We start from the raw sequence: 115343 nt of genomic DNA, 5'->3' as shown, positions 1-115343 counted from the left end.
ATCTATGTTACGTAATAACCGATAAAATCGGTTTAAAGTTTCTTGCGATTCATAAATAATATTTTCTGTCCAATCTAGTGGTTTTCTGTAGTGAGTTTTAAGCAGTGCACAACGTATTACTTCACCTTTTATTCCTCTCTCCAATAAATCTCTTACCTTAACTATATTAAATAAAGATTTACTCATTTTCTCTTCGTTTACCGTAAGAAACCCGTTATGCACCCAGTATTTTGCAAATATTGATCCAGCAAATGCAGACCTATTTTGCGCAATTTCATTTTCGTGATGAGGAAATTGTAAATCCATACCACCACCATGAATGTCAAAATTTTTACCGAGGTAAGCATATGATATTGCTGAACACTCTATGTGCCACCCTGGTCTTCCTTTTCCCCATGGGCTATTCCAATAACTTGAAAGCTTGTAATCAATGTCGTTCGCAGGTTTCCACAATACAAAATCTCCTGGATGCTTTTTATTTTCACCAATTTCAATCCTACTTCCATATTCCAATTCATCAATTCTTTTCCCCGATAGAGCACCATACTCAGGGTAAGACTCTATGCTGAAGTATACATGTTTATTGGATTCATAAGCATGACCAGATTGCAATAAATATTTGACCAATTCAATAACATAATTTATATTTCCCGATACTCTTGGCTCATGTGTTGGGTCTGCACAATTTATACTTCTCATATCCTTATGAAAAACCCTAGCGTAATATGTGCTGATACTTTCTACACTGCTATTTTTTTCACTTGCCGCATTTATTATCTTATCATCAATGTCAGTTATATTACGCACGTAAGTGACTTTGCCATAACAAAACTTAAGCAATTGAAATAATACATCGTAAACAACAATAGAACGCGCATTACCTATATGGGCTGTATCGTATACCGTTGGTCCGCAAACATACATCTTTACATGATCTTTATCGATCGGTATAAAAAGCTCTTTTTTTTTGTTAAAGTATTATAAAGTCTAACCATATACAAAACTCTTTAAAAACGAAAATGCTCCAAGCATGAGCTGTGGTCCTTTAACTAGTACAACAAAAGTAAGTAACAACCCACACAGTGATACCAAGACTCCCAAGATAGAGAAAAGTCCATCTTTACTTACAATACCAAGTGAAATGAGAGTTGTGCCAATTGCAGGAATAAAGTTAGTTAAAGGCAGTGGAATGGCTATAGATAATGCACAGAACAGCATTATAAATGCTAAAATCTTTTCACCTGGCCCATAGAAAATAAAAGACATCCTTGGCCTCATGAATTTTTCTACTTTTCTTAATGCAGGAGAAGTTTTTTTTACTACAAGAGCTAGCGTTGAACGTTGGAAGGACTTCCCTTCCAACCAGTGAGGCATCCAAGGAGAGTGAAAACCAAACAAAAGCTGCAGTGCAAATAGGATTAGAGGTATAGAGAATATAGTTGTATACCCAGGTGGAACTGGTATAGGTACAGATAGTGGTAAGGAAAAAATAATTATTAAAATACCAAAACCACGCTCTTGCAAAGCCACTTTAATATCAAACAATGTCACCTTATCGCTATCAGCGTTATTGGTGCCTACAACTTCTTTCAGAAGATCAGACGCTAATTTTTTATTTGTGGCTAGTTTCTCACTTTTTTGCACAGCTACCCTTCAACAGAACTATTCTTTCTAATTAACACAATTATCGTCACATTTCAACCTGATATTTTACCTCTCCTTAATTCTTTAGCTTAACTAAGTTTTTAAACAAATGATACGCACTTCCAGTGCGTATCATGAAGTACGAAAACGCTAACGATCTGGCTCGTTAGACGATAGTTTCTCTGAGTCCTTAAGTTCTTGTTTGAGATTTTTAATGCCTTTCCCTAAATCACCCATAACTTGCGGTAACCTACCTGCACCAAACAGAACTAATATTATTATTAAGACTAGAAATAATTGCCATGGACCTAAACTCATTGTGTACTACCATTAAAAATGTTATTTAGATATTAAAACCTGACTGAAGTCAAGTAATTATATCACCCCTTATTTAATTATAGATCAAAATTTTTTAATGTTTAGTTCTATTTTATAACAATTTTAGACTAGATTATTTTTTAGCAAAAAATGTATCATTAAGTAAAAACTTCTCACTTAACTGTAGGGTAAAAGGTAGTTCACTAAAGAATTTTGCTAATGTATCACCTTTAGGCTGTGATATATATCACTAGAAACTCCTGACTGAATAATTCTACCATTTTTCATTACATAAATAAAATCTGTAACTTTCAATGCTTCTTGCGAGTCATGAAAATTACCGCCAAGCACAGGAATGTTTTTATTTCTAAAAAGAGATAATATACATTGTCTTATTTGACACTTTAACAGTACATCTAAGTTAGAAAATGGCTCATCGAGCAAAACAACACCAAGATTTTGTGCCATTATTCTTGCCATTGCAATTAATTGTTGTTGTCCTCCAGATAAAACATTAGGATACATATTTTCATATTTTGCGATATTCAATAGTTTCAAAATCTCCAATATAACGAGGTGCTTTTCTTTTTTGGAAGAATTGCGAATAGTAAAAGTTACACTCTCTATTACTGTTTTATGAAGAAATAATGCAGAATTCTGGAAGATAAAATCAGATATTTCTATGCTATATAGCAATTGATGTACTATGGTCCCAGATTTTGGGTTTCTATTCTAGAAATTAATTTTGGAATTATTGATTTAGCGAAATCTGAATACCTTAATAGACAAGCAACTCTTCCTCTTTTTACTTTAATATTTATGTTACTTAAAGTAAAGCCGTCTTAATTATTATAAAAATAACTGATGTCGTTAACTAACATGAACCTTTCAACTTAAACTGCGTTATTAAATATAATAGCATTGTACTCAAAAAGTATACAAAAATGTTTTGTGATGTTGTAAATTGGTTACACAAGAGATCTAGAAAAATGCAAGATTTTTTGCTATAACCTTCATAAATAATAGAAAACATGGGACTATAGCTCAGTAGGATAGAGCGTTGGATTCCTAATCCGAAGGTCGTGCGTTCAAGCCGCACTAGTCCCATCATAGGCTTATTTATAAAACTATTTGTAAAGTGGCAATGAAAACAATACACTCACTTACATTCCTAATTCGAAAATTTAATTTATATGGTCGCACCTGATAAAATTGGCTAATAAATTTTATTACTTAAAGATGAGAAGTAAAGTAATCATTATTTCTGGCATTATTCTTATTTCACTGTTTTTATTAACAATGCGTTTTTAGAGAAAATCAAGCAGTTTATAGTGATAGTACAATTAATGGCTTTTCAGCAAAAATTCAAGAATGTGAATCATAAAATCGCACTGTATATTTAAATTTTTCCAATACAGAAAGTTCCTTACATAAAGGAAGCCCCCTTACCTCAAAAAGTAAGTGATAAAGTTACTGCTATTTATTTAGCTGATGGTGAGACAGCAAAAAAAGGGCGAAGTAGTGTTAAAGATAGGGTGGGTGGATCTTAGCAAAACTCAACAAGTTAAAAAGGCCAGGAAGTTTTATTAAAGCAGCACAAAGTTGAATATGATTCTTCGGCCAAGCTTAGCAAAAAAGGCTATAGAACACAAATATAAGCAAAAGCTGCATATTTTATTGTGCTGCAAGTGCAAAAGCTGACCTAAAAAGGCCTAAATTAGATTTAGAAAATACTACAATTAAGTCTTCTATTGATAGCTGCATGATAAAACCCACACAAACCAAGGGGATCTTATTAATACTTATCAAAAAATAACTGGGTTGATTTTAATTAAGTTCTTGTAGCGTTATTCGTTCAGGTAAGGCACAAATAATACCAATTCTCATTGTTAATAGATCAATAAGTGACATTGCACAGAGTTGTTCAATTGCAAAGTAAGAAAGAGAGGTAATAAACTTACATAAAGTACTCTTAAGTAAAACAATTATATTATAGACTTTACTATGCAAAATATTCTATCCTACATACAACTAAAGCCTCTCAATAGAATTGAGCTTGACTGAGTATAGTGATAAGTATATAATCTCGATATTTTTATGTACCTTTAAATTTTTTTAACTTATGCTAATTAACACAACCTATAATAAGTAAGACTTCTAATATTCTTAAATATAACAATATTTATTTAAGAAATACATTAATACAATTAGTACTGAGAAATACAACGTAATAGTATATATGTGTTGCAAAAAAAAATAAATGCTGTAATTGCAATAAAAGGCACAGCACAACAGTCATAGCAAAAACATACTGTATTTCAAAAAAGTATTACAATTTATTTCGTATCATTTTTAATGGATAGTAAATTATGAGATTCTAAAAATTAAAAGACATCCTTGGGGCAAAAAATTTTTGCCCCAAGTTCTATATTTACTTAGAACCCATTCATTCCACCCATACTGCCCGCGCCCATATGAGATGAAGCGTTTTCTTCCTTGCTTGGTACATCAACTATCATAGATTCAGTAGTAATCAGCACACTTGCAACAGATATTGCTGTTTCAAAAGCAATACGTACCACCTTTACTGGATCGATAACACCGGCAGTAAATGCATTAGCATAATTCATAGCCTCAACGTTATATATGAGCTCTTTGTCATTCTGCTTAGTTAAATGATCAATTATAACAGCAGATTCAAGGCCAGCATTTTTAACTAATCTCTTGATTGGAGCACTGAGAGCTTTCTTAATAATATTTATGCCTATCTGTTCTTCATCACTTCCACCTTTTAGCTTATCAAGAGCAGATGAAGCGTAAAGAAGCGCAACCCCACCTCCAGGAACTATACCTTCTTCAATTGCAGCTCTTGTTGCATGTAATGCATCCTCAACTCTATCTCTACGTTCTTTAACTTCTACTTCAGTTACTCCACCAACTTTAAGCACAGCAACACCACCTGATAGTTTTGCTAAACGTTCTCTCAACTTTTCTTTATCGTAATCAGAAGTTGAGGTTCCAATTTGAGACTTGATCTGTTCGATTCTAGCTTTCACTCTGTCAGAGTCACTACTTTCACTGACAATTATGGTATTATCTTTAGTAATTTTAACATTTTTAGCCGTACCAAGATCTTCAAGAGTTAGATCTTCCATCTTGATTCCAAGCTCATCTTTTATTACATGTTTAATACCAGTTAAAGCTGCTATGTCTTCAAGCATCTCTTTTCTTCTGTCGCCAAAACCTGGAGCTTTCACTGCAGCAACCTTCAGACCACCACGCAATTTGTTAATAACCAAAGTACTCAATGCTTCACCTTCAATATCTTCCGCAATAATAAGTAAAGGTCTACTAGACTTAACAACAGCTTCAAGAATAGGAAGCAATGGCTGTATAATGCTCAATTTTTTTTCTGTAACTAAGAGATATGGATCATCAAATTCTACAATCATTTTCTCATTATTTGTGATAAAGTATGGAGAAAGATAACCGCGATCAAATTGCATACCAGTAGTAAGCTCAACTTCTAACTCTTTTGATCCTTTACTTTCTTCAACAGTAATCACACCTTCTTTTCCAACTTTTTTAACAGCATCAGCAATACTATTACCAATATCCTTATCACCATTTGCAGAAATTATTGCAACTTGCGCTACTTCATCCATTTTTTCCAAAGGAATCGTGCGAGACATTGATATAATTCCTTCTAATACCGCATCTTTTGCCTTTTGCATCCCGTTTTTAATACCAATACGATCATTTCCAGCAGCAATTGACTTTAAAGCCTCCATTACCATGTTACTGGTTAATATTGAGCACGTTGTTGTACCATCACCAACTTTATCATTACATTGAAAACAACTTTGAGCAAAGATGCTTGTTATTGCAGCATGCAAAGGTTTTTCAGGCTTAATGCCCTTCATCACCTTATAACCATCTTTTGTAATTTCTGGTGCTCCATAGGGCTTATTAATCCCCACTGTTTTCCCTCTAGGTCCAGCAGTTATCGCTACTGTTGAGTCCACTATTACTGCAACTTCACGGAAAGCTTCTTGCAACTGCTCACCTGACACTACTACATTAGCCATTTTTATCACCTCATTGTTAATAAAAAATTTAGAAAACCATAAATAAAATTATTTATAACACACTATTGTGCTTTATTTTAATTTAGTAAAATTAAAAACTGCTACTTAACAATAGCAAGTATATCTGACTCCTTCATTACGATAAGCTTTTCATTACCGTGTTCTATTTCTGTACCAGCCCATTGGCGATAAAACACTTTATCACCAGCCTTCACAGTCAAAGCTATGCGTTCACCACTTGAATTGCGTGAACCTTCACCAATTGCTATAACTTCACCTTTAGTAGGTTTCTTTTCAGCGCTTGATGGAAGTACAATCCCACCTTGCTTTTCTTCATTGATAGGTTTAATTAGAACACTATCATCCAATACACTTAAGCTTACACTTGACATTTGTTTTTCCTCTCAACAAATTAACTTATAAGCTTATATATGTACTTATAAGTTAGATTTCAAGGGCTGAAACTTGTAAAATATAATTAAGAAGACAAGAAGTGCCAAATGCTATATAATAAAATTTGGATTCATTAGTAGAAATTTTATGAGTTATATACCATTGCTAAATCGTGGTGTAATAGTTTTATACGGCCCAGATGTGAGGAGTTTCTTGCAGGGTGTTATAACAAATGATATCAATAAATTGAATAGTCAAAAGGCTATTTATTCTTTATTACTTAGCCCCCAGGGAAAATACCTATACGATTTTTTCCTTATTAAACATGGTAAATATATTCTCTTAGAATGCGAAAACTTATACTTGCAACAGATAATCGAGAAATTAGATTTGCTTAAAACTTATTTAAGAGTGAAGATTAAGAATATTAGCTCACTATATAGAGTTGGAATTTTATTTAATACTAATTCAATGGAGTGTAGCTGTGAGTCACAGGTCATTTTTCAAGACCCAAGACACAAGTTATTGGAAATGAGAATAATACACAAAAATGAAATAAAGGAATTAGTTGGAGATTCCACTCAATATGAAAGAGTAAGAATTCAAAATCTCGTTCCAGATGGAGCGAAAGATATGGTGCAAAATTCGTCATTTCCGCTACAATATTTAATCGATAAGGTCAACGGTATAAGCTTTGAGAAGGGATGTTATATAGGTCAGGAAGTTACAAGGCAAATGAGAAGACAAGAAACATTCAGAAAAAAGCTTTACCTTATTGAGGGGGATAATATACTTCCCAATATTGGTGCTAAAGTAACGAATGAAAATAATGAGGAAGTGGGAGAGCTACGCTCTAGCATAGATAACATTGGACTCGCATTACTCAACACTAGAAAAAGCCATGCAAATTTGCACGCTGATGGAGTTGAGTTATTTGTACATCAAAGTGTTTATGAGAAGAAAGCTTTTAAATAGCTGAAATCTAGTATAAAATATTTGCAAGTTATAATGACGGAAGAGGAGTTTGATTTTTAATCAGGTATTTACCCAGTTATAGGGAGAGTATCAACCTTTTACTTTGATAATTTTTCATCATCATTACAATTATAATAGCGATTAATAAATAAATATGAAAATTTTCATGAAAAATTTCAAGAGTAGGAAAAGAAGCTAGGAGCGTTTAATGAAGAAGTTGAGGATTATCAACCGTCACTCAAGATAAATTTGTATATGAGCTTGAACATATCGCATATAACAGTGTACAGAAGTACTGCAATTTGCTTGTTAGGAAGTTAAATTTCATCCTCAACAATATTCATTCTAAAATGTCAATTTGCTACAGGTTCAAACTTTATTAACAAAAAAGGGCAAAATAGCTTTAATACGTTCTGTCTCCAATTATCATAGAACATACAGTAATACCAATTTACGTTGTTAGTGATTTAAATAATGACATTATAGAATCGTTTAATTGTAAAGGAAAAATAATATAGCGCTTGACAAAGCGCTCTCAAGCTATACATAAAATGTTCTTTTTTATATAGGACCAAATTCCTCAATATGATTGAACTCAAGTGAGTATAATTGCAACATTTATTCAAGAAATATATTCATAAAATTAGTATTAACATTATCAGTATAAAATAGTCTCATTAAGTTTTTTTTAACTTTTCCTATTTACTTTTATCTTGTTTATTGTAAATTGGTCTTAGCATAGTATACAAAAACTTCACTTTTTGCATATTATATGCGTACTGCAGACTTATTGATATTCAAGCTAAATTTTCCCTGGATTCTTATTCTCATTTCTTTAATGGTGAGACATTAGGTTTCCTCATATCCATACTTTAATCAATTTAAATTGATTCTGATTCAATCTAATTCTTCCACGACGTTGATGAGGAGTAAACAATTTTTCTTCTCTTCTAAATTTTAGTACTTTATCTATGCAGCTAGTACTATTCTAGAAATGCAGCATATTTTTGCTATAGCTGTTATACTATACTTTTTTTTCTTCAATTACAGCATTTAGTTTTTTTTACAACATATCCATTATCTCGCACTTTCTTCAGCATTTCTTTTGCTGATTCTACGACTTTTTCACCTAATAATTTCGATTTCAATGTCATTTAAACTTCGCTATTTTATCTACTTTAGTATGGCTTCTTTTCCATTATTATCTACACATTCTTTGCAAAGGCTGAATTAGCACAAAGTAATAAACAAGAGTTATTTTTTCTTGATGAAGCACATTTTGGTACACATTCGAAAGTTGGACATAGATAGTTTAAAAGGACGTTAGAATACAGGTTAAAGTAAAACTAGAGTGTAGTTAATCTTAGAAATAAAGAGAGCTTCAGCTTGTTTACACTGATGATCTCAATACTGATTATATGAATATATTTCTTAAATAAATGTTGCAATTATACTCACTTAAGTTCAATCATATAAATAACTCTGTAATGTCATTATTGGAATCATTAACAATGAGAAGTGGTATAACTCTGCTATTTTACGCTCTAAATTTGCAGAGTTTAAAAAAAATTTACTATACTGTCTCACTTTGCTCCATTACCATCTTCTTGTATTATCTTATCTATCTTATTTTTCCACTCCACTAAACAGATACAAAATTTACTAGGGAAAAAGAATCTAGTGGCAGAAGTTACCCGCTTTCTAAGCTTGCAAATTGATGTACCATACCTGTCTTAAATGCTTTACAAGCACATTTCAGTTTATATTACGTAAAACTTAGAAATATGTTGTGAAGACATTAAGGTACACATAGTGCCAAAATAAAATAATAAGATACCAATTATGTCAAGTAATTTTTGCCATTTAATTTATGGCAACATTCCTATAGCTTAACTAATTGACCTTATTAACAAAATCAACTAATATTTAAGTAAATTACCACATGAATATGGAAACTGACATAGTAGTAATAGGTGCAGGACCTGTTGGAATATTCACTGCTTTTCAAGCAGGAATGCTTGATATGAGATGTCATATAATAGATGTTTTAGATCAAGCTGGAGGGCAATGCATTACTCTTTACCCAGAAAAACCAATATACGATATACCTGGCTATCCCGTAATCACTGCTCAAAAATTAATTGAACAATTAATGGAGCAGGCCTCACCATTTGAGCCTGTTTACCATTTAAGTCAAAGGGTAGAAGAAATTACTAATAATGACAGCCAAAGTTTTACTGTAGTAACGAGCGCAGATACAAAGGTAAAATGCAAAGCTATTATCATTGCTGCAGGTAATGGAATGTTTGAACCTAATCGTCCACCCATTAGAGATATATTAGAATATGAAAATAAATCAGTATTTTATAACGTAAATAAAATTTCTGATTTTCAAGACAAAATCATAGTTATTACAGGAGGAGGCAATTCTGCAGCTGATTGGATCGTAGAACTCTCTAAAGTTGCAAAGAAAATTTATGTGGTACATCGAAGAAAAGAATTTCGTTGCACTCCCGAAATGAAAAATAAATTAAAATTGCTTGAAAAAAGTGGAAAGATAGAACTTATAGTACCATATCAATTACATGAATTAGCTGGAAAAGATGGGCAGTTGAATGGGGTAATAATAAAAAATATTCTTTCTAAGGAAGAAAAAAAAATATTCGCTGATTTTTTACTACCGTTCTTTGGACTATCAATGGATTTGGGTCCAATAGGTAGTTGGGATATTCAGTTAGAACATAGCCGCGTAGTTGTTGACCAGGCTACACTTAGAACCAGTAGAGATAGAATATATGCAATTGGAGATGTAGCTACTTATTTAGGCAAACTAAAGCTAATATTAAATGGTTTTGCTGAGAGTGCCATGGCTTGTTATGACATATACAAAGTGATCCACAATTCTCCAGTTAATTTTCAATATTCAACTTCGAAGGGAGCGTATGGAAAAAAAAGCGATTTACTTTAGGTCAAACTGCTGTATAGTGGCTTCATAGCTTTAATTTGATGATGAATATACCTAACATAGAGAATTGTGATCTTTACGGTAAAGCTGTCTTGCTCAGAGTTGATTTCAATGTTCCTATAAAGAATGGAAAAGTGTATGATCTTACTCGTGTTTTGAGGGTATTACCTACTATTCAGTATTTGATAAATACTGGTGCAAAGGTTATTATTATATCACATTTAGGACGCCCAAGAGCCAAAGAGAATAATCTTTCACTCAGAAATATAGTTAAAACTTTATCACAACTATTAAACAAAGAAGTGAAATTTGTTGACGGTTGTATTGGTAAAAAAGTACAAAAAGCAGTGAATGCAATAGCTATAAGAGATGTAATATTACTGGAAAATCTGAGATTTTATAAAGAAGAAGAGCAAAATGACACAAATTTTGCCAAACAATTGGCGACTCTAGCGGATATATATGTTAATGATGCATTTTCTTGTGCTCATAGAGCTCATGCTTCTATTTCACGTATTACAGAATTTTTACCTTCTTATGCAGGGTTCTGCTTACAAGATGAGCTAAAATATCTTGAGAAGGCTGTATCATTTGATGCCAAGCCTATTACTGCAATAGTTGGGGGGGCTAAAATATCAACTAAAATAAAAATGCTTATAAGGTTAACAGAAAAGGTTGATTATCTAGTTCTCGGTGGTGCAATTGCTAATAATTTTTTATTATTTAATAAAGTTAACATAGGAAAATCTTTCTTTCAAAATGGTATCAATGATCTTCTGCATGATATTATTGAAATGGCAAATAAAAATAATTGCAAAATAGTTATACCTGAAGATGCTTTAGTTGCAGTAAACTCTAGTTATAGCACTTGCATTTTAAGAAAAACTGAATCTATTTTGGATAACGATGTAATTCTGGATATAGGCCCTCAAACTTTAAGCACAATAAGTAGTATAATAGCAAGCAGCAAGGCCATACTATATAATGGACCTATGGGTGCTTTTGAACATTCAGTTTTTGCAAATGGCACAATAAAGGTAATGAAAGTTATAAGTGACTTAACGCATGAAGGAAAATTAACTAGCGTAATAGGAGGAGGAGATAGTTTATCTGCAATAAATGCAGCAGGTCTTACCAATAAAGACTTCACATATGTTTCGGCTGGTGGAGGAGCATTTTTGAGTTGGCTTAGCGGTGACAAGATGCCAGGAATTGCTGCGTTGCAATCTAAATGATTTTTCCATTTTAGTGATTGCAAACTCATAAACTAACTTTGAATCTTAAAACAGGTTCTCCAAGGTCCAAACTACATCCCATCTTTTTTGTGGTGAACTAGATAAAATGGAATTAGATAGCATGCATTTTGCAGGTAGTTTTTGAAGCTCAAGAAGATAAAAAGGCAGGTGCAATCTGGATAATAAATCCCAGCGTAATAGATTGAATATTAGACTGCATGGTCATACAGTTGGAATGAAATATTTAGGTAATACCAACTCTCATTTGTTAATTGGTTAAACAAGTGACATTGCAGAGTTGTTTAATTGCAGAGTAAGAAAAGGAAATAATAAATTTAACAAAGTGCTCTCAAGCAAAGCAACTGTATTATAGACTTTTTATATATAACCAAAGTCCTCCAATAAAGTTACCTCGAGTAGGTATATGTAGTTAGGTATATAATCTCAATATCTTTAGGTGCCTTTAAATCTTCTGACTCTTATTCCTCAATTAGCACAATCTATACAAGAAAGGCTTATCTTATTCTAAAATATTGCGATATTTATCCAAAAAATATATTCATACAATCAATGTTAACATTCAGTGCAAACATGATAAAACTCTCTCTATTTCCAAATTATCTGCACTATAGAAATAAAAATTTTCCTACCTAATTTTACTTTAACTCGTGTCTAACGCACTTTTTTAAATCATCTGTGCTAACCCTTTCAGATGTAGGCCAAACCGGCGCGATTTATTCAAAGATAAATAACTCTTGTTCAAGATACTTACCGATAAGCCTCTTACAGAGGACTGTAAACTTGCTAACATTTAAGCCAAATTCTTCTTAGATCATTACTCTCATTTCTTTAATAAGAATATTAGAATTATCTTATATTTACACTTTAATTTATTCAAATTGACTCTGACTCAATCTAGTTTTTTACGAAATTGAGTGGAGAAATAAATAATTTTTCTTCTCTCCCAAATTTTAGGTGTTTTATCCATGTAGTTAATGCTGTTCTTAAAATGCAACATATTTTTTTATGCCACACATTATTTCACCTTTCTTCAGCACTTCTTTTACTAATTCCTACGACTTTTTCATCCAATAATTTTGACTTCAAACACCATTTAAACTTCGCTATTCTACTTATACATCCCCTCATTATTCTCTATCAGTTCTCTATACAGCAGAAATTGTATAGGATGTCTATAACTGCATGGTTCTTTACGCTGTATAGCTTGTTATTCATATAGTATTAGTAGAATATTACCAGCTTCACGCGTAAAAAGGCTTTTTACAATGAAAGCAGGCAACATCATAAAATTTGTGATCCCATTAGATTAATATATTTTTTTACTTTTTCCCATTTAGCAAATTCCTTTGATCGGTTATTGCTTTGTACCCCAGTCTTTTTCAAATATCGCAAGCCCCTGGTCAGTAAGTGGATGGTTAAATAACTGTCTAAGTACTCTTGCTGGCACAGTTATTGAATTAGCACCAAGTCTTGCAGCTTCTATTACATGCACTGGACTCCTTACAGATGCAACGAGAATTTTAGTATCAAAGCCATAATTAGAATATATAGTGTATATATCCTTTATTAGCGATAAGCCACCATAGCTTGTATCATCAAGGCGACCAACAAAAGGAGAAATAAAACAAGCACTGGCCTTAGCAGCAAGCAGTGCTTGTCCAGGAGAAAAACACAATGTGACATTAGCAGGTATTTTATGTTCTGTCCACAACTTTTTACAAGAAATCAATCCTTCATGTGTAAGAGGTAATTTTACCATAATATTACTAGCGATTTTCGCTAATTTAAGACCTTTTCTAATCATATCTTCATGGTTATCTGCAACAACTTCAACACTAACAGGTCCTGTTATAATAGAGCATATTTCACTTATCAAATCTTCGTATTTATCCTTACACCCAGATTTTGCTATCAAAGAAGGGTTAGTTGTTATACCATCAATGAACTCTTTCAGTTCTTCAATTTCATTTAAATCAACGCTATCAAGAAAAATTTCCATATTAACTTTTCACGAAAAAAACATCCTCGCAGAATTTTGCTGCCTTACTGCTTAGCTTTTACAAGCACAAAACTTCTTATACCAAGAAAAAAGATGTTATTCAAGTAGCTTGACACACAATTCTATCGTTATAGTGGTAAATACAAAATATCACAAAATACTAGTGTCACACACTAAATGATACACCATCTTAGGCAAGTTCAAATTATAACGTTCATATAGTTGTGCATTTAGGCACTGGATAACAAAAATCCTACAGCTACTTAAATAATAAGTGACTTTTTGCTTGAAATAGCTAAAAAAGAAACTTATTATCAAGATAATTTAAATATATACTAATTCTCTTATTTTTAAGCAGTTCTTCATCATGAATCACATGATTAAAAATCTGAATTTGATTTGTTATAATATTACAATTATTACTTGCAACTTCCAATATTCCATTATCAATAACAATCTTCTTCTCCACTTGGCTACTAGTTTTAACAGTAATTATACTAGGCAATAAATAAATTAAGTAAGGAGAATGGTAAGATAAAATCACTAACTCTCCCTTGACCCCATTTACTAAAAGAGAAATTACTTTTTCAAAAGAAACCTGACCATCAGGAGAGAAAAATTGTACTTTCATCATAATTCTCAATTTTCAGCTCCAACTTTAGTTTCAGCCTTGATTAATTCAGCCTTTTTTATTGCTTCATCTATATTACCTACCATATAAAAAGCAGACTCTGGCAAGTGGTCATACTTACCTTCAACAATTCCTTTAAAACTGGAAACAGTATCAGAAAGTGAAACAAATTTACCAGGCATACCAGTAAATACTTCCGCAACATGGAAAGGTTGAGAAAGAAACTTCTGAATTTTACGGGCTCTATCAACAGTAATTTTATCTTCATCAGATAATTCATCTATACCAAGTATAGCAATAATATCTTGCAATGATTTATAAGTTTGCAATATACGTTTCACCTCAGAAGTTACCTTATAATGCTCTTCACCAATAATTTCAGTAGACAAAGATTGAGAAGTTGAATCAAGTGGATCAACAGCAGGATATATCCCCATTTCAGCTATTTGCCTTGACAACACTGTGGTTGCGTCAAGGTGAGAGAATGTAGTTGCTGGAGCAGGATCAGTTAAATCATCTGCAGGAACATATATAGCTTGCACAGAAGTAATAGAGCCTGAAGTAGTTGAGGCTATTCTCTCTTGCATTATACCCATATCTGTTGCAAGGGTTGGTTGATAACCAACAGCTGAAGGTATTCTTCCAAGTAAAGCAGAAATTTCTGAACCAGCTTGTGTAAAACGGAAGATATTATCCACAAAAAATAGAACATCTTGGTTTTCACAGTCACGAAAATATTCCGCCATAGTTAGTGCTGTCAAAACAACTCTAGCCCTTGCTCCAGGAGGCTCATTCATCTGACCATAAACTAAAACAGCTTGAGATTTTTCGTATTCACCTACATTTATTACATTTGAAGTGATCATCTCATGATAAAGGTCATTACCTTCACGCGTTCTCTCCCCCACTCCAGCAAACACAGAAAATCCTTTATGAGCTTTTGCTATATTATTAATCAATTCCATTATTAAAACCGTTTTACCAACACCAGCTCCACCAAATAAGCCAATCTTTCCCCCCTTAAGGTAAGGCGCAAGAAGATCTATAACTTTTATTCCCGTAACTAAAACCTCTTCCTGTACTTTCTGTTCAATGAAACTTGGAGGAGCTCTATGTATAGATTCTAAATGATACTTTCCTTTCAGTGGACCACATTCATCTATAAGCTCTCCAACAACATTAAAAATCCTTCCTAAAGTTGAACGTCCAACTGGAACTGATATTGGCGCACCCGTATCAATGAACTCGTCGTTTCTTGATACACCATTTGTACTATCCATAGCAATACAACGGACTATATTGTCACCTATATGCTGTGAAACCTCTAAAATTAGCTCTTTACCCTTATATTCTAATTTACTCTTTAAAGCATTAAATATTCTAGGGAGTTCACCTTCAAATTTCAAATCAACAACTGCTTGAGTTACCTTAACTGCCCTACCTATATTCATTTCCTTACTTTTATTACCTAACGCTATAAATTTAACAAAAAAAACTTTATAAAGAACTATGAAAAAAATTAATTCTATATTATTAATAGAAATTTTACAACAACATTCGCTAATTACGCTTTATTATAAACAATGCAAACGCATTCAACAACCAAGTAATAATAAATAGCACCAAACTAAGCGCATAAGCAGCAAGGGTTTGTACACTATTGAAACCCTGATCCCCTGTAAGTAATGTAGCAGTTTGCACAGTAATGGTAGTAACTGAATTAAGAGGATTAAAAGTCAAGTTCGAGTTGATTCCTACAGCCATTAATACTATCATTGTTTCACCTACTACTCTTGAAATAGATAATAAAATTGCACTTAAAATTGTAGGCATTGCATAAGGTATTGTTATATGCCATATAGTTTCTGCTGGAGTTGCCCCCAATGCCATAAAGCCATAGCGCAAGCTTTTTGGCACAGACCTGATTGCATCTTCTAATAAAGAAATAATAAAAGGTAGAATCATTATCCCTATCGATAAACCAGCAACTAAGGCACTCTCTGAGTGTATATTAAAACCAAAAAAATTTGCTATCTGCTTTACAAAGGAAGATAAAAATACAACTGAGAAGTATCCATACACAACCGTAGGAATAGCAGACAAAACTTGCAACATTGTATTAACAATATAACGTACTTTCTCACTCGCATATTCACTAATATATATCGCAGAAAATAAACCTAGCGGAACAGCAACTAGTATTGCTACAATAGTTATAATTAATGTACCAACCAAAAGCGGGATTACACCGAAACACCCTATCTTTTCTTCATTAATAGTGACCACACTGTGGCCCCATTTTAAGCAAAACAAGAATTCTGAAATAGATACCTTTCTAAAAAATTCAATAGATTGAGTAAGAACAGACAGCATTACAAATAAAGTGATAAAAAACGATATGGCTAAAGCAGCAAATAACATAAATTTGACTACCTTACTTCTTTTACTTTTAAAAATAAAAGCAAATACGAAAGAAAGGAACGTTATGAAAACGAAAGTTATAAAGCAATTGTCACAGAGTATTAACAACCAAGTTAACACCCATATATAACTAAGGCATAAATAAAATTTAACCTTATCCACCTTCTGAAACTCATTAAAACAAAATAAAAGAAGCAGTAGTACAGATATAGAAAAAAAGATTATTGTCAATGAATTCATCTACTCACATATCGAATCTTATTTTACGAGAATACAACTTTTAAGAGCATCCAATACATATAATGCAACCATCATTTGACAACAAAGCAAAACAATTTAAAATAACTAATTATATTTATAAAAATAATGAAGAGAACATTTCAACCAAAAAATTTAATAAGAAAACGCAGACACGGCTTCCGTTCACGTATGGCGACAAGAGCTGGAAGAAAAATTCTTAATAGGCGTCGCTTATTAGGATGTAAAAAATTATGTGCATAATCAAATTATCAAGCATAAAAAAAAAGATTTTTCATTTGCCTTTAAAAACAAGCTAGCGCTTAGTAATCTTTTTTACCGTGGGCTTTATATGTCGTTATATGCTATAAAAGAGAGAGAACTTGAAAAACATACTCACACCATTAGGATAGGCATTGTTATTAATAAAAAAGCTGGAAAGGCAACAAAAAGAAACAAAACCAAAAGAAGATTAAGAGTGCTTGCTAGAACTAACATTTTAGATACAAGTAATATAGGGTACTACTACATAATATTAACTCATAAAAATATTATGCAAGCAAGTTATAAAAACTTACAGAAAGATATAACTATTTGCTTTAAAAAAATAAAATAAGAAAAAATCTCAATTAAAGTATTTACAACTATATTATTCATGATAACATAGGTAAAATTTTTAAAATTAATTAATAGGTGTGATGAACGATGGCGCACATAAAAGAGGTAAATGATATAAGCTTTGGTGAGATGTATGGACCTTTATTTCCCTCTAAAGAAAATGGAAAAGGAACATGGATAGATTGGAAGGCAGCATTCAAGCAACAAAAATTATTAGAGGCAGAAAGCAATGCAATGCTATTAGAAATCAGTCATTCTCTTTTAAAAGAAAATCAATTATACAGAGAGGAAGTAGGGACAAAGTTAGATAATATAATAAAAAACAATCAAGGAAGTATAAGAAAAGGCAGGGAACTTTGCTGAAGATTAGAAGTTAAAAAAACAAAAGAATTAAAATAAAAGTATATTTACCACTTAATTAATAAAGAAACTTTTATAAACTTGGCAGCGACTTACTCTCCCTTTTCAAGTACCATCAGCGCTAAAAAGTTTCACTTCCGAGTTCGAGATGTAATCGGGTGTTTCATTTTTGCTATAACCACCAAGTTAATAAAAGTCTCTAATTCAATAAATTTCCCAATATTTAACACTGCATATACACATATAGAAAACAAACAAATAAATCAATCAGGCTATTAGTACTAGTTAGCTCCACATGTTACCATGCTTCCACATCTAGCCTATCAACGTGGTAGTCTTCCACGGCCTTAATTGGGAAATCTTTTTGAAGAGGGTTTCTTAGTTATATGCTTTCAGCAATTATCCCATCTATACATAGCTACCCAGCAATGCTATTGGCATAACAGCTGGTACACCAGAGGTATATCCATCTCGGTCCTCTCGTACTAGAGTCAGATCTTCTCAAATTTCCTTCACCCACGGCAGATAGAAACCGAACTGTCTCACGACGTTCTAAACCCAACTCACGTACCACTTTAATCGGCGAACAGCCGAACCCTTGGGACCTTCTTCAGCCCCAGGATGTGATGAGTCGACATCGAGGTGCCAAACGGTGTCGTCGATATGAACTCTTGAACACCATCAGCCTGTTATCCCCGGCGTACCTTTTATCCGTTGAGCGATGACCCTTCCATACAGAATCACCGGATCACTATGACCGACTTTCGTCTCTGCTTGGCTTGTCAGCCTCGCAGTCAGGCAAGCTTATGCCATTATACTATTAAGCTGATTTCCGACCAGCTCTAGCTTACCTTCGCACGCCTCCGTTACTCTTTAGGAGGCGACCGCCCCAGTCAAACTACCCACCATACAATGTCCTAGTTCCAGATAATGGAACATAGTTAGGTATCAAAAGTGTAAAGGGTGGTATCTCAAGGTTGACTCCATTACAGCTAGCACCATAACTTCAAAGTCTCCCACCTATCCTGCACATCACATTTTTAATAGCAATATAAAGCTATAGTAAAGGTGCACGGGGTCTCTTCGTCTAACCGCGGGTACCCCGCATCTGCACGGGGAATTCAATTTCGCTGAATTGATGTTGGAGACAGTGGAGAAATCGTTACGCCATTCGTGCGGGTCGGAACTTACCCGACAAGGAATTTCGCTACCTTAGGACCGTCAGTGTTACGGCCGCCGTTTACTGGGGCTTCAATTTAGAGCTTACACCCCTCCTATTAACCTTCCAGCACCGGGCAGGCGTCAGACCCTATACTTCCACTTACGTGTTTGCAGAGTCCTGTGTTTTTAGTAAACAGTCGCTACTCCCTATTTTGTGCCACCTACTCATAGTTGCCTAAAAGGAGGTTACCCTTCTTCCGAAGTTACAGGTACAATTTGCCGAGTTCCTTCAACATCATTCTTTCAACACCTTAGTATACTCTACTCATCCACCAGTGTCGGTTTACGGTACGGCCTCACAAATATAAGTGCTATTTCCTGGAGCTTCTTTTAAGCATAAGTCAATCCAATAAGACCTATACAAATACAAAACTCGTCACACTTAAGAGGTTCAGGAATATTAACCTGATTGCCATCGACTACTCCTTTACGGACTTGCCTTAGGAACCGACTAACCCTACGCAGATTAACTTAACGTAGGAATCCTTAGATTTTTGGTGAGAGTGTTTTTCACACTCTTTTACGCTACTTATGTCAGCATTCTCACTTCTGATATCTCCAGCAGTTTTTACAAATTGCCTTCACAGACTTACAGAACGCTCCGCTACCGCACTTATTGACCGCAATCAATAAGTACCCACATCTTCGGTATACAGCTTTAGCCCCGGTACATTTTCAGCGCAGAAAAACTTATTTAGACAAGTGAGCTGTTACGCTTTCTTTAAAGGATAGCTGCTTCCAAGCCAACCTCCTAGCTGTAATGGTTTTTCTACTTCCTTCCCCACTTAGCTGTAATTTTGGGACCTTAGATAGTGATCTGGGCTGTTTCCCTTTTCACCACGGATTTAGCACCCGCAGTGTGTCTGCTGTATAATCAATCATTGGTATTCGAAGTTTAGTTAGATTTGGTAAGACGGTGAGTCCCCCTAGTCTATCAAGCGCTCTACCCCCAATAACATACATACAACGCTCTACCTAAATAGATTTCGCGGAGAACCAGCTATTTCCAAGTTTGATTGGCCTTTCACCCCTAATCACAACTCATCCAATAATGTTGCAACATTAACTAGTTCGATCCTCCAGTATGTTTTACCACACCTTCAATCTGGTCATGACTAGATCACTTGGTTTCGGGTCTAATCCATAAAACTAAAACGCCCTATTCAGACTCGCTTTCGCTATGCCTACACCTAACGGCTTAAGCTTGCTCCATAGATTAACTCGCTGACCCATTATGCAAAAGGTACGCTGTCACTCTAATGTAAATTAGCTATTAAGATTGCTCTTGTAGCAAAAACATAGAGCTCCAACTGTTTGTAAGCACTTGATTTCAGATTCTATTTCACTCCCCTCCCGGGGTTCTTTTCACCTTTCCCTCACGGTACTTGTTCACTATCGGTCGTTAAGGAGTATTTAGGCTTGGAGGATGGTCCCCCCATATTCAAACAGGATTTCACGTGTCCCGCTCTACTCGAGGATTTAAAAACCTTCTACTTATACAGGACTATCACCTTCTATGGTTACTCTTCCCAGAGTATTCTAATTCTTATTCTTAAATCACTAGCCTTTTCCGCTTTCGCTCGTCACTACTAACAGAATCTCGTTGATTTCTTTTCCTTTGGCTACTTAGATATTTCAGTTCACCAAGTTTACTTTACATATTGACTTAAATATGCAATAACTAGCTTAACTAGTTAGGTTTTCCCATTCGGAAATCTGCGGATCAAAACCTGTTGACAATTCCCCGCAGCTTATCGCAGCCTGCCACGTCCTTCATCGCCTCTTAACGCCAAGGCATCCATCAAGTGCTCTTAATAATTTATTTGTCCGGCTATATGCAGAATATGCAGAGTTAAATATTATTAAAATTGAATTGAGATTAAATTAATCTCTACCATAAAACTTGTCAAACATCTAAAAACTAAACTAACTTTTTATAGAATAGAAATCAATAAATAATATGTCAATGCTTTTTTATACAAAATATTTACTTAAGTTGACAACGATAATATACTGTAACCCTAAGTTAGGTAAAATTTTAAACCTAGGTAAGTGACAAAGCAGTATTGTATACAATAGAAATTAATGAAAAAAACATTTTGTAATATAAAATGCTTTAAAATTGACTTTACTCAAATGATAGTGAACATTACAGGGTATTTTTAAGGTATGAAAAGCAATTTATCCTTCATAAATATTATTTTAAATTTTATTTGTAAGTTAATCAGCATGTTTAACCTTAAGAAGGCCAAACAATTTGTTGTAAATAAATATAGAACTCTCCATAAAGAAACAACAGCATTTCTTAAAAAATCCAAAAATCTATTAAGCACTAATATTGAAATAGGTTTATATCACTTCTACAAAGGTAATATCTCAGATGCAAAGTTAAGATTTTGGTTAACCGGCATGTTTTACTCCAACTTACCTATAGTTTGGTACAACATTGGAAGGTGTTATTTTGCAATGGGAAATACCAGCAAAGCTTACACCTATTTAACAAAGACACTAAAATTAGACAATAATTATGAAGAAGCATCTTATTACATAAAAAAAATGATAAATCCAGCACCTATTATAAAATTACCTAAAAATATTATAAAACAATACTTTGATTATACTGGCGAACATTTTGTTGAGCATTGGTTAATCGCAAAACAATATAGAGGTCATGAACTCGTACACACGGTAATTACAAAAATTTTTAACAACTCTATTTCTGAACTCAACATACTTGATCTTGGCTGCGGAACTGGAATATGCGGTCATTTCTTGAAAATACACAATACTGGAAATCACATAACAGGAATTGACATTTCAAACAGAATGTTAAATATCGCTAGAGGGTGTTTTATAAAGGGTAAACCTGTTTATAACGAACTAATACATATAGAAATGACAGAGTTCCTTAAACAAGAAAGAAGCCATCTATATGATGTCATTATTTTCGCTGAAGTGCTACATTATCTACATGATTTTAAAGTAGAATTGGAATTAGCAAAAAAATCTACAAGTAAAAAAGGAGCAATTGTATGTTTAATAAGAAGAAAAGAAGGTAAAGGTATTGACTTTGTAAATAAAGGAGACTACTTTCGTCACTCAGAAAGTTATGTTCAACACGTTGTAAAAGAAATAAATATGCAAATAAGTTATATGAGTTATTGTAAAATATATGGGAGTCAGGTCGATGGTATCTTATTTGCATTACAGCATCCACAAAAAAAATCGAAAAGTCTAACTTAAAGTATTACTTTTGCTTAAAACAGTGTCTATGTACTATAAATTATAGAGAGGAATTTATGAATAATATTACTATTAATCATGAAAAAAATAGCAAATTAACTGATTTTGGAAAAGCAGTTCTATCAGATAGATATTTAATAGAAAATGAAAGTTATCAAGATCTCTTTATACGCATTGCCAACTACTATTCTAATAATAAAGAGCACACACAGCGTCTTTATGATTACATGAGCAACTTGTGGTTCATGCCTTCAACACCAATACTTAGCAATGGTGGCACGAACAGAGGATTGCCTATTTCTTGCTTTCTCAACGAAACCGAAGACAGTCTGCAGGGAATAGTTAATTTGTGGAATGAAAATGTTTGGCTCGCCGCACGTGGAGGAGGAATAGGAAGTTACTGGGGAAATTTACGTTCAATTGGCGAGAGTGTGAAAGGAAGTGGTAAAACATCAGGAATTATACCATTTATTGTAGTACAAAATGCTCTAACTCTTGCAATTAGTCAAGGGTCCTTAAGAAGAGGAAGTTCAGCAGTCTATCTTCCCGTATCACATCCAGAGATAGAAGAGTTTCTTGATATACGCAAGCCAACAGGAGGAGACCCAAATCGCAAGGCATTAAATATACACCATGCTGTAATAGTAAATGACAAATTTATGCAAGCTATCGAAAGCGATCTAGAATGGAATTTAATCAGCCCACATAATAACAAAGTTATCTCAACTGTCAAAGCACGTGATATATGGATTAAAATATTAACAGCTAGAATTGAGACTGGAGAGCCTTACATTATCTTTCTCGATGCAATAAATAATAATAAGCCAGAGTCTTACAAAAGACTCAATTTAGATATCAAAATGTCAAACCTATGCAGTGAAATTACTTTAACTACAGGCTACGATCACCTAAGCAAATCGCGTACTGCTGTATGTTGTCTATCGTCAGTAAATCTTGAATATTATGAAGAATGGAAACACAATGAGCTCTTTATAGAAGACATAATGCGTTTTCTTGATAACGTACTAGAAGACTTTATAAATAAAGCACCAGATGAAATACAGCGAGCAAAGTATTCCGCAATGAGAGAGCGTAGTATTGGTCTTGGTGTAATGGGCTTTCATTCGTTTTTGCAAAGTAAAATGATTCCTTTTGAATCAGTAACAGCACAACAGTGGAATAAAAAAATATTCAAGTACTTACGTAAGCAAGCAGATATGGTCTCCAAAAAATTAGCAGAAGAAAAGGGAGCATGTCTTGATGCCAAAGAAATCAATCTAATGGAAAGATTTACACATAAACTTGCCATCGCTCCAACTGCCTCAATTTCTATTATTGCAGGCAATACCTCCCCTGGAATCGAACCATATGCAGCAAACGTATTTACACAAAAGACACTAACAGGTTCATTTGTAGTACAAAATAAATTTTTGCAAAAATTATTAGCAAAAAAAAATAAAAACAATGATAAAATATGGTCTTCGATTTCGACAAATGAAGGTTCTGTGCAGCATTTAGATTTCTTTAATGAGCATGAAAAATTAACATTTAAAACAGCATACGAGCTTGATCAGAGATGGATTATAGAACACGCAAGTGATAGAACCCCATATATTTGTCAATCTCAATCAGTAAACTTGTTTTTACCAGCTAATATACATAAACGTTACTTACACAAAATACACATGCTTGCTTGGAAAAAAGGTCTAAAGAGTTTATATTATTGTCGGTCACAGTCAATGCAGAGAGCTGACAAGGTTTCTCATGACATATTCAAAAAAAATGAAACATTGCAGCAAAGAACAGATATTGATTACGATGAATGCTTATCATGCCAATAGATGCTACATAGAGATCCTTATGAATTTTTAAAGTCCATTTCAAAAGACAAGCGCATAATGTGTCTTGACATGGGAGAAAAGAGAATAGGCATAGCGTTCAGTGACAAAACTCAGCTCATAGCTACAGCACATAGTGTATATCACAGAAAAAATATAAGCAAAGATTTAGGTTATTTAAACAGAATATTCAAAAAAAATGAAGCTGAATCAATAGTAATCGGGTTACCACTGGAAATAGATGGACAAAAAAGTAAATGGTGTGAAACCATAATCAAATTCGCGAACAAAATAATAAAAAAATATAAGATAAGCATATATTTACAAGATGAAAGCTTGTCAACGTCTATTGTAGCTCATGTACTAAAGATTACCGGAGTATCAATCACAAAATCAAAAAAAATAGACGATAAAATTTCCGCATGTATTATTTTACAACGAACGCTAGATAAGATAAATGTAATTAAATAATTTTTCTTGAATTATTGAATTTAAAATTCCAATTAAATAATAAAACTACACACAAAACAAGAACCTTTCGTATAAACGTGACAAAGCTCTACAGTAAGAGCAGCAACATGGTAATATTTTATATTTAAATTTTTAATTATCTGTTTCATCATGAATATAACCCAATCCTCATCAGCAGAGCCATTTTCTACAATGCTTTTCTTTAAATAGTTTGCATTATATTCATTCATAATTATAGCACCTCTTACTGCTGCATAAGGAACAGATAGACAACAACAAAAAAGCAGATATACTAAAGCAAGTAATACCAATTCTCATTGTTAGAAGATCAAATAAGCAACATTGCAGAGCTGTTTAATTGCGGAGTGAGAAAGAGAGATAATGAATTTGCACAAAGCGCTCTCAGGCAAAGTAATTATATTATTTGCCTTTATTACGCAACAAAAGCCTCTCAATAAGATTGAGCTTAGGTAAGTATGGTGATAGGTGTATAATTTTGATATTTTTAGATTAACTTTAAATTTTTTAACTTATTTTAGCTAACATAATCTATATTTGTTCAAGAAATATATTCATACAATCAGTATTGATATTCGGTACAAATAAGCTAAAACTCTCTCTATTTCTAGGATTAATTACACTTTATATTAAGTCCTTTTAATTCTTCTTATCTACTTCTATTTTACTCATTGTAAATCGGTCTTAGCGTAATATACAGAAAACTTTATTTTTTGCATATTCTAAAGTGTACTGCAGTCTTGCCGACATTCAAAATAAATTTTTCCTAAATTCTTATTCTCATTTCTTAACGGTAATATTAGTGTTTTCCTGTATCCACATTTTAATTTTGTCGAATTCACTCTAATTCAATCTAATTTTTCTATAACGTTGAGCCGTAGTAAACAATTTTACTTCTCTTCCAAGTTCTAGTGCTTTATCCATGCAGTTAGTGCTGTTCTTGAAAGAGTAAATATATTTACATGGCTGCTATACTATGCTTTTTTGCTGCAAATTATAGCTATTTAGTTTTTTTTGCAACATGTGCGTTATTTCGTATTTCTTTTAGCATTTCTTTTGCTGATTTCACGATTCTCTCATCTAATAATTTTGTGATTCCAACACCATTTAAGGCTCACATTTTACTTATTACAGTAAGGGCTTCTTTTCCATTATTGTTCATCCATTTCTTACATAGAAGGAATTGGTATAAAATTACAACCACTCTTGAACATTCTAAAGTTCGTAGTGCTGCTAATTAGAAATTAGATATTGCTTCTTTCATTTAGATTAATAATAATAGACCACCAGGCTCTACTCATCGCCAAACCTAGATCCATTATCTTTACTACTTAAAAAACACTTAGCCAATAAACAAACACAAATAAAAATATCCAGACTATATCTACAAAGTGCCAATACCAAGAAGCGAACTCAAAGCATAAATGATCCTGAGGTGTAAATTGATCTTTCCACATTCTGAATAAACACACTAACAAGAATATCACTCCTATTATAACGTGCGCACAGTGAAAACCGGTAATCATATAAAAATTGGATGCATAGATCCCTGCTTCTTGTAAAGAGAAGCCAACTTCATGATACTCTATTGCTTGTACTATTATAAAAAACACTCCAAGTAATATAGTTATGGACAGCATCTTAATCATGCTCTTTTTATCATTATTGAACAAAGAGTGATGTGCCCAGGTAATCGTTGTACCAGAGAGTAATAATACTAACGTGTTCATGAATGGTAGTGACCATGGATCAGGTGGCAAAATTCCTTCAGGAGGCCATTCAATCCTTTTTGTAGGAGAAAATGTTTCAAATAAAAAAACCGGGTCAAGCCAAGCTTTAAAAAATGAGCAAAAGAACACTATAAAAAATACAACTTCTGAAAGAATAAATAAATACATTGCAAACTTGAGTCCATGCTTGACAATTGCAGTATGACATTTATCATAAATGGCTTCTTTTACTACATCTCTCCACCAATAAAACAACACTCCTGATACTGCAAAGATTCCTAAAATTAAGCAAAATACTCCAGAAACCTGTTTATGGAGCGTGCAAACTAATCCAAGCACAAGAATAAGAACTGCTGCTGATATGGCAATTGGCCAAGGACTTGGATCTACTAAATGAAAATCATGTTCCTTACTTTTCATACACTATCCTCAAAAACATGTATTAAGCATACAAATTAGCTTAAAATTATCAACTTTTCTTAGAAACCTGATCAAATTTTAGAAAATCATATGCACTATCCCAAAAGACTAATTCAAATTGGTACTGACCTTAAATAAACTCAAATATTCTGCTTCTCCATTTCTTCTTACCCTTTTGCAATATTCATCAATGATATTCTTTAAAGAAGTGCACTCATACTCTATCAAATTACTGCTAAAAAAATCAAACCAGTCTTTGTATCTGTTATTTTCCTCAAATTCACTTTCATACTATCAATTACAGTCTTATATACAAATACACAAGAACATGAAACTGTTATAGTCTCATAGATATTACCATATGAGATAGACAAAAAAAAATTGGCGAAGTTAAAACATGTAGAAGATTTTTCCCCATTTTTCGTGCCATATAAAGCATAATAGTAATTATACAGAAACCTGTTAGGGGCTATTTATCTTCCGCACTATCATAGCAGTAGGATTATGTCACTATAGCCTTTTATCCCAGATACAATAGCTAATATGGTACGAATATAATCATCTAAAATAATGCATCTTGTTGCAGACAGAACTTAAAACTCTCTATAATTCAAAGTATTATTCATTAGCCCACCATCAAAAGGTTGATCTATCATATCACTTAAGAGGTTTAACTATAACAGCTCCTAATCCCAATTCTCATTGTTAGTGGGTCAATAAGTTTACAGAGTTGTTTAATTTGCAGAGTGAGAAAGAGAGGCAATAAATTTACACAAAACACTCTTAAGCAAAGCAATTGTTATTATTGCCTTTCATTGCGCAAAATGTTCTGTTTTATATACAACCAGAGCACCTCAATAGGATTAAACTCTGGTTAGTATGATGGTAGTTATATAATTTCAATATTTTTAGGTACCTTTAAATTTTTTGACTTATTCCAACTCGCACAATCCATGATAAGAAAAGCTTTTCGTATTTTTTAATATTGCAACATTTATTCAAGAAATATATTCATACAATCAGCATTGGCGTTATAAAGAAAAGTTGAAGAAAGTGTGAAATAATGCACATGTACAAAGAAACCAAATGCTTTTATTACAGCAAAAAAATACAGCATAATAGCCGTAACAAAAATATGTCGTATTTCAAGAATAGCATTAATTACATAGATAAAGCGCCTAAAATTTAGAAGAGAAAGAAAAATTGTTTACTCCCACTTCAATACTATAGAAAAGCTAGATTGAATTTAAACAATTTGGACAAGTTGAAGTACTGATACAAGAAAACCCTAATATTACCATTAAAGGAATGAGAATAAGAATCTAAAAAAAATTTAGCTTAAATGTTAGCAAGTCTACAGTAATATGCAAAAATGAAGCTTTCGTATATTACACTAAGACCAATTTACAATTGAAGAGAAGATAGAGGTAGACAGGAAGGGTTAAAAAAACTTAATGAGACTATTGGTAAGTATCATGAACAAGAGTTATTTTTCTTTGATGAATTGCAGTTTGACATACATTTGAAAGTTGATATAAGTAGTTTAAAAAGGACGTTAGAATACAAGTCAAAGTAAAATTAGTTAGAAAAATTTTCATCTCTATAGAGCAGTTAATCTTAAAAATGAGAAAATCTTTAGCTTATTTGCACCTAATGTTTAACACTGATTGTATGAACATATTTCTTGAACAAAGGAAGTTATATACCTATCACCATACTCACCTAAGCTCAATCCTATTGAAAGACTTTGGTTACACATAAAACAGAATATTTTGCACAATAAAAGCAATAATATAATTGCCTTGCCTGAGAGCATTTTGTGCAAATTCATTACTTCTTCTTTCTCACTCCGCAATTAAACAACTCTCAATGTTACTTGTTTTACTTTCTAGAAATGAGAATTAGTATATTGCTATACTTCAGTATAGCTTCTTTTCTATTATTGTCTATCTGTTCCTTGTGCAGTGAAAATTAGTATTAGCTGCAATAGTCAATAAAGCTCGAGTACAATCTGTTACATATAAAAAAATTCTACTAAAGGTAGAATTTAAACTTTTCACAACCTAGCGTATTGTTCATTAATTCAATATTAAAAAATGTTCTCTGATCTTTTTAACAAAATCAGATAATTCTCTCATAGTTATACCATAAAATTCCCCTTCTATTTTTTTATACACTTCTCGAGCCTTATAAATAAGAAAACTGCCGTTAATATAGTATAATTATTAATATAAGTTAGTATACTAGTATTGAGTTATAAATTAAAAACTTTAGCAATCTAAATAAACTTCCCCATTATTCCGTATATCAAATTCTCTAGAAAGAGAGAGATAAGTTCAAGTTTTCCCAAGAAAATCCACCATCCTTTCTTAATTCTTTACCAAAGTGGCCATAGCAGGCTGTACGTTTATATATAGGACGGTTGAGTGATAAATGACTAATGATACCTCTGGTTGACAAATCTATATTACTCTCAATAAGTTTTTTAATTTTTCTTTCATCTACCGTACTTGTACCAAACGTATCAATGTAAAACGAGGTAGGCTTTGACACACCAATTGCATAAGAGAGCTGCACAAGACAGCGCTCAGCTAAATTCGCAAAGACAATATTTTTAGCAAGATATCTTGCCATATAAGCTGCAGATCTATCAACTTTTGTTGCATCTTTCCCAGAAAATGCTCCACCACCATGTGGAATATAGCCTCCATAAGTATCAACCATAATCTTTCGCCCGGTTAATCCACAATCACCGACTGGTCCACCGATAACAAATCCACCAGCTGGATTGACTAAAAAATTTTCCTCGGCACACATCCATCCTTTAGGTAAAGACGAAACTACGTAAGGATAAATTATCTCTTTTATTTTTAATTGATCCAGATCTTCAGGATGCTGTATTGAAACTATAATACTTTCAGCACGTACTGGACGCTTATTCTCATAAGCTAAAGTAATTTGCGATTTTGCATCCGGACCAAGTTTTACTTCCTTAACCATATTCATGATGTTTTTCAGAATAGAGTGCGCATAAAAAATAGGAGCTGGCATAAGCACTCCTGTTTCTATTGTTGCATAGCCATACATTATGCCCTGATCTCCAGCACCTTGACTCACCCCTATAGCAATGTCGTTTGATTGTTCATGCAGCAATATATTTACTTTGACTGTCTCCCAATGAAAACCATCGTGCTCGTAACCAACATCTTTTATTGTATCCCTTACAATATTCTCAATCCTACCATTTGCAATGTTAGGCCCAAATACCTCCCCAGCTATAACAACATTATCTTTAGTAACTAAGGTCTCTATTGCAGTTCGTGAGAAAGGATCAGTCAAAAGATATTCATCAAGTATTGCATCCGAAATTTGATCTGCTAGTTTATCTGGATGACCAGCAGCAACTGACTCACTAGTTATTAAATTTTTACGTACACTCATGCTTTAGATTTGCTTATACAATAAAAATTATCATAGAAAATTTAGCTAGCAACTACTAAATAGTGGGCTTGGGAAGAGTTGAACTTCCGACCTCACGCTTATCAGACGTGTGCTCTAACCACCTGAGCTACAAACCCCTAATTCATTCAAGCTAAAGCCTGTACATTATCTACAGGTGCAATATCAATAAAAGTTCTTTTATTTACTGATCTTCTAAACCTAATCCAGCCTTCCACTTTAGCAAAAATCGTATGATCTTTACCCATACCAGCATTTTTTCCAGGATGAAATTTTGTACCCCTTTGACGAACGATTATGTCACCAGGAATAACTCTTCCGTTTTTTTTTACTCCTAATCTACGACCTGCGGAATCTCTGCCATTGCAGGAACTACCACCTGATTTTTTAGTTGCCATATCTTATTTCTCATTCTCAATGATTAATTTCATTAATACGAAGAACAGTCATATACTGCCTATGACCAGTCTTCCTACGGTAATTCTTTCTTCTCTTCTTTTTAAAAATTATAATTTTTTTTCCTCTATGCTGCCCAAGCACTTCAGCCTTAACAGTAGCACTAGTTAAACAAGACAAACTGCCACCTGAAAGGCAAACTACTTTATCAATCTCTATCTCCTTTCCTTCCTCAACTTCCAATTTTTCTACTTTTATTATACTACCTTTTTTTACTAAATATTGCTTTCCACCTGTTTTAATCACCGCAAACATAACAAATATACACTTTTACTATATAATTTTAATTGTAAAGGACGTTATATATACTGTCAAGACAAATCCTCCTGAGCAAAAAAGTAACTCCACAAATTCTTGTGGTAATTAGATTCAGCAGCACAGTACAACGCTACCTTAGCTTCATTATTTTTAGCGTTAACGTCTACACTGTGTTTTGGTAATTTTTTGCCTACATTAATCCTCTATCTTACAACAGCCAAAAAAAGGCATACTGAAGTAAGATAGCAAAGTTTAAACGGTGCTGAATCAAAATTATAGATGGAAAAGTCGTGAATCAGCAAAAGAAATGCTGAAAAAGTGCGAAATGTAACATATGTTACAAACAAATTAAATGCTGTAATTACAGTAAAAAAGTATAGTATAACAGCCATAACAAAAATATGTTGTATTTCAAGAATAGCATTGAATAGATAAATAAAGCATCTATAATTTGGAAGAGAAAAAAAATTGTTTACCCCCTCAATATCATAGAAAGACTAGATTGAATCAGAGTTAATTTGAGTAAGTTGAAGTACTGATATAAAAACTAATATTATCATTAAGAAATAAGAATCTAGGAAAAATTTGGCCTAAATATCAGCAACTCTACAGTACACTGTAACATGCAAAAAAGCTGGATACGGATAGTTTAAAAAGGGCGTTAGAACACATATAAAAGCAAAATTAGGCAGATAAACTTTTTCTCTACAGAGTAGTCAATCCTAAAAATGGAGAAAGTTCTAGCTTACTTACACCTAATGTTAACACTGATTCTATGAATATATTTCATGAACAAATGTCGCACTCTTGTCATGGATTACTTTAAGTTAGTATGAGTTAAAAAATTCAAAGGTACTTCAAAAATATTGAGATCATATGCCTGCTACTATATTCATACGAGCTCAATCCTATTGAGAGACTTTGTGCAAATTTATTACCTCTCTTTCTCATTCCGCAATTAAACAACTCTGCAATGTATTCAATGCTATTCTTAAAATAGAACATACTTTTGCTATGACTGTTATACTATACTTTTTTGCTACAATTACAGCATTTAGCTTGTTTGTAATATATGCTTCATTCACACTTTTTTCAGCACTTTTTTTACTAATTTCACGACCTTTCCATCTAATAATTTTGATTCAGCACTATTTAAACCTCGCTATCTTACTTTAGTATGCCTTTCTTTTCTATTATTATCTATCCCTTCCTTGTACAGTAGGAATTAGTACAATTACTCAACTTTTCACTCAAAACCAAATTCACAATATCAGGACTGGCTTTTCCTTTTGTAAGTTTCATGGCTTCGCCAACAAAGAATCCGTACAGTTTTGTTTTACCATTTTTATATTCTTGAACCTTACTTTGGTTATCATTAACAATTTTGTTGATAATTTCTGATATTTGACCTTTATCGGTTATTTGCTTCAGCTCCCGCTCTTCTATGATTAAAGATGCTGGCTTACCAGTTTCAAACATAATATCAAAAACTTGCTTACCAAGCTTAGCAGAGATCGTTCCATCAACAATAAAATCTAAAAGTTCAGATAAGGCATCTGCTTTAATTGGAGAGCTTACAATATCAATACCTGCTTTATTCAAGCGACTAAAAAGCTCTACGGTTAGCCAAGTAATAGCAAGCTTTAAATCGTGCTTTTTTATCAATTCTTCAAAATAGTCAGCAATTGCTTTATCAGAAGTGATGACATCAGCATCGTATTCGTTGATATTCAATTCTTCAATGTATCGCAGCTTTTTTTGATTTGGCAATTCTGGCAAAGATAACCTAATAGAATCGATTTTATCCTGAGTTATCTCAATAGGTAGTAAATCTGGTTCTGGAAAATATCTATAATCACTTACATTCTCTTTATTCCGCATCACTTTTGTTTTACCTGAGGCAACATCAAACAATAAAGTATCTTGACTTATTTTTCCTCCACTTTCCAAAATTCCAATTTGCCTTTGTATTTCATAATCTATAGCTTGTACAATATAACGTATTGAGTTCAGGTTTTTTATCTCGCAGCGGATACCAAATGTGCTACTACCTTTTGGACAAACAGAAACATTTGCATCACAACGAAGTGACCCTTTTTCCATATCACCATCACATGAGCCAATGTAACGCAAAATCTGCCTCAACTTTTTCATGAATTCAGCAGCTTCTGCAGATGACCGAAGATCTGGCCCCGAGACAATTTCCATTAAAGCAATCCCTGCACGATTTAAATCTATATAAGTTTTGCTCTTTTCATGAACGCTCTTTCCTGCATCTTGCTCTAGATGAATTCTAGTAATTCTTATTTCTTTTTCATTATTATTGATAAATATTTTACCATTTTTAACTATTGGCTCAAAAAACTGAGTTATTTGATAACCTTGTGGCAAATCTGGGTAAAAGTAATTTTTTCGATCAAAGTAAAAGCTCTTGTTAATCTCTGCAGAAAGCGCAAGACCAGTGCGTATTGCCTGCTCTATAGAGTAGTAATTCAGTATTGGTAGTGTGCCTGGCATTGCTGCATCAACTAGAGAAACTTGAGTATTATGCTCAACACCAAACTCAGTTGATGAGCTAGAAAATAGCTTTGTCTTAGAAGAAACTTGAGCATGCACTTCAAGCCCAATTACCACTTCCCAATCCACGTTTGTCATGCATTTGATTTAAATGATAATCTTAACATTCTGCAAAATTAGCACAATAAGTCAAAACAAAACTCATGTCTTTACATTTTATTTTAACTTTTTAACCAAAAGTTCAAGCACAGTGTGTACTAAAAATACAAAAAACTACTTGATAAACTTCAGCAGCCCCTTAATCATAGCACTGAAGTACTAAGTTATCTTTAATTTGTTATGTTTTTTACCAGGGCTCCTTTTGCTTTTTTTTCTTACTAGGTAAATTTCTCAAATATTTTCAGCCACCGTCATCCTGCTGTTTGTTAATGAGATTTTAGAAATACCGAAATAAATCGCGATATGTGAGGGAGAGCAGTTAATAAATTACCATTTTAGATTTGCATGATACTATTATAAAGCGAATCAACGTTATATTTGATAGTGAGATTGGAACAATGAGGCACTTAAGAAGTGCACACTAATCTTCACTGTTATAATCAGTCAAATAAGTAACATTATAAAGTTATTTAATTGCGGAATGAGAAAGAGAGGTAATAAATTTGTACAGAGCACTCTCAAGCAAAGCAATTATATTATAGACTTTATTACGCAAAATGTTCTATTTTATATACAACCAAAGTATTTCAATAGGATTGAGCTCAGGTGAGTATAGTGCTAGTATATAATCTCAGTGTTTTTAGATACCTTTAAATTTTTTGACTTATTCCAATTAGCAAAATTCATGATAAGAAAGGTTTTTGATGTTCCTAAATATTGGGATATTTATTCAGGAAATATATTCGTCATATAACTAGTGTGAACATTCTGTGCAAATAAGCTAGAACTCTTGCTATTTCTAGAATTAACTTGCACTGTAGAGATAAGAATTTCGCCTACCTAATTTTACTTTAACCTGTGTTTTAACACCTTTTTAAAACACCAATATCTAACCTTTGTTCAGGATATTTATACCAATTATGATGTAATATAGACTTGTTGATATTCAAGCTTAGTTTTTTCTCTCGATTCTTATCCTCATACCAATTCTCACTACAAAAGTAATGGATAGATAATAGAAAAAGAAATTATGCTAAAGTAAGTAAAATAGAGAGATTTAAAAGTTATTGAAATCAAAAAAAGAAATGCTGAAGAAAGTGCGAAAATGCATAAATTGCAAAAGAAACATAAAAATAGAAACCCAGAAAAAATTTGGCTTGAATATCAATAAGTCTATAATACACTATAATATGCAAAAAAAATAAAACTTTCATATATAAAGAGTTTTAAAAAACTTAGTGAGAATTGGTATAAGTATCCTGAATAAGAGTTATTCTTCTTTGATAAACGAGGTTTGGCACATATTTAAAGGTTAGATATTAGTGTTTTAAAAAGGTGTTAAAACACAGGTTAAAGTAAAATTAGGTAGGCGAAATTCTTATCTCTACAGTGCAAGTTAATTCTAGAAATAGCAAGAGTTCTAGCTTATTTGCACAGAATGTTCACATTAGTTATATGAATATATTTCCTGAATAAATATCCCAATATTTAGGAACATCAAAAACCTTTCTTATCATAAATTTTGCTAATTGGAATAAGTCAAAAAATTTAAAAGTATCTAAAAACATTGAGATTATATACTAGCACCATACTTACCTGAGCTCAATCCTATTGAAATACTTTGGTTGTATATAAAATAGAACATTTTGCGTAATAAAGTCTATAATATAATTGCTTTGCTTGAGAGTGCTCTGTACAAATTTATTACCTCTTTTTCTCACTCCGCAATTAAATAACTTTATAATGTCACTTATTTAACCTATTAACAATGAGAATTAGTATTACTGCTTAGATAATATATGTGTCATAAGATTTTATTCGTTTAGAATAAAACCTAGTGTTCACTTCACGCCAAATATGGTAGTATTCAATGGGGCAAGTCTGTTATAAGGCATATATTTATATGCTGCACGCGCATTGCACTATCTGCTATTGACCTAAAGAGGGAATTATTTTTATAAGCTATCCTTTCAGGAACACTCCAGCATTTTGTGAGCTGTCTCTTATAGAGACGATAACTTTTGCTAAGACTAACTCATTATTTCACTTTTTGTTTCTCTAAGCTTTGCAATACCTCTTGATTTTTTATCATAGTGACTTCTTCTTGAATTTCAATGATTTGCTTCAGTTGTGCTGTTTGTTTCATAGCAGCAGCACTGAGTTGCTTAACTATTTTTTTTGGTGTAAGAACAAATTCTATTACTGCAGTATCACTTGTATGAGCCTTTACTGAAAGTAATAAAAAAACAAAATACAACCTAAAGATAGAAAATAAACATAGTAGAACAAAGAAAACGCATATGTTAAAATCTACTTTACTGATTTAAAGCCAAATACTGTACATAAAGTCAAATATATTTCAGTAGTTCACTGTGAAACACCATACCACCAAAGTAAGTAAAAGGCCCTAGTGTGTAAAACTATTATAGCTGATCTAGCACCTCATTAGTACAAATTGCTCGACTTTAGAAACATAAAATTACTGTCGAAAAGCAAGTTAGATATAAAGTTTAATATATTTTCTTTTTGCTAGATAAAATAAATGTGCTGCTACAAATAAGGAGACACTTAATATTGATACATAGGAAAACTTGAGAGCTAAGTCTTTGATATATATCAATAAGCACTTATCTACAGAAAATTTGCACAATAGTAGTCCAAAATACATAACTGTACTATCAATTATCGATACTGCGATTAAAGTAATAAAATTTGTCATATGGAATCTAAACTTGGATTTCAATTTTTGAAAAAAGATTATACTTGAGAAGAGTGATACTAAAATTGCAGTGTATGAAATCAATATCATCAAGCTAAAATCTTGCCATTTAAGAACACAACATAATAATATGCACGTTATTAAGCTATACATAGCTTTTCTTTTACCATAAAACTCAATTATTAAATTTAGAACTAAAGCAGCCACTGTAACTAAGACAGCGCATATTATCAATTTCTTTGAAATGTTGAGCAAAGAAAGACTAATAAACAAAAGAATTGATAAAATAGACATAATTACCTACCAAAATATAGCAATATACACTCATTCTAAGCAAATATCACACATAATGAAAGAATTATTTAGTATAATTAAAAAATATTTAAACTAGCATAACTTAATCTTAAGTCTTTCAAATTTACTTTTAAAATATCCCTGATATTCAGAACTTTCTCGTCTGTTATTTTACCAATACATGAATAGACTACACCTTTAAACAATTGTTCAAACCTCTTCTGGTTTTGTGGTGCGATAGTAACTAAAATTCTACTTTGCGATTCAGAAAACATTATTATTTTGTTTATTATATCTGTATTTTGTATTTTCCCTATTGGCACTAGTGAAAAATCAATTTCTGCACCAAGATTCCCTGCAATTAGCGATTTTACTAAAGCAATAGCCAGCCCTCCCAGATTTGGTGCAATTGCGGAAGCAATGATGCTTTCTCTTATTGCCTGGTTGAAACGCTCGTATAATTTTCTGGCATTCTTTGCATCAACTTTTGGCACATTGTTGGTATCTATTCCACTATATAATTGATACTCAGACCTACCAAGTTCATCGTCAGTTGTACCAAGCACATATATCAAGTCCCCTGGCATTTTTACGTCAAGAGATACTGCATTTTCAATATTTTCTATAATTCCAACTGCTGAGATAAGTAATGAAGGTGGTGCAGAGATCATCACTTCCTTACCATTTTCATCATATCCCTTAAAGTCGTTAAACATACTATCTTTTCCGGATATAAATGGTGTTTTAAATGCAGTTGCATAATCATAACAAGCCTTTGCAGCTCTTTTTAGTTGCCACAACCTTTCTGGATTGTAAGCATCACACCAGCAAAAATTGTCAAGCAACGCTAGATGGTCTATATTTCCTCCTGCAGCTACATAGTTACGTATGGCAGTGTCAATTGCACATGCTGCCATATGATAAGTGTCAATCTCTCCATAACTTGAACCAAATCCTTGAGATTTTACAATACCTTTGTTTGAAGAAAGAATTGGCCTTAAGACAACAGCTTCGCTGCACACTCTTCCCTCGCCCTGTAACGGTTTTAACACTGAAGACCCTTGAACTTCATAGTCATATTGTACCACTATGAACTCTTTGCTGCATATGTTTGGTCTACTTAGCATTTCTTTCAGTTCAACCTCCTGGCTCAGTGTTATGCCAGCGCGTGACGCTGAAGTGGCAGTAATAATTTTCCTAGACCAAGGCTTTGTTTTTAAGTGCATCTTAGGATTACCGCCATGCATAAACCCAGTTTCAATATTCATTATTGGCGGGGCAGAAGAGATTTGAACTGTCAACACACCTGTATTATTGAACTCTCCGATTACGCTAATTTCTACATCATGCTTTTTCATGATTTGCTTAAGCATAGGTAAATTTTTTTCTGGCACTGCTAAGGTCATTCTCTCTTGTGATTCCGATATCCATATTTCCCATGGAGCCATACCATCGCTTTTAAGTAGAACCTTGCTTAAATCAACCTTAAATCCATCCTTTCCCATTTCACCTATCGACGATGATAAGCCACCTGCACCATTATCTGTTATTGCATTGTAAAGACCGAGATCTCTTGCTTCTATGATGGCACTAGATAATTTCTTTTGTGTTATGGGATCTCCGATTTGCACAATTGTTGAGGTGCTGTTTCTTGATAATGCCTCTGAAGAAAGCGTTGCACCATGAATTCCATCTCTTCCAACTCTTCCCCCGATAATCACGACCTTATCCCCATTTTGGGGCTTTTTAATATGTGAAGGCACGTTGTTTATATTGCGTGGAATAATTCCTACGCTTCCAACAAAGACTAATGGCTTTCCACAAAATCTGTCATCGAAATATACCGATCCAAGTTGTGTTGGAATACCAGAGCAATTCCCAGCAATATTAACGCCACGAATCACTTCTTTCATAATATATTTTGGTGGCAAAACTTCATCAGTACACTCCTTGTCTCTATAAAATTTACCTTTTAGTTCTTTAGCAAAGCAAAAATAATAAGTATTCATTATAGGCTCCGCACCTTTACCAAAACCCACTATATCACGATTAACCCCAAGCACCCCAGTCATTGCTCCACCAAATGGATCAAGAGCCGAAGGACTATTATGAGTTTCAACTTTATCTACAATCAGGTAATCGTCATCAAAAACTATGCCCCCTGCATTATCAGAAAAAACTGATACGCATATATTGGAGTTTATTTCATACGTTGCACGCTTAATATAATGTGCATATAAGCCGTCTTTTATTTCATCAATGGGAGAGCAGAAGATATTATGCTTGCAGTGTTCAGACCAAGCCTGTGCTAGAGACTCAAGTTCAATATCATATGGGCTTCTACCAAGTCTGTTAAAATAATCTCTTATGGCTTTCATTGCTGCAAGAGACAGTCCTAGTGTGCCATTACCATGGATTCCACCTCTACTGATTTTTTTAAGCTCTTGATCACTTAGATTGAGATTAACAAGCTTAGCTCCTACTTCCATGCAACGCACTTTAGTATATGAATGTTGTAATTTACAGGTAGTTTGCATAGAAGATGGTGTCATTTCAGTGCTTGACACTGAGATCAAGTTTTCACTATGCAATTGCTTAATTCCAGTTAAATTTTCTAGATCCAAGTATCTTGGCATTGGAATGACATCCTTTAATTTACCATAACGCTTCCAATAACAATTGCCGTTTTCTTTATAAATAAGCGTGCAATACTCAGTGAGTGGGTTAAATTCTATATCGCCTTCAATTAGCAAATTTCCTTGCCCTAGAATCAATCTTGAACTTCTTGCTTTTACCTCAACTGGTGTCACTCTAGCACTTGATATTTGAGTCTGTGCCTTTTTCCCTTTCTGGATCTCAGTGTCAAGCTCTAAAAAAACAGATGAGTCGACATAGCCCTTACCTATTAAATACTCTCTAACAATTTGCTTTGATGTGTTGCCGACATTATCGGTCATACCAGGTAATAAGCTCACTTCTAAGCCCCATTCAGCTTGCGACTCTATGAAATCATATCGAATTTCTCCAAAGTTTTTACTGTAAGAATAATAACGGCAGTCTTGTATGGTTTCATTATAAAATAGCTTACAAATTTCTTCATATAATTTTGATGGTAACTCTTTACTTATGTAGATCGAATAAACGTTGATTAGCCATCTCTTACCAACTTGTTCATATTTATTTAAAACTTCTATTCTGATATTTGTCATATAATGTTAAAAGACTTCAACTTATAATAACATTAAGAAATCGTAAGCACACTTATATTTTACTGTACAATAAAGCATCTTATTAATTGCTATCTTTCGTGGGAAGAATTTTTACTGTCAATGTGGATGAACACTTTTTTGATATATTAGTTCATTACATATTTTCTGAGTATGAAAAAGAAAAAATTTCCAAGATAAAAGTAATACTTCCTTGCAAAAGCGACGTGATAGCGATGCTAAGTGCATTTAAGAATTACAACGCTAAAAAATGCATAATTTTGCCAGAGATAATTTCATTAGAGAACATTAACGAGAAAGATTCAATATTAAATATTGACAAGATTAAAGTTATCAAGCCAACAAAAAGGATATTACTATTGATCCAATTCATATTGGAGTGGAATAAAAAAAACAACGACTGTTTCCCAATAGATTTAGCTTATAGCTTAGCATCATTACTTGATAAGATTCAATGTACTCAAATAAAAGATGATTATCAATTTGACAAACATTCAAAGAAAATAGAGAATTTCATAAACTTGCTTATTGAAAGTTGGAGTAAAACTTTAAAAGATCTAGAAGTAGTAGATATACTAAAACATAAAAGTGACTATATAAATAATATGGTAGTCTCTCTACAGAAAGATCAACATATAATCTTCGTTGGAATTGGGAAGGGTGAGATCCACAAGTTATTGATTAAGGTTATATATGAATTGCCATTCGGAAAGATAATTTTACCAAATCTAAATTTAAAAATTAAAGAGAAGGATTGGAAATCGCTTGATAAAAGACATTATCAATATTGCCTAAAAGATCTGCTGGATTATTTAAGTGTAAGCAGAGAGAATGTGAATTTCCTACCAGAAACACTTCCTTCAGCACATAATGCTGGAATCTATGACCAGAAAACCAGGATAACTGTAGAATATCTAGATCACATCTTTGATACTACCGCTAACTTAAGCAAAGTTAGTAACGGGTACATAGAAAATATTGAAATTATCACTTGTGATTCTAGGAAGGAAGAATCACAAGTGATATCATTAATTATAGAGAATGAAGGTTACGAAAATGTTTCTTTAGTCGTCTTTGACAAATTACTTGCAGCTTGCATGGCACGTTCCGCACCAAAAAATTACCCTTATATAACGCTCTTGCTCTATAGTATCGAGGTTTTGACTTCAAGTTGGAACAGTGTAGCATTACTTTCGCTCCTTAAACATAAACTAGTGACTTTTGGTTTCTCTCAAGAAGAGTACAGTAAAATTCTATCTGAGTTTGAAATAGAGATATTACGTAGCTTTAATACAAGAGGCCTTGATGACATTATAAAAGCTATTAATACCCATCAAAAGCTAAGACATAAAGAAGGTATATTACGCATTATCAGTAAATTAGCAACTATACTTAATCCTTTACTTAATTCTATGAATTGCCCTATTTCTGATGTAGTAACAGCTCATTTGCGATGTGTTAGTATGCTGTCTAGTATAAATTTTTTGGAATTGAGTAATGAAATGGGTAATTTTATCCGTGATTTCTCAAATGCAAGTGAGGGCATATCAATTAAATGCTCCTTAGAGTTATATAACCGGATTATAGCTTTGTTTTTTAAAAAAGAGTTTTTTCCTACAGCAAGTAACCTAAATAAATTTAGTTTATACCATAATAAAGTTGTAATACTTGCTGGATTAAATGATATACCAAGCTTTCAAAGTCCATTTTTAAATGCACTGACAAGAGAAAAGTTCAATATTCCTTCCGTGCAAGAGGATCAGGGATATTTTTTGTATAATTTACGCAATTTATTTTGCGCAAGTAAAGTTTACATTACAAGATTGTTAAGTAATAAGAAGCCAATTCTATTGCGTCGCCTGGGAATTCTATTACAAGAGTCAAAGCACTCCTATCGCGATTGGCTAAGAGTATTAAATACGCCTGAATGTACTACCCCGTACACTCAACCTATGCCAAAACCTCAAACTAAAGTTAGAAAAGAAAAAATGCAAGTGATGTCTTGCAGCGCAGTAGAAAAGCTAATCCGTAATCCTTACTCATTTTATGTTGAGCACATACTGAAACTTAAACAATTGAAAGACTTAAATTTCAAGCCGTCGATATTAGAATTTGGCACTATGATACACAACATTCTTGAGAAATATTCACGTAACAGAAAATCACCAATGAGCATTGCACAAGAGGTATACTCAACTAGTCAGTTTAATTTTTCAAATATGTGGTGGGTAAAACTGCAAAGGATAATTCAATCTTTTGTTAAATTTGATAAGGCTAGAAGCAATCTAGTTGAGTCGGAAAAGAGCTTTTCCTATCTGGTAGCCCGCGTTCCTGCACATAATGCTAAAGCCATTTGTAAGCTACAAGAAATTTCTCTGACAACAAGATGCGATAGAGTTGAGTATCTGCCAAATGGAAAAGTGGCAATTATAGATTATAAGCTTGGTTTTCCACCTTCCAATGAAGAAGTTATGTCAGGATTTTTCCCGCAATTAATTTTACAAGCTTTAGCAGTAGAATACACAACCGGGAAAGAAGTTTCAGAACTTGCTTACTGGAAACTTGACTATGATAAAATAAAAGTTATTTTTCTGAAAGGTTATAGGCAAAAAATGCAGGAGTTTCAAAATGATTTGCCAGATTTTTTATCTCATTATTTAAAAAATACTGTTCCCTTTATTGCCTCTCCATATTTTGATAAATTCCTAAGGTTTAACAACTATAAACAACTAGAAAGAGTAGGAGAGTGGTTGTAAATATCAATTCCAACTGTACAAGAAACGTATAGGAAATAATGAAAAGGAGGCTATACTGAAGCGAGTAAAATAGCGAGATTTAAATGGCATTGAAATCAAAATTAGTAAATGGAAAAGTCGTAGAATCAGCAAAAGAAGTGCTAAAGAAAGTGTAAAATACTTATATGTCGCAAAAAAACTAAATGCTGTGATTGCAGCAAAAAAAAGCATAATATAGCAACCTTAAGAAAAATATATTTCTCTTTCAAGAACAGCACTAACTGCGTAGATAAAGCACCTAAAACTAGGAAGAGAAGAAAAATTGGTTACTTCCACCCTTCAACGCCATAGAAAAATTAGATTGAAATTAGAGTAACTTCGAATAAGTTGAAGTATGGATACAAGAGAATCCTAATGTTACTGTAAAAAATGAGAATAAGAATCTAGGAAAAATTTATTTTGAATATCAGTAAATCTACAGTACACCTTAGAATATGCAAAAAATGAAATTTTCGTATATTACGCCAAAACCGGTTTATAATGAGCAAAATAGAGGTAGACAAGAAGAGTTATAAGAACTTAATAAGAGACTATTTGGTAAGTATTCTAAACAAGAGCTATTATTCTTTAATAAACTGCGGTTTGATATACATTAGAAAATTGGACAGCAGTAGTTTAAAAAGGGCGTTAGAACTTAGATTGAAGTAAAATTGATTAAATAAAATTTTTATCTCTATGATGCAGTTAATCCTAGAAATGAAGAGAGTCATAGCTCATTTGTACCGAACGTCAACACTGATTGTATGAATATATTTCTTAAATAAATGTCACAACATTTAAGAACACGAGGAGACTTTCTTGTCATGGACTGGCTAATTAGCATAAGTCAGAAAATTTAAAGGTACTTAAAAATATCAAGATTACATGCCTATCACCATATTCACCTGAGCTCAATCATATTGAGAGACTTTGGTTGTATATATAAAGAACATTTTGCATAATAAAGCCTACAATACAATTGCCTTGCTTAAGAGTGCTTGTGCAAATTTATTACCTTTCTTCTTTCTCACTCCGCAATTAAATAGCTCTGTAATGTTACTTATTTGACCCACTAATAATAATTTGACTCATTAATAATAAGAGTTGGTACAACACCCTTTTTAAACTACCGATGTCCAATTTTCTATTGTATATCAAACCGCAGTTTATTAAAGAATAATAGCTCTTGTTTAGAATACTTACCAAATAGTCTCTTATTAAGTTCTTATAATTCTTCTTGTCTACCTCTATTTTGCTCATTATAAACCGGTTTTGGCGTAATATACGAAAATTTCATTTTTTGCATATTCTAAGGTGTACTGTAGATTTACTGATATTCAAAATAAATTTTTCCTAGATTCTTATTCTCATTTTTTACAGTAACATTAGGATTCTCTTGTATCCATACTTCAACTTATTCGAAGTTACTCTAATTTCAATCTAATTTTTCTATGGCGTTGAAGGGTGGAAGTAACCAATTTTTCTTCTCTTCCTAGTTTTAGGTGCTTTATCTACGCAGTTAGTGCTGTTCTTGAAAGAGAAATATATTTTTCTTAAGGTTGCTATATTATGCTTTTTTTTGCTGCAATCACAGCATTTAGTTTTTTTGCGACATATAAGTATTTTACACTTTCTTTAGCACTTCTTTTGCTGATTCTACGACTTTTCCATTTACTAATTTTGATTTCAATGCCATTTAAATCTCGCTATTTTACTCGCTTCAGTATAGCCTCCTTTTCATTATTTCCTATACGTTTCTTGTATAATTGGAATTAGTACAAACACTTATGACCACAATTCAGCTAGCTTTAAGTCGCAACTAACTTAAACTATAAGCGCCAAGAAATTTACCAAGTAAGGAAAAATGCAAAAAAACTCTGTCACAGCTAATCTTAATATCTTCTAAACGCTCAGTACTAGCTGTCAATGTATAGACAACAATGTGAAAGACATGAAGTGTACATAGTGCAAAAATTAAACATGATACACCAGATACGTTAAACTTTTTTATCATGTTATCTGTACAGATCTAAAGATAAATAGCTTTAATACTACAGCAAAAAATCTATTCAAATCCGTTAAGCAATTTTTTGCACTTCTATGAATTAGAAGGTTTATCAAATCACAATGCTCGTGAAGTTATATATCATACACTGAAATAACATCAGTAATGCACAGTAAAATTTTATTTTTTACAGGAGATTTCACAGTCAGCAAATTTTCACAATCAACAACAATCAAAGACTTTTTTAGTTTGCAGAGATTTACTGCTATACTTTCCTTTCTTTAAGAAATTAACCTATTTAATTTTATATGAGATATAGTACCAAATATTTTCATCAAACTTAGATATCAATGCTGATGACCCTAAAGTGTAAACCATTTTTCCTTTATCATCATTACTTTTATCTTACTACACAATCCAATACTAATGACTAGAGCTCCATGATTGGAAATAGTGTGACAGCTCACTAAAAACAATAAAATAAAAAATATTAGCACTTGCATCTCTATTAATAAATCACTTAAAGCTACAAACATTAACAAATCACCTGTCGTCAAATTTTGTAAAAGTTAAATTGACTGATTTTTGATATCGCTTAATATAATATTTACTTCAGAAAATAATAGGTGTTCTATGTTATTGTTAGAAGCAGATCCAATATATAAACCTTTTAATTATCCTTGGGCGTATGATGCCTGGTTACAGCAGCAAAGAATACATTGGATACCAGAAGAAGTTCCTCTTGCTGATGATGTGAAAGACTGGAAAGCTAAACTTTCGAATGTAGAAAAAAATTTACTAACTCAGATTTTCAGGTTCTTTACTCAAGCAGACATTGAAGTAAACAACTGCTATATGAGACATTACTCAAATATATTTAAACCAACAGAAATATGCATGATGCTCGCAAGCTTTTCCAATATGGAAACCATACACATTGCAGCCTATTCTTATCTTTTAGATACAATTGGCATGCCAGAAAGTGAATATCAAGCATTTTTAAAATATGATGCTATGAGAAAGAAATATGAATATATGCTAGAATTTGAGGAGTGTAAAAAACATGATAAAAAACATATAGCCAAAACCCTGGCAGTATTCGGTGCATTTACTGAAGGATTACAGCTATTTGCATCATTTGCAATTTTGCTCAACTTTCAACGCTTTGGAAAAATGAAAGGCATGGGACAAATAATTGCCTGGTCAGCACGTGACGAAACCTTACATACCAATTCAATTATCAATTTATTCAATACGTTTATAAAAGAAAACAATGAAATTTGGAATGATGAGTTCAAAAAGGAACTATATTCTGCATGTCGTACTATCGTTAGCCTTGAAGATGAATTCATAAAGCTTGCCTTTGACTTAGGAGATGTTGAAGGACTATCTGCGGAAGAAGTACGTAATTACATACGCTATATAGCAAATAGACGGCTAACGCAATTGGGTCTGAAACCCATATATGATATTAATGAAAACCCCCTTCCGTGGCTTGATGGAATACTAAATGGTGTTGAACACACGAACTTTTTTGAAAACAGAGTCACAGAATATAGCCGTGCAGCAACTCAAGGTACGTGGGAGGAAGCTTTTGCTGAAGACGATACTTAATACAAAGAGCACTAATTAGTCTCTTTGGATTACCTGCTATAACCTGATTAACTTAACACTTGTACCCGAAACTCACATAAACAGTACTAAGCTGAGAACTAACAGTTTTATAAAATGAGCTGAAATAAGTATTTAACAGGCTTGTACTAAGTACTTTGACCAGTCTTTCACCTTTGATAATAAGTGGAACTGTTGGCGGCATTTTCTATAGTATCATCAATTTGCAGCTCTTATAATAACTCTCTCGTTCCAAGGTTTATATAACCGCAATATAAGCGAGTCATTAAAAGTCGTTAACTGAAATTAGTCTTGGCGCATACAGTATTAGCCTAACAACCAAAATAAATTCTTCATTATCTTTATCAATTACAGCAAATTCTTCGTTAGCTATAGAGGTTGCAGCACTATTACTCACAATTTTAACTAAAATTAAGAATAGGTATTATGATTAAGCTTGTCGAAGCAGTGAAAAAGTACATGTCTAATACTAATTTACATTATATTATGGATAGATAATAATGAAAAAGAAGCCATACTGAAGTAAGTAAAATAGCAAGTTTTAAATGGATTGTACTAGTTAGTATAAGTTAAAAATTTAAAAAACATAAAAATATTTAGATTATATACCCACTACCATATTTACAGAGCTCAATCCTATTGAGAAACTTTGGTTCTATATAAAACAGAACATTTTGCGTAATCAAAATCTATAATACAATTGCTTTGCTTAAGAGCGCTTTGTATAAAGCTATTAACTCTCTATTTTCACTCCGCAATATTAAATAACTCTGCAATGTCACTTATTTAACCCATTAACAATGAGAATTGACATTAAGAGAAAAAAAGAGCTATGGTTAATATCTATATAAAAAAAATTATCACTTTTTATGTTTTAAATACTCAATAATTGCAACTCAGCCGCTTTAAAGCCATAACTAATCTAAATTATAAGCATTAAGAAATTTACTAAGCATGACTCATAGCACTAGTTAACAATATACATAATAATGAAAAAAATACAGAATACACATAAGTGCAAAACATTAAACATAAGACAACAGATACACTAAGTTTTCTCGTCGTTTAATCTGTACAGAGAAGATAAATAAATAGCTTCAGTGCCTGAAATAACGGAATTAGCAAGGTCTATCAAGTAGTTTTGCATTTCTATATGAGCTACTTGAAATCCTGTTTACGAAATCATAATGTTTGTGCAATTCATTAATAAATCAAGGAATCATAGTAAAGATAGACGTTGGTAAAAGATTGCTAAAAGCTACAAAATATGCCTTTCAGTGTAATCTCTAAATGCACCTCGATTAGAGTCAAAATACAATTTCACACTGCCAATTGGCCCGTTTCTTTGCTTTGCAATAATAAGCTCTGCAACATTTCTAATTTTCTCCATTTTTTCTTGCCACTCCCGGTGTCTATTACTTCCCTCACTTGGCTGCTTTCTCAGCTCGTAATATTCTTCTCTATAAAGGAACATTACTATATCTGCATCTTGCTCTATGCTTCCTGAATCACGCAAATCAGCAAGTTGTGGTTTTTTATCATCTCTCTGCTCAACAGAACGAGAGAGCTGCGATAGTGCAATAACAGGAATATTTAGTTCCTTTGCAATTGCCTTTAATCCTTGTGTCACTTCTGAAATCTCTTGTACTCTATTTTCATTGCTTCTCTTTGTTGTCCCTCTAATTAACTGCAAATAATCAATAAACACAGCTTCTATGTTATATAACTGATATAACAAACGTATCTTAGTACGAAGAGCGCTGATTGATAACGCAGGAGTATCATCTATGATGAAAGGTAATTCAGCTAATTCTGAACTAGTATTGATGAATTCATGCAACTCAAAATCACTAATCTTTCCAGTCAATGCTCTATAATAGCTAATTCCTGAGTCTATGGTGATCAATCTTGCAGTTAATTGTTCTGCAGACATTTCAAGTGAAAAAAACGCTACATAGCGTTGTTTATCTACCCTTTTTTGCAAGAGCTTGCAAGCATTAAGCGCAATATTTAATGCTAATGCTGTCTTACCCATAGAAGGCCTTGCAGCCAGAATTAATAGATCAGACTTCTGCAAACCACCAAGGAGCTGATTTAGATCTTGCAGTCCGGTTGTAATACCTAGTGCCTCTGGATTATTCTTCAGTGTCCTGATTTTTTCAATTACATCTTTAACTGAGCTTGCAAGCTTTATATATGTTTTTTCACTTTGCCTTTTTACTGCTAAGTTGAATAACTTAGTCATAGCTTGTTCAATTTGCACCTGCGCAGAGTTTTCGATATCATAATTATAACTATCACTAACTATCTCTTGTCCAAGCTTGATTAAACACCTTCTTAAGTAAGTATCACGGATTATTCTAGTTAAATTATAGATATCAAGCACAATACTTGCCTTTACTGCAAGTTTTGCAAGATATTTAACTCCACCACATTTAGTAAATGCTTGGTCATTTTCAAAAAACATTTTGAGGCTCAGTTCATTGGCAACTATGCCGCGCTTTCTAGTTTTAGATATCTGAGTAAAAATACTTTGATGCAGTGGATCATAGAAATTCTCTGCAGTGATTATATCTTCAACTACATCACAGATTCTATTATCACGAATCATTGCGCCAATAAGCATTTGTTCAGCTTCTAAATTATGTGGTAATTTACATATTTCCTTACCAACACTTGTTGAATCGATGAGACTAGCTAATTCATTCATCTTAAGTTTCCAAAGTAACTGTCAATCAGTGTAGTATATTTAATACCCATTTAAAAGATATAAAAGCAAAAAAAATTGACTAATTCTGTGTTATCTATACCATTTGAAAAGGCCCCTGTGGTGGAATGGTAGACACATCAGACTCAAAATCTGCTGCTTACAAAAGCATGCTGGTTCAAGTCCGGTCAGGGGCACTCAAATATTGGAAAATGCATTATGTTACACAAATTTTTCGGTCGTTTATTTTCTATTTTCTCTCTTATAAATATTATTCAAAAAACAAAAAATGATGAAAATGGAATATGTTATGTTACAGGACTTAGGCGCTATATTTCGATATTGCTTGATTTTATTATTATCGTTTTATTCTTGTTATTCTTGGGTTTTTTCATCCAGGCCTTAAATCATCTCTTTATAAATCAAGAAGATGGCATAACATTTAACCAAATTGCTGCAAAATATCAAATGCAAGTACCACTTTCTGCAGAAGAAAAAATGGCAAAGAGTAGACTCATTAAATTATGGATCCTAAATCAAATAGTCCAATTCATTATGCTCTTTAGCTATGTTACATACATGTGGATAAAGTTCGCTGCTACACCTGGCAAATTATTGCTTGGACTTAGAGTTGTAGATGCAAAAGCCTTTGGGAAAATATCTCTAAAACAAGCAATTAAGAGGTTTTTTTCCTTAATAGTGTCAGTTGCGCCACTATTTTTGGGTTTTATATGGTCGAATTTTAACAAGCGCTGCCAAACTTGGCACGATAAGATTGCAGGCACAGTAGTGGTTACAAGTAAAAGCCTTGAAAGGCAGAGCTAAAAAAGCCATTTGACAAAATTTAACAATTTCATCATCATAGTAGTAGGGTTATTTCTGATCCATCCCAATCTCCACTATACAAAAAACGGATAGATAATAATGGAAAAGAAACCATACTAAAATAAGTAAAATAGTGAGGTTAATCTTTAAAATGGAGAGAGATTAGCTTATCTTATCATAGATTACATTAATTAGCATAAGTTAAAAAAAATTATAGATACCTAAAAATATTGAGATTACATACTTGCCCAAGTTCAATAGAGAGCTTTATGCAAATTTATCACCTCTCTTTCTCACTTCACAATTAAACAACTCTGAAATGTTACTTATTTAATCCACTAACAATGAGAGAATTAGTATTACATTAAATTATCGTGGCTACATGCCTTTTAAATTTTCTTCACGCTCAGCCAAATCACACTTAAACTAAGCATTAGCAAATTATTATAGCGCTAATTCAAACTATTATATGATCAAAATCAGTATCACGTGATTTTTTTTCCTTTTTCTGTTCAGTAGATTTCTTAAATATTTACAGTTAAAAGTTAGTTATAAGAGATCTGACTTAAGAGCCTATTAAGCTGAGCAGCTGACACTGAAATGACATCTTAAATTTAGTCCAAAATTCACTCAGGTTAACGATAATTTAACCAATTCTAACTAAAAATTAAAGAGAGGACAATTAACTATAGAATAAAGGTAGTAGCGCAAAAATTTGGTAAATGGAACAATTGCAATTTATCTGACAAGTGCTATTTTAACCTGATTTTTTCACAAAAATACTGCTTTTACGGTGTGAGGCCTGGGGAGCAGAGCTGCCATTCCAGCGTGTAACGCTGGAACGCAGAAATTTGATCTGTGGACTAAAGCACGGGATAACAAAAAATTGATTTTACAACGTAGGATATTTCACTACTATATTTGTATGGCTCTTAGGTTAAGAAATACCTTATTAATGATATCCGTAACTAGTTTACTTACTGATTGCTTTTCAATACTGTTTTCTGGCTCTACAGAAGTAATTAGAATCAAAGTAGTAGATAGTAAAGGCAACTTAATAGAAAAAGTTAAACGAGTTATAAATGACCCACCTGAGGTGAGCCATTCTGTTACATCTACCCCTAGAGTAGCGGTTACTCAGCTGACTTCGGAAGCATTGTCTATTGACTGTAAAAAAGCAGGCTATAAACAACTAAATGCAATGATAAGTAAAAGTTTTAATAAAGTTATTCTATTAAATCTACTGTGGTGCCCTGTTTCAGTTATCGACACAGTTACTAGAGCTTATAAACAATACTCACCATACTATGGTGCAACCATAGAGGAATCTAGTTTACAGTGAAAAAATGCTTAAACGCAGTGGCCAAAAGAAACTAAAGTCTATAGTAGAAAGTTATGCATTAAAATGCATGAGGAACAGAATAAGCAGAAACGAAATACTTCTTATTTTAAACTGGAAGAGCATAGTTGGAGCAGAAATAGCAGAACATACAAAACCAAAAAAAATCTCATATGCGCAAAATATAAATTCAGGTATACTACACTTAGTAGTAACAAATGGCAGTAAAGCACTGGAAATTCAGCATATGATTTCTTTTGTGATAGAGAAAATCACAATATTTTTTGGCTACAAAGCAGTATATGATATAAAAATTAAGCAAGAGAGCATTGACTATTTTACTATATAAGGTAACCTAAATACATAGAATAATTTGGTATATCAAAGTGAGTAGAGTTTGCGAATTAACAAATAGGAAGAAATCTTTTGGTAATAAGGTGTCACATTCAAATCGTAAAGCAAAGCGCACCTTTCTCTTAAATTTACATAATGTTACGTTGATAAGTAATATTTTGAGTAAAAAATTTAAGTTTCGTATAGCAACAAGGACCTTAAGGACTATAGATTATAAAGGTGATCTTGACACTTTTTTGCTCAATACAAGAACAGTTAAATTAAGTGAAAAAGCGCAAAAAATAAAAAGAAAGTTGAAGAAAGTTTTAGCAAAACAAGAGGTAAAGTTAGCCGTTTCAGATGCATAACAAGCCTCCATGGCTCAGAGCAAAAGCTCCGATTGGTAAAGTATTCAATGAGACCTTAAATACTGTTAGATTACACGGTCTGCACACGGTATGCGAAGAGGCTGCATGTCCAAATATTGGCGAATGCTGGAACAAACGTCACGCTACTATGATGATTCTTGGTTCTGTTTGCACTCGTGCTTGTGCATTTTGCAACGTTGCAACTGGTATCCCTGATAAGTTAGATCCTCATGAGCCAGAAAATTTAGCAAAAGTAATAAAAAAGTTAAACTTAAAACATGTTGTAATTACCTCCGTCGACCGTGATGATTTACCAGATGGCGGAGCAAGTCAGTTTATAAAGTGCATAGAAGAAATTAGGAAAATAACTTCAGAAACAACAGTAGAGATTTTAACTCCAGATTTTTTAAATAAGAAAGGAGCATTTGAAGCAATCGCTGTTGCATCACCTGATGTCTATAACCACAATATTGAAACAGTGCCTAGATTATATGCAAGAATAAGACCACGTGCTCGTTACTTTCATTCACTATATTTATTGAAAACGGTGAAGCAAATTAATCCTAAACTCTTCACAAAGTCAGGACTCATGGTTGGCCTTGGAGAAACAAAAGAAGAAGTGCTTCAAGTTATGGATGATTTACGAAGTGCCGAAGTTAATTTTATTACAATCGGTCAATATCTTCAACCAACTCCAAAGCATGCAAAAATCGATAGGTATATTACCCCAGAAGAATTTGAGCATTATAAATACATTGCTTATTCTAAAGGCTTCTTAGTGGTTGCATCAAGTCCATTAACTAGATCATCATACCATGCTGAAAAGGATTTCAATAGGCTCAAGGCTTGTCGTTGATATTATACCAATTCTCATTTTTAGTAGGCCAAATAAAGTGACATTGCAGGGTTATTTAATTGCGTAGCAAAGAAAAGAAGTAATAAATTTTGACAAAGCACTCTCAAGCAAAATAATTCTATTATAGACTTCATTACGTAAAATATTCTATTTCATATACAGCCAAAGTCCCTCAATAGAATTGAGCTCAGGGAGTATGGCGTTAAGCATACAATTTCAATATTTTTAGATACTTTAATTTTTTTTGATTTATGTTAATTAGCACACCATACAAAAAGAAAGTCTTCTCGTGTTCTTAAACATTGCAACGTTTATTCAAGAAATATATTCATGCAATCAGTGTTGATAACACTCAGTGCAAATAGCCACAATTCTCTCCATTTCTATGATGGACTGTACTGTAGAAATAAAAATTTTATCTACTTAATTTTACTTTATCAACCCATGTCCAAAATTTTCGAATGTGTGCAAACCGTAATTCATCGAAGATGAATAACTCTCATTCAGGATATTTACCATAAGTTTTTTTAAAACTTTTTCTTATCTTGATCTTGTTTATATGGTAATATAAGAGCCCTCTTGCACCCACACTTCAACTTATTCAAATTAACTTACCTGATTCAATCTAGTCTTTCTATAACATTGAAAGAGGAGAGCAAATAATTTTTTTCTCTTTCACATTTTAGGTGCTTTATTTATGTAGTCAGTGCTGTTTTTAAGATACAACATATCTTTGCTATGACTGTTATACTGTGCTTTTATCTTATTCATTATGAATTATTCATGGAATATTTGCTGCAATTACAGTACTTAGTTTTTTGTAACATATGCGTCATTTCGTATTCCCTTCAGCATTTCTTTTGCTGATTCCCAACTTTTCTATTCAAGAATTTTAATTTAAATCCCATTTAAAAACCTCGCTATTTTACTTACTTTAGTATAGTTTCTTTTCCATTATTGGCTACTTATTCTTATGCAGTAGGCATTGATATGATTAGGGATTCTTTTGCCTTTTTCCCATTCAGTAAGTTTCCTAAATATTTATAACTATAATGACAACCATCATCTCATCAAGGTATGACAACTCTATCTAACACATGACGCTGGAATTCAGACTTTCCAAGATCTTGTAGATGACGTTACCCCAAACCCTAACATAGAATTAACTACTTTCTATTCTCAACAAATTAGTTCTCTTGCTTCACAAAAAGTAAACTTTTCTAAGTCCTAGCGTCTGCGTATTGTAGTAGCAAGAAAAGGGGATATGAGGTAAACAAAAGAAGTGCTGGAATAATATCTATAAAAATCCAAAAATCTTCACTACAGTTAAGCAATAAAAAGCTGTTAGGTCTATAGTTTACATTTGAATTTTATTTTATATTATTGTAAGTATTGCACAACTTTAAGGAGCAGTTATGGCAGTGATGCCTGATAAATGGATAAGGGAAAAAACTGAAAGCTTTAGAATGATAGAGCCTTTTGTGGATCACAAAAGCAGTAAGGGTGTCATATCTTTTGGACTATCATCTTATGGATATGATGCAAGAGTAGACAATAAATTCAAGATTTTTACTAATGTTAATTCAGCTGTAGTTGATCCTAAGGATTTTTCTAAGAACAGTTTTATAGATAAGGAAACAGATGTGTGCATAATTCCGCCAAATAGCCTAGCACTTGCAAGTACAGTGGAATATTTTCGTATACCAAGAAATATACTAGTTATTTGTGTTGGTAAATCGACTTACGCAAGGTGTGGAATTATAATAAACGTTACTCCCTTGGAACCAGGATGGGAAGGTCATGTTACACTTGAATTCTCAAATACTACTCCTCTTCCTGCAAAAATTTACGCTAATGAAGGAGCGTGCCAATTTGTTTTTTTAAGTGGTGATAGTGAATGTGAAAAATCATACGATGATATGAAAGGAAAATATATGAATCAACGTGGCATTACCTTGCCGTTGGTAGAATAATGACTTCTATTGTTTAGAAAAGTTTAATATACGTATCCGTTCAGTGGAGTGGTCAAACAAGATTGACAAGTTGGTATAAAAAGATAACAATAGAGCAAAGGTGTGGTAATAAGGTAAGTGCCTTTAGAACTCTACAAAAGTTTAGAATAGAAAACAGCAAAGTTAGAAACAAAAATAGAAAGATTGGGAAGAGAGAATGAAAGTCTAAAGACAAAAGGTAAACAAGACTTTAAAGATAGGAAATGCTGAGTTAAAGGAAAAGCTCAATTTAAATTCAAGAATTCATCAATACCAAATTTTAAAGAGCTATATTAAAGTAAAAGAGCATAAGCTAAAAAGCAAAAGAAATATTAGTAATTAAATCTCGCATAAGGGTAATTGTCGGACTAAAATAGATGTAAACGATGCAGGTGATTAAAGTAGAATTTCTTATGAACATAGAGGAGAAATTACAATATGTGATACACCATATATTCACTAAAAGGCTGACTTTCCTTAAAACAGAGCCTTACGTAATGAAATATAATTAGAGTATGGCTGCTACTATATCGGAGATGCAAAAAGAAAGAGTAGCAAATTATCAGAAGGTGCTACACAGACACATTTTAGCTAAAAGTGAAGTCGATAATTGCAACTATCAGCTGACTTTATAAAAATTAGAAACTTGAAGTAATGATATGAATTTTCATTGTTAGTGATCAAATAAGTGACATTGCAGAGTTGTTTAATTATAGAGCAAGAAAGAGGTAATAAATTTGCACAAAGCGCCCTCAAGTGAAGCAATTGTATTGTAGATTTTATTACGTAAAATGTTCTGTTTTTTATATAGAAACCAGAGTCTCCTAATAGGATTAAACTCAGGTAAGTATTGCAACATTTTAAAATTAACTCACTGTAGAGATAAAAATTTTGCCTACCTAATTTTACTTCAACCTATGCTCTAATGCCATTTTTAAATTATCCATGTCCAACTTCCGAATATGCACTAAACCGCGCGATTTACCAAAGATAAATAACTCTTATTCAGGACATTAACCAATAATCTCATTAAGTTTTCTTTATTTTCTGTTTACCTCTATCTCGTTTATTGTAAATTAATCTTGGAATGATATACGAAAACTTCATTTTTGCATATTACATTATGTCATAGTCTTGCTAACATTCAAGCTAAATTTTTCCTGGATTCTTATCATCATTTCTTTAATAGTAATATTAAAATTTTCTTGTATTCATACCTCAATTTATTCAAATTGACTCTGGTTCAACCTCGTTTTTCTACAACATTAAGAAAAGTAAACAATTTTTCTTCTTTCCTAAGCTTAGGTGCTTTATCCATGTGATTAGTATTGTTCTCGAAATGTAACTTTGCTATGGCTGTTACACTATGCTTTTTTAGTGCAATACAGCATTTAGCTTTTTGCAACACATATGTTATTTTATACTTTAAGTCAGAATTTCTTTTGCTAATTCCATGACTTTTTTATCTAATAATCCTGATTTCATACCATTTAAACCTTGCTATTTTACTTACTTCAGTATAGTTTATTTTTCATCATTATCTATCCGTTCCTTAGTATAGTGGAAATCAGTATTAAAATACAAGAAGCCTTTCTTATCATGGATAAAGCCAATAATAAGAATATCCCTAAGAATAAATGCAATTGAATACAAAGTCTACAATTGCTAAAATGATTTTTTTACAAGATTTCTTCCTAGAATAAAAGGTATTACACTATATCATGAACTTTTACTAAAATTCTCTTTATGTCTTCATGCGAAAGTGGAATCAGACCTAGCTTAGATAAGTACCCACCTTCAGTACTGATTGAATCTATAACTTCCCTAATAAACTCTCTGAGTCCATCAACAGTATTTAAGTGTTCTTTCTTTATGTAAAGGTATAGAGGCCTTGCTAATACATATTTTCCCGATGATATATTTTCATAAGTTGGCTCAATTCCTGCAATTGTACTCCCTTGTACTTTATCTTGGTTCCTCATCAAAAAACTGAAACTAAATATTCCCAAGGCATCCTTGTTACTTTTTAATTTTTGTATTATCATGTTTTCATTAATTCCAACTTCTATGTACCTTCTATCATCTCTTATATTACTACATGCTTTCTTTCTTTCTTCAGGATCATTATAACTCTCTTTAAAAATCTTTGAATTCATGCATGAGTATTGATCAAGCATAATAAAATTAACCAAAGTTTCGTATGTACCTGTATTCTGATGTGGACCATAAATTTCAATTTCCGTTTTTGGTAAGGTTTGATTTACATCAGACCAAAACTTCTTGCTATTTTTTACTAGCCTACCATTCTCCTGAGAATATGCAGATAAAGTTTCAAATAAATCCTTTTTTGTAAAATCAAATCTACGGCTTTGATTCGAATTTGCAACGACAATTCCATCATAGCCGATAATGATCTCTATTACATCGTTAACTTTATTTCTTTTACACAATTCTATTTCTGCCTCTTTTATAGGACGAGATGAAGTGGCAATATCTGGCGTATTTTCCCCTATTCCTGAGCAAAAAGTTTTAAACCCAGATCCACTTCCTATCGATTCCACAACCGGAGTCTTAAAAGAGAAGATACGATTGAAGTCCTCAGCTATAAATGAGATAAAAGGAAAAACAGTTGAAGACCCAACAATTCTGACATATTTTCTTGCATCAACATCTGACAGAGGGATAAGTACTGCAAATACAAAAATCAAGAGAAAGCTTCTAAACATTGTCTTTAATCAAGAATATAGACCCATAGTTATTATAATAAAAAGATCAAACTGAAAAGCCTTAATTTTCTTTCAATATTTAATAATTCATTAGAAAAAATGCCATAGACCTTTGAATGGTTAGGTATGAAAGAAACATAAAATCTGAAGCAGGATTTTTATAATACAATCTTTTTAGCTATTTAACAAAAAGAGCGTGGCTAAACCGAGGAATATAAAAGCTGAAAGGATATCAGTTGTTGCTGATGTTAGAATTGAAGAAGAAACTGCAGGGTCTGATTTTAAACGGTAAAGCATTATAGGAATGAAAGTTCCAATAAATGTTGCAATGATTGACATCATAACCATGGAAGCTACAAAAATTATCTCCACTTTAAAACTGTGAAACCTTATTGCCAATACTACCAATGAAATCATAGATAAAATTATCCCATTTATAAGACCTATGAAAAATTCTTTTATCAGTATTCTGTTTGCATTTTGCTCAGTCAAATATTTTGTTGCAATTGCCCTAATGGTTAGCGTTACTGTTTGGGATCCAGCGTTTCCACTCATTGATGTAATTATTGGCATAACTATTGGTAGCACTACAAAGCTCTTTATTATATCATCAAAAAAGCCAACCACTACAGAACATACTGTTGCAGCTAAGAGATTAAATAACAACCAAGGTAGCCTTTGAATTATAGTTTTATGTATAGGAGCATTTATATCGGCTTTAGATGACACACCACTTATTTTGAGTACATCTTCTTCCGTTTCTTGTTGAACAACTTTTATTACATCTTCAATCAAGATCACACCAATGATTTTTCCGCGCTTATTCACCACTGGAGCTGATAACAGAGAATAATCTTTAAATACTCTTGCTACTTCCTCTTGATCTACTCCAGTTTTAATAATCTTTATATCTTGACTCATTATCTCTTTTATCATCGTTTCTCCTGAGTGAGATATTACCTTATTCAAATTAACACTACCGATAGGCTCTAACTTTGAGTTAATAATAAAGATCTGATAAAATTTCTCTGGTATTTTTTTATAACTTCGCAAAAATTCTGTTAATTGATTTATCGTCCAATAATATGGGGCTATAACCATATCTTTGTGTATTAATCTTCCTGCACTTTCTTCTGGATACGATAATAACTCCTCTACCGATTTTTGAGTTTCATTGGGCAGGTATTTAAGTATGCTTTCTATGGATTTTTTATCTAAATCTTTCATTATGGCTACTATATCCTCTACGTCGAGGAGTATTAGTAACTTTGCTGCATTTTCTATTCCCAATGTTTCTATAATCTCCACTTGTAAATCTGGCACTACATGTACTAGAGCATTACTTAATGAATATTGATCAAGAACACTAACTAATTGCTCTCTGTGATCACTGATTGAGGTAGATAAAAAATAGGCTAGCTGAACACCATCTATTGTTTTTACAATATTACGAATATTTTCTAGTTCCTGATTATTGAGTGACTCTATCAAGCTATCAATAGCATTTTTATCTAAACCATAATAGAAATTTGCCTCAATACTCATTGTTTTACCTTATTTCCTAACAAACGTATATACTTGATTCCTTTAAACATTAGAGTATAATAAGATTGTTTTAAATTAACTATTATATGGTTAAATTTCTATTTTGTGTACTGTTATTGCTGTTGATAATAAATATATTAAAATCTAAAGCATAATGAAAACTTATTTAGAGATCCTTGAGTATTTTCAGAACTTAGATAAAAGTATCTCTGTTATCAGGAGGTGTCTTTGACATAGAAAAGTTGAAGTCGCGCCTCGAAGAGCTCGAATCTCAGGTTGCAGACGGTAATCTATGGCAAGCCCATCAAAAGGCACAAGAGGTTTTAAAAGAACGTTCTAAAATTAAGAATGACCTAGAGTCATTTTCAAAGCTAGAAAACGATTATAATAATGCCATTAGTTTAATGAAATTCGCTATTGATGAAAATGATAAAGATTTTTTTTCTGAAGTTGAAAATGAATTAGTAGCACTAGAAAAATTAATTAAGCGTAAAGAAACAGAGTTCTTATTTACTGATGAAGCAGATAATAATGATTGCTTCTTAGAAATTCACTCAGGAGCTGGTGGAACAGAGAGCAATGATTGGGCTGAAATGTTAATGCGCATGTATATAAGATGGGCAGAGATTTACCACAATTTTAAAGTTGAAGTTGTAGAAAAATTAGAGGGAGATTCAACTGGTATAAAATCTGCAACGATAAAAATCGTTGGAGACAAGGCATATGGATGGGCAAAAAGCGAAAGCGGCATTCACAGACTTGTTAGAATATCACCATTTGATGTAAACAGTAAACGTCATACCAGTTTTGCAAGCATAGGAATAACTCCAGCAATAGAAAATTTAATTGATATTGCTGCGGATGAGGAAGATCTAAAGATCGACACCTACCGTGCTTCTGGAGCTGGTGGCCAACACGTAAACAAAACTGAAAGTGCGGTGCGCATTACACATATTCCAACAGGTATTATAGTTCAATGCCAAAACAGTCGTTCTCAGCACCAGAATAAAAATGAGGCACTAAAATTACTTAAAGGGCGTTTATACCAAATTGAACTGAAGAAAAAAGAGCAGAAAATGTCTGAAGAGTACGGCAAAAAATGTGACATAGGCTGGGGCAATCAAATAAGGTCATACGTTATGCACCCGTATCAAATGGTAAAGGATTTAAGAACAGGATATGAAGTAGGTAACATAAATTCCATCCTTGATGGCAATATAGATTGTTTTATAATTAGTGTGCTCACTAATAAAAATTAGGAATTTATCTAGATGTAAAAGGCTAGCTTTTTTTACCTATAAGAAACAGAACATTACTTAACAATCCTTAGCTCGCCCCCTAAGCCTAAGATATTCAATTATCTTCAGTCTGCACAGATTAAACGACGTTGAATTTTTTTGCACTATGTACACTTTATGTCTTCATAATACTTCTAAATTTTTATCTATATAATCTGAAACGCGCTTAAAAGCGTTTAAGTGGTATAATATACTAATTTACAGAGATTACGACCAACGAGAAGAGTGATAATAATTCTCATTATTAGTGAGTTAAGTAAGTGATATTGCAGAGTTATTTAATTACTGAGTGAGAAATGAAGATAATAAATTTGCATAGAGCACCCTAAAACAAGGCAATTATATTATATAACCTCGATATTCTTAGGTACCTTTAAATTTCTTGATTTATACTAATTAATATAATCCATGACAAAAAAGCCTTCTCATATTCTTAAATATATGCAACATTTATTGAAGAAATATATTCATATAATCAGTGTTAACATTCGTCGTAAATAAGCTAGAACTCTCTTCATATTTTTAAAATTAATTGCATTGTAGAAACAAAAATTTTTGTCTACCTAATTTTACTTTAACCTATGTTCTAACACACTTTTAAATCACCCATGTTCAACCTTAGAATGCGTACTAAACCGCGATTTACCAAAGAAAAACAATTCTTGTTTTTAGGGCACTTGCCAATAGGCTCATTAAGTTTTTTCTAACCATTCTTACTTTTATCTTGTTCATTGAGAATCAGTCTTGACATAATATACAAAAATTTTATTATTTTTTCTGGATTCATTCTTACTTTCATTTCTTTAATGGTAACACCAGTTTTTTTATGTACATACTTCACCTTGTTTAAATCTACTCTGATTTAAATCTAGTTTTTTACGATATCGGGCGGGAGGAGTAAATAATTTTTTCCTCTTCCAAATTTTAGGTGATTTATTCATGCAGTTAATGCTGCTCTTAACACACAACATACACGTCATCACACACTTCCTTTAGCATTTCCTTTGCTGATTCCACGACTTTTTCATCCAGATTTCAACGCCATCTAAACCTCTCTATTTTACTTACTTCAGTATAGCTTCTTTCCCATTATTGTCTATCTGTTCCTTGTACAGTAGAAATTAGCATAACTTTAACAAAGTAGCTACCTTTCTATAAAAGACCTATCGAAGGTTGCAATTATAGGCGTGAATAAGAACGATAAGAGAGTACGGGATTGAGTAACTATATACACTTCCGCTGGCATACCAGGATATAGATACACACTTTTAAACTGGGCAAGTTCTGACTTTGGTATCACTACACGTACTAAATAATAACGCCCTAATCTCGGATCGCCGAGAGCATCAGGAGAAATATGGCTTACTATACCATTAATTAAGCTTAAATGACGTGCACTGTAAGCGCTTAACCTAACCTTAACCTTCAGCCCTTCTAAACCGTCAATAGAGACTATATTGCTATCTTTTTTTTGTGCCGAAAGTATCTCCTCTATATTTCTAGTCTGGATTTTGGCATTTATTATTAAGTCGTCATTCAATGGTATTACACTCATAATCGGAACACCAGATTGTATTACACCGCCTTCTGTATGATACCTTATATCTGTGACTATTCCATCTTGAGGCGATCTAATTACTGTACGCGCCAACGCATCCTCTGCAATCATTAGCCTTTCTTTCAAATCAGCAATAGATGTGCCAATCTCCTTAAGTTCAATATTTGCTCTTTCTTGAAAATCATTTTTTACGTTTATAATTTCTAATTCATTTTCCTTAACTTTTTGCTGCATTTGAGATATTGCAGCACGGTAATGACCGACTTTACCTTCAATTTCAGCAAACTGTTTCTCTAAAGCAAAAATGTGCGGTTTCCCTATGTGACCACCGATAAGGAGCTTCCTTTTTGTTTTCAGTTCTTCAGTTATTAAATCATATTGCTTGAGTGCTGCATCCAATTGAGAATTTAGGCCAACCAACTTATCATGCAATTGCTTTATACGTTGTTGTAGTACGTCAGTTTTCCCTAATATACTCTTGCGCTGAGAATTAAACAATTCTACCTGATTTTTTATCACCTTATTCACAAGTTCATCGTCAGATAATCTTTTAACTTCATCAGGAAATTCAACTGCATAAAAACCTTCCCTAATTGCAATAAGTCTTGTTTCAGTTGCCAAAAGTGATAAGAGTTTTTCTTTAATTATGCTTAAATTTGCCTTCTCATTAATATCATTCAACAAAACTAAAGGCTCATCTTTTTTAACTGCTTGGCCCTCTTTGACTAAGATTTTGCTTATTATTCCCTCGCCCAAGTGTTGAACTACCTTCCTATTTGAAGATACAATCACCTCCCCACTTGCATGTACTGCCCCATCAATTGGAGCTACAGCCGACCAAATACCACCTATTCCAAAAAAGATGAGTATCACTATCAACCCAAAAAATAGTGGTCCCCATGTTACTCTTAGAACCTCATTCATGTTATTACCCTCACACTTTAAAATAAAATTAACCATTGCATCAATCAATGCAAACGTTTTATCTAAAAGTTTTGGGTACTTCTTCTTTTTATTTTTTGTCCTTTGCATGTTTACATTATCACTATGCCCAAATAAACCTGTCAAAGAAAATCTAGCACTAAGTTTTTTCAACTTACTTACCATATACCACTGCAAATCTATGTTAATGTAAAATAATACTAAAAACAAAGAAGCCATTTAGTGGTAATTTCTGCTGTATTTTAATCAACTTAAGCTTTTATAAATATCCAAGTGCTATTCAATTTATACAGAGACATATTGCCAATCAGTCAATATTTTGTTAGTAGTCAGGAAAATAAAATTACCATGTTTAAACTAGAAAGCAGAAAATTCCTAATTACCGGCGCATCAGGCGGAATAGGACAGGAAATTGTAAAAACCATGCATAAAGCTGGAGCAATTCTATGTATTTCTGGTTCAAAAAAAGAAGCCCTAGAAGAAGTTGCTAAACTATATAAAGAAAATATTCATATACTTCTTTGTAATTTATTAAATGCTGGAGAAGTAAATCAGTTAATAAATAGAGCAAACGAGTTGATGGGAGGTTTTGATGGATTAATATGCAATGCAGGCATTACACAAGATAGTTTATTGTTAAGAATGACAGACGAAGCATGGCAAAAAGTGATTGATATTAATTTGAATTCTACATTTAAGCTCAATAGGGAAGCATGTAAGAAACTAACTAAAAATAACAGGGGAAGAATTATAAATATTTCTTCAATAATAGGATTGACAGGAAATGCTGGACAAGCAAATTATGCAGCGTCTAAGGCTGGCATCATAGCTATGAGTAAATCTATAGCAAAAGAAGTTGCAAGCCGTAATATAACAGTAAATTGCATTGCCCCTGGATTCATAATCACTAAAATGACTAAAGTTTTAACCGAAGAACAAAAGAGAAAGATACTAGATAATATTCCAATGAAAAGAATGGGAACAGGAGAAGAGATAGCAGCAGGAGTCCTGTTTTTAGCAAGTGATGAGGCAAAATACATCACAGGGCATGTACTTAATATTAATGGTGGTTTGTTTATGTAGTAACACCTTAATTTATAGACAAGTCATAAATTTTACTTTAAAATAAATATATGTAAACTAAAATTGTCTTTATTATGCTAGTTTATATTTGAAGGAAAAAAATGAGCTCTATAATAAAAAAAATTTTTAGTATTTTATGTGTAGTATTGCTTTTCTCTTTCTCAGGCTATGCAGTTACCCATGGTACTGGTGTAGATGATACAACTGCTCAAGTAATATGTAACATTATTGGGTATGTTTGGGGAATAGGCGGTCCACTTATGACAGTAGTAATAATTGGTGCGTCTTTGCTTGCAATATTTGGTAGAATGCCTTGGCCAGCTCTTTTTGCTTTAGGTATGTTTTGCGGTGTATTTTTTGGTGCTAAGGCAATCATAATGAATATCATGCCTAATGTGAGTGATAACGTAAAAGTCATGTTGGAAAAGTGTGGAACAAAATAATTTATAAAAGTAAAAGCGGCTTTTGCTATCTATTGGAATATTTCATATCTTCAATTTGCAATAAGTAAGGGCTGTCCTTTGGTAAATTTCTAACGGCTAACTCAGCATACTTTACAAATTGCTTTAAATTACCTTCAATATAAGCCTTTTTTGTTAAAGCAAAATAATACATCGCTACATTAGCAGCTTGCTTATATGCAACACCTAAATATTTCCAGACAAAAGCATTGCTTGGTTCTACGCTTACAATTTGTTCTAGGTAAAAAATTGCCTTCTTTATATCACCATATAATAACAAAGTATGAGATAATGCTAATTTTACTAAGTAACTGCTTTTCTCAGATAAATACCTAAGTGATTCTTCATACATTTTTACTGCTTCACTCAAATTTCCAGTCTTGTATAGTATTTCTGCTTTTAATTCATACAAGTATGGATCATTGCTTGATTCTTGAATCAGTGAATCAACTTTAGCAATAGCTTCTTTTATCTTTCCTTGCCTGTAGTAAATTATAGCATTTACATATTCAGAATTATCTTCATATTTACTAGACAACAGATAGATAGGAGAAAAGAACGAGTCTAGCTTTGCAACTATATGTTTAAATTTTAATAATTTATCTGCAAGAATTGGGTTCACTTCATTCTTAACCCTATAATTCTGTACAGCAAATATACGCTTATTACTAAGTGGATGAGTACGAAAGTACTCTTCTGTATTTTCATGTTCAATACCTCTAAAGTAGTCAAAAATCTCTTTCATACCTGAATTATTATAGCCAGATTCATCAAGGTACTTCAAAGCATAGCTATCTGCTACACTCTCTTGCTCTTGAGAATAGTTAAAAAACAACCTTGAACTTAGCGCCACACCACTAAGCAAAATTGCGCTAGCAATCTTGGGATTAATGATAATAGTAGAAATTAACCCTATCATACAACTAATCATTGCTATCGATTGAAAACAACCCACAGTATCATTCATCTGCAATATATGACCAGAAGATATATGAGCAATCTCATGTGCCAATACGCCTAGTAAAACGTAAGGTTCAGTCGAATATTGCAAAAGCCCCAAGTGAATAAAAATACTATTATTATTAACTACAAAAGCATTGATTGAATTATCATCAATTACAAAAATTTTTATTCGGCTATCATCAATAGCTGCAGCAGAAAATAAGGGGTGTGCTAATTCTTTCACCACTGCCTCCACTTCACTGTCTCTAACATTAACAGAGCAAGCGCTATTGCAATATATAAAAAAGAACAACAATAGGGTAAAGAATTCAGCAATTTTAAACATGAGAATTCTGTGCTTGTATCCTTAGCAGGAATCTTATATTTTAATACTTAAATTATATAAATTTATAAACACTAGCTCAATTCTTTAACGTAGCGTATAAGTTTATCGATGGTAGTTAACTTAATATTATGTTGTTCAGCAAATTTAAGCAACTCAGGTAGACGCATCATAGAGCCATCATCATTTACTAATTCACACCCTACAGCTGCGTGATTACAGCCAATTAACTTTGCTATTTCAACACTTGCCTCAGTATGACCATTACGTGCTAAAACTCCATTATCATTTGCAATAATAGGAAAAACATGACCAGGAGTGATAATATCATTATGAGTACTCTTTCCGTCAATAGCGGTAAGTATCGTATGCGTTCTATCATGAGCAGAAACACCAGTTGTAACACCATAACGTGCATCGATCGATGTAGTGAACGCAGTGTGATAGGTAAGCTTTTCATCTACATTACTTCTTCTCATAAACTCAAGACCTAACCTACCCATATGAAGCCTTGTCATAGCCAGAAACACAATACCAGTGCCATACCTAACCATAAAAGCCACATGTTCCGGTTTTAATTTTTCAGCTAAGACAATTAGATCACCCTCATTTTCTCTATTCTCATCATCAACTAGAATAAATAATTTACCAAAACGAGCATCTTCCAACACATCTTCCACAGAAGAAATACCAGGTAGATTGATTGATGCATACGTGGCTTGTACCATAATTTACTTAAATTCAATCTTAACTATTTTATACAATTTCTCTCCACTTGGCACTGTTACTTCCACATATTCACCAACTTTTTTGCCGATTAAAGCACTACCCAAAGGTGAACTAGTAGATATCAACTGTTTTGAAACATCAGCTTCGTACTCACCTACAATTTTATAAATATATTCTACTTCAGTACTATTATCATTTAACATACTCAATGTTACAGTTGCACCAAACATCACTGAATCACCAAACAAGTTTTTTACCTCTATTATTTCTGCATGTGAGAGCTTGTTTTCTAATTCCATTATACGACCTTCAATAAAACCTAACCTTTCCCGTGCAGCATGATACTCCGCATTTTCGGATAAATCACCTTGATCACGAGCATCAGAAACAGCTTGTATAATGGAAGGTTTTTCTTCCTTTAATTTCTCAAGCTCAGCTTGTATATGCTCAAAACCTTCTCTTGTTATAGGAAACTTCTTAATAATGGATGAAGACATAACCACCACCTAAACGCCATTAAATTGAGTAATAAAACTACTCACAATATTGAAAACATCATCTTTTATATCATCGCTCATACTATCTGACAACTTTTTTAAAACTTCAGGGTATGCGACATGAAAATAATTAATAATGTCATATTTGAATTTATTGATATCACTTATTTGTATTTTACTTAATTGATCATACAGATTAGAAAAAATATACATCAGCACTACTTGCTCTTCCACTGGCATAGGTAAATGCTGCTTCTGCTTTAATAGCTCAATAAGATATTTACCCTTATTTAAGGATAATTGAACACTAGCATCAAGATCAGAACCAAATTTTGCAAAATCCTCCAATTCTCTATATTGAGCTAAACTTAGCTTTATAGAACCAGCAACTTCCTTAACTGATTTCAATTGTGCAGCAGAACCAACACGCGAAACTGATAAACCTATATTTACCGCAGGGCGAAATCCTTTATAAAATAATTCAGACTCAAGGAAGATTTGTCCATCGGTAATCGAAATCACGTTAGTTGGAACATATGCAGATACATCACCAGCTTGAGTCTCAATAATTGGCAAAGCAGTTAGAGATCCATGTCCTTTCTTACCAGACATTTTAGCAGCCCTTTCAAGTAAACGAGAATGCACGTAAAATATATCCCCAGGATAAGCTTCACGACCAGGAGGACGTCTCAGCAGTAAAGACATTTGCCTATATGCTACAGCATGCTTAGATAAATCATCATATACTACCAAGCAATGCATCCCATTATCACGGAAAAATTCTCCAATAGTGCAACCAGTATAAGGCGCCAAAAATTGCATAGGAGCACAGTCAGATGCACTAGCTACAACTATAGTGGTATACTCTAATGCTCCACTTTCTTCTAGCTTATTTACTACCTTTGCCACAGTTGAAATTTTTTGCCCAATAGCAACATAAACACAGTAAACTTTTTGATCTTTATCCACTTTATCATTAATCTTCTTTTGATTAATAATAGTATCAAGCGCAATAGTAGTTTTACCGATTTGTCTATCACCAACAACTAATTCACGCTGCCCTCTACCTATTGGAATCAGCAAGTCTATAATTTTAATTCCCGTTTGCAGAGGCTCATGTACAGACTCACGATCAATAATGCCAGGTGCTTTAGATTCTATATCCATTCTATTCTTAGATTTAATTTCTTCACCTCTGTCTATAGGACAGCCCAATGCATTTACAACTCTTCCCAATAATTCATATCCCACAGGCACTTTCATAACATCACCACTGCACTTTACAATATCCCCTTCTTTCACATCACGATCATTACCAAGAATCACTATTCCAGCTATATCATGGTCTAAATCAAGAACTATTCCTTCCACACCACTTGTAAAAAATACCTTTTCACCTAATTTTGCTTTTTCAAGTCCATAAACTAATGCAATACCATCAGCCACTGAAATCACCTCACCTATATTTTCCCGTTTTACAGGATAATCAAATGCTTCAACTTTCTCTCTTATTATATTCACTATCTCAGAGGCATTCATATTGTCTTTCATACAAAATTCCTTGTTTTTAATATTTCCACTTTACTTAAATCAACTAACCTATCTAAATAACTTTTCAATGAAGCATCAATTAAATTAAAGCCATACTTAACTATAAAACCACCTAGTATAGAAGGGTCAACCACACTGTCTACCTTTACTATTTTACCAAGAAAGCTCAAAGATTCAGTAATTATTTTTATACTGGATTCGCTTAAAGTTTCTGCTGAACTTATAGTAATTTCTAATTCATTCTCACTTTCTCTTACAAGATTTAAGAACTTTTTTAATACATGGATCAATAAGTTAGAACGCTTATTTGCAAATATAACTACAATAAATTTCACTAAACTCTCACTCAAGTGTTCCTTTATAGAAAGGATAACTTCTTTTTTGCATGCAAAAGGAATCATAGGATGGGATAAGTATATAAAAATACCACGTTGACTTTTAAAAAAATCTAACAAAAATTCCACTTCTTTTCTTATAACACTTAGCTTATTCTCTGAAACACAAAACAGTACTCTAGCATAAGATGAAACTAAATTACTGTATTGGGTCCTTCTCATACTAAATTAGTTATATAAACCTTTCACTCTTCAAATAAGGAAACATAAATCATACCAATAGAATAACCTAAAAAACTAAGGTCATTACTTAAGAAATATTTAAAAGAATTTACAATAGATTGACGCTTAAGCAGACCTACTTCAACTTTTATAAAAATCAGCTCTTTTTTTTTAGATACAATTAAGTCAACTTCACCAAATTTACAACGGTGTTGTATAACATAACAACATTTCAGTTTTGAATATAATAAAATTAACAACTCACCAAAATAACCTATAAAATAGTATAACCTATTCACCATAAAAACTATGATAATAATTAACTTTTCGTAGCTTCTTCATTTCCCTCTTTACTTTTATCATAAACTTTACCTTTTGCTGCAACATCCCTATTAATTAGTTCTATTACTGCCATTGAAGCACAATCACCCTTTCGAGTACTAAATTTTAGTATTCTAGAATAACCACCTCTACAATCTTGATAACGGCTAGCTAAAACATTTAGCAACTTATCAACTACTAACTTATTATTATGAAGACGCGAAAGTAGTAGCCTTCTACCATGTAAAGTATTTTTATTCTTAGCAATCGTAATGAATTTTTCCACATATGGACGAAGTTCCTTAGCCTTCGGTAAAGTAGTTATAATCTGCTCATGATCAATTAATGAAATAGATAGATTTTTTAACATCGATAACCTATGCTCAGTGCGACGAGATAGTTTACGTTTTTTTATCCTATGTCTCATATATCACCTAATCCTCATCAGTATGTTGCCTAGCTAACTCATCTATATCTTTAGGTGGCCAATCTGGTATATCCATACCTAAAGATAAGCCAAAATTATTCAAAACTGCCTTAATTTCATTTAAAGACTTCCTACCAAAATTAGCAGTTCTTAACATTTCACTTTCTGTCTTTTGTACAAGATCACCTATATAAGTAATATTCTCATTCTTCAAGCAATTATGTGACCTGACAGATAACTCCATTTCATCTACTTTGCGCAATAAGATAGGATCATAACCCAAATTTTTATAACCACTAGGTAAAGAAACTTGAGATTTTTTATAACTTACATCAGAACTAATAAAAGGCTGAAGTTGCTCTTGCAATATCTTTGCAGCAGAGTCAACAGCTTGACTAGGGGAAATTGTACCATCAGTTTCAATTGACAATATCAATTTATCCTTATCAGTAACTTGCCCAACGCGACTATTCTCTACTCTATATGAAACTTTGTTAATAGGACTATACAAAGCATTAACTGGAATAAAACCAATTAAATCTTGCTCATTCATAAGCTTCAAAAATTCATTTTCCTTATATTTAGTTACAGGAAGGTAACCTTTTCCACTAGCCACATATATAGTCATGTTGAGCTCTACATTTTGCCCTAGTGTACATATTGGCAAATCTTTATTAACAATAGAGCACTGATCATCAGTTTCTATCATCTCAGCTAATACCTGACAAGGTCCTTTAACACTTAAATTTAGGCACTTATTAGAAGTGTCATTTAACTTACACCTTAACATGCTCATATTCAATACTATATCAGTCACATCTTCTCTTACACCTTGAATTGAAGTAAATTCATGAGTTATACCCTCAATTTTTATCCCATAAACAGCACTACCTATAAGAGAAGACAGCATTACACGTCTTAACGCATTACCTAATGTTAAAGCAAAACCACTTTCCAATGGTTCTAGTACTATATCACCCTTTTTACTTGAATCACTTGATACTACTTTCATTGAATTAGGCTTAGTCAATTTATCTAAACTGTCAAAAATAGAAACACCGTTTTCATAATACATAAAATAACCCTTTCAAATATTCTATACCCTTCTTTTTTTTCTTAACCTACATCCATTATGAGGAATCGCAGTTTTATCTGCAATTGAGGTAACTGTTAATCCGCAATTCTGAAGTGCCTTAACTGCAGCCTCAGTACCAAAACCAGGGCCACAAATTATTACAGAAACAACCTTCATACCAAATTTCTCTATCGCAATTTTTGCAGCAGCCTCTGAGGCTTTACCAGCAGCATAAGGTGTAGACTTTCTTGAACCTGAAAAACCATGTGCACCTACAGAGGTTTGGTACAGAGTATTACCTTGAATATCAGTCACATTTATGAAAGTATTATTAAAAGTTGCACGAATACGAACAACTCCAGTAATAAACTTCTTTACACTTTTACTAACCGTCCTGACCTTTTTCATTAAAACTCACAATAATAAATTTCATTTTTTTCCAGCAATAGGTAAACGAGATCTACCTTTACGAGTTTTAGCATTGGTATGAGTTCTTTGCCCTCTTACAGGTAAACCTTTTCTATGTCTCACCCCTCTATAGCACCCCATCTCTACTAAAGACTTTATATTCATAGCCACTTCTTTTCTTAATTCGCCCTCTACAGAACAATTTTGTCTAATGAAGTTGTTAATTTTTTCTATATCTTTATCTTGCAATTCTGAAACACGTTTGCTCTTATCAACTTCGCAAGTATAGCAAATTATATTTGCAGTAGAAATACCTATACCGTATATGTAAGTTAACGCAAAAGGAACACATTTCTTGACTGGAACATTTACACCCGCAATACGTGCCACTGATACTCCGTATTTTATTAAAAATAATTCTTAATTTATATCATAAAGTAACTCAGAGTCAAACTAAATTGCAAGAAATTTTACTTTCAATCTCCTGTTTTACCTGATCAACATTAAAACTAGCATCAATCATTAATAATTTTTCTCTATAATATTCACGTAGACTATTTATTTGCATATGATATTCACCTATTCTCCTATCAATTGCAGATAAATCTGCATCATCAATTCTCCTTTCTAGCCTTGCACTTTTACATTTCATACAAATAAGGTTATCATTAACTTTGAAAAAAGATACACTGTATATACTTTTACAGTCTAAGCACATAAGACGATTCATTAATCTATCAACTGCCACCTTATCATCAAGCTGCAATTCAATTACAACATCCACATCCTTATTATATCTCTCCCGCAAAATTTGAGTTAAAAAATGAGCTTGATTTAGGTTTCTTGGGAAACCATCCAACAAAAAATTATCATCCATCAATACAAGCTGATCACATAATAATTTACATATAATTCCATCTTGAACTAAATTACCAAATTCTACAGTATCTTTTATTTTTTTGCCTAACTCGCTACCACTAGATATAATACCTCTTAACAAATCCCCTACTGAAATTAATTTTAAATTATACCTTTCTACTAATAAGCTTGATTGAGTACCTTTACCAGAGCCAGGAAGACCAAAAATTGTAATAATCATCTTAATTTCTTCGTTTTAGACTTATATTTTTTTACCCAGTTATCATACCTACTTGAAAAGATATAGGATTGTATTTGCATAATAGTATCAGTAATAACATTAACTATAATCAATAAGCTCGTCCCACCAAAAATAAATGGTACATCATAATAATATCTCATGACTTCAGGCACAGTACATATAACCACCAAATATGCAGAACCAATAAAAGTTAATCTAAAAACGATACCTTGAAGATAATCAGAAGTGTGTTTTCCAGGCCTTCTACCAGGTATAAAACCACTATTTTTTTTAAGAAAATCTGCATTTTCTTCTGAATTAAATATGAAATTAGTATAGAAAAAGTTAAAAAACACTATAAGCGTTAAGTAAGCTACAATATAAACTACTTTGTTTGCCATAAAGTAATTTAAAATAAAATCAGAAAAAACATGCCCTTTATAGAAATTTGCTATTGAAATAGGTGTTAATAAAATTGCATTAGCAAAAATAGTTGGTATTACACCAGATAAATTAATTTTTAATGGGATATAAGTAAAATCATCAGTATGTAATCTTTTAAATTGCCTCTTAGGATATTGAACAGTAACTTTTCTATAAGAAGATTCTACAAAAATAATTAAAAGCAGCAGTAAAAAAAATAACCCAAAAATAAAAAGGATAATAGGCACTGATATATTACCGTTTTTATTTAATGTTAGCAGAGAGGAAAAAGCATTATGCAACTCTGATATTATACCTGTGAAGATAATCAATGAGATACCATTACCTATACCACTAGCACTGATTTGCTCACCAAGCCATATTAGAAACATTGTTCCACCCAAAAGGCTAAAAACACCCACTATACGAAACATAACACCAGGTTCGATTACAACTAATGCTCCTTCCCTATTCATTCTTTCTAACCCAATTAAAATAGTAACTGATTGAAATATACAAAACACTATGGTCATATAACGTATGTAAGAATTCATCCTTCGACGTCCTAATTCTCCATCATTTTTAACTTCATTAATCCCTTTAACTGCAGAAGATAATAATTGCATAACTATAGATGCAACTATATACGGCATAACATTTAACGCTAGAATAGTCATCCTAGCTAATGCTCCACCAGAGAATAGATTAAATACCCCAAAAACACCAGTAACTTCTTTAGGGAATACATCATTGATTATATCAAGATTAATTCCAGGAATAGGTACATAAGTCCCTAAACGATAGCAAATTAAAGCTATTAGCGTAAAAAATATACGCCTTAATAGATCACCTTTATATAATAACGCAGGATCTAAACTATTAAATGCTGACTTACTGCCCATTACTTATGATAATATTTCCACACTACCACCAATTGAAGTTACAGATTTTTTTGCAGTTTCTGATACAAAATCAACATGAAATACACATCTCTCGTTTAGCTTACCTTTATTAAGAAGTTTGATTTTATCTTTAATAGACTTTATAAAACCTAATTTATATAGCATTTCCTTATCTATAACAGAGCTTTTTTCTATTTTTCCAGCCTCTATTAAGCGCTGAACATCACCAACGTTAATTATAGAACATACATTTTCATGTATAGGGTTAAAACCCCTTTTAGGTAAACGTGTATATATAGACTGTTGTCCACCTTCAAACCCATTTATAGAAATACCGCTTCTAGATTTCTGCCCCTTATGCCCCCTACCAGATGTTTTACCTTTACCACAACCGATACCCCTACCTAGTAACTTAGGCTTCTTTTTTTTCGATAATTTAGTAAATATAGAGCTTAACTTTATAGCATTATCCATACATTACCTATTCCCGACTATCTCGCTAATCTTTTTACCTCTTTTACTTGCTACTTGACGAGGAGATAATATATTATCAAAAGCTTTAAACACTGCACATATAACATTATGAGGATTATTCGATCTAGTAGATTTAGCTACTACATCTTTTATGCCCAACACCTCAAAAACCGACCTAATCGCCCCTCCAGCAATAATACCTGTTCCAGCTCTAGCTGCTCTTAAAACCATTTCACCAGAGCAAAATTTAGCTTTAATATCATGATGCAAAGTTCTACCTTCACGCAAGTACACTCTAACCATAGATTTTTTTGCAGCATTTACAGCTTTTATTCTTGCTTCAGCAACCTCCGCATGTTTACCCATTCCACACCCCACTCTACCCCTCTCATCTCCAACAACAACCAAAATTGAAAATGAGAAACGTCTACCACCTTTGGTAACCGTCGTTACTCTCCTCATCGAAACTAAAAGCTCTGACCAATCATTATTATTTTGCAAATTCTTTACAGCCATATTAAAAACCTTCTAAAATTTAAATCCAGAGCTTCGTAAAGCTTCAGCAAATTGAGAAACTAATCCTGTATATTTATATGCTCCACGATCAAATACCAATTCTTGTTCTAATTTCATATTAGATAGACGTTCAATCATTAAAGAAGAAACTTGCCTTATAGCTCCAGTATTGACCTTCCCCTCACATACATCCTTGATTTTAGCGTCCAAGGTAGAAGCAGAAGTTAGAGTTACTCCTTTTTCATCATTAATTAACTGAGCATAAAAATGCCTATTAGATTTAAATATAGATATACGTAAACGCTTAATACCACCTTTAAGCTTCTTTCTATTACGTAATTTCCTTTTTTCAGGATTACTTAAAAAATTATATAACCTTCTCATCTTAATTACTTCCTTTTACTCACAACTTTACGCAACATAAATTTGCCTTTTATTATAATACCTTTACCTTTATAAGGATCGTATTTTCTAATCTTGCACACATCAGATGCTATCGCATGGACTTTTTGCTTATCCATGCCACTAATCACCAAGTAAGTTGGTTTTATACACTTAATCTCAATATCTTTAGGCACTTTATACTTAACATTATGGCTATAACCAAGATACAAAGTCAAATACTTACCATCACACTCTGCTTTATATCCAACACCATTAATCTCAAGATCAACAGAAAAATCATTAATCATACCACTAATAATATTGTTAGCATTACTTCTATACGTACCCCATATAGATTTTATTCCACCGTAACTATCTTTGCTTTGATCAATAGAAAATATCAACTGATTACCAATAACCTGACACACAATATCACTACACAGCTTAAGTTCTTTTTCTGCTTTAGCACTTTTTATTAATATCTTGCCATCATTACATTCAACTAAAACACCAGCAGGAATATTAATAGGTGCAGCACCTATACGAGACATAAATTTCTCCTATTACTTAAAACACACGACACAAAATCTCTCCACCAACCTTTAACTTATGTGCATCATAATCAGTCATTACCCCTTTGGACGTAGATATAATAAAAATACCAAGCCCATTATACGCTTTAGAAATATCCTTATATTTAGAATAACAACGACACCCAGGCTTCGATATTCTAACTATATCACTAATTACAGGTGATCTTTCATAATACTTCAATTTTACAATAAAAGATGATAAATCACCTACAACCTCTTTCTGGTAATCAAGAATATACCCCTCATCCTTTAATATCTTCAATATAGAAAAATTCACCTTAGAAAATAAAACTCTTGTCGTCTTATGCATCGCCAATTGAGCATTACGTATCCTTGTTAAAAAATCACCAACACTATCAGATAATGCCACAATACACTCCCTATATTATATCTACCAACTAGACTTTGTAACTCCTGGAATTTTTCCAAAAGAACACAAATCACGTAAAACAATTCTACATAAACCAAATTTTCTATACACCCCTCTTGGTCTTCCAGTTAAAGCACATCTATTTCTAATTCTAATCTTAGAAGAATCCCTAGGTAATTCTTTAATTAACTTATTTTGAGCTGCAAATCTCTCGCTAATAGTCATATTCTTATTATTTATTATAGACTTCAATCTTTCTCTTTTTCCTCTATATTGATCACATAATTTTATCCTACGAAGATTTCTCTGTATCACAGATTTTTTTGCCATATACTTCTTCTCTTAAATTAATCAAAAAAGGGAAATTTAAAAGCTAGCAATAATTCCTTTGCTTCCTTATCACTAGCCGCACTTGTTACAATATTGATGTCCATACCTCTAATTTTACTTATTTTATTATAATCTATTTCCAAAAATGAGATATGCTCCTTTATACCAAAAGATAAATTACCATTACCATCAAATTGGTTCACACTAAATCCTCTAAAATCTTTTTCTCTCGGTAAAGCAACATATATTAACCTTTCCAAAAATTCATACATTTTATCTCTACGTAAAGTTACTTTACAACCTACTATGGCACCTTTCCTTATCTTGAAACCAGAAATAGACTTCTTCGCAAACGTTGATACAGGTTTTTGCCCTGCAATTAAATATAAATCATCAAGTGGTTCATTTATTGCTTTACTATCTGTAGCAGCATCTCCAATACCCATATTAATACACACCTTGACAAGCTTAGGCACTTGCATTATATTGTCATAGCTGAATTTATTCTTTAAGGATTTTACTACACTATCTCTGTACAATTCTTTAAACATACTAACCTAGTCTATTACTTCCCCAGAAACTTTTGCAAAACGTACCTTTTTACCATCTATAATCTTAAATCCCACTCTGGTTGGAGCTTTATATTTAGGGTCCAATATTGCAATGTTAGATATATCAATAGCCAATTCTTTATTTACTATACTACCACTACCACCAGCTTTTGGCTTAGCATGTTTCTTGCACAGATTTACTCCAGAAATAACTGCCTTTTTTTTAGCACTACATGTTACAATTTTGATTACTTTACCAATTTTACCTCTATCTCTACCAGTTAAAACTATAACGTCATCACCACTTCTTATTTTTGCACTCACTACAAAACCTCAACAGCTAATGACATTATCTTCATAAAAAAACCAGAAGGTAACTTCTTTATCGGGCCAAATACTCGAGTACCAAGTGGTTCACCTTGATCATTAACCAAAACTACAGCATTACTAGAAAAACAGATTACAGAATTATCAGATTTTCTAATACGATTCTTTACCCTAACAATAACCGCCCTATACACTTTCCCCTTTTCAACTTTCCCCTTTGGGTTAACTGACCTAGTAGATACAATAATTGTATTACCTATAGATGCAGATTTTCTACCACCTAATAAACCAACGCAGATGACTTCACGCGCACCAGAATTATCAGCTACTTCTAATAATGTATTCTTTTGAATCATATAAATAACTTATTCCACTCGAATAATAATCCATTTTTTAGTAGCAGAAATTGGCCTATGCTCTTGTATAAAAACCTTATCCCCTTGTTTGCAGCTATTATTTTCATCATGCGCTGTGTACTTCTTATACCTTTTTATAACTTTCCTGTACAGTTTATTTTTATACACACGTAATACTGAAACCTTCACAGTTTTATTACACTCAGCTTTAGTTATAACACCACAAAAAACCTTCTTAGGCATTCTTTTCCTCTATCCTTCTTTCATTTAACACAGTTAAAATACGAGCTATACTCTTCCTTATCAAGCTAAAACGAGAAATATTATTACACTGCCCTAACTTTTTTTGAAAAATCAAATTAACAAACTCCTTTCTCAAATTCACAAGAATTTCATGTAATTCTTGTGAGGATTTTGATCTAATATCAGCTATATCCACTATAAACCCCACTTAACTATAATTAGATATAAATTTACATTTTACAGGAAGCTTAGCTATTGCCTTCTCAAGCGCCAACTTTGCTAAATGCATGGGGACATCATTACTAATCTCAAATAATACCCTACCAGGCTTAGCTTTAAATACCCAAAATTCAACATTACCCTTTCCCTTACCCATTCGCACATCTGTTGGCTTTTTACTAACAGGGATATCAGGAAAAATTCTCACCCATATTTTGCCAGAACGTTTCAATGTTCTAGATATCACACGCCTTACAGTCTCAATATGCTTAGACTGAACTCTACCTGCTTCTATAGTTTTTAAGCCATAATTTCCAAAAGAAAGTGTGTTACCACCTTTTGTATTACCCTTAATCCGTCCTTTAAACACCTTTCTATATTTACTCTTCTTGGGTACAAACATTTTAATACACCTTAATTAACAATATAAACCCAAACCTTAACTCCTATAATACCATATATAGTCTTCGCTTCACAAAAAGCATAATCTATATTAGCACGCAAAGTATGCAATGGCAAACGACCTTCTTTATACCATTCAGTACGAGCTATCTCAGCTCCACCAAGACGCCCAGAACAACCTACTTTAATGCCACCACCTCCCATTCTTAAACAACTTTGAATAGCCTTTTTCATTGCCCTTCTAAATGAAACCCTTTTTTCTAACTGCTGTGCAATGCTATTTGATATCAAAGCTGCATCTATCTCAGGCCTTTTAACCCCCATTACATTCACTTCCACACTGTTTTTCACTCTTTCAGCTATTTTTTGTTTCACCTTTTCAATATCCAAGCCTTTTTTACCTATGACTACCCCAGGTCTAGAAGAATGTATCGTTACAGACACCAAATCAACTTTGCGCTCTATAATTATTTTAGAAAGACCGGCATGTTTAAAAGACTCATTTATGTAACTGCGAATAGATAAGTCCTGATGCAATTTCTCCCTGTAATCTTTACCAGCATACCAAATAGAATCCCAGGTATTAGCATTTATTTTTAACCTGAATCCTATAGGATTAACCTTTTGCCCCATATTTTACACTTTCTTTACTAATTTTTACTCTTACAAATCATACTATTTGCCCTAATTTTATAGTTATATTACTATAATGCTTACTAACTCTACTAGCTCTACCCATAGCTTTTGGATATACTCTACGTAAAGTAAATGACTTACCTATTAAAATCTCTTTTATATACAAATTATCAATATCCAATCCATAATTATATTGAGCATTGGCAATTGCAGAATTTAATACCTTTCCTATAAGGCCAGCAGCCTTTTTTTCACAAAATCTTAATTGCACAGCAGCAAAAGAAACTTTTTTACTACGCACTAAATCAGCAACCAAATTTAATTTGCGAGGAGTAGATTTTAAAATTCTAGAACTAGCTTTAATTATTACATCCATGCTCTTCATATCAATTATCTTCTTGTCGCCTTTTTATCACCACTATGCCCAGCAAATTTACGAGTAGGTGAAAACTCACCAAACTTATGGCCTATCATATTCTGATCATTAATACTGACAGGGATGTAATCCTTACCATTATAAACAGCAAATTTTAAACCCAAACAATTAGGGAGAATTACAGAAGCCCTAGAATGAATTTTTATTACCTTATTAATAGAGCCTTGCTTTAAAGCTCTGTTTACCAACCTTAGCACAGAAGGATGACAAAAAGGTGGTTTCCATGCAGATCTACTCATAAACTAACCTTTCAATTTCTTTATATACTTATCACTAAACTTATTTTTCTTCCGAGTTTTTTTTCCTTTTGTTGCAATACCCCAAGGAGTAACAGGATGGCGCCCACCAGAAGTCTTTCCTTCTCCGCCACCGTGAGGATGATCTACAGGATTCATAGCAACTCCACGAACAGTAGGTCTAATCCCCAGCCACCTACTCCTTCCAGCTTTACCTAATTTTCTATTTTTACGATCAGGATTAGATACTACACCAATAGTAGCTTTACAAGAAGATAAAATTAGCCTAATTTGACCAGACCTTAACCGCAATAAAACATAATTACCATCACGACCAACAATTTGCGCATAACAACCAGCAGCTCGAGCAATCACAGCACCGTTACCTGGCTTTAGCTCAATACCATGAACAAAAGAACCAACAGGTATATACCTCAATGGTAAACAATTACCTGGCAATATATCAACATCATTTCCTGATATCACAACATCACCAGGCTTTACGTCTTGTGGAGCTAATATGTAAGACTTGATATCATCATTTTTATACGACACCAATGCTAAAAATCCACTTCTATTTGGATCATACTCTATCCTTTCAATTACACCCTGATCACTTCTATTGCGTTTGAAATCTATAATCCTATACTTCTTTTTATGACCACCACCCTTATGACAAGTTGTTATCCTACCATTATTATTCCTTCCACCACTAGATTTCTTACCAAACACAAGGGACTTTTCTGGCTTGCTTTTTGATAAACCTACCTTGCTTATTAATACAGTTCCACGAGATGATGGAGTGATAGGATTAAGAAATTTTATACCCATATTAAACACTCATTATATCCAACTTTTGACCATTCATCAAGGAAAAATATACTTTCTTTTTTTGTTTTTCATAACCAATTACACCCCTAAAGCGCCTATACTTAGGCTTAACTCTAATAACGTTTATAGAAGAAACTTTAACATTAAATAGAGATTCTATTGTTAATTTTATTTTAAATTTATTCACATTCAAAAAAACATATAAAGAATATTTATTAAATTTCTCCCTTAAAAAGGAAGCCTTTTCTGTAATTATAGGACACTTTATTATATTATCATATTTAATCATAATAATCTACCTTCAAGATACCTTAAAGCATCATTTGTTAACATTATGCATTCATGATTTAATATATCAAAAACATTCAACCCGATAGGCTTGATCAAGTTTACATAGTGCAGATTTTTAACAGCACGTAGCAAATTATCTCCATAATCGCCAACTATTAAAAAGGAAGAAAATTTAAAATTTTGAATATATTGACACACTTCAGACGTTTTCCTTACATCAATACTTAAACTATCAAGAATAACTATTTGATTATTTAAATATTTAAAAGATAAAGCAACTTTTAAACCAAATTTACGTACTTTTTTATTAAGAGAATAAGCATGATTCCTAACAACAGGACCGAAAATAACTCCACCACCTCTAAACTGAGGAGATCGCAAGCTTCCTTGTCTTGCCCTACCAGTACGTTTTTGACTATAAGGCTTGGCTGTTGTACCAGAAACATCACTAATGCCTTTTGCTTTATGAGTACCAGCCCTTCTCTTTGCTAATTGCCATTTAACTATATCATGCAAAATACTCAATTTTTGCTTAACAGAAAATATTAAAGGATTAAGCTGGATAGTACCTACATCATTATTAGATAAATTCACTAATTTATGCTCCATAACTAACTTACCAAAGTACTAACATTATTATCACTTGCATTTAATAGCAGACCTACCGGGAAAGGAACATTTTTATGTAAAGGCTTTTTAATTGCATCTCTAACAAAAATATAAGAATTTCTGAATCCAGGAACATTATTGCCCTTTACAACAATTATACTATTTTCATGATCAATAGATAATATTCTCATATTCTGCACAGTCACTCTTTTATCACCTAAATGACCGGCCATTTTCTTTCCTTTAAATACTCTACCAGGGTCCTGACATTGACCAGTAGAACCTTGTGATCTATGAGCAATGGAAACACCATGAGATGCCCTGAGTCCACAAAAATTATGTCGCTTCATTACACCAGCAAATCCCTTACCTATAGAATAACTCGTAATATCAAGATATTGACCAACCACAAAATGATTAACACCAACTCTTTTACCACATTCTATCCCAGAAAGATCACTTAATCTACTCTCATACAATTTACATCTATTACGTATTCCCATTTTCTTTAAATATTCTAATTGTGGTTTTGCAATATTTTTAAAGTCCCCAGCACCCAAAATAACCGAATTATAGCCACACTTATCTTGCCTTTTTACATCAACAATATAAGTTTCACTGAGATGCAGTAAAGTCACAGCTACACGACCACTATTAGAATATATAGCAGTATGACCGATATTCGTCATTAACAAACCAATTCTTCTTAGCAAATTTATTCTCTTCATTTCTCTTTTTTAAACTTGATTTTCTTAATCTTTAAATAAATTTCTACTCCAGGAGGAGGAGGAGGAAAGAAAGATGAATCTCCAAGCATCTGCATCATAGCAGGGGTAAGACCATGTAAAACAATTAGCCGCCCAGAAGTTCTCTGTTCAAATTGCTCACGAGATTTTTTATCAACATGAGGAGATCTATTAAAATCAAATTTAGAATTCCTTCTTCGCAACGCCACTGGACCTGACAACTCTGCACCAGAATGCTTAAACTTATCTTTAAATCCATGAACAAATTCCTTAACATACTTCTCTAATTTTAAACAATCAAAAGCTCTACTTATAATATATGCAACTTGCTCCACTTCAGCCACTGTACTTACTCCAAAATTTCAGAAACAATACCATAATCAACAGTTCTACCTCCTTCTCTTATTACAAAGCGCAACCTCTTATTCATTGCTATCGACATTTACAATTCTATCTCTACACTTACATTACTCCAGACATTGCTATCTCTTTCCCTTCTATCAACCTTATACTTCCCATTACATCTGTCGTCCTTAAATAAGATTGTATCTGATAATTCATAAAAAATGGTGTATACCTCCCCACCTCTCCTTTCTTTAATACGTAAACTTCTGCCTTGAATTTCCTGTGCTGCATTATTGTTCTTAGTTTTGCTAATATTTGCCCTCTCTCTACTTCCTCTCTCTTTGTTCCTCTCAGCAATATCCTCACATTTAATCCTGCACTTCCTTTTTTTAACAATTTTTTAAACACTTTCACATTAGTGAATGTCGTCTTCTGTACAGCTTTCAGACCTATTATTTCTCTTTTTTTTATTCTCTCAGTTACTACTATTCTACGTCCTGATATCAAAAATACATCTTCAATTAGCAATAAGAATGGTAAATTCACAATCCTTGATGAAATTTTTACATACTCATCTAACTTTTCTATCAATTTAGAGACTAATTTCTTCCCATACTCACCATCCTTCTCTAATGTTTTTAATACAGATTCCATTATCACTGAAAATTCATATTTACTCAGCAATTGCTTCACTCCCATCTTCACCAAACTTATCATATCATTATCAGATACATCAGCTTTATTTATATATACCACAATATACCCAACACCAACTTGCCTCGCCAGTAATATATACTCTCTCATTTGCAGCATAGGCCCATCAACTTCCGACACTATCAACATCGCCGTACTCACTATCATAATGAGCCCAAGGCAATCAATATGTGCCATTACAATCGTAATTCTTCTTTTCCTCTCTTCTAGTACCTTATTTATTTGATCGTACTCTATAAAATTTTCATAATACTTTATTATCGCTGCTGTTAACATTATCTTTCCATGACCCACACGTCCTATCATCCCTACATTAACAGGCGTCCTCCCAAAAGCTTCCACTACTTGCGCTGTAGTTTCTACTGCTATCGTCATAATTGTGTTGCCATTAATTATACTTTAACTCATTGACTACATACTGTGGCACTTGTTCATAATAAGAAAAATGCATACTATATTGAGCTCTTCCTTGAGATATAGAACGCAAAGCATTTATATAACCAAACATATTTGCAAGAGGTACTAAAGCAAGAATTATAGTGCTATTATTATGCGTCTCTGTACTTGAAATTTGCCCCCTCCTACTATTTACATCACCCATAATATCGCCCATATATTCTTCAGGTGTAATAATCTCAACTTTCATTATAGGCTCTAACATTTTCGGACCAGCTTCACTTGCCATTTCTTTAAAAGCACCCTTAGCAGCCAACTCAAAAGCCAAAGGACTTGAATCAACCTCGTGAAAAGCACCATCAATAAGAGTAGCCTTAAAATCAATAACTGGAAAGCCAGAAATTATACCCCCTTCTTTTACCAATTCCAGAGCATTTTGCACACTGGGAATATATTCTTTTGGAATTGCACCACCTACAATTTTACTTTCAAATTGAAATCCAGAACCAGGCTCAAGAGGTTCAAACAAAATCTTTACTTTAGCAAATTGACCAGCACCGCCTGATTGCTTTTTATGCATGTAATCAATTTCAACAGATTTAGTAATAGTTTCGCGATATGCAACTTGAGGAGCACCAATATTGACATCAACGTTAAATTCACGTTTTATTCTATCAGTAACGATTTCAAGATGCAATTCGCCCATACCTTTCAATATCGTCTGACCACTTTCCGCATTCACTGACATTTTCAAAGAAGGATCTTCTGCAGCCAATTTGCTTAAAGCAATACACAATTTCTCCTGATCTGAAATAGTTCTAGGTTCTATAGCAATTTCAATAACAGGCTCAGGAAATTCCATACGTTCTAATAATATAGGAAAATCAGATGAACATAAAGTATCACCAGTGATTGTTTTCTTCAATCCCACTAAAGCAACTATATCTCCAACTTCAGCTTCATTTATATCTTCTCTATTATTCGCATGCATAAGCAACATTCTACCAATTCCCTCAATTTCATTTTTGCCAGCATTTAACACAGTAGATTTAGATTTTAACTTACCAGAATAAATACGAATAAATGTTAAGCTACCCACAAATTTATCTGTCATCACTTTAAATGCAAGAGCAACAAATTTTTCTTTTTCTGAAGGTTTAACCTTAATCTTCTTTCCCGAATCCCTTGGATCAATTCCAACAATTTCATCAAAATCAGCAGGAGAAGGCAAGAAATCAACTATACCGTCTAAAAGTGGTTGTATGCCCTTATTTTTTAACGCCGATCCACATAATACAGGAACAAATGCTCCTTTAATAGTTCCACTTCTCACACATCTTTTTAGCAAATCTACTGGCAAGTCATTAGATTCAAAGTAAGTATTCATCGCTTCATCATCCATATCAGCAGCAGCATCTAACAAAAGATTTCGATACTCTTGAGCCTTGTCAAATAAATCAAAAGGAATATCTTTATAAGAAAATTTAGCGCCTAATGTCTCATCTTCCCATATAATGATTTTCATGGAAATTAGATCAATTATACCATTAAAATCTTTTTCACTTCCTATTGGCAGTTGAATAATTAAAGGCACTGCTCCAAGCTTACTCTTTATCATATTAACACATCGATAAAAATCTGCTCCTATTCTATCCATTTTATTAACAAAACAGATACGAGGAACATTATATCTATCAGCTTGACGCCAAACAGTTTCAGATTGAGGTTCAACTCCTGCAACTCCATCAAATACAGCAACCGCACCATCCAAGACTCTTAAAGACCTTTCAACTTCAATAGTAAAATCAACATGCCCTGGAGTATCTATTATATTGATTCTATAATTATTCCAAAAACAAGTTGTTGCAGCAGACGTGATTGTAATACCACGTTCTTTTTCTTGCTCCATCCAATCCATAGAAGCTGCACCATCATGCACTTCACCAATTCTATTTTGCTTACCAGTATAAAATAAAATACGCTCTGTTGTAGTAGTCTTACCAGCATCTATATGAGCCATTATACCTATGTTTCTGTATTTAGATATACCAATTTTCATATTATTATCAATTAGCTAACATTAAAAACGAAGATGAGAAAAAGCCTTATTAGCTTCAGCCATTTTATATTTTTCTTCACACATCTTAAATGCACCACCACGTTTATTATATGCATCCAATATTTCAGAGCACAAACACTTAAAAAACCCCTTTCCACTTTTTTTTCTCGTAGCAGAAGCTGATTTAACAATCCATCTCAACGCCAAAGAAATAGCTCTATCTTTTCTAACTTCAACAGGCACTTGATAAGTTGCACCGCCAATACGACGGGAACGCACTTCTATAGAAGGCGTAACATTTTCCACTGCTATTTCAAAAATTGACACTCCACTTCTACTCACCTCTTTTTCAGCTGAAGATAAAGCATTATAGACAATTTTTTCTGCAATTGACTTTTTACCACATTTCATGATTACATTAATGAGACGCATCAGCAAAACATTACCGTAACGCGAATCAGGACTTATTTTTCTCTTCTTTGCTTTATTCCGACGAGACATAAAATTTTAACCAGATTTCTTTACACCATATTTTGAACGAGCCTTTTTGCGATTTTGCACACCACGCAGATCAAAAGCACCTCTTATTATGTGATAACGTACACCTGGTAAATCTTTAACTCGTCCACCACGTATCAAAACAACAGAGTGTTCTTGTAAATTATGACCTTCACCAGGTATATAAGCTGTCACTTCACCATACCCACTAACTCTTACTCTAGCTACTTTACGTAGTGCTGAATTAGGCTTTCTAGGAGTTGTAGTATACACTTTAGTGCAAACACCTCTTCTTTGAGGGTTGCTTTTCCCCAAAGCTGGCACCTTCTTCTTACAGGACAATTTCAATCTGCCTTTACGTACCAATTGATTTATCGTAGGCATATATTAAAAACCCAAGCTCATTAAATAACTTAAGTTCTAGTTATAAAATAATAAACCTCAATAGTCAATATAAAAATAAACATTACTATTCTAATAATTTAAGCTCACTAAACTCTCAATAACAACGATTTCTTATGTAATTATTATTTAAGAAAAAACTCAGCGTATAATCAAAAAAAAAAAGAACCTACTCAGATAACAGAGTTATATATAGATAAACCATGTTGTAAATCTATATCCTCACTTTTTTTTCAACTTGTTTTACAAAAGATGTCTCTAATTTACTAGCACGCTGAAGTAGCTTAGCAATTTCACACACAACAGTAGTAACTGCAATTAAGAACATTTTCAATAACACATCCAGATCTTCTCTAATTACCTTTTCATCACGTATACGAGCTTATCTTCCATTATTACCAACAGTTTTTCCCCTTGCTCTTCTTCTCGGATCTATTCTATGAGCAATAACTGAAAACAACACCCTCCTTAAATTAAAGACTTCATTCGTTTCTTTATTTCATGAACATCTCTATTATTCGCTGCCTCATATCCATAATTTAAATGCTTAACATTTATTAGCTCTTTTGTTACTGAGCAAACACATTACTTAATACTTCCTTCATACATTTGCTTTCTCCACTTTTTCATGATTCTTTAATTATAGGCTCTGATTTATCACAAGCACACTGTGCAATCTCAAATTCTGCATCAATATCCTCAGATGCCACCTGATTATACTAAAATTCTATAAACTTATCTATACTTCGCTTTATTTGCATAGTCCTTTCCAACTATCCAGATCATCTATTCCTTCATCAACTTGATTCAAAACGTCCAAGCAAAGGCTTTTAAATAGTTTGAACATACTGTACTATATCTTTCTCTTCGTATTGCTCTTTTTGATCTAGATGACCTTCATTTTTAGATTCTCTTCTATCATCATTATTTTTTTACTATTATTATTTCCTTTTTCAAAAAGATAATCATCATTCATAGATTAGTTAAAATTTTCACTAGCTATATCATATATAATAAAGATTAAACTAACATTAACGAAAGGTGTTTACAACTTCAGCGCTAGCTAGAATTACACTGAATTAGCCAAAAACAGCGAAATTATGATACCTCTCATATGGTTTAACTGAACATCTGAGCCAACCTTAGAATCAGAAAGAAAATACTGAAGAAAGTGTGAAATACGCATATGTTGCAAAAAAAACTAAATGCTGTAATCGCAGCAAAAAGTATAGTATAATAGCCGTAACAAAAATATGTTGCATCTCAAGAACAGCACTAACTGCATTAAATCAGAATCAATCTGAGCAAACTGGAGTATGGACACAAGAAAAAGCCTAATATCATCACTAAAGAAATGATACCAATTTTTATTGGTAGTGGGTCAAATAAGTGACATTTATATTATAAATTTTATTACGCAAAATGTTCTGTTTTACATACAATTAAAAAGTCTCTCAATTAAGAAAGACCTTAAATGAGCATAGTAATAGTTATATAATCCTGATATTTTTAGATACTTTTGAGTTTTTTAACCTATTTCAACTAGCACAATCCATGCAAAAAACTTTCTCGCATTCCTAAATATTGTGAATAAGTGTTAACATTAAGCGTAAATAAGCTGAAACTCTTTCTACTTTTAGGATTAACTGCACTTTAGTTTCATTAATTTTTTAAACTCTTCATTGTTTACCATTACCTTGTTCATTGTGAATCAGTCTTGGCGCAATATACGAAAGCTTCATTTTTTGCATATCACAGCATACTATAGACTTGTTGACATTTAAATCAAATTTTTCCTGGACTCTTATTCTCATTTCTTTAACGTTAGAATTTCCTTGCATCTATACTCCAACTTATTCAAATTAATTCTGATTCAAATTTAGTTTTTTACAATATTAAGAGCCAAGCAAACAATTTATCCATACAGTTACAGCTGTTATACTATGCTTCTTTTTTGCCACAATTACAGCATTTTCCCCCTCTTCTAAACTTTAACACTTAATTTTTTGCAACATATACATTATTTCGCACTTTCTTCAGCATTTCTTTCGCTGATTCCACAGCTTTTCCATTCAATAATTTTAATTTCAATACCATTTTTACCTCGCTATTTCACTTGCTTCAGCATAGTTTCTTTTCTATCATTGTCTGTCCTTTTCTTAAATCAAGGGAAATTGGTATAATTTTGCTATTCTTCACCCCGGATTTTGCAGAGTCATAAAAGATTAATTTTATTACCTTACTTTTGCTCTATCATTACTTTCATCATACTACTTTATTCATCTTATTATACCACTCCGCTAAATAGATATCATTAATCGCAATTTTCATAGAAACATTCTTATTCTAATTCACAATTTGCAATAATTATTGTGCAAGTAATTTAACATTAAAGGAAGTACATATCTAACTGGTTCGTTTATCAGAAGTGCTACAGTTAGTAGTATTGCTCCAACAATTAAAGTGAACTCTTTATCGTCTTTATCAAATGCAATAAATTCTTTAATAGCAATAAGACTTACAGCACCAGTACTTTTCATTGTAACTGCAATTGAAATATCTATTGCATCAAATAAATCAAGAAACTAATGAAATTATCAGAGAAAGAGTTTAAATTTCCTAAAAAATAAAAGAGGAACCACAGAATTTATTAAACACAGAGATTAGTATATGCAAGCAGCAAGTAATGTCACTAATTCACCACAGTAATCGTACCGTGGCAGTGTTTATACTTTTTTCCCGAGTTGCAAGGGCATTTATCATTTCTTGAGACTTTCGGAAAATTGTCTTTTCTAGTAGGACAGAACCTACCATCTGCCTCTTGGCTATCTGCCAACTTAAAGTGTGCTAGACGGTAAATGGTAAGCTCCTTCCACTTCTCAAGCATAGACTCAAACATCAAGAAAGCCTCACGTTTAAATTCATTCAGCGGGTCCTTCTGCCCCATAGCACGTAAACTTATGCTTTGCCTTAAGCTCTCTAAAATTGAAAGGTGTTCTCTCCATAAATGATCAAGTGTCATAATCATCACTTGCTTTACTATAGTATTCCACAAATCCGTAGTTTGCTGACTATTAAAATATTTCTCTTTCTCAGCAAAGAATTCTTTTATCTTACCATTCATATAATCCAAAATTTCTTGTTTATTCAAAAACTCCGCTAAGTTTTTTTTATCAAATGTTGTACCATACCTCATACAAAATTCCTTAGCTATATCTTCAACATAATCTTCGTAATAACCACCTTGTACTACACTTTCTATCACACTCTCATTTACTTCACTATACACTTCAAACAGATCATTGACTTCATTACCTAAAATGTGATTTCTCTGTTCAAAAATAACTTTGCGTTGATTATTGATCACGTCATCAAACTTAAGCAGGGATTTTCGCACACCATAGTTTCTAGCTTCAACTTTTTTCTGCGCTTTTTCTAGTGCCCTATTGATCCATGGATGATGAATAGCTTCGTCGTTCTTTAGTCCCACTTTTTGTAAAAAGCTTCTCATTCTATCAGACCCAAATATTCTCATCAAATCATCTTCAAGCGATAAAAAGAACTTAGAAAGCCCAGGATCACCTTGACGGCCAGAGCGGCCACGTAATTGATCATCTATTCTCCTGCTTTCGTGTCTTTCAGTTCCAATAACACATAAACCGCCAGCTTTTATAGCAATTTCCTTATCCTTTTTTACCTTCTCAACTATTTCTTGGTATTTTTTTTCTCTGTCATCAGCATTTTTGACCTTTTTCAGCTTCACTTTTGCTATCATTTCAGCATTTCCTCCAAGCTGAATATCAGTTCCACGCCCTGCCATATTAGTTGCTATGGTGATATTACCTGGTACTCCAGCTTGTGCTATTATGTACGCTTCTTGTTCGTGATAACGAGCGTTCAATATTGAATGCCTAAGAGAATGATTTTGCAAAAGTGCAGAAAGTTTTTCAGAATTTTCAATGCTTACCGTACCAACAAGAACAGGCTGAAGACGTTTATGACATTCTTCTATAAACTTCAACACAGCATTAAATTTTTCTTTTTCTGTACCATAAATTTCATCATCAACATCTATTCTCTGCACAGGTACATTAGTTGGAATTTTTACTACATTTAGCCTATATATATCGCGAAATTCTTCTGCCTCTGTTGCTGCTGTTCCCGTCATACCAGAAAGCTTACTGTACATACGAAAGTAATTCTGAAACGTGACAGATGCTAAAGTTTGGTTTTCATGCTGAATTTCAAGATTCTCTTTTGCCTCAAGTGCTTGATGAAGGCCATCAGAATATCTCCTGCCTTCCATCATACGCCCAGTAAACTCATCAATAATTACCACTTTACCATCCTTCACTATATAATCTTTATCAGCAGTGAATAGCTTATGTGCACGTAATGCTTGGTCTATATAATGAGTCATTATCATGTTACCAGCATCATAGAGTGAGGAATTTTCAGAAATGATATTATATGACCTGAGTAGTTCCTCTACTCGTGAAATACCATCTTCAGTAAGAAATACTGCCCTACCCTTTTCATCTACTTCATAATCAGAATCAATTAATTTAGTAACTATTTTGTTTATGTGCTTATATATTTGATTATTCTCCTCAACTTGACCAGAAACAATAAGTGGAGTACGTGCTTCATCAATTAATATAGAATCTACTTCATCTACTATCACATAATTGAAGCCTCTCTGAACCATATCTTCTCGAGAAAATTTCATATTGTCCCGCAAGTAATCAAAAGCAAGCTCATTGTTTGTCGAATATACGATATCTGCACTATAAGCCTCTCTCCTTTCTTCATCTGTTAAATCATTCGTGATAAATGCAACAGAAACTCCAAGAGAGTTATACAATCTTCTCATCCATTCTGTATCTCTTTTTGCAAGGTAGTCATTAACAGTCACAACATGTACCCCTTTTCCTTCTAAGGAATTTAGGTATGCAGCTAAGGTTGCAACGAGCGTCTTCCCCTCTCCTGTTTTCATTTCTGATATCATACCATTATGAAGGACCATTCCACCAATTAGTTGGACATCAAAGTGTCTCATATTCAGAAATCTGCGAGATGCTTCACGCACAACTGCAAACGCAGGCACAAGAAGATTATTTAATGTTTTTCCATTTTTCAATTCTTGTTTGAACTTCTCAGTTTTATCAGCAAGCTCCTCATCGGATAAACTCTGCATTTCCGGCTCTAGTACATTAATCTGTTCAACAATTTTTCTAAAGGATTTTATTATCCTTTCATTTGTTGACCAAAACATCTTTTTTGAAAGAAACAATAATACAAAAATAAAAAATATAAGGACAGATATTAAAATTATAGTAAAGTCTGACATAAACTTAAGCAACGTCTATCTAATATGAGATTATATTACCAAACATAGCCTACAGCAATGATATATTAGATTTAGGTAGCGTCGACATCTATCCCATCAAGAGATGGATACCAGTAAAATGAACAAATGATAAAACACTGTAGCACGCTTATTATTAATGAGGGCAACTTCTACAGTAATGCTTGATTTTATTAAATATTTTCTTAAAAAAAAGAAATTCTTTTATATAACTTCTTATTATATTCTCTTGATGTTTTCCTATTGGAACGTGATGGAATAATTAGGTTTAACGTTACAGCCTTAAGCTGCCTCAATTACGTAATTTACATCGTAGCCTTTATCAGCAATAAGTGCTTCTATATATCCGCTATCTATCAAATCCAAAGCTTTTGCATAATTATACCAATTTCTACTGTACAAGAAACGGATAAATAATAATGGAAAAGAAGCCATATTAAAGCAAGTAATACTAATTCTCATTGTTAATAAGTCAAAATTAAGTAACATTGCAGAGTTGTTTTATTGGGAACAAGAAAGAGTTAATAAATTAATGTAGAATATTTTCAAGCTAAGCAATTGTATTATAGACTTTACTATGCAAAATATTCTGTTTTATATGGAAACTAAAGCCTCTTAATAAGATTGAGCTTAGGTGAGTATTGCAACATTTATTCAAGAAATATATTCATACAATCAGTGTTGACATTCGTCGCAAATAAGCCATAACTCTCTTCATATTCTTAGATTAACTGCATTGTAGAGATAAAAATTTTTATCTACTTAATTTTACTTTAACCTGCATTCCAATGCCCTTTTTAAACCATTCATGTCGAATTTTTGAATGTGTAATAAACTGTGATTTATCAAGAAAAATAACTCTTAATTCAGGGCACTTACCAAATAGTTTCATTAAATCCTCTTTAACTCTTCTTGTCTATCTCGTTCATTGTAAATTGGTCTTGGTGTAATATACAAAAACTTCATTTTTTGCATATTACGGTAATATACCGTAGTCTTGCTGACATTCAAGCTAAGTTTTTCCTAAATTCTTGGCTCTTAATTTTTTTAATAGTAATATTACAGTTTTCTTGTATTCATACTTCAACCTACCTAAGTTGATTCTGATCCAATCTAGTTTTTTTACAACGTTAATGTGGCAAATAATTTTTCTTCTCTTTAAAATTTAATGTGCTTTATCTATGCAATCAGTGCTGCATCTAAAATGCAACACATTTTTGCTACGGTTGTTATACTGTGCTTTTTTGCTACAATTACAACACTTAGTTTTTCACATATGTGCTTTTTCATTATTTTTATCCGTTCCTTATACAGTGAGAATTAATATAAGATACTGCATTCTAAAAATCACCTAGAAAAGCACTGAATATACTCAACAAATTGCTCTTGCTAATAAATGTTTTTCACTCCTCAGTGAACTCATTTTTATCTTTACGAGCACTTTGCTTTCAGCCATAATTCCCCCTTTAACACAACTAATTATTACATATCTTAGTAAAAAAATCATAATCTTAGCTCTTTTTAAGATGGTGAACTACCTGTATAACCATTGTTCAAGATAGATATAGTGTTCTGCAGAAGTTCAGATAGTTTTGCCTTCCTTGAAAACTAATTTACCGCATTCTATTTATAGAATAGAGCTGTATTAGGACGCATTACAATTACTAACCTTAACATCAAAGAAATTTTGCTATTTATAATGCCTTTTATTGTTTTTGCGTTAATTTTTAGTAGTGTTAATAATCCCAAGCAATCAGCTAAAGTTTATATTGTTAATTATTATAACAACTTTTTATCAAAACTGGCTTCAAGTTTAACAGCCTATTCAATCAGGTGCTTTATTCTATAAAACACTTATTCAATGAAGATGTAACGTATTAAAGAAACAATTGTTCCTTATGATGGTTACACTACCTGTGCACTATTTTTTAACTTTTATACTCTCGTTTACAGACTTATATCCGGTATAGTAACACTTATTTTACCACCCAAAAAGAGCAAAGAGTTCTCACACAAAATGCCAGATTTAACTCTGTTTATTCTAAAAGTGCTCTTGATAGTGATTATTTTAATATTTGCACTTCATCTTGCTTTAAAAATGCAGCATAATCAGATTATATCTGTAGTATTTTAAAATCGCTCAATAATCTTTGTGATTATCACATCTACAATTACCTTTATATATTCTTCTCTGTATATGAAGCGATAAATTTACTCAGGATCACGAGCTGAATACTAGCATAAGCAATATGATAACAGCACCTAATCATCTCAATGAGTACAATATCTAATAATGCAACTATGCCACTTATTCTCGAATGGAACAAAAAAAAATGTAAAGCAACCAATCTGGCCACATCTGTAGTAGCAATAATTGTTGGCTTTCACTTAGTAAGTGATTGCTTCTTTATTATAATATTATCAATGATAATCATTTCCGGTTGTGCATCAATGAACTATATAACTTTCCTTCTCTATTTCTTGTCATTTAAATTTGCTATTGTTGCGGTTCAGGTAGAAAGAATTATGGTAATGCTACCTATTCTTAAAAAGTACCTTAAGTCTTCTCAGAAAATACTCTCGTTCATCACAGCATTATATGCAGTATTTTACCCATTAATAACTTCAGCAAATGTTATGAGTAATGGTGCCTTTACTATAATGTTCATAAAACTCTATGATAAATTTAAACAATGTCTATTCTAGCAATCGATACCGTAGGTACTAGCAGTTCAATAGCAATTATTGATCAAGATGGTAATTGTTTTGTAGAGCGCAATTCCTCCAGCAATAGTCATGCGGAATCTTTTTTTCAAATTTTGAACACTTTATTCAATAAGTACAACTATAACTATAATAAATTAGGCCATTTGGCGGTAGTAATTGGACCGGGAAGTTTCACTGGAATTAGAGTTGGTATATCGGCTGCGAAAGGTCTAAATCTCGCTACGAATAAGCCACTATATGGAGTTAATGCATTAGAAGTTCAAGCATACGCAATATCTTCGCTTCGTCCAAATAATAAAAAAAATATTAGAGCTATAATCAAAAGTTCTCAGACATTTTATACGCAGTTATTTGATTACAATTTATTGCCATTATCAAATCCAATTACAGCGCATGGCGCCCAGTGTCTAAGCACTGGAACATCAGGCAATAACTGCATTACATATATGGACTACAATCTACCAAAATTAGATGCTAGCCATGCAGGGTTATTAGTCCATTATAGACTTAAAAATAAACAAAAATTAAATGAAGTTGAAGCTCTATATTTAAATGAGCCTCAGTATATAAAATTATTATAGATCATCCTTTTGCATAAATGCTATTAATCTGGCTAAGTTTGTGCATCTGACCTGTTATTTTCTTGGCTACTTCTTTTATACCCATATTCGAGTTTTCTATTTCTATAGCATTTGGTGGTATAAACGAATTATGAGTCCTAAAGTTCTCTATAATGTTGCTTATATTAGTGGCTTTCTTATTTTCCCTTTGCCTTTTTAATTTAATGCGCTTCTGTAATGTAAGCAGATCACACCTTAGCACGATAGGAAGAATTTTTGTGTTCATCCTCTTACTAAGCCCTACTACTGAGTTATACATCTTTATATTATGGTCATTATTTTTCATCAATTCATCGATGAATATATAATTTTTTGAATGAATTGGGTAAGCTTCTATTACCTGAAGCATAATTTGTGCAATATTATATATTCTATTTTGTACTTCTTCATGGATATGATCACGCTCAAAAACATTATCATATATGGAGTAAGCTTGAGTGTTGTTGGAAAAGTTGCTGTTCACAATCAATGCATCTATCATATTGGATAATTCTATGGCTGTAGAGAGCTTGCCACTTCCCGAAAAGCCAATAATATATACGAAAAATCCTGTTATCTGTTTTTTTGTATTAATATTTATCATATTATTTATATGTTAAAATCTATATTCATAATAACATGAAACTTAAGCTTTAAAACATTTGAAATATTATATAGAAAATTATTTTTATGATTAAGATATTATATAATTTAAGAGCATAAACTCTATACAGGATTCATAGATTATGTAACAGCAGATTATTTACTAAGAATCAATAACTCCTTTCTTGACATACTTAATTTCAAATTATAAAGTATAAGCTTAATATGAACCTCTTTAATCTTGTATAAACCTTCAGAAGGTTTTAACTGAGAATTGTTTTGTTAACAAAGAGTAAAATAAAAAGAAACTTAGTATATGCCTATTAAATTTCGTCTTATCTAAAATTAGATGACCATACATATATTCACCTTTCAGTACACATTCTTGGATTAATAGTCGTTTTATATCTATCTATTTGATACACGCTTTAATGAAGTAAATAAAAATTCATTAATGAAAGCATCATTTAGTAGAAGTGTAATTGAAAGAGTATCAATATAATAGAATCGGTTATATAATCCATAATTTTACTTATCAAGCAAGAAAGAACATTTAAGCAATTTTTCACTTATATATATCTTCTATTGTCTATTAAGGATCTTTTGTCTTTTTGAAAGCAATCTTGGCGAGAGAGATCTGTACACATGGACTAGATTAATTAAAGTAAGTTATAATAAACTCCTTATTTAATCACAAATAAATTTATTAGTTTATTATATATTTCTTTTCATGTACAAATTTATAGAAAATTTGTACGAAAGGTTATTTTATGAGCAAGATTATAGAAATAAGAGCACCAAAAACTCTTGGTGGTGAATCAGTTACAAAAGGTATCATCAAAATAAAGAAAAGTATTGGCGAAGCAATAAAAGTAGATGACCTAATCTTTGAAATCGAGACTGACAAAACAGCACTTGAACTAACTGCAGAAGCTTCAGGACAAATAACTGAATTTCTTGTAAGTGAAAATGATGTAATAAGCCCTGATCAATTATTAGCAAAACTTTCCGTAAAAGAGATGAAGGAAGAGGTGATGAAAGAAGATAAAATGGAGAATTCTGCTAAAAGAAACGCTCCATCAGCTTGTAAAATTATGGAAGAAAATGCAATTAGTGCAGAAAGTGTTAAAGGAACTGGCATGGGAAACAGGATAACTAAAGCAGATGTGATAGACTATATGAATAAAGCTGAACAAACTACGACAAAACAATATGAATTACCAAAAAGTACAGCAAGTAGTAGGAAGCTGAGAGAAGAGCGAGTAAAAATAAGCAAAATAAGACAAGTAATTGCTGCTCGTTTGAAAGCTTCGCAAAATACCGCTGCAATACTAACCACGTTCAATGAAATCGACATGAAAAATGTTATGGATCTCAGGGCAAAGTATAAAGAAACTTTTGAAAAGAAGTATGGAATAAAGCTTGGTTTCATGTCCTTCTTTATAAAGGCAGCGGTGCAAGCACTGGGAGAAATTCTTGAAATTAACGCTGAAATTTCAGGCGATGAAATCATATATAAATATTACTATGACATAGGTGTTGCCGTTGGTACTGACAAAGGTCTTGTTGTACCAGTTATTCGAAGTGCTGATCAGATGTCATTTGCTGAAATTGAGCTAACTTTAGCTGTTCTTGGTAAAAAAGCACGAGAAGGTAAGCTGCAAGTATCAGAAATGGAGGGTGCAACATTTACCATTTCAAATGGCGGAGTATACGGTTCGCTCCTTTCTACCCCAATAATAAATCCTCCACAATCTGGCATACTTGGAATGCATTCTATACAAAACAGGCCAATTGCTGTAGGTAATTCAATTGAAATCAGACCTATGATGTACATTGCCCTCTCTTACGACCATAGAATAGTTGATGGCAAGGGAGCAGTAACTTTCCTCATCAAAATAAAAAATTATATAGAAGATCCAAACAGGTTAATTTTAAAGATATAGCTCAAGTAAGTTGTTGCTAACCTAGTAAGCGGTTTACAGATTGTAGGCATAGATAAAGAACTAATACCAATTCCCACTGTATAAGGAATGGATAGACAATAATAAAAAGAAGCTGTGCTAAAGTAAGTAGAATAACCAGGTTTAAATAGCATTAAAATCAAAATTATTAGATAAAAAGTCGTGAAATCAGCAAAGGAAATGCTGAAGAAAGCGTGAAATACACATATGTGCAAAAAACTCAACGCTGTAATTGCAGCAAAAAGCACAGTATAATAGCCATAGCAAAAATATGTTGCACTTTAAAAACAACATTAATTACATAGATAAATAAAGCATCTAAAATTTGTAAGAGAAAGAAAAACTGTTTGCTCCCCCTCAATGCCACAGAAAAATTGGACTGAATCAGAGCAAACTTGAATAGGTTAAAGTATGAATACAAGAAAACATAATATTACTATTAAAAAAATAAGAGCAAAGAACTCAGGGAAAATCCGACTTGAATATCAGAAAGACTACAGTACACCTTAAATATGCAAAAAACGAAGTTCTTGTATATTACTCCAAGAATAATTCACAATGAACAAGATAAAAGTAGACAGAAAAAGTTAAAAAAACTCAATGAAATTATTAATAATTACCCTAAACAAGAGTCATTTTTCTTTGATAAATCGCGGTTTAGTACACATTCGAAAGTTAAACATGGATGATTTAAAAAGGACGTTAGAACACAGGTTGAAGTAAAACACAGGTAAACAAAAATTTTTATCTTTACAGTGTAGTTAGTCCTAAGAATATGAAGAGAGTTCTAGCTTATTTACGACGAATGCCAATACTGATTGTATGAATATATTTTTTGAATAAATGTTACAATATTTAAGAACACGAGAACCCTTTCTTAGCATAAATTGTGCGAGTCAGCATAAGTCAAAAAAAAGGTATCTAAAAATATCGAAATTATATACTTACTGCTACACCCACCTAAGTTTAACCCTATTAATAAAACAGAACATTTTGTGTAATAAAGTCTGTAATACAATTGCTTTGCGCAAACTTATTACCTCCCTTTATACTCTGTAACTAAACAACTTTGCAATGTCACTTATTTAACCTACTGACAATAAGAATTGGTATAAGCAGTTATTAAAAGCGGGGATTACCCATATTATATCAGTAACTTATGGAAATGTAGCTCAAGAGCTACAGCAAAGCTTAGTATTTAGCGCAAAAATTAGAAAGCATCTTTTGAAAAGTTGTTTTGCCTATATTGAGTTTAAGCTTAAACTTTTATAAAGATTTTAAGTTTATTCATGAAGTTAAGATGCTGCTTAATGATGTTATTTTTGTTGTTGTTTTCACAAAGTAGCACTGGCACAAGAGTAATTTAAAACAAGAAAATATCTTACGCAGAGTTAGACGGGAAAATAGATTTGAGATTTGGCTATACCTTCAACAGAGATCCTTTCAATGTTAAGCTTAAAGACAATGCTTTATCTCTAATCTAAAGGCGCTAAACGTAAGAAAGTTAAACATGGAGGAATGGCATTTTATCATTAAAAACTAGAGATTTCGGTTAATTAAATATAATAAAAGAAATTTAGCCAAAGCATGCTAATCAACACTTCAAAGATTCATGCAGCTGCTGAGGGGATAAATAATTACTAGGAAAACTATGCAAATTTGTGTAGTAATAAAAAAAGATGATGACACTAAATATGGTAAAGATAATATGTGCATGAGTAATGCCCAATATTTATAGTAATTACAGTGTACTTGAATTAAAATTAAAGCAATCAGCAGTAAGCTATATCTCTCCTGAGATTTATAATTTTCAGCTGGGACTTGGTTATATTTCAGGAAAAAGTAACTTGCAGTATAGCAATCTGGTTGTTGTTGGTCTTTCCTATAAAAATGGCCTATCAGATGACATAAGCTTTACTGCTACTTTCACTAGTAAATTTACAAGGAAAAAAGTTGATTATGCAAACAAAAACCCTGGCAACCTCCTGCGTTATAACCAATTTCTGAATTAGAATTTTGGCTTAAAACTGAAATTTTTTGATCTTGATTGCATTTTTTCGTATAGCAATGGCAGCAAATTTGCTAAAAAGCTTAATCCTGAAGTAAGTAGCACATATTATATGAATGTAGACATTGTTTACCACTCTGATTCCTACAAGTTGAGCTTAACATATTTTAGTGGTGGTCTGGATATTATAGGTGAAGGCATAAACTAATTAACCTCATATGCCTTAAGTCTTGAATACCTTCTTTTCATGGGCACTTCATACTATTTCAATAGTATAAAGTATAATACCAAAGAACCTAAAGTAATGAATAATAACTTAAGTTACACATTTTTAGCTGGGCTGAAGTTAATCTTTTAAAAAGATGTATTGCTTTCTTTCATTCTAATACTCTTTTCTATATACTCAAGTAGCTCACAGAAATATAAGAAATTACTTGACAAATTTCAACAACCTTATTACCACAGCAGTAATACCAATCCCCACTGTATAGGAAACAGATAGACAATACATGGGAAAGAAATCATGCTGAAGTAAGTAAAAGAGAGATTTAAATGGCATTGGGATTAAAATTACTGAATGAAGAAGTCATGAAATCAGTAAAAGAAATGCTAAAAAAAATGTAAAAAACGCATATGTTGCAAAAAACTAAATGCTGTAATGGTAACAAAAAAGTATAATATAACAGCCGTAGCAAAAATATGTTGCATTTCAGGAATAGCGCTAATATCAATTCTCGTTGTTAATGAGTTAAGTAAATGATGTTGCACGGTTATTTAATTGCAGAGTAAGAAAGGGAGGCAATAAATTTGTATAGAGCGTCCTAAGATTATAGAAAATGTTCTATTTTATATACAATCAAAGTCTCTCAATGGGGTTGAGCTTAGATGGATATATAACCTTGATATTTTTAGATAATTTTAAATTTTTAATTTATGTTAACTGATATAATCCATGACAAGAAAGGATTTTCATATTTTTAAATATTGCAACATTTGTTCAAGAGATATATTCATACAATTAATATTAACACATTCAATATAAATAAGCTAGCACTCTTTCATTTGTAAGATATAACTGCATCATAGAAATAAAAGTGTCTACCTAATTTTACTTCAACTTATGTTCTAACGCCCCTTTAAAATCATCAGGTATCTAAAATTTATTTAAATTAACAATAGCATTTAGTTTTTTGAACATGTGCGTTTTTCGCACTTTTTTCAGCATTTCCTTTACTGATTTCATGACTCCTTCATCCAATAATTTTAATTCTAATACCATTTAAATCTCTCTTTTACTTACTTCAGGAAGATTTCTTTCCCATTATTGTCTATCTGTTCCCTGCACAGTGGGAATTAATATGATAAAAATAAAATAATTCTTGTCATTCTAGCGTGTGGCACCTAGAATCTAGGAGCTCTTCAGAATAAAAAAGAGGCAGATTAAGCCTACCACTTTATTTTATAAGTATTACTTCTTTCTTTATATATCCTTATTAAGCTTGTTCAACAATAACTTTTCCTAAATAAAGGTTACCTAGGCCTTCTTGCTGCAAAAGCTGATCATCTATAGTAATATAACAATCCTTATCTTCTAAGATGAAGTAGAAACAATATTCATTATCTATATCTATTAGCTTACCTTCTTCATCCTTGTTTTTATTACTTTCTTTTATTTTATTAACACACATCTCCCGTCACTTAACCACTACTTCACTACCATTAATAACAACAATCTCTAAGGTTTTAACTCAGATACTTAATTATTTTTATTGATTACATATACCATTATGCCATGACCATAAAAACAATATAATTGAAGCTACTAAAACTTGTTAGAGTACTTAGGAGCTAGTCTTATAGTTTTCAGTAAGTTAGGTTTAATAAATGTAACTACTGCTATTAACATAGTTATAGAAGCTATAAGTAACACTTATCGTAAGAGTAGTGTGCCCATTTTGTGAAAAATTAAAACCACAATAGCTTTTAAAAGTTTTAAAAATCAACATAACTACTCTTTATAATAAATCATCAATATACTTAAAATTATATATAAAAATTACCTCAATCAAGAAATCTTTAATAAAAAAAATTAGCTGATAGGCAATGTTTGCATAAATTATCTACCACTTGAACCAAAACCACCAGCACTTCTTTCAGTTACTTCCATGCAGAATCGTTCTACATCATCCCAAATTATCTGAGACACGGGAGCAATAAGGATTTGTGCAATTCTATCTCCCCTTTTTATTTCGTATGGCTGATTACTAAGATTAATTAGACAAACTTTGACCTCACCACGATAATCAGAGTCTATAGTACCAGGAGAATTTAAGACAGTGATTCCATGTTTCGCAGCTAATCCAGAACGTGGACGAACTTCTCCCTCAAAACCATTTGGTATTGCAATTATTATTCCAGTTGGAATAAGTAACCTTTCAAGTGGATTTAAAATAGCAGAATCATCCAGCGCAGCATAAAGGTCCATACCAGCACTCTGCATAGTTGCATAACAAGGAAAAGGTAAATCTTTCCCATAAGATAACTTTTTTATTTTTACTTTAATTTTGCTTCTTTGCACCCTACTCACCAAAGGTTAAATTATAGCATGTAAATTACATGCTGCAAAAGTAATATGCTATGGCAATTACTTTTAGTTATAAATCATTCACAATTGATACACTAGAATTACTTTCAGTAAATAAATCAATCATAATATTAGGTATTCTCCCATTAACTATATGGGCAATTCCAGCACATTCTTCCACCATTTTAGCACATGCTATAAGCTTTTCAACAAATCTTTCTCCCTTAATCTTACCACAATTAATCGATGCATTTAAATGCTTAACAGATATTTTCCTACCATCAATCTTATCCATTTCTTCACATACATCGCTAAAGATTATCATTTTAGATGCAGAAACTGCAACTGCTATTGCACCAGCAGCACCATCAGCGTCAATGTGATATGTTTCTCCATTTTTTCCATGACCAATAGGCGCAATGACCGGTATAAAATCTGATTCTTCAATGAAAAATAATATATCAGGATTAATCTCAGTTGGCATGCCAATAAAGCCCATATCTAATATCTTTTCTATATTGTTTAATCCATTTTCTCTAAGAGTAGTGCTTATTTTTTCGGCTTTTATTAAGTTGCCATCTTTTCCACATAACCCAATAGCTGAACCACCAGCAGAATTTATATGCTGAACAATCTTTTTATTAACTGAACCACATAATGCCATTTCTATGATTCTCATAGTATCCTCATCTGTAAGTCTGATATTATTTACAAACTTACTATCGATGCCCAAGATTTTTAGCACAGAATCAATTTCATATTCTCCATCATGGACTATAACCGGATTTATACCAAGCTGCTTCAATAAGACAACATTATGCACAAAAGTATTGAACAGCGTTTCATCCGAAATTGTTATACCGCCGCATTTGATGACAAAAGTTTCACCTACAAAGTTTGGTATACTAGATAGTGCTTCAAGTAGTATTTCCGCCTTCTGTTCAAATGACACCTCACGCTTTAAAAATTCACTGTTCTTCATTCTCTTATTTCGCAAACTTGAAAAACTCATCCCTCATCTTGGTTATTTCACACTTAACACGGACGCTTATTTGACAAATTGACACACTTCCATTATTAATCCATTTTTGAGTACTTTCTAGAACATCATCAAGACTCTCTTGACCTACTTTATCTATTTTCGTTAGCACAACATCAAAGTTAATATTGTTATATGTTAACCAATAAATAAAGTCTTTGTCTATTTCTTTTAGTCCTACTTTGCTATCTATCAGTACAAACACTCTTTTTAGGCTTCTCCTATGAATCAAATAGTATTCAATTAGGCCTAAGCATTGTATTATTTCATCTTTGCTTGCACGAGAATAGCCATACCCTGGTAAGTCAACAAGCCTGAATTTATCATTGTACATGGAGTAAAAATTCATTTGTTTAGTACATCCTGCTTTAGAAGAAACTCTGGCAACTTTTTTGCTATTTATCAGTAAATTAATTAAACTGGATTTTCCTACATTTGATCTACCAGCAAACGCAATCTCTGGTACTGATTCATTTGGTAATGATTTTATGTCTGAAGCTCCAAATATAAAATTGCTGTTTGATGTTATCCATCTTACCATATATATTATATAGAAATACCTAAGGTAGCAGGTATATTATAATGTCATTACTTGATGTAAAAAACTTTTTATTTCAAGTATACATTGCTCACTTGAACAGTTAAAATATTAGACTCGAGCTGTATGGATATAGAAAACAACTTACAAGATTTAAAGAAAAAATTTAACGATATAGAAAAGAAATTAGAAAACCCTACCAATTTAAGTCAAAAAAAATTTATCAACCTTTCAAAAGAATACTCTGAACTTAAGCCAATTATCAGGGTAATTGATGAATATAATACGCTAAAAAAGGAAATTTCAGACTTAGAGGAAATAATAAAAGATGAAAACAGTGAACATGATATAAAAGAGCTAGCTAAAGAAGAATTTTTTGAAAAACAAAAGATACTATTACCACAAGTAAAAGCTAAATTAAAACTAGCACTACTACCAAAAGACGAAGATGATTCAAGAAATGCAATACTAGAAATTAGAGCAGGTACAGGAGGAGAAGAAGCAGCATTATTTGCAGCAATGTTATTCCGGATGTACCAGAAATATGCAGAAAGAAGAAATTGGAAGTTTGAGCCAATAAACATTTCCAGCACAGGTATAGGTGGTTATAAAGAAGCTTCTGCACTTGTCAATGGAACAGAAGTTTTTGCAAGGCTGAAATTTGAATCAGGAGTACATAGGGTACAGAGAGTGCCAGAAACCGAATCTTCTGGAAGGTTACACACTTCTGCAGCTACCGTTGCAATATTACCTGAAGTTGAAGAAGTTGATTTTAAAATAGAAGAAAAGGATTTACGGATAGATGTTTATAGATCCAGTGGCCCTGGAGGACAATCAGTGAACACAACTGATAGTGCAGTGAGAGTTACTCACCTACCAACAGAAATAGCTGTAATACAGCAAGATGAAAAATCACAGCACAAAAATAAAGCTAAAGCACTCAAAGTATTGAGAGCAAGGCTATATGAAATTGAAAGACAAAAAAAAGAAATAGAAAGATCAACAATGAGAAAAAGCCAAATCGGCTCTGGAGATCGTTCTGAACGTATAAGAACTTATAACTTCCCACAATCAAGAATAACAGACCACAGAATCAATCTAACTTCACATCGGCTAGAGCAGATTATAAAAGAAGGTGAATTAGATGAATTTATCGAGGCACTAATTTCACATAACGAAGCAGAAAGATTGGCTGAAGAAAGTTAAAATATTCATATACCTGCATTAATACAATGTACCTTCTAAAAGCAACAAATAGACAATAAAAATAAGTTTTAATACTATTGCAAAAAGAGTAAGGAAAATATACTATCACCTGAACGGTGTAAACGTAGCTTATACTAGCTCTTACTGTTAGCAGGTCAAATAAGTAACATTGCAGAGTTATTTAATCGCGAAATGAGTGAGGAAGAGAGATAATAAATTTACATAAAGCGCTCTCAAGAAAAGCTATTTTATTATAGACATTACGCAAAATGTTCTGTTTTTGCACATAACCAAAATCCTTCAATAAAACTGAGCTTTGGTAAGTATGATGATAGGTATATAATCTCAATATTTTTGGGCACTTTTAAATTTTTTACTTATGCTAACTAGCATAATCCATGATAAGAAAGGCTTCACATATTTTTAAATATTGTAGCATTTATTCAGGAACATATTTATACAATCAGTGTTGACAATTTTAGTGTAAATAAGCTAAAACTCTCTTCATTCATAAGATCAATTGCACTATAGAGATGAAAATTTTATCTACCCAATTTTACTTTCCCTATTTTCTAACGTCATTTTTAAATCATCCATGTTCAACTTTTAAATGTTGTAGTAAATTATGATTCATCAAAGATGAATAACTCTTATTTAAGATACTTACCAATAGTCTCTTAAGTTTTTTCTAAACTCTTTCTATTTACCTTATAAATTGATCTTAGCTTAATATATGAAAACTCCATCTTTTATATACTACGGCGTACCGTAAACTTGCTAACATTCAAGCAAAATTTTTCTAGATTGTTATTCGCATTTCTTTAATGGTAATATTAAGATTTTCTTTTATCCACACTCAACTTGTTTAAAGTAACCTAGATTCAATCTAGTTTTTCTACGACATTGAGGAAAAGCAAATAATTTTTCTTCCTTTTACAAATTTTAGGTGCTTTATCTATGTAGTCAATGCTGTTCTTGAAATGCAACATATTTTTGCTACACCTGTTATACTGCACTTTTTATTGTAATTACAGCATTGAGTTTTTTGCACATATGTATATTTTATACTTTCTTCAGCATTTCTTTTACTAATTCTACAACTTCTTCATCCAATAGTTTTGATTCTAACTCCACTTAAATCTCGCTATTTTACTCACTTCAGTATAGCTTCTTTTTCATTATTGTCATCCTTCTCTTACATAACAGAAATCAGTATCACTTCACAATTAAACAACTCTGCAATGTCACTTATTTAATCCACTAACAATGAGAATCGGTATAAATATTCAGTAAAACCTACTAAACGAATAAGTAAAAACGATCCTCTTTTTCGCGCTTGAAAAATAGAAATGAGCTATTTAAAAGATTGTTTGTGATAAAATGATTTTATTTTCACTATAATGTTTAAAGGGATTATTACGAATATTGGAACTATAATCAATACTACCATCTATTCTAACTCTGACCAAATCTTTCATATTAAGGCACAAGATTTATTCTCTATACATGAAGGAGATTCAATAGCTTGCTCTGGCGTGTGTTTAACTGTTGTTACCATAATTAACGATGTATTTACAGTTCAAATATCTCAAGAAACTATGAAGGTTTCTAACTTAAATGCATGGAAGGTGGGAAAAAAAATAAACCTAGAAAAAGCAATGAGATTAAGTGACAAGATTGATGGCCACCTGATCCAGGGTCATGTAGATGAAATAGTGAAAATTTTAACAATTAATCAAAATTTGGGTTCTTATGAAATCAAGCTATCCTGCCCACAAGAATTAATTAAATTCGTTGCAAGAAAGGGATCAGTAACTCTAGATGGAGTCTCTCTCACAGTAAATTCAGTTACTAGTCGAGAGTTTACCGTAAATATTATTCCCTATACATGGCAAAATACAACCTTTCAATATAATAAAGTAAATGATCATTTAAATTTAGAAGTTGACATAATTGCTCGGTATTTAGACCAACTAATGCAGTATAAATACAATTAATTTTACAATGTTGTTGTTTGCAATTATTATATTTTGAAAATCATTATAGTATGCTTTTCGATTGTCTTATTATCTTTATTATCATTGTATGCGTAATAACCTCAATAACTAGAGGTTTTATAAAAGAATTATGCGCACTAATATTTTTATTCCTATCGGTCTTTCTCACAGCAAATCACTATGACTTCTTCACTATAAATTATAGCAAATATTTTAACTCCAAAGCTATGCAGAACATATTTTCTACAATTTCTGTATTTATTATATTTAATCTTATATTTATGATAATAAATAACTGGCTAATGTACATATTAGCACCTATAAGGCTGGGACTAATTGACAGAGCGACTGGAATTTTTGTTGGAGCACTCAGAGGTATACTGCTTTCCTATATACTATTTCTTGCTGTATACTTATATTGCTACATAGTGCATAATAAAAAAGAAGAACAGTCAAAAATAGAAGCAGAAGATATACTGCCTAATTGGATAATAAATTCTTATTCTTATCAGGCTTTATTTGTGACAGTAGAAGATATAGCTGATATGTATGTACCAGAGTCGTTGATACTAAAAATAAAAGATATTGGCAAGGGAATGACTAATCAAGAAAAGCTTGAAGATAACAAAAAAGAAGAATAGTACCCAAGCTTTAGCAGAAATTGGCGGTTTTTTTTGGAAATGTTCTATATCATCTGCTTTCCAAGTTTTGGACTAGACTTTATCACACTACAATTCAAAATTTATACAGACTAATCAACAATTTCCCCAATCAGTGTATTATAATATTTCTAGCATAGAATATCAATTCCCACTGTACAAAGAATTGGTAAATAACAATGGGAAAGAAGCCCTAATAAAGTAGGTAAAATAGCGAGTCTTAAATGGCGTTGAAGTTAAAATTATTGGATGAAAAAAATCGTAGAATCAGTAAAAAAAATACTAAAGAAAGTACGAAATAACGCATACGCGAAAAAATTAAACATTGTAATTGTAGCAAGAAAGCACAGTACAGCAGATATAGTAAAAACATTATCTAAAATGTTCTATTTTACATACAACCAAAGTTTCTCAAAAGGATCGAGTTCTGGCAAGTATGGTGTAAGTATGTAATCTTGATATTTTTAGGTACCTTTAAATTTTTCGACTTATATTATAACCAGCACAATCCATACCAAGAAAGGCTTCTCGTGCTCTTAAATATTGTAACATTTGTTCAAGAAATACATTCATACAATCAGTGTTGACATTCGGTATAAATAAACAATTAGAACTCTCTCAATATTCTTAGGATTAACTGCACTGTAGAGATAAAAAATTTTTCTATCTAATTTTACTTTAACCTGTGTTCTAATGCTCTTTTTAAATTATCCATGTCCAACTTTCGAATGTGTGCCAAATCACGATTTATCAAAAAAAATGACTTTTATTTAGGATATTCACTAATAGCTTCATTAAGTTTTTTTTAACTCTTTCTGTCTACCTTCATCCTATTCATTATAAATTGTCTTGGCATAATATACGAAAATTTCATTTTTACATATTTATGGTATACCGTAGACTTACCGACATTTAAGCTAAATTTTTCCTGGATTCTTATTCTCATTATTTTAATGGTAATATCAGTTTTTTTATATCCATATTTCAATTTATTCAAGTTTGCGCTGATTCAAGCTAGTTCTTTCACAACATTGGGAGAAGTAAATAATCTTTCTTCTCTTCTAAATTTTTAGGTGCTTTATCTATGCAGTTAGCGCTGTCCATAAAATGCAATATATTTTTGCTAAAGCTAGCATACTACGCCTTTTTGCTATAACTATAGCATTTAATTTTTTTACAACATATGCACCATTTTACTTACTTCAGTAAGACTTCTTTTCCATTATTGCCTACTCACTTCTTGTATAGTAAAATTAATATTAGAATACGAGTTAAAGTAAAATTAGATAGAAAAATTTTTTATCTCTACAGTGCAGTTAATCTTAAGAATATTGAGAGAGTTCTAATTGTTTATTTATACCGAATGTCAACACTGATTGTATGAATGTATTTCTTGAACAAATGTTACAATATTTAAGAGCACGAGAAGCCTTTCTTGGTATGGATCGTGCTGGTTAATATAAGTCGAAAAATTTAAAAGTACCTAAAAATATCAAGATTACATACTTACACCATACTTACCAGAACTCGATCCTTTTGAGAAACTTTGGTTGTATATAAAATAGAACATTCTAGCCAGTAAAGGCTATAATATAGTTGCTTTTCTTGAGAGCGCTTTTGTGCAAATTTACCATCTCTCTTTCTCACTCGGCAATTAAACAACTTTACAATGTCCCATAATTTGATCCACTAACAATTAGAACTGGTATTATACACAATACACTATCAAAAACCATGCAAGAGATCTAACGTTGTAGAAACAGGTCTACCCAATAAGAACTCTTGTATGATTTACAATGTTGCACTAAATCCTAGAAATAGGATAATAAGCCAATTAAAGAATGCCTACAACTTTAACTTAGCAATTAGCCTTGCTTATCTATAAAAATTAATATTAAAACACATATACTACCTAAGAAGTAGAGTATAACATTTCTGAATTTATCATTCTGCACCACTGGTCTTCATTCAAAATTCCTACACCTAATTCCACTGCCCTTTTGTATTTGGTTCCAGGCTTTTTTCCTGCAACTAGATAGTCAATTTTAGCAGAAAGATTTGAGCTAATTTTTGCTCCTAGAGTTTTGGCTCTTACTTTCGCCTCTTCTCTGCTCATTGTAAGTAATTTACCGGTAAACACTATGACTTTATTATTTAAAACAGAATCACCAGAGTTGGAGTTAACAGAAAGGATTTGAAGATAATCAGTAAGATCCTTTAACATTTTGATGTTATGTTCTTTAGAAAAAAAAGATTTTAAAGACTCACCCACTTTTTCCCCTATGCCATCTATGCCCACTAGCTCATCACTAAAGGATTTAGCTATTTTCTTCTCTATACCATCTACACCTATCTCAGTATCTTTTGATAATAGTTTTAGCATTGAACTATTCCAATTAGGATAAGAAACATAATACTTTGCAAGTAGTTCTGCTGCAACTCTGCCAACAAATCTAATACCTAAAGAAAATATAAACCTATCTAGAGTTATTATCCTTCTATTTTGTATAGCATTTAATAAATTAGCTATTGACTTTTCGCCCCAATCAGGTTGTTCTTCCAGATTAAACTTATTCAACCTTCTTTCTAAGTTAAAAATATCTGGAATTTGTTTTATCAAACCAAGGTCATAAAAAAACTTTATCTGCTTTTCACCAAGGCCAACAATATCAAATGCATCCTTCGATACAAAGTGCTTTAATTTTCCTATTATTTGAGCTCTACAAGTTAACTCTTCAGAGCACCTTATTGCTGCCCCTTCAGCCTGTACTCTACCACCACATTCAGGACATACCTTAGGAAATACAAATTCAGGTGCATTTGCGCGACGAAAACCTTTATTATCCACTCTAACAATTTGAGGAATCACGTCTCCAGCTCTTTTGATTGTTACAATATCACCTTCTCTTATGTCTTTACGTTTTATTTCATCTTGGTTATGCAAACTTGCCTTACTTACCAGCACCCCACCAATGTTGACTGGCACTAAATCTGCAACCGGAGCTAATATTCCTGTTCTACCCACCTGTATAAGTATTCTGTTCAACTTTGTCTTTGCATAAACTGCAGAAAACTTATACGCAAGTGCTGAACGCGGTGCCTTGTGAGTAATTCCCAGACGATTTTGTAGTGCCAAATTATTTACCTTATAGACTATTCCATCAATATCATAATCCAAATTATAACGGCAATAATAAACTTCATTATAAAATTCTAGCATTCCATTCAGATTACTCGTCAAGAACCGCTGCTCATTTACACAAAAACCAAGTACCTCAAGCCTATTTAGTACTTCACTCTGACTTTTCTCTTCTCCACCGATTAAAGAATAAGCAAAATACTTCAATGGTCTACTTGCTGTAATGCTTGCATCTAATTGCTTTAAAGAACCAGCAGCTGCGTTTCGAGGATTAGCAAATTCATTGTTTTTATTTAATTCTAAAAAGTCACTGTTATTGATGTATATTTCACCTCTTACTTCTAACCTACCTTGTACACCTTGCAAAAATCTGGGAAAACCTTTTATTGTTGCAACATTACGCGTGACATCTTCCCCTACAAAACCGTTGCCTCGAGTTGCAGCTTTAACAAAGCTTCCATCTTCATAAACTGCAGAAAATGATAATCCATCAATCTTTGGTTCACAAAACACCTCTATTTCTTCTTCAATTAAAAATCTCTTTATTCTAGACAAAAATCGCCTTACACCTTGCTCATCATAAGCATTTTCAAGAGAGAGCATAGGTTCTTGATGTTTTATCTTAGAAAATCTCTTATCAGGCGCAGCACCAACACCATCTTGTGCTGCACATCTTCCCAGAAGTTGGATTTCCATTTCAACTAACCTTTGCTTCAGCTTATCATACTCAGCATCAGTGATTTCTGGTTTATCTTTTTGGTGATATAAAATATCATGATAATTGACCAGATCTCGCAGTCTAGTAAGCTCTTCTATCATCTTTTTTAAATCAGCCATGCTCAAATTACATCAACATAATGCCATATTAATTTTGGCGTTTCAAGTCGCAAATTTTCTTCAACTCAGCATATAGTACTCGATAAAGCACTGAGAAATAACAAAAGAAGTTGCAGATAGTTAAACAATTTAAGAGTGATGTATTTATTTGCAATCGATGACCGGAATTATTTATCATAACTTTAGAGCTATACAAAACTTTACATGATAATATTAATAACAAATGACGACGGTGTCGAAAGTGAAGGAATAAAATTACTTAAAGAGGTTGCACGAAATTTTTCATCAGAAATTTGGACAGTGGCACCAGATTCTGATAGAAGCGGAGCGGCAAGATCTCTTGATTATCCAGTGAAGCAGTCTATTAAAATAAACCAACACAGTGAAAAGGAGTTCAGTGTGTCTGGCACCCCTGCAGATTGTGTAATTATCGCACTAAATAAGATTATGGATAAAAAGCCAGACTTAATATTATCTGGAGTAAACATTGGGTCAAATGTTGGAGATGATGTTTGTTACTCAGGAACAATCGGCGCTGTAATGGAAGGTGCTGCAAGATCTATACCTTCTATTGCATTAAGTCAAGCATATCATGGTGGAATAAACTGGTATAATACAAAGGCCTTTGCACCAAAGGTCATCGCTAAACTAGTTAAAATTGGTTGGCCTAAAAATATAGCGATGAGCATAAATTTTTCTGCTATAGAAAAAGTAAAAGGAGTAGAATTTGCTGAACAAGGTGAATATAACATTGATGGGGACTTAACTTTCACTGAAAATTCTGATGGTTCTTTAAGTTTAAATTGGTCTCGAGAATATTCAGGTAGCGGTAGTGTTGGCAAAATCAAAGAAGGATTTATTACCATTACACCAATAAAATTAGATTTTACGGATTATGATACACTGAATGCTATGAAAAATTCTTATGCAGAGGAATTTTCCTCCATAGTTAATTAAAAAAACATTTGTAAATCTTTCATCAGTGAATAACATGCAGTAACTAGACACAATTACTTTGTACCTTTATTGGGGGCAAGTTGAAGTTTTTAGCAAATAAAGAAAATATCATAATTTTCTTACTTATTATACCTCATATCCTGGGGTCATATACTTAAAGAGAGCAGAAGATTAATACTAGAGCTTATCTGATAAGCAAAAAAATATCATCATCCATAAATTTTTTGTAAAGCTGCCTGATTTCAGTTACACTTATGCTAGTAGTAATACATGAGTGATATCTATATCTTCAGTCTGATAGTTATACTAATCCTCACTGCACAAGAACGGATAGATAATAATGAAAAAGAAGCGCCATGCTTAAGTAAAATAGCGAGGTTTAAATGGCATTGAAATTAAAATTATTGGATAAAAAAGTTGGGAATTAGAAAAAAATGCTGAAGGAAGTCGAAATAATTCATATGTTGCAAAAAAACTAAATGCTGTAATTATAGCAAAAAGCATAATATAATAGCCTTGACAAAAATAAGCTAAATTTCAAGAACAACACCAATTTCATAGATAAAGCACCTCAAATTTAGAAAAGAAGAAAAATTATTTACTCGCTCAACATCTCAAAGAAATCTGATTGAATCAGACTAAATTTAAACAAGTTGAAGTATAGATACAAAAAAACTAATATCATCATTAAAGATGAGTCAACTTGTTAAACATAATAAATGGTGTAAGTTCTCGTATGTCATACTGATAATTTAAAAACCTTTATCTCTGTAAAAAATGAACTGATTTCTTGCACAAAAAATCCTATATTTTTACATACAACAAGAACATTTTCGTTGTAATTAAGATTTCTAGTATGTATATTAATAAATCTTGTTTTCAATAAGCAATGAAAGTAATTATTGTTATAATAGTATTATTGTGTAGCAGCTACACAATGGCAAGTGAACGAATAAATTTAGTGGATAAAAAATTATCTCAAGGGTATGTAGCCCCAGTACTCGCAGAAAATAGTGTTATTTTAGCAGATAAGCATGGCACCTTATATTCTTTTGATATTGACAATTCAAGGTTTATAAACTGGAAATTACACCTTCCGTACAGAAAAAAGATTGGTAACATGAGCTTATCGAGTTATGGAAGAAACGTTTTCTTTGTAGTAGATAATGTTCTGCACGCAATAGATGCAAAAACTGGTGAGATCCAATGGGAAAAAGAGCTAAGAGCTCCTGCGAGAGGAAAAGTAGTAGTAATAGACAATAAATTAATAGTTTTGACTATTGATAACTATCTGCATACATTCGATGTAAAAGATGGCAGTGCTACTTGGAATTACCAAAATGGTATCAATGAGATACAAGGTATATACTCCATATCGCCAGCAATTTCCAATAATAAAATAATAGCACCTTTTTCAAATGGTGAACTAATAGCCTTTAATAAAGATGGTAAAAAATTGTGGAACCAAAAATTAGCTACAAACTTTTTGGATACACCGTTCACAGATATAACTACCACACCAAGAGTGTGTAAAAACGTTTTAATAGCTACAAATAACTCTTACATTTATGGTATTGATGTAAAATCAGGAAATATTTTATGGTCCAAGCCACTAGAAGTAAAAAGCATATCAGATATTGAGTCATGTTATAGTCAGCTTATCTCTGCAAAGGAACAGAAGGACGGTGGTAGAATTTTTATAGTGACTAAAGATAACAAAATAATTTGTATTGATATACAAAATGGAGAAGAAGTCTGGACGTCTAATTTAATAGAAAATATGCAATTATTTGCTCCAGTTATGTATGCTCATACGCTATGGGTTACAAGTAATAAAGGGTTAATGTTTGCTTTTCTTGAATCTGGAAGTGCAGAAGAAATTATTAAAATACCGAGCAATATGTTTCATACTCCAGTATTTACCCATGGCAAGGTATACGTAACAACTGAAGGAAATGGCGTTTATTCTTTAGAAAATAGGTTCATTTCTTATGATTGATTATGATCTGATTATTATAGGTGGCGGTCCAAGTGGCTATAAGTGTGCTATTACTGCTGCAAAACTTGGATTAAAAGTTGCTTGTATAGATAGAAATAGCATTTTTGGTGGCACGTGTTTGCGAGTTGGATGTATACCATCTAAAACATTACTTTATTCCTCTTATCAGTATGTTCGTACGAAAAATAGCTTGCCAAAACTTGGCATAAAAATCAAAGATATAAGTTTTAACCTAAAAGAAATGCTAGAGTACAAGAATGCCAAAGTTCAAGAGCTTGGAAAAGGTATAGATTATCTGTTTAACCTTCACAAAATCACTAAAATCAACGGTTTTGGAGAAATTATCTCTTTTGAGAGAAATAGTCTTGAAGTTTCAGTTAAAGAAAAAGTATTAAAGACAAAAAACATAGTAATTGCAACCGGTTCAGACGTCAGTTCTTTACCAGGAATCAACATCAACGAAAAAAATATTATTTCGTCCACTGGTGCATTATTCTTAACTA

The 115343-nt window shown here is 32.4% G+C and carries 101 protein-coding genes, 3 tRNA genes, 2 rRNA genes and 6 pseudogenes (2 of these 112 only partly in view); 36 read left to right on the top strand and 76 right to left on the bottom strand.

Going from position 1 to position 115343, the window contains the following annotated elements:
- From cysS to GOY07_RS04320, 4 genes and pseudogenes are all read right to left on the bottom strand, one after another.
- A pseudogene (cysS, locus tag GOY07_RS01495) lies at positions 1-995 on the bottom strand (cysteine--tRNA ligase) (it extends 375 nt beyond the left edge of the window).
- Positions 988-1644 (bottom strand): exopolysaccharide biosynthesis protein, encoded by a 657-nt coding sequence (locus tag GOY07_RS01490; RefSeq protein WP_175837676.1) that lies wholly within the window; start codon positions 1642-1644, stop codon positions 988-990. Before GOY07_RS01490 ends, cysS begins: the two are co-directional and overlap by 8 nt.
- 150 nt (positions 1645-1794) lie before the next feature.
- Positions 1795-1962, bottom strand: coding sequence for a twin-arginine translocase TatA (tatA, locus tag GOY07_RS01485; RefSeq protein WP_006013840.1), 168 nt, complete (start codon positions 1960-1962; stop codon positions 1795-1797).
- 216 nt (positions 1963-2178) lie between these two features.
- Positions 2179-2658, bottom strand: coding sequence for an ATP-binding cassette domain-containing protein (locus GOY07_RS04320; protein WP_246224450.1), 480 nt, complete (start codon positions 2656-2658; stop codon positions 2179-2181).
- A 337-nt stretch (positions 2659-2995) separates the two neighbouring features.
- On the opposite strand from GOY07_RS04320, the gene GOY07_RS01475 reads away from it, so the two are divergent.
- Positions 2996-3069, top strand: a tRNA-Arg gene (locus tag GOY07_RS01475).
- Between the two features lie 1328 nt (positions 3070-4397).
- On the opposite strand, the gene groL is transcribed toward GOY07_RS01475, so the two are convergent.
- Positions 4398-6050 carry a chaperonin GroEL gene (gene groL / locus GOY07_RS01470; protein ID WP_175837674.1) on the bottom strand — a complete coding sequence of 551 codons (1653 nt, stop codon included), beginning with the start codon at positions 6048-6050 and terminating at the stop codon, positions 4398-4400.
- Positions 6051-6151: 101 nt separating this feature from the next.
- A complete protein-coding gene (locus tag GOY07_RS01465; RefSeq protein WP_175837672.1) occupies positions 6152-6442 on the bottom strand; it encodes a co-chaperone GroES in 291 nt (96 codons plus the stop codon).
- A 148-nt stretch (positions 6443-6590) separates the two neighbouring features.
- Here GOY07_RS01465 and ygfZ point away from each other — a divergent pair, with 148 nt between their 5' ends.
- The 3 genes from ygfZ to GOY07_RS01450 all read left to right on the top strand — a co-directional run bounded on the left by ygfZ (position 6591) and on the right by GOY07_RS01450 (position 11618).
- Positions 6591-7418 carry a CAF17-like 4Fe-4S cluster assembly/insertion protein YgfZ gene (ygfZ, locus tag GOY07_RS01460; protein ID WP_175837670.1) on the top strand — a complete coding sequence of 276 codons (828 nt, stop codon included), beginning with the start codon at positions 6591-6593 and terminating at the stop codon, positions 7416-7418.
- Positions 7419-9366: 1948 nt separating this feature from the next.
- Positions 9367-10386 carry an NAD(P)/FAD-dependent oxidoreductase gene (locus GOY07_RS01455; protein WP_175837668.1) on the top strand — a complete coding sequence of 340 codons (1020 nt, stop codon included), beginning with the start codon at positions 9367-9369 and terminating at the stop codon, positions 10384-10386.
- A 41-nt stretch (positions 10387-10427) separates the two neighbouring features.
- The gene (locus GOY07_RS01450) at positions 10428-11618 is read left to right on the top strand and encodes a phosphoglycerate kinase (protein WP_175838490.1); all 1191 of its coding nucleotides are present in this window, start codon (positions 10428-10430) and stop codon (positions 11616-11618) included.
- Between the two features lie 1375 nt (positions 11619-12993).
- On the opposite strand, the gene GOY07_RS01445 is transcribed toward GOY07_RS01450, so the two are convergent.
- From GOY07_RS01445 to pstC, 4 genes are all read right to left on the bottom strand, one after another.
- A complete protein-coding gene (locus GOY07_RS01445) occupies positions 12994-13638 on the bottom strand; it encodes a transaldolase family protein (protein ID WP_175837666.1) in 645 nt (214 codons plus the stop codon).
- Between the two features lie 295 nt (positions 13639-13933).
- Positions 13934-14269: a F0F1 ATP synthase subunit epsilon gene (locus GOY07_RS01440; RefSeq protein WP_175838488.1), complete on the bottom strand. Its 336-nt coding sequence runs from the start codon at positions 14267-14269 to the stop codon at positions 13934-13936.
- Between the two features lie 8 nt (positions 14270-14277).
- Positions 14278-15720 (bottom strand): F0F1 ATP synthase subunit beta, encoded by a 1443-nt coding sequence (atpD, locus tag GOY07_RS01435; protein WP_175837664.1) that lies wholly within the window; start codon positions 15718-15720, stop codon positions 14278-14280.
- 109 nt (positions 15721-15829) lie between these two features.
- The gene (gene pstC / locus GOY07_RS01430) at positions 15830-16930 is read right to left on the bottom strand and encodes a phosphate ABC transporter permease subunit PstC (protein ID WP_175837662.1); all 1101 of its coding nucleotides are present in this window, start codon (positions 16928-16930) and stop codon (positions 15830-15832) included.
- 126 nt (positions 16931-17056) lie between these two features.
- On the opposite strand from pstC, the gene rpmH reads away from it, so the two are divergent.
- The 3 genes from rpmH to GOY07_RS01415 all read left to right on the top strand — a co-directional run bounded on the left by rpmH (position 17057) and on the right by GOY07_RS01415 (position 17908).
- The gene (gene rpmH / locus GOY07_RS01425; protein ID WP_175837660.1) at positions 17057-17191 is read left to right on the top strand and encodes a 50S ribosomal protein L34; all 135 of its coding nucleotides are present in this window, start codon (positions 17057-17059) and stop codon (positions 17189-17191) included.
- Positions 17184-17543 carry a ribonuclease P protein component gene (gene rnpA, locus GOY07_RS01420; protein ID WP_175837659.1) on the top strand — a complete coding sequence of 120 codons (360 nt, stop codon included), beginning with the start codon at positions 17184-17186 and terminating at the stop codon, positions 17541-17543. Before rpmH ends, rnpA begins: the two co-directional genes overlap by 8 nt.
- Positions 17544-17632: 89 nt before the next feature.
- A complete protein-coding gene (locus GOY07_RS01415) occupies positions 17633-17908 on the top strand; it encodes a hypothetical protein (RefSeq protein ID WP_175837657.1) in 276 nt (91 codons plus the stop codon).
- 76 nt (positions 17909-17984) lie between these two features.
- Here GOY07_RS01415 and rrf read toward each other — a convergent pair.
- Positions 17985-18091 (bottom strand): 5S ribosomal RNA (rrf, locus tag GOY07_RS01410).
- 68 nt (positions 18092-18159) lie between these two features.
- Positions 18160-20951: ribosomal RNA gene (locus GOY07_RS01405) — 23S ribosomal RNA — on the bottom strand.
- Positions 20952-21295: 344 nt separating this feature from the next.
- On the opposite strand from GOY07_RS01405, the gene GOY07_RS01400 reads away from it, so the two are divergent.
- From GOY07_RS01400 to ruvX, 3 genes are read left to right on the top strand one after another with little or no spacing between them, the layout of a single operon-like run.
- Positions 21296-22369 carry a methyltransferase gene (locus tag GOY07_RS01400; protein WP_175837655.1) on the top strand — a complete coding sequence of 358 codons (1074 nt, stop codon included), beginning with the start codon at positions 21296-21298 and terminating at the stop codon, positions 22367-22369.
- A 56-nt stretch (positions 22370-22425) separates the two neighbouring features.
- Entirely contained in the window at positions 22426-24210 is a 1785-nt protein-coding gene (locus GOY07_RS01395; protein ID WP_175837653.1) for a ribonucleoside-diphosphate reductase subunit alpha, read from the top strand.
- The gene (gene ruvX / locus GOY07_RS01390) at positions 24211-24678 is read left to right on the top strand and encodes a Holliday junction resolvase RuvX (RefSeq protein WP_175837651.1); all 468 of its coding nucleotides are present in this window, start codon (positions 24211-24213) and stop codon (positions 24676-24678) included.
- 32 nt (positions 24679-24710) lie between these two features.
- Here the strand turns inward: ruvX and GOY07_RS01385 are convergent, their stop codons facing one another.
- From GOY07_RS01385 to GOY07_RS04610, 3 genes and pseudogenes are all read right to left on the bottom strand, one after another.
- The gene (locus GOY07_RS01385) at positions 24711-24908 is read right to left on the bottom strand and encodes a RuvC family protein (protein ID WP_175837649.1); all 198 of its coding nucleotides are present in this window, start codon (positions 24906-24908) and stop codon (positions 24711-24713) included.
- A 1119-nt stretch (positions 24909-26027) separates the two neighbouring features.
- Positions 26028-26846 carry a cytochrome c oxidase subunit 3 gene (locus GOY07_RS01380; RefSeq protein ID WP_175837648.1) on the bottom strand — a complete coding sequence of 273 codons (819 nt, stop codon included), beginning with the start codon at positions 26844-26846 and terminating at the stop codon, positions 26028-26030.
- A 734-nt stretch (positions 26847-27580) separates the two neighbouring features.
- Positions 27581-27873 (bottom strand): annotated as a pseudogene (locus GOY07_RS04610) (transposase); the annotation flags it as partial.
- Between GOY07_RS04610 and GOY07_RS04605 the strand changes: the two are divergent.
- A pseudogene (locus tag GOY07_RS04605) lies at positions 27852-28705 on the top strand (transposase). The pseudogenes GOY07_RS04610 and GOY07_RS04605 overlap by 22 nt on opposite strands.
- A 411-nt stretch (positions 28706-29116) precedes the next feature.
- On the opposite strand, the pseudogene metK reads toward GOY07_RS04605, so the two are convergent.
- The 8 genes and pseudogenes from metK to GOY07_RS01340 form a co-directional block, all read right to left on the bottom strand.
- Positions 29117-30287: pseudogene (gene metK, locus GOY07_RS01370) on the bottom strand (methionine adenosyltransferase).
- A 63-nt stretch (positions 30288-30350) separates the two neighbouring features.
- Positions 30351-30424: transfer RNA gene (locus GOY07_RS01365), tRNA-Ile, on the bottom strand.
- Positions 30425-30433: 9 nt separating this feature from the next.
- Positions 30434-30703 carry a 50S ribosomal protein L27 gene (gene rpmA, locus GOY07_RS01360; protein WP_175837644.1) on the bottom strand — a complete coding sequence of 90 codons (270 nt, stop codon included), beginning with the start codon at positions 30701-30703 and terminating at the stop codon, positions 30434-30436.
- Positions 30704-30719: 16 nt separating this feature from the next.
- Positions 30720-31016 (bottom strand): 50S ribosomal protein L21, encoded by a 297-nt coding sequence (rplU, locus tag GOY07_RS01355; protein WP_175837642.1) that lies wholly within the window; start codon positions 31014-31016, stop codon positions 30720-30722.
- A gap of 950 nt (positions 31017-31966) precedes the next feature.
- Positions 31967-32104 (bottom strand): hypothetical protein, encoded by a 138-nt coding sequence (locus tag GOY07_RS04170; RefSeq protein WP_218938984.1) that lies wholly within the window; start codon positions 32102-32104, stop codon positions 31967-31969.
- A 115-nt stretch (positions 32105-32219) separates the two neighbouring features.
- Positions 32220-33674, bottom strand: coding sequence for an Asp-tRNA(Asn)/Glu-tRNA(Gln) amidotransferase subunit GatB (gatB, locus tag GOY07_RS01345; protein WP_175837641.1), 1455 nt, complete (start codon positions 33672-33674; stop codon positions 32220-32222).
- Between the two features lie 2059 nt (positions 33675-35733).
- A complete protein-coding gene (locus GOY07_RS04165) occupies positions 35734-35952 on the bottom strand; it encodes a hypothetical protein (RefSeq protein WP_218938975.1) in 219 nt (72 codons plus the stop codon).
- Between the two features lie 833 nt (positions 35953-36785).
- A complete protein-coding gene (locus GOY07_RS01340) occupies positions 36786-39917 on the bottom strand; it encodes a phosphoribosylformylglycinamidine synthase subunit PurL (RefSeq protein WP_175837639.1) in 3132 nt (1043 codons plus the stop codon).
- 98 nt (positions 39918-40015) lie between these two features.
- On the opposite strand from GOY07_RS01340, the gene GOY07_RS01335 reads away from it, so the two are divergent.
- A complete protein-coding gene (locus GOY07_RS01335) occupies positions 40016-42691 on the top strand; it encodes a PD-(D/E)XK nuclease family protein (RefSeq protein WP_175837637.1) in 2676 nt (891 codons plus the stop codon).
- Positions 42692-42774: 83 nt separating this feature from the next.
- A pseudogene (locus GOY07_RS01330) lies at positions 42775-43755 on the top strand (IS630 family transposase).
- 1321 nt (positions 43756-45076) lie between these two features.
- Here GOY07_RS01330 and GOY07_RS04160 read toward each other — a convergent pair.
- On the bottom strand, positions 45077-45250 hold the full coding sequence (locus GOY07_RS04160; RefSeq protein ID WP_246224435.1) for a hypothetical protein: 174 nt from the start codon (positions 45248-45250) through the stop codon (positions 45077-45079).
- 97 nt (positions 45251-45347) lie between these two features.
- Between GOY07_RS04160 and GOY07_RS01325 the strand changes: the two genes are divergently transcribed.
- Positions 45348-46328, top strand: coding sequence for a ribonucleotide-diphosphate reductase subunit beta (locus GOY07_RS01325; protein ID WP_175837635.1), 981 nt, complete (start codon positions 45348-45350; stop codon positions 46326-46328).
- Positions 46329-46611: 283 nt separating this feature from the next.
- Here the strand turns inward: GOY07_RS01325 and GOY07_RS04510 are convergent, their stop codons facing one another.
- A complete protein-coding gene (locus GOY07_RS04510) occupies positions 46612-46743 on the bottom strand; it encodes a hypothetical protein (RefSeq protein ID WP_256359459.1) in 132 nt (43 codons plus the stop codon).
- Positions 46744-47604: 861 nt separating this feature from the next.
- The gene (locus GOY07_RS01320) at positions 47605-49056 is read right to left on the bottom strand and encodes a replicative DNA helicase (RefSeq protein ID WP_175837633.1); all 1452 of its coding nucleotides are present in this window, start codon (positions 49054-49056) and stop codon (positions 47605-47607) included.
- A gap of 111 nt (positions 49057-49167) precedes the next feature.
- On the opposite strand from GOY07_RS01320, the gene GOY07_RS01315 reads away from it, so the two are divergent.
- From GOY07_RS01315 to dcd, 7 genes are all read left to right on the top strand, one after another.
- Positions 49168-49250, top strand: a tRNA-Leu gene (locus tag GOY07_RS01315).
- A 22-nt stretch (positions 49251-49272) separates the two neighbouring features.
- Positions 49273-49878: an RDD family protein gene (locus GOY07_RS01310; protein ID WP_175837631.1), complete on the top strand. Its 606-nt coding sequence runs from the start codon at positions 49273-49275 to the stop codon at positions 49876-49878.
- Between the two features lie 925 nt (positions 49879-50803).
- Positions 50804-51220, top strand: coding sequence for a hypothetical protein (locus tag GOY07_RS01305; protein ID WP_246224434.1), 417 nt, complete (start codon positions 50804-50806; stop codon positions 51218-51220).
- Positions 51221-51224: 4 nt separating this feature from the next.
- Positions 51225-51566 carry a DUF721 domain-containing protein gene (locus GOY07_RS01300; protein WP_175837629.1) on the top strand — a complete coding sequence of 114 codons (342 nt, stop codon included), beginning with the start codon at positions 51225-51227 and terminating at the stop codon, positions 51564-51566.
- A gap of 37 nt (positions 51567-51603) precedes the next feature.
- Positions 51604-51918: a 50S ribosomal protein L28 gene (gene rpmB / locus GOY07_RS01295; protein ID WP_175837627.1), complete on the top strand. Its 315-nt coding sequence runs from the start codon at positions 51604-51606 to the stop codon at positions 51916-51918.
- On the top strand, positions 51911-52774 hold the full coding sequence (gene lipA, locus GOY07_RS01290) for a lipoyl synthase (RefSeq protein WP_175837625.1): 864 nt from the start codon (positions 51911-51913) through the stop codon (positions 52772-52774). Before rpmB ends, lipA begins: the two co-directional genes overlap by 8 nt.
- A 1415-nt stretch (positions 52775-54189) precedes the next feature.
- On the top strand, positions 54190-54747 hold the full coding sequence (gene dcd / locus GOY07_RS01285) for a dCTP deaminase (protein WP_175837623.1): 558 nt from the start codon (positions 54190-54192) through the stop codon (positions 54745-54747).
- A gap of 1727 nt (positions 54748-56474) precedes the next feature.
- Here the strand turns inward: dcd and GOY07_RS01280 are convergent.
- The gene (locus tag GOY07_RS01280; RefSeq protein ID WP_175837621.1) at positions 56475-57491 is read right to left on the bottom strand and encodes a substrate-binding domain-containing protein; all 1017 of its coding nucleotides are present in this window, start codon (positions 57489-57491) and stop codon (positions 56475-56477) included.
- Positions 57492-57665: 174 nt separating this feature from the next.
- A complete protein-coding gene (gene mgtE / locus GOY07_RS01275; protein ID WP_175837619.1) occupies positions 57666-59036 on the bottom strand; it encodes a magnesium transporter in 1371 nt (456 codons plus the stop codon).
- A gap of 154 nt (positions 59037-59190) precedes the next feature.
- Here mgtE and prfB point away from each other — a divergent pair.
- A protein-coding gene (prfB, locus tag GOY07_RS01270) for a peptide chain release factor 2 (RefSeq protein WP_175837617.1) occupies positions 59191-60295 on the top strand; the annotation gives its coding sequence in 2 pieces (ribosomal slippage) (positions 59191-59265 and positions 59267-60295; 1104 coding nt in all).
- Positions 60296-61478: 1183 nt separating this feature from the next.
- Here prfB and GOY07_RS01265 read toward each other — a convergent pair.
- The gene (locus tag GOY07_RS01265) at positions 61479-62999 is read right to left on the bottom strand and encodes an HlyD family type I secretion periplasmic adaptor subunit (protein WP_175837615.1); all 1521 of its coding nucleotides are present in this window, start codon (positions 62997-62999) and stop codon (positions 61479-61481) included.
- Positions 63000-63182: 183 nt separating this feature from the next.
- On the opposite strand from GOY07_RS01265, the gene fabG reads away from it, so the two are divergent.
- Positions 63183-63917 (top strand): 3-oxoacyl-[acyl-carrier-protein] reductase, encoded by a 735-nt coding sequence (gene fabG, locus GOY07_RS01260; protein ID WP_175837614.1) that lies wholly within the window; start codon positions 63183-63185, stop codon positions 63915-63917.
- Positions 63918-64018: 101 nt separating this feature from the next.
- Entirely contained in the window at positions 64019-64360 is a 342-nt protein-coding gene (locus GOY07_RS01255; RefSeq protein WP_175837612.1) for a TrbC/VirB2 family protein, read from the top strand.
- Between the two features lie 25 nt (positions 64361-64385).
- On the opposite strand, the gene GOY07_RS01250 is transcribed toward GOY07_RS01255, so the two are convergent.
- The 36 genes and pseudogenes from GOY07_RS01250 to rpsL form a co-directional block, all read right to left on the bottom strand.
- Positions 64386-65666, bottom strand: coding sequence for a M48 family metalloprotease (locus GOY07_RS01250; RefSeq protein WP_175837610.1), 1281 nt, complete (start codon positions 65664-65666; stop codon positions 64386-64388).
- Between the two features lie 71 nt (positions 65667-65737).
- A complete protein-coding gene (gene ribB, locus GOY07_RS01245; protein ID WP_175837608.1) occupies positions 65738-66391 on the bottom strand; it encodes a 3,4-dihydroxy-2-butanone-4-phosphate synthase in 654 nt (217 codons plus the stop codon).
- 3 nt (positions 66392-66394) lie between these two features.
- Complete coding sequence (gene greA, locus GOY07_RS01240) at positions 66395-66889, bottom strand: transcription elongation factor GreA (RefSeq protein WP_175837606.1); 495 nt, start codon at positions 66887-66889, stop codon at positions 66395-66397.
- A gap of 9 nt (positions 66890-66898) precedes the next feature.
- Entirely contained in the window at positions 66899-68440 is a 1542-nt protein-coding gene (gene atpA, locus GOY07_RS01235; protein WP_175837604.1) for a F0F1 ATP synthase subunit alpha, read from the bottom strand.
- A complete protein-coding gene (gene atpH / locus GOY07_RS01230; RefSeq protein WP_175837602.1) occupies positions 68437-68997 on the bottom strand; it encodes an ATP synthase F1 subunit delta in 561 nt (186 codons plus the stop codon). The genes atpA and atpH overlap by 4 nt, the downstream gene beginning before the upstream one ends.
- Positions 68998-69020: 23 nt before the next feature.
- Positions 69021-69299, bottom strand: coding sequence for a PDDEXK family nuclease (locus tag GOY07_RS01225; RefSeq protein WP_175837600.1), 279 nt, complete (start codon positions 69297-69299; stop codon positions 69021-69023).
- A 17-nt stretch (positions 69300-69316) separates the two neighbouring features.
- Entirely contained in the window at positions 69317-69745 is a 429-nt protein-coding gene (rplQ, locus tag GOY07_RS01220; protein WP_175837598.1) for a 50S ribosomal protein L17, read from the bottom strand.
- Between the two features lie 7 nt (positions 69746-69752).
- Entirely contained in the window at positions 69753-70820 is a 1068-nt protein-coding gene (locus tag GOY07_RS01215; protein WP_175837597.1) for a DNA-directed RNA polymerase subunit alpha, read from the bottom strand.
- Between the two features lie 21 nt (positions 70821-70841).
- Positions 70842-71228, bottom strand: coding sequence for a 30S ribosomal protein S11 (gene rpsK, locus GOY07_RS01210; protein ID WP_175837595.1), 387 nt, complete (start codon positions 71226-71228; stop codon positions 70842-70844).
- A gap of 21 nt (positions 71229-71249) precedes the next feature.
- Positions 71250-71618: a 30S ribosomal protein S13 gene (gene rpsM, locus GOY07_RS01205; RefSeq protein WP_175837593.1), complete on the bottom strand. Its 369-nt coding sequence runs from the start codon at positions 71616-71618 to the stop codon at positions 71250-71252.
- Between the two features lie 58 nt (positions 71619-71676).
- Positions 71677-72327 (bottom strand): adenylate kinase family protein, encoded by a 651-nt coding sequence (locus tag GOY07_RS01200; RefSeq protein WP_175837591.1) that lies wholly within the window; start codon positions 72325-72327, stop codon positions 71677-71679.
- A complete protein-coding gene (secY, locus tag GOY07_RS01195; protein WP_175837589.1) occupies positions 72324-73652 on the bottom strand; it encodes a preprotein translocase subunit SecY in 1329 nt (442 codons plus the stop codon). The genes GOY07_RS01200 and secY overlap by 4 nt, the downstream gene beginning before the upstream one ends.
- 3 nt (positions 73653-73655) lie before the next feature.
- Positions 73656-74126 carry a 50S ribosomal protein L15 gene (rplO, locus tag GOY07_RS01190; RefSeq protein WP_175837587.1) on the bottom strand — a complete coding sequence of 157 codons (471 nt, stop codon included), beginning with the start codon at positions 74124-74126 and terminating at the stop codon, positions 73656-73658.
- A 3-nt stretch (positions 74127-74129) separates the two neighbouring features.
- Positions 74130-74642 carry a 30S ribosomal protein S5 gene (gene rpsE, locus GOY07_RS01185; RefSeq protein WP_175837585.1) on the bottom strand — a complete coding sequence of 171 codons (513 nt, stop codon included), beginning with the start codon at positions 74640-74642 and terminating at the stop codon, positions 74130-74132.
- A gap of 12 nt (positions 74643-74654) precedes the next feature.
- Positions 74655-75026 carry a 50S ribosomal protein L18 gene (rplR, locus tag GOY07_RS01180; RefSeq protein WP_175837583.1) on the bottom strand — a complete coding sequence of 124 codons (372 nt, stop codon included), beginning with the start codon at positions 75024-75026 and terminating at the stop codon, positions 74655-74657.
- A gap of 5 nt (positions 75027-75031) precedes the next feature.
- Positions 75032-75577, bottom strand: a complete 546-nt coding sequence (rplF, locus tag GOY07_RS01175) for a 50S ribosomal protein L6 (RefSeq protein ID WP_175837582.1) — start codon at positions 75575-75577, stop codon at positions 75032-75034.
- Between the two features lie 16 nt (positions 75578-75593).
- Positions 75594-75989: a 30S ribosomal protein S8 gene (gene rpsH / locus GOY07_RS01170; protein WP_175837580.1), complete on the bottom strand. Its 396-nt coding sequence runs from the start codon at positions 75987-75989 to the stop codon at positions 75594-75596.
- 21 nt (positions 75990-76010) lie between these two features.
- Positions 76011-76319, bottom strand: coding sequence for a 30S ribosomal protein S14 (rpsN, locus tag GOY07_RS01165; RefSeq protein ID WP_175837578.1), 309 nt, complete (start codon positions 76317-76319; stop codon positions 76011-76013).
- A 17-nt stretch (positions 76320-76336) separates the two neighbouring features.
- The gene (gene rplE, locus GOY07_RS01160) at positions 76337-76870 is read right to left on the bottom strand and encodes a 50S ribosomal protein L5 (RefSeq protein WP_175837576.1); all 534 of its coding nucleotides are present in this window, start codon (positions 76868-76870) and stop codon (positions 76337-76339) included.
- Between the two features lie 6 nt (positions 76871-76876).
- On the bottom strand, positions 76877-77194 hold the full coding sequence (gene rplX, locus GOY07_RS01155; RefSeq protein WP_175837574.1) for a 50S ribosomal protein L24: 318 nt from the start codon (positions 77192-77194) through the stop codon (positions 76877-76879).
- Positions 77194-77553 carry a 50S ribosomal protein L14 gene (gene rplN / locus GOY07_RS01150; protein WP_175837572.1) on the bottom strand — a complete coding sequence of 120 codons (360 nt, stop codon included), beginning with the start codon at positions 77551-77553 and terminating at the stop codon, positions 77194-77196. The genes rplX and rplN overlap by 1 nt, the downstream gene beginning before the upstream one ends.
- Positions 77554-77562: 9 nt before the next feature.
- Complete coding sequence (gene rpsQ / locus GOY07_RS01145; RefSeq protein WP_175837570.1) at positions 77563-77796, bottom strand: 30S ribosomal protein S17; 234 nt, start codon at positions 77794-77796, stop codon at positions 77563-77565.
- A complete protein-coding gene (rpmC, locus tag GOY07_RS01140; protein ID WP_175837568.1) occupies positions 77789-77992 on the bottom strand; it encodes a 50S ribosomal protein L29 in 204 nt (67 codons plus the stop codon). Before rpmC ends, rpsQ begins: the two co-directional genes overlap by 8 nt.
- A 12-nt stretch (positions 77993-78004) precedes the next feature.
- Positions 78005-78418 carry a 50S ribosomal protein L16 gene (gene rplP / locus GOY07_RS01135; RefSeq protein WP_175837567.1) on the bottom strand — a complete coding sequence of 138 codons (414 nt, stop codon included), beginning with the start codon at positions 78416-78418 and terminating at the stop codon, positions 78005-78007.
- 11 nt (positions 78419-78429) lie between these two features.
- Positions 78430-79050: a 30S ribosomal protein S3 gene (rpsC, locus tag GOY07_RS01130; protein ID WP_175837565.1), complete on the bottom strand. Its 621-nt coding sequence runs from the start codon at positions 79048-79050 to the stop codon at positions 78430-78432.
- Positions 79051-79087: 37 nt separating this feature from the next.
- Complete coding sequence (gene rplV / locus GOY07_RS01125) at positions 79088-79438, bottom strand: 50S ribosomal protein L22 (protein ID WP_175837563.1); 351 nt, start codon at positions 79436-79438, stop codon at positions 79088-79090.
- Positions 79439-79443: 5 nt separating this feature from the next.
- Entirely contained in the window at positions 79444-79728 is a 285-nt protein-coding gene (gene rpsS / locus GOY07_RS01120) for a 30S ribosomal protein S19 (RefSeq protein WP_175837561.1), read from the bottom strand.
- Between the two features lie 3 nt (positions 79729-79731).
- Entirely contained in the window at positions 79732-80556 is an 825-nt protein-coding gene (rplB, locus tag GOY07_RS01115) for a 50S ribosomal protein L2 (protein WP_175837559.1), read from the bottom strand.
- A 1-nt stretch (position 80557) separates the two neighbouring features.
- Positions 80558-80845, bottom strand: coding sequence for a 50S ribosomal protein L23 (locus GOY07_RS01110; RefSeq protein ID WP_175837558.1), 288 nt, complete (start codon positions 80843-80845; stop codon positions 80558-80560).
- Complete coding sequence (gene rplD / locus GOY07_RS01105) at positions 80842-81456, bottom strand: 50S ribosomal protein L4 (protein ID WP_175837556.1); 615 nt, start codon at positions 81454-81456, stop codon at positions 80842-80844. Before rplD ends, GOY07_RS01110 begins: the two co-directional genes overlap by 4 nt.
- Before the next feature lie 2 nt (positions 81457-81458).
- A complete protein-coding gene (gene rplC, locus GOY07_RS01100) occupies positions 81459-82184 on the bottom strand; it encodes a 50S ribosomal protein L3 (RefSeq protein ID WP_175837554.1) in 726 nt (241 codons plus the stop codon).
- A complete protein-coding gene (gene rpsJ, locus GOY07_RS01095) occupies positions 82181-82537 on the bottom strand; it encodes a 30S ribosomal protein S10 (protein ID WP_175838483.1) in 357 nt (118 codons plus the stop codon). The genes rplC and rpsJ overlap by 4 nt, the downstream gene beginning before the upstream one ends.
- A 14-nt stretch (positions 82538-82551) precedes the next feature.
- Positions 82552-83636: pseudogene (locus GOY07_RS01090) on the bottom strand (EF-Tu C-terminal domain-related protein).
- Between the two features lie 13 nt (positions 83637-83649).
- Positions 83650-85716, bottom strand: coding sequence for an elongation factor G (gene fusA / locus GOY07_RS01085; RefSeq protein WP_175837552.1), 2067 nt, complete (start codon positions 85714-85716; stop codon positions 83650-83652).
- Positions 85717-85737: 21 nt separating this feature from the next.
- Positions 85738-86217, bottom strand: coding sequence for a 30S ribosomal protein S7 (rpsG, locus tag GOY07_RS01080; protein WP_175837550.1), 480 nt, complete (start codon positions 86215-86217; stop codon positions 85738-85740).
- A gap of 6 nt (positions 86218-86223) precedes the next feature.
- Positions 86224-86598 carry a 30S ribosomal protein S12 gene (gene rpsL / locus GOY07_RS01075; protein WP_175837548.1) on the bottom strand — a complete coding sequence of 125 codons (375 nt, stop codon included), beginning with the start codon at positions 86596-86598 and terminating at the stop codon, positions 86224-86226.
- Between the two features lie 1191 nt (positions 86599-87789).
- Between rpsL and GOY07_RS01065 the strand changes: the two genes are divergently transcribed.
- Positions 87790-87954: a hypothetical protein gene (locus tag GOY07_RS01065; RefSeq protein WP_175837546.1), complete on the top strand. Its 165-nt coding sequence runs from the start codon at positions 87790-87792 to the stop codon at positions 87952-87954.
- A gap of 341 nt (positions 87955-88295) precedes the next feature.
- Here GOY07_RS01065 and GOY07_RS04505 read toward each other — a convergent pair whose 3' ends face one another.
- The 4 genes from GOY07_RS04505 to GOY07_RS01050 form a co-directional block, all read right to left on the bottom strand.
- Positions 88296-88430, bottom strand: a complete 135-nt coding sequence (locus GOY07_RS04505) for a hypothetical protein (RefSeq protein ID WP_256359458.1) — start codon at positions 88428-88430, stop codon at positions 88296-88298.
- A gap of 537 nt (positions 88431-88967) precedes the next feature.
- Complete coding sequence (locus GOY07_RS01060) at positions 88968-89156, bottom strand: hypothetical protein (RefSeq protein WP_175837544.1); 189 nt, start codon at positions 89154-89156, stop codon at positions 88968-88970.
- 152 nt (positions 89157-89308) lie between these two features.
- Positions 89309-91966, bottom strand: coding sequence for a preprotein translocase subunit SecA (gene secA, locus GOY07_RS01055; RefSeq protein ID WP_175837542.1), 2658 nt, complete (start codon positions 91964-91966; stop codon positions 89309-89311).
- A gap of 300 nt (positions 91967-92266) precedes the next feature.
- Positions 92267-92419, bottom strand: coding sequence for a hypothetical protein (locus GOY07_RS01050; protein WP_175837540.1), 153 nt, complete (start codon positions 92417-92419; stop codon positions 92267-92269).
- A gap of 1839 nt (positions 92420-94258) precedes the next feature.
- Between GOY07_RS01050 and GOY07_RS01045 the strand changes: the two genes are divergently transcribed.
- Together GOY07_RS01045 and tsaB are read left to right on the top strand one after the other, a co-directional pair.
- On the top strand, positions 94259-94690 hold the full coding sequence (locus GOY07_RS01045) for a hypothetical protein (RefSeq protein WP_175837538.1): 432 nt from the start codon (positions 94259-94261) through the stop codon (positions 94688-94690).
- Positions 94678-95292 carry a tRNA (adenosine(37)-N6)-threonylcarbamoyltransferase complex dimerization subunit type 1 TsaB gene (gene tsaB, locus GOY07_RS01040; protein ID WP_175837537.1) on the top strand — a complete coding sequence of 205 codons (615 nt, stop codon included), beginning with the start codon at positions 94678-94680 and terminating at the stop codon, positions 95290-95292. The genes GOY07_RS01045 and tsaB overlap by 13 nt, the downstream gene beginning before the upstream one ends.
- A 1-nt stretch (position 95293) precedes the next feature.
- On the opposite strand, the gene GOY07_RS01035 is transcribed toward tsaB, so the two are convergent.
- Positions 95294-95914: a DEAD/DEAH box helicase family protein gene (locus GOY07_RS01035; protein WP_175837535.1), complete on the bottom strand. Its 621-nt coding sequence runs from the start codon at positions 95912-95914 to the stop codon at positions 95294-95296.
- A gap of 769 nt (positions 95915-96683) precedes the next feature.
- Between GOY07_RS01035 and odhB the strand changes: the two genes are divergently transcribed.
- Together odhB and GOY07_RS04315 are read left to right on the top strand one after the other, a co-directional pair.
- A complete protein-coding gene (gene odhB, locus GOY07_RS01030) occupies positions 96684-97859 on the top strand; it encodes a 2-oxoglutarate dehydrogenase complex dihydrolipoyllysine-residue succinyltransferase (RefSeq protein ID WP_175837534.1) in 1176 nt (391 codons plus the stop codon).
- Positions 97860-99598: 1739 nt separating this feature from the next.
- Positions 99599-99889: a hypothetical protein gene (locus GOY07_RS04315; RefSeq protein ID WP_246224433.1), complete on the top strand. Its 291-nt coding sequence runs from the start codon at positions 99599-99601 to the stop codon at positions 99887-99889.
- A 1149-nt stretch (positions 99890-101038) separates the two neighbouring features.
- Here GOY07_RS04315 and GOY07_RS04500 read toward each other — a convergent pair.
- The 5 genes from GOY07_RS04500 to yihA all read right to left on the bottom strand — a co-directional run bounded on the left by GOY07_RS04500 (position 101039) and on the right by yihA (position 104049).
- Positions 101039-101164, bottom strand: coding sequence for a hypothetical protein (locus GOY07_RS04500; protein WP_256359457.1), 126 nt, complete (start codon positions 101162-101164; stop codon positions 101039-101041).
- Positions 101165-101378: 214 nt separating this feature from the next.
- The gene (locus GOY07_RS01020; protein WP_175837532.1) at positions 101379-101573 is read right to left on the bottom strand and encodes a hypothetical protein; all 195 of its coding nucleotides are present in this window, start codon (positions 101571-101573) and stop codon (positions 101379-101381) included.
- Positions 101574-102001: 428 nt separating this feature from the next.
- Entirely contained in the window at positions 102002-102463 is a 462-nt protein-coding gene (gene dut, locus GOY07_RS01015) for a dUTP diphosphatase (protein WP_175838481.1), read from the bottom strand.
- A gap of 76 nt (positions 102464-102539) precedes the next feature.
- Complete coding sequence (gene argB / locus GOY07_RS01010; RefSeq protein ID WP_175838479.1) at positions 102540-103451, bottom strand: acetylglutamate kinase; 912 nt, start codon at positions 103449-103451, stop codon at positions 102540-102542.
- A gap of 4 nt (positions 103452-103455) precedes the next feature.
- Complete coding sequence (gene yihA, locus GOY07_RS01005) at positions 103456-104049, bottom strand: ribosome biogenesis GTP-binding protein YihA/YsxC (protein ID WP_175837531.1); 594 nt, start codon at positions 104047-104049, stop codon at positions 103456-103458.
- Between the two features lie 123 nt (positions 104050-104172).
- On the opposite strand from yihA, the gene prfA reads away from it, so the two are divergent.
- The 4 genes from prfA to GOY07_RS00980 all read left to right on the top strand — a co-directional run bounded on the left by prfA (position 104173) and on the right by GOY07_RS00980 (position 108361).
- The gene (gene prfA / locus GOY07_RS01000) at positions 104173-105252 is read left to right on the top strand and encodes a peptide chain release factor 1 (RefSeq protein WP_175837529.1); all 1080 of its coding nucleotides are present in this window, start codon (positions 104173-104175) and stop codon (positions 105250-105252) included.
- Positions 105253-106652: 1400 nt separating this feature from the next.
- Positions 106653-107249: a riboflavin synthase gene (locus GOY07_RS00990; RefSeq protein ID WP_175837528.1), complete on the top strand. Its 597-nt coding sequence runs from the start codon at positions 106653-106655 to the stop codon at positions 107247-107249.
- A 50-nt stretch (positions 107250-107299) separates the two neighbouring features.
- Positions 107300-107890 (top strand): CvpA family protein, encoded by a 591-nt coding sequence (locus GOY07_RS00985; protein WP_175838477.1) that lies wholly within the window; start codon positions 107300-107302, stop codon positions 107888-107890.
- A 267-nt stretch (positions 107891-108157) separates the two neighbouring features.
- A complete protein-coding gene (locus GOY07_RS00980) occupies positions 108158-108361 on the top strand; it encodes a hypothetical protein (protein ID WP_175837527.1) in 204 nt (67 codons plus the stop codon).
- A gap of 1459 nt (positions 108362-109820) precedes the next feature.
- Here the strand turns inward: GOY07_RS00980 and ligA are convergent.
- On the bottom strand, positions 109821-111884 hold the full coding sequence (ligA, locus tag GOY07_RS00975) for an NAD-dependent DNA ligase LigA (RefSeq protein WP_175837525.1): 2064 nt from the start codon (positions 111882-111884) through the stop codon (positions 109821-109823).
- A gap of 204 nt (positions 111885-112088) precedes the next feature.
- On the opposite strand from ligA, the gene surE reads away from it, so the two are divergent.
- The 3 genes from surE to lpdA all read left to right on the top strand — a co-directional run.
- The gene (gene surE / locus GOY07_RS00970) at positions 112089-112841 is read left to right on the top strand and encodes a 5'/3'-nucleotidase SurE (RefSeq protein WP_175837523.1); all 753 of its coding nucleotides are present in this window, start codon (positions 112089-112091) and stop codon (positions 112839-112841) included.
- Between the two features lie 889 nt (positions 112842-113730).
- A complete protein-coding gene (locus GOY07_RS00965; protein ID WP_175837521.1) occupies positions 113731-114840 on the top strand; it encodes an outer membrane protein assembly factor BamB family protein in 1110 nt (369 codons plus the stop codon).
- On the top strand, positions 114833-115343 hold the 5' end (the start) of the coding sequence (gene lpdA / locus GOY07_RS00960; protein ID WP_175837519.1) for a dihydrolipoyl dehydrogenase. Its footprint extends 878 nt past the window's final position; the window shows 511 of its 1389 coding nt (coding positions 1-511); its start codon is at positions 114833-114835; the stop codon falls past the right edge of the window. The genes GOY07_RS00965 and lpdA overlap by 8 nt, the downstream gene beginning before the upstream one ends.

It is taken from the genome of Wolbachia endosymbiont of Litomosoides sigmodontis, from assembly GCF_013365435.1.
Taxonomy (GTDB): domain Bacteria; phylum Pseudomonadota; class Alphaproteobacteria; order Rickettsiales; family Anaplasmataceae; genus Wolbachia.
The sequence above is the reverse complement of the archived record's forward strand: the minus strand, read 5'-3'. Positions and strand labels throughout refer to the sequence as shown.

Bases quoted from the DNA above. Each gene is read 5' to 3' on its own strand.
- tatA (WP_006013840.1), bottom strand. From the start codon at position 1,962: ATGAGTTTAGGTCCATGGCAATTATTTCTAGTCTTAATAATAATATTA.
- groL (WP_175837674.1), bottom strand. From the start codon at position 6,050: ATGGCTAATGTAGTAGTGTCAGGTGAGCAGTTGCAAGAAGCTTTCCGT.
- GOY07_RS01465 (WP_175837672.1), bottom strand. From the start codon at position 6,442: ATGTCAAGTGTAAGCTTAAGTGTATTGGATGATAGTGTTCTAATTAAA.
- ygfZ (WP_175837670.1), top strand. From the start codon at position 6,591: ATGAGTTATATACCATTGCTAAATCGTGGTGTAATAGTTTTATACGGC.
- GOY07_RS01455 (WP_175837668.1), top strand. From the start codon at position 9,367: ATGGAAACTGACATAGTAGTAATAGGTGCAGGACCTGTTGGAATATTC.
- GOY07_RS01450 (WP_175838490.1), top strand. From the start codon at position 10,428: ATGAATATACCTAACATAGAGAATTGTGATCTTTACGGTAAAGCTGTC.
- GOY07_RS01445 (WP_175837666.1), bottom strand. From the start codon at position 13,638: ATGGAAATTTTTCTTGATAGCGTTGATTTAAATGAAATTGAAGAACTG.
- GOY07_RS01440 (WP_175838488.1), bottom strand. From the start codon at position 14,269: ATGAAAGTACAATTTTTCTCTCCTGATGGTCAGGTTTCTTTTGAAAAA.
- atpD (WP_175837664.1), bottom strand. From the start codon at position 15,720: ATGAATATAGGTAGGGCAGTTAAGGTAACTCAAGCAGTTGTTGATTTG.
- pstC (WP_175837662.1), bottom strand. From the start codon at position 16,930: ATGAATTCATTGACAATAATCTTTTTTTCTATATCTGTACTACTGCTT.
- rpmH (WP_175837660.1), top strand. From the start codon at position 17,057: ATGAAGAGAACATTTCAACCAAAAAATTTAATAAGAAAACGCAGACAC.
- GOY07_RS01415 (WP_175837657.1), top strand. From the start codon at position 17,633: ATGGCGCACATAAAAGAGGTAAATGATATAAGCTTTGGTGAGATGTAT.
- GOY07_RS01400 (WP_175837655.1), top strand. From the start codon at position 21,296: ATGAAAAGCAATTTATCCTTCATAAATATTATTTTAAATTTTATTTGT.
- GOY07_RS01395 (WP_175837653.1), top strand. From the start codon at position 22,426: ATGAATAATATTACTATTAATCATGAAAAAAATAGCAAATTAACTGAT.
- ruvX (WP_175837651.1), top strand. From the start codon at position 24,211: ATGCTACATAGAGATCCTTATGAATTTTTAAAGTCCATTTCAAAAGAC.
- GOY07_RS01385 (WP_175837649.1), bottom strand. From the start codon at position 24,908: ATGAATGAATATAATGCAAACTATTTAAAGAAAAGCATTGTAGAAAAT.
- GOY07_RS01380 (WP_175837648.1), bottom strand. From the start codon at position 26,846: ATGAAAAGTAAGGAACATGATTTTCATTTAGTAGATCCAAGTCCTTGG.
- rpmA (WP_175837644.1), bottom strand. From the start codon at position 30,703: ATGGCAACTAAAAAATCAGGTGGTAGTTCCTGCAATGGCAGAGATTCC.
- rplU (WP_175837642.1), bottom strand. From the start codon at position 31,016: ATGTTTGCGGTGATTAAAACAGGTGGAAAGCAATATTTAGTAAAAAAA.
- gatB (WP_175837641.1), bottom strand. From the start codon at position 33,674: ATGACAAACGTGGATTGGGAAGTGGTAATTGGGCTTGAAGTGCATGCT.
- GOY07_RS01340 (WP_175837639.1), bottom strand. From the start codon at position 39,917: ATGACAAATATCAGAATAGAAGTTTTAAATAAATATGAACAAGTTGGT.
- GOY07_RS04160 (WP_246224435.1), bottom strand. From the start codon at position 45,250: ATGTTTGTAGCTTTAAGTGATTTATTAATAGAGATGCAAGTGCTAATA.
- GOY07_RS01325 (WP_175837635.1), top strand. From the start codon at position 45,348: ATGTTATTGTTAGAAGCAGATCCAATATATAAACCTTTTAATTATCCT.
- GOY07_RS01320 (WP_175837633.1), bottom strand. From the start codon at position 49,056: ATGAATGAATTAGCTAGTCTCATCGATTCAACAAGTGTTGGTAAGGAA.
- GOY07_RS01310 (WP_175837631.1), top strand. From the start codon at position 49,273: ATGTTACACAAATTTTTCGGTCGTTTATTTTCTATTTTCTCTCTTATA.
- GOY07_RS01305 (WP_246224434.1), top strand. From the start codon at position 50,804: ATGGCTCTTAGGTTAAGAAATACCTTATTAATGATATCCGTAACTAGT.
- GOY07_RS01300 (WP_175837629.1), top strand. From the start codon at position 51,225: ATGCTTAAACGCAGTGGCCAAAAGAAACTAAAGTCTATAGTAGAAAGT.
- lipA (WP_175837625.1), top strand. From the start codon at position 51,911: ATGCATAACAAGCCTCCATGGCTCAGAGCAAAAGCTCCGATTGGTAAA.
- dcd (WP_175837623.1), top strand. From the start codon at position 54,190: ATGGCAGTGATGCCTGATAAATGGATAAGGGAAAAAACTGAAAGCTTT.
- GOY07_RS01280 (WP_175837621.1), bottom strand. From the start codon at position 57,491: ATGTTTAGAAGCTTTCTCTTGATTTTTGTATTTGCAGTACTTATCCCT.
- mgtE (WP_175837619.1), bottom strand. From the start codon at position 59,036: ATGAGTATTGAGGCAAATTTCTATTATGGTTTAGATAAAAATGCTATT.
- GOY07_RS01265 (WP_175837615.1), bottom strand. From the start codon at position 62,999: ATGGTAAGTAAGTTGAAAAAACTTAGTGCTAGATTTTCTTTGACAGGT.
- fabG (WP_175837614.1), top strand. From the start codon at position 63,183: ATGTTTAAACTAGAAAGCAGAAAATTCCTAATTACCGGCGCATCAGGC.
- GOY07_RS01255 (WP_175837612.1), top strand. From the start codon at position 64,019: ATGAGCTCTATAATAAAAAAAATTTTTAGTATTTTATGTGTAGTATTG.
- GOY07_RS01250 (WP_175837610.1), bottom strand. From the start codon at position 65,666: ATGTTTAAAATTGCTGAATTCTTTACCCTATTGTTGTTCTTTTTTATA.
- ribB (WP_175837608.1), bottom strand. From the start codon at position 66,391: ATGGTACAAGCCACGTATGCATCAATCAATCTACCTGGTATTTCTTCT.
- greA (WP_175837606.1), bottom strand. From the start codon at position 66,889: ATGTCTTCATCCATTATTAAGAAGTTTCCTATAACAAGAGAAGGTTTT.
- atpA (WP_175837604.1), bottom strand. From the start codon at position 68,440: ATGAAAGACAATATGAATGCCTCTGAGATAGTGAATATAATAAGAGAG.
- atpH (WP_175837602.1), bottom strand. From the start codon at position 68,997: ATGAGAAGGACCCAATACAGTAATTTAGTTTCATCTTATGCTAGAGTA.
- GOY07_RS01225 (WP_175837600.1), bottom strand. From the start codon at position 69,299: ATGGTGAATAGGTTATACTATTTTATAGGTTATTTTGGTGAGTTGTTA.
- rplQ (WP_175837598.1), bottom strand. From the start codon at position 69,745: ATGAGACATAGGATAAAAAAACGTAAACTATCTCGTCGCACTGAGCAT.
- GOY07_RS01215 (WP_175837597.1), bottom strand. From the start codon at position 70,820: ATGTATTATGAAAACGGTGTTTCTATTTTTGACAGTTTAGATAAATTG.
- rpsK (WP_175837595.1), bottom strand. From the start codon at position 71,228: ATGAAAAAGGTCAGGACGGTTAGTAAAAGTGTAAAGAAGTTTATTACT.
- GOY07_RS01200 (WP_175837591.1), bottom strand. From the start codon at position 72,327: ATGATTATTACAATTTTTGGTCTTCCTGGCTCTGGTAAAGGTACTCAA.
- secY (WP_175837589.1), bottom strand. From the start codon at position 73,652: ATGGGCAGTAAGTCAGCATTTAATAGTTTAGATCCTGCGTTATTATAT.
- rplO (WP_175837587.1), bottom strand. From the start codon at position 74,126: ATGGATAATGCTATAAAGTTAAGCTCTATATTTACTAAATTATCGAAA.
- rpsE (WP_175837585.1), bottom strand. From the start codon at position 74,642: ATGGCTGTAAAGAATTTGCAAAATAATAATGATTGGTCAGAGCTTTTA.
- rplR (WP_175837583.1), bottom strand. From the start codon at position 75,026: ATGAGAAGGTTATATAATTTTTTAAGTAATCCTGAAAAAAGGAAATTA.
- rplF (WP_175837582.1), bottom strand. From the start codon at position 75,577: ATGTCTCGTATAGGTGCTGCACCTATTAATATTCCTGCTGGTGTTTTA.
- rpsN (WP_175837578.1), bottom strand. From the start codon at position 76,319: ATGGCAAAAAAATCTGTGATACAGAGAAATCTTCGTAGGATAAAATTA.
- rplE (WP_175837576.1), bottom strand. From the start codon at position 76,870: ATGTTTAAAGAATTGTACAGAGATAGTGTAGTAAAATCCTTAAAGAAT.
- rplN (WP_175837572.1), bottom strand. From the start codon at position 77,553: ATGATTCAAAAGAATACATTATTAGAAGTAGCTGATAATTCTGGTGCG.
- rpsQ (WP_175837570.1), bottom strand. From the start codon at position 77,796: ATGCCTAAGAAGGTTTTTTGTGGTGTTATAACTAAAGCTGAGTGTAAT.
- rplP (WP_175837567.1), bottom strand. From the start codon at position 78,418: ATGTTTGTACCCAAGAAGAGTAAATATAGAAAGGTGTTTAAAGGACGG.
- rpsC (WP_175837565.1), bottom strand. From the start codon at position 79,050: ATGGGGCAAAAGGTTAATCCTATAGGATTCAGGTTAAAAATAAATGCT.
- rplV (WP_175837563.1), bottom strand. From the start codon at position 79,438: ATGAAGAGCATGGATGTAATAATTAAAGCTAGTTCTAGAATTTTAAAA.
- rpsS (WP_175837561.1), bottom strand. From the start codon at position 79,728: ATGAGTAGATCTGCATGGAAACCACCTTTTTGTCATCCTTCTGTGCTA.
- rplB (WP_175837559.1), bottom strand. From the start codon at position 80,556: ATGGGTATAAAATTTCTTAATCCTATCACTCCATCATCTCGTGGAACT.
- GOY07_RS01110 (WP_175837558.1), bottom strand. From the start codon at position 80,845: ATGATTAAATATGATAATATAATAAAGTGTCCTATAATTACAGAAAAG.
- rplD (WP_175837556.1), bottom strand. From the start codon at position 81,456: ATGGAGCATAAATTAGTGAATTTATCTAATAATGATGTAGGTACTATC.
- rplC (WP_175837554.1), bottom strand. From the start codon at position 82,184: ATGAAGAGAATAAATTTGCTAAGAAGAATTGGTTTGTTAATGACGAAT.
- fusA (WP_175837552.1), bottom strand. From the start codon at position 85,716: ATGAAAATTGGTATATCTAAATACAGAAACATAGGTATAATGGCTCAT.
- rpsG (WP_175837550.1), bottom strand. From the start codon at position 86,217: ATGTCTCGTCGGAATAAAGCAAAGAAGAGAAAAATAAGTCCTGATTCG.
- rpsL (WP_175837548.1), bottom strand. From the start codon at position 86,598: ATGCCTACGATAAATCAATTGGTACGTAAAGGCAGATTGAAATTGTCC.
- GOY07_RS04505 (WP_256359458.1), bottom strand. From the start codon at position 88,430: ATGAGAATAAGAGTCCAGGAAAAATTTGATTTAAATGTCAACAAGTCT.
- GOY07_RS01060 (WP_175837544.1), bottom strand. From the start codon at position 89,156: ATGAAAAGTACTGGTGCTGTAAGTCTTATTGCTATTAAAGAATTTATT.
- secA (WP_175837542.1), bottom strand. From the start codon at position 91,966: ATGTCAGACTTTACTATAATTTTAATATCTGTCCTTATATTTTTTATT.
- GOY07_RS01050 (WP_175837540.1), bottom strand. From the start codon at position 92,419: ATGGCTTCTTTTCCATTATTATTTATCCGTTTCTTGTACAGTAGAAAT.
- GOY07_RS01045 (WP_175837538.1), top strand. From the start codon at position 94,259: ATGAGTACAATATCTAATAATGCAACTATGCCACTTATTCTCGAATGG.
- tsaB (WP_175837537.1), top strand. From the start codon at position 94,678: ATGTCTATTCTAGCAATCGATACCGTAGGTACTAGCAGTTCAATAGCA.
- GOY07_RS01035 (WP_175837535.1), bottom strand. From the start codon at position 95,914: ATGATAAATATTAATACAAAAAAACAGATAACAGGATTTTTCGTATAT.
- odhB (WP_175837534.1), top strand. From the start codon at position 96,684: ATGAGCAAGATTATAGAAATAAGAGCACCAAAAACTCTTGGTGGTGAA.
- GOY07_RS04315 (WP_246224433.1), top strand. From the start codon at position 99,599: ATGCCCAATATTTATAGTAATTACAGTGTACTTGAATTAAAATTAAAG.
- GOY07_RS04500 (WP_256359457.1), bottom strand. From the start codon at position 101,164: ATGGTATTAGAATTAAAATTATTGGATGAAGGAGTCATGAAATCAGTA.
- GOY07_RS01020 (WP_175837532.1), bottom strand. From the start codon at position 101,573: ATGTGTGTTAATAAAATAAAAGAAAGTAATAAAAACAAGGATGAAGAA.
- argB (WP_175838479.1), bottom strand. From the start codon at position 103,451: ATGAAGAACAGTGAATTTTTAAAGCGTGAGGTGTCATTTGAACAGAAG.
- yihA (WP_175837531.1), bottom strand. From the start codon at position 104,049: ATGGTAAGATGGATAACATCAAACAGCAATTTTATATTTGGAGCTTCA.
- prfA (WP_175837529.1), top strand. From the start codon at position 104,173: ATGGATATAGAAAACAACTTACAAGATTTAAAGAAAAAATTTAACGAT.
- GOY07_RS00990 (WP_175837528.1), top strand. From the start codon at position 106,653: ATGTTTAAAGGGATTATTACGAATATTGGAACTATAATCAATACTACC.
- GOY07_RS00985 (WP_175838477.1), top strand. From the start codon at position 107,300: ATGCTTTTCGATTGTCTTATTATCTTTATTATCATTGTATGCGTAATA.
- GOY07_RS00980 (WP_175837527.1), top strand. From the start codon at position 108,158: ATGAAAAAAATCGTAGAATCAGTAAAAAAAATACTAAAGAAAGTACGA.
- ligA (WP_175837525.1), bottom strand. From the start codon at position 111,884: ATGGCTGATTTAAAAAAGATGATAGAAGAGCTTACTAGACTGCGAGAT.
- surE (WP_175837523.1), top strand. From the start codon at position 112,089: ATGATAATATTAATAACAAATGACGACGGTGTCGAAAGTGAAGGAATA.
- GOY07_RS00965 (WP_175837521.1), top strand. From the start codon at position 113,731: ATGAAAGTAATTATTGTTATAATAGTATTATTGTGTAGCAGCTACACA.